The organism is Mesorhizobium sp. WSM4820 (assembly GCF_055811075.1).
In genome coordinates this window covers 449,648-542,399 of the sequence record NZ_JBVVQN010000002.1, presented here as the reverse complement: position 1 = coordinate 542,399, position 92,752 = coordinate 449,648, and the positions used below count along the sequence as shown (strand labels likewise).

The following is a 92,752-nucleotide window of genomic DNA, read 5'->3' as shown; positions in this document are numbered from 1 at the left end:
CCCAGCCAGCATGTTGAATCAAATCCCCGCTGATTTGGGAATCCCCCTTCGATTCAGCCTCTCTTCATCCCGCTCTAATGGATATTATTGCGGGTTGGCATTTCCCGCCCGCTGTCTAAACTCGCCTCGGGTCGCGCGGTGGCAGATGTTTCAGGGAGGAGATCACATGCACAATTTCAGGACGAAATTTATTGCTGCCGGCGCGCTGGCGCTGTCGCTGGGCCTTGGCGCGGTGCCGGCCAAGGCGCAGGAATTCATCAACGTGCTGACCGGCGGCACCTCGGGCGTCTACTATCCGCTCGGCGTCGCACTGTCGGAAATCTACGGCAAGGGCATTGAGGGCGCCCGCACCCAGGTTCAGGCGACGAAGGCCTCGGTCGAGAACCTCAACCTGTTGCAGCAGGGCAAGGGCGAGATCGCCTTCTCGCTCGGCGATGCCGTCAAACTGGCCGCCGAGGGCAACACCGAAGCCGGCTTCCCGGGCAAGCTCGACAAGCTGCGCGGCGTCGCCGCCATCTATCCCAACTATATCCAGATCGTTGCCAGCAAGGAGTCCGGCATCAAGACCCTTGCCGACCTAAAGGGCAAGAGCCTGTCGGTCGGCGCGCCGGCCTCCGGCACCGAGCTCAACGCCCGCGCCATCTTCGCCGCCGCCGGGCTGAAATACGAGGATCTCGGACGGGTCGAGTATCTGCCCTTCGCCGAATCGGTCGAGCTGATCAAGAACCGCCAGCTCGACGCCACGCTGCAATCGGCCGGACTCGGCGTCGCCTCGATCCGCGATCTCGCCACGTCGGTGCCGATCAACGTCGTCGCCGTACCGGCGCAGGACGTCGCCAAGATCGGCTCGCCCTATCTTTCGGTGACCATTCCCAAGGGCACCTATGAAGGCCAGACCGAGGACGTCGCGACCGCCGCCGTCGGCAATTTCCTCATCACCCACGCCGACGTCTCCGACGAGACCGGCTATCAAATGACCAAGCTGCTGTTCGAAAATCTCGACCAGCTCACTGCTGCCCACGCCGCCGCCAAGGCGATCGACATGGCCAAGGCGCTCGACGGCATGCCGGTGCCGCTGCATCCCGGTGCCGAGCGGTATTACAAGGAAAAGGGATTGGTGAAATAGAGCCGCTCCCTCCCCCTTGAGGGGAGGGTGCCGAGCGAAGCGAGGCGGGTGGGGTCGGTTCAGGCCGCGCACTGCCGCAACGACCCCACCCGTCCATCCGCCTTCGGCGGCTGTCCACCCTCCCCTCAAGGGGGAGGGATTGCGCCCCGCCAGGAACCCGCCAATGACCAACGCCCATCCCGAAACGCCGACCGTTCTCTCCCCCACCGCCGAAGCCCCGCTCGAAGGGCTGCCGCCGGGTTTCGGCGACGGCATCGCCGGCAAGGCCGCCTTTCTCATCGCCATCGCCTTCTCCGTCTTCCAGATCTACATCGCCGCCTATGGCAGCCTGCCGAGCCAGGTGGTGCGCGCCATGCATGTCGGCTTCTTGCTGCTGCTCGGCTTTGGCTTGATCGCCAATCTGCGCGCCACAAGCACACCGGCAAAAGCAGCATTCTGGACGCTCGGCGTGCTCGGCTTCGCCACCGGCCTCTACAATTGGGTGTTCTATGCCGATCTCATCCGGCGCTCCGGCTTCCTCACCACGCCGGACCTGATCGTCGGCACGGTGCTGGTCGTGCTGGTTTTCGAGGCTGCGCGGCGGCTGATGGGGCTGCCGCTTGCCCTGATCGCCTTGATCTTTCTCGCTTACGCTGTCTTCGGCAATCACCTGCCGCCGCCCTTCATCCATCGCGGCTATGATTTCGCCCAGCTCATCGACACCTTCGCCTTTGGCACCGAAGGCATATACGGCACTCCGGTCTACGTCTCGGCCGCCTATATCTTCATCTTCGTCGTCTTCGCCGCCTTTCTCGAACGCGCCGGCATGATCGCACTGTTCAACGATTTCGCGCTTGGCCTGGTCGGCACGTGGCGCGGCGGCCCGGCCCAGGTCTGCGTCCTGTCGTCGGCGCTGATGGGCACCATTTCCGGCTCCGGCGTCGCCAATGTGGTGGCCAGCGGCCAGTTCACCATTCCGCTGATGAAGCGCTTCGGCTTCCGTTCGGCCTTCGCCGGCGCGGTCGAGGCGACCTCGTCGATGGGCGGCCAGATCATGCCGCCGGTGATGGGCGCGGTCGCCTTCATCATGGCCGAGACGCTGAACATCCCCTATGCCGAGGTGGTCAAGGCAGCGATCATCCCGGCGCTGCTCTATTTCGGTGCCTGCTTCTGGCAGGTTTACCTGGAAGCCGGCAAGGCCGGCCTGCAGGGCATGGCCAAGGCGGACCTGCCCAATCCGTGGCACGCGGTGAGAAGACATTGGCCGCTGGTGCTGCCGCTGGCCGCGCTCATCTATCTGCTGTTTGCCGGCTATACGCCGATCTTCGCCGGCACCATGGGGCTGGCGCTGACCATCGTGCTCATCCTCGGCACGCCGCTGGCGGCTTTGATCGGGCCGCTTGCCTTCCGCATCGTCTTTTGGCTGGCGCTGGGGCTTGCCGCCGCCTCCTTCATGAGGTTCGGCGTCAACATCCTCAGTTTTGTCATCGCCGGGCTCGTCATCGCCTGCGTCACCTTCAGGGCCGGACGCGAGACGCTGCAGATATGCATAGATTCGCTAGCCGAGGGAGCAAAGAACGCGCTGCCGGTCGGCATCGCCTGCGCCATCGTCGGCGTCGTCATCGGCACCTTGACGCTCACCGGCATCGCCTCCACCTTCATCGGCTGGATCATCTCCATCGGCGAGAACAATCTGTTCCTGTCGCTGGTGCTGACCATGCTTACCTGCCTGGTGCTCGGCATGGGCATACCGACGATCCCCAACTACATCATCACCTCGTCGCTGGCCGGGCCGGCACTGCTGTCACTCGGCGTGCCGCTGGTGGTCAGCCACATGTTCGTCTTCTATTTCGGCATTATGGCCGACCTCACTCCGCCGGTGGCGCTGGCCGCCTTCGCCGCCGCGCCGATGGCCAAGGAGAGCGGCCTCAAGATCGGCATCCAGGCCACCAAGCTTGCCGTCGCCGGCTTCGTCGTGCCGTTCATGGCGGTCTACACCCCGGCGCTGATGCTGCAGGACCCCGGTCCGATCGCCGCCCAGTTCGGTTATCCCGTCGAGGTCGCCTATATCGTCGCCAAGGCCTGCATGGGCATTGCCCTGTGGGGCGCAGCCGCCGTCGGGTTCCTGGCCCGGCGCATGGCCTGGTGGGAACGTCTCGTCGCCTTCGCCGCCGGCGTGCTGCTGGTTGCCGCACTGCCTGTCACCGACGAAGCCGGGTGGGCACTCTCTGTCGCCTGGATCGGCTGGCACTGCTGGAGGGCGCGGCAGGCCACCGGCACCGCATGAGCCTCTGTATCCTCGCAGCCGGCAAGACGGTGACGCTCACTGTCACCGCCTTCACGCTCGCCTGGACGCATTCGGTGGAAAAGACGCATTGGCAGGAGGACTGGAAGGTGACGCCTTCCGGCTTGGAGATCGCCGAGGCACGGATCAAGGGCTCGGGCGCCGGCATGGAACCGCCGGAAGGCTCGGTGCTGCGGGACGGTTGGTGGGTCTATAAACCCAAGATGGCGCCGCAGCGGCGCCTTGTGCTCGCGGCCTCCGGCGCGACCGGTGAAGGCTGGACGCTGTGCACGGTTCAGGGCTGCCGCGAACTGGGCAAGGCGGCAGGCGACACGACGGTTCTGGAGCTGTGCGAAGGTTAGTACCAGCCGCGGTAGCGGACGGTCGGCAAGCGGGTGCGGGACCTAGTCCTCCAGGGCGTTGTCGGATGTCGAGTTCCGGGCACAGCCACATAAGCGGACCAAAGACGCTCCATCGTTAGCCGCCAAAACCGGATTCCGACTGAGCGAGCCGACTTTCTTCCTTGCGGAACAATGCTTTGAAAAACAGAATGTCGGAAGCCGACCTGATTGCCCGGGCGATCAACGCGGTTGCGAGCACGGCAAAGATCAGGCGAACGAAAAACACACTGGTGAAGTCTGCACCCAGAGCGATGACAACCAGTGTGTCCTCTATGAGACTGTGGGCAAAGCCCATGAACACGCAAGCGAGGAAGATCTGGCGCGGCTCTACGCTGGTCGTGCGCGTCTCGCGGATCAGCAGTCCCGCGCCATAGGAAATTCCAAGAAGCAGACCGACCGCAGTGAACGGCACCGCTTGTGACTGGATGCCGGCAAGGCGAAAGAGCGGCGCAAACCCCTTGTTCAGCCAACCCAGGATGCCCGACATCTTGAGTAGCTCGATCAGCCAGCTTAGTGCGAGGAGAATGACGAGCATGGTTGCCAGGGTTTTGAGCATACCTGGAAAAAAACTGCTCCAATCAGCGCCTTCGCTCATTGGGATCCACGCCGGCTTCAGCGGCTCGGATAGCCATCCGGTGGCTGCGAATATCTGGTGCAGGAGCACGGCAAGGATCAGTCCGCCGCCAATGCGAAGCGCTGCAGTGACCACGAAGCTTGGCCCAACCTTCTGAATGATGCGTTGTTCAATCGGAATGGCATGCGCAAATAGCAAAAGGGTTGAAAGAACGGTCATGTCGGCAGTGCTTAGCGTCGAAACCGGGGCCAGAGTGAACACGGTCACCACCGCGCCCCAAATTCCCACCAGCAATCCTGTCAGCCAGGCAAGGGCGAGCTCGGGCGGCAGTCCAACCAGCGTCATGAGAGGTCCGAAGAACGGAGAGATCGTCCGGATGACACCAAGATCCTGCAGGATCTGTGTGACTATCGTGACCGGAACGATGATGCGAACCAATTCCCAATAGATTTCAAGCGTTTCCAGCGTCCTTCGATAGAGGGCGGCCTGCACTGTCATGGCGATGTCTCCGTGATTGACGCCAAATGACTACCGTGAGACGGTTCGCATTTGTGGTCAAAATTTGCGGACTTGTGCAATAAAATTGCAGACCGGTAGACGACGACGGAGGACCGCAATGGATCGGATCGACAGGAAGCTTCTCAAGCTGTTGCAAGAAGACGCTTCGCGCACCAATGCCGACCTGGCGGCGGAGGTCGGGCTTTCGCCCTCCAGCTGCTTGCGCCGCATACGGCGGCTCAAGTCAGTCGGTGTCATCGACCGCGTTGTCGCGCTACTTGATCCAGCCAAGGCCGGCAGGGGGATGAAGGCTATCGTCACGGTCGAGCTGGAGCGCCACGGCGAGCAGCACATGCGCCGCTTCCTCGAGCTTGCCGCCATGGAACCAGTGGTGGTCCAGGCCTACAGCGTGAGCGGCTCGACCGACGCTGTCCTTATGCTGCGTCTGATGGATATGGACGAGTTCGACACATTGTGCGAGCGGCTGTTCCGAGATCGGACGAATGTGGCGCGGTATTACACCATGTTTGTGATTCGAACCGCCAAGGAGACGACCGCAATCCCGCTCTAGCTTTTCGGAGGCAACTTGGCGGAAGGGATCTTGCAGCTACTGGGCGGTCACGCGAGTCCCGGCTGCCTGGTGTCAAACGGCACTTAGCTTGCCGGCGGCGAGATCTAAGCCCCAGAATCTCAAAATGCTGGAAACTCAGACCCTTGGCGTTGTCGCACGCCGCCTGTCGGCGAGCCCAGGACGTTCCGTGCGATATGTGGTCGCACGATGATCGGCGGCCGGCCTGCAGATCCGGCTATCGTGACGGCTTTCCATGGTCGTCATCAGTGCGCGCTGATGCCGAGCGTGTGGCCGCGGCGTGCGCAAGCGGGGCCTGGGCCGCGCATGTAATAGCGCTCCGGCCGGTAGGTCGGCGCGACGAATTCGCGGATGGCGGCAGCGTAGCCGATGAGGTGCGTCAAGAAGTTCATTTTCCCTGTCCCTGTCCCGATTTCGGATGTCCCTTCCGAATTGCGTGGGATCATAGCGTCGAGGCGTGAATACTCGGTGAACACGATGTTAATCTTTGGTCAAAAAGGCCTTGGTTCGTGGCTGGAATGCGGCTGATTCGGGGTCTTTCCATGCAGTTCGTCGGCATTCCGGCTAGTGTGACTTTTGCATCACATATGTTTCGTTTGGATGTCGCTCCGACGCGCTTGTGTTTCAACTTGGCCGGTGCCGCGAAATATCCGTGCTTGCGCAAATTTCTCTGATTACTCGGGGAAGCCAGGAACCCGTCCGATAGAAGCACGTTGACGCTGAGAGCCGGGACCAACCCCGGCCCAGCGGCTTCCGAGCGGAACCGCCGCCGGAACCCCCAACACAGCAAGAACAATGGAAAGGCAAAGCCATGGGTTTCTTTTCGAAAGACATCAAGACGCTGGACGACCTCTTCGTCCACACGCTGCGCGACATCTATTACGCCGAGAAACAGATCGAGAAGTCGCTGCCGAAGATGATCGACAAGGCGACCGACCCGCAGCTGAAAGCCGGCCTGGAGAAGCATCTCGGCCAGACCAAAGGTCATATCGAGCGGGTCGAGAAGGTGTTCGAACTGCATGGCGTGAAGGCCAAGACGGTCAACTGTCCGGCCATCGACGGCATTCTCGAGGAAGCCGATGAAGTCAGCGGCGACATCGACGACAAGGACGTTCTCGACGCCGCCCTGATCGCATCCGCGCAGGCGGTCGAGCACTACGAGATAACCCGTTACGGCACGTTGATCGCCTGGGCCAAGCAGCTTGGCCGCACCGACTGCGCCAATGTCCTGGCCAACAACATCGAGGAAGAACAGGCGACCGACCGCAAGCTCACCGAGATTGCGGAAGCCAAGGTCAACCTTCAGGCCGCCGAGTAGACTCTCGATCGAGGCAACGCCGGACAGCCGGCTTTGCCTCACTTTCCGTAGCTGGACGTCGACCGTACAATGGGCCACGCTCGTTCCACGGATTGTGCGAGGACAAACCGGCGGAGGAAGTCGTGCAGGAAAAGCCGAAAGCACCCGCTGGCAGGGCCGACAGCAAGGCAAAGCCTGCCAGCGGCAAGGGCGAGACATCCGCCGCTGTCAAATCCACGGAGGCGGCAGACACCGTCATAAAACTTTCTCATCCGGACAAGCTTCTGTGGCCGCAGGAGAAGATATCGAAGCAGGGCCTGCTCGATCATTACGCTTTGGTCTGGCCACGCATGCACCAATTCGTCGTCAATCGGCCACTCAGCCTGGTGCGCGCGCCGGACGGCGTCGACGGCCAACGCTTTTTTCAGAAGCATGCCTCCGCGGGCATGCACGAAAAAATCGCCAGGATGAAGGATCCGACCGACGGCGAGGAGATATTGTTCATCCGTGATTTCGACGGTGTCGCTGCCTTGGTCCAACTCGGCGTGGTCGAGATCCATATCTGGGGCTGCACCATCGACGAACTGGACAAGCCGGACCAGATCATCTTCGATCTCGATCCCGACGAAGAAGTCGACGTGAAAGCGGTGCGCGCGGCGGCGCTCGAAATTCACGGCCGGCTCGATGCGCTGTCATTGCCGAATTTCGTCAAGACCTCGGGCGGCAAGGGCTACCATGTCGTCGTGCCGCTGAAACCGTCGGCGGATTGGGATGAGGTGAAGGACTTCGCCCATGATTTCGCCCGTGCCCTCGAGCAGGCCGCCCCTAATCGGTATACGGCGACGCTGTCGAAGAAGGCGCGCACAGGCAAGATCTTCGTCGACTATCTGCGCAACGGCCGCGGCTCGACGACGGTGGCCCCCTATTCGTCGCGCGCCAAGAAGGGCGCCACGGCATCGATGCCGGCGACCTGGGCGGAAATTGAAGCCGGGTTGGCGCCGAACGCATTTCCGATCGGCGACAAGACGACGCTGAAACAGTTGGCGAAAGCCGATCCCTGGGTGGATTTTTTCAAGCAGGGCAAGCCGCTCGAGCGCGGCTGACAATCAAGCGAGAAACACCCTCTCGAAGGCCTGCTTGCCCATCGGCGAGAAGATTACCGCGCGGCTGTCTTTGTCGCGCCGCGCCCATTTTTCCAAAAGGATCTTGTCGAGGATGGCAGCGCCCAACATGCCAGCCAGATGCGAGCGCCGCTCGCTCCAGTCGAGGCAAGTCCGGCACATCGGTCGTCGCGCCTTGCTCTCGACATCGATGCCGATCGCGGCAAAATGCGAGGCGGCCGACGGCCCAAGCCGGATTTCCTTGTCGTCGCGCAGCAGCACTTGTCGAGCGACAAGACGGTCGAGCATCGCCACGGCCTGCTCGCCGGCGAGATGGTCGTAGCAGACCCGCGCCACGCGCATCGCCGCATCACGCGGACCCGGCCGCACCCGCTGCGGTCCGACCGCGGCGGCCACGCCGGTGATCGCCTCGATCATGCCAGCCACCTGCGGCCCGGCCAGCCCGTAGTAGCGGTGCCGCCCCTGGCTTGCCAGCGTCAGCAGCCCGCCCTCCATCAGTTTCGATAGATGCGAGCTGGCGGTCGGCAGCGACACGCCGGCCTCGAGCGCCAGTTCGCTCGCTGTCAGCGCCGTGCCACCCATCAGCGCGGTCAGCATGTTTGCCCGTGCCGGATCGCCGACTAGGCTGGCGATGCGGGCTATATCTGGTCCTTCACGCATGGTTCGTCCTTCATCGAAGCATTGACGTCAGATAACCACTATCCTGCGCCGAGATCAAGGAGACGAGGATGACCGCAAGAACCGTTCCCCACACCGTGCTTGCCAACGCTTTGGCCGTCGGCCGTCTCCGTTCATGATCTTGCGCCGGGCGCATCTGCGGCTGCTGGCGCGGTGGTATGACCGCCATCTGCAACGCCTCGACCTCGCCGAGATTGACGTGCACCTTTTGCGCGACCTCGGCCTGACGCCACAAGACATTCGCCGCGAATGCGCGAAATCCTTTTGGCAAGCATGACCACCGGAGAAATTGCCTAGCACACCGATCCACGGAATATTTCGACCCCGCTCGAACTGTCGCCGCAACAAACCAGATTCAGCAAGGAGACAAAGGATGACTATCACCTGCTTCATCCGCTACGAGATCGATCCGTTCGGCAAGGCGGCGTTCGAGGAGTATGCCCGCAACTGGGGCCAGGCGATCCCGCGCTGTGGCGCCGATCTGATCGGCTATTTCGCGCCGCATGAGGGCTCGGCCACGACAGCCTATGCCGCCTACAACATCGACAGCCTGGCGGCTTACGAAGCCTACCGTATCCGGCTCGCCGCCGACCCGGCCGGCAAGGCCAATTACGAATTCGCCCGGCGTGAAAAATTCATCCTGAAAGAGGATCGGACTTTTTTGAAACTCGCATCCGGGCCGCACGCCTCTCTGGTGAAACTGTGATCGCCGTCATCTTCGAGGTCGAGCCGGCAGCGGGCAAGCGCGACGCCTATCTCGGCCTCGCCGCCGACCTGCGCCCGCTGCTCGACGGCATCGACGGTTTTCTGTCGATCGAGCGCTTTCAGAGCCTTGTCGACCCGAACCGCATCCTGTCGCTGTCGTTCTGGCGTGACGAGGAAGCGGTGAAAGCCTGGCGCAACACGGAGGAACATAGGCAGGCGCAGAGGGCCGGCCGTGGCGGTATCTTTGCCGACTACCGTCTGCGCATCGCCCACGTCGTGCGCGACTATGGCCTCACCGAACGGGCCGAGGCGCCTGAGGACAGCCGGACGGCGAACGGGTGAGTGGGGCGGCTCTTCCTTCTCCCACAACAAGGGGAGAAGGCAAGAGGGCTGCTAGGCATTCCCGATCAGCACTCCAGCCGCAAACACCAGCGCGCCGCCCAGCACCACCTGGAAGGTGGCGCGCCAGAACGGCGTCTGCATATAACGGTTCTGCACAAAGGCGATCGCCCACAGTTCGAAGAACACCACCACGACCGCGAGAATTGTCGCGGTCCAGAAATACGGAATGAGGTAGGGCAAGGCGTGACCGAGGCCACCCAGCGCCGTCATCACGCCTGTGGTGATGCCGCGTTTCACCGGCGAGCCGCGGCCCGACAGCTTGCCGTCATCGGAGGCGACCTCGGTGAAGCCCATCGAGATGCCGGCGCCGATCGAGGCGGCAAGCCCGACCAGGAAGGTCTGGAATGTGTCGTGCGTGGCGAACGCGGCGGCGAAGATCGGCGCCAGCGTCGACACCGATCCGTCCATCAGCCCGGCCAGTCCCGGCTGCACATAGGTCAGGATGAACTGGCGCTGCTCGGCTGCTGCTTCCTCGGCCTTCACCGCGCCCGGCACATGCTTTTGCTCCAGCCGCTGCGCCAGCGTCTCGTGGCCCTGTTCGGCCACCGCCAGATTATCGAGCAGCTTTCGCGTCGAGGCGTCGCTGGTGCGTTTCGCCGCTTCGACATAGAACAGGTAGGCCTGACGCTCCATAGACTCGGCCTGTTGGCGCACATGTTCGATGCCGAGCGGCCGGACCAGCCAGTCGGGCTTGCGCTCGTAATAGCCCTTCACATGCTCGCGCCGGATCAGCGGAATGCGCTCGCCAAAACGCTCGCGGTGAAGCTCGATCAGCGAATCGCGATGGCCGTCCTCCTCCTCCGCCATTTCCTCGAACACTTTGGCCGAATGCGGAAACCTATCCGCCAGCCCGTCGGCATAGGCGCGGTAGATACGCCCGTCATCCTCTTCGGAAGAGATGGCGAGCGCCAGGATCTCTTGCTCCGAGAGCGACTCGAAGGGACGGCGACCAAAACCGAAAACACGGGAAAGCATGAGAAATCCGCCCTAGTTTAGAATTATTCTAAACTAGAGTTTGGTGCACCGTTGGTCAATCGCTTGTAGCCGGAGGTTCAAATTTATGGTTGCGGGAATCCTCCGCCAGCGCCCTTCATTAGTGGCGAATGTTCACCTATATAGTGGGCTTAAGCCAAGAGAAAGGAATCCGGATGCCGGCAAAACAGCCCACCCATGCATTTGACCCGAAACCCGTTCTCGACCTGATCGCCAGCATCGAGGCCGATCTGCAGCGCCTGAAAGGTCTGGTCGAGCAGCAGGTCGAGAAATTCGACCCGGCCAATCCGCACAACAAGGCCCCCGACGGCAAGCTGACCGAGGAGGGCGTCGAATGCTGCTACCGCCTGTTCGACGAGGGCAAGTCGCGCTATTCGGTTGCCCAGCAGATGAAGATCTCCTTCGCCGCCGCCACCCATCGCTTCAACACCTGGCGCAAGATGGGCGGCGCCAAACGGCAACGGACGCTTTTGGGGTGAGGAGCGGTCGGCGAGGAGCGCCACTCTCTGCTCGCAATCCACGAATTGTCTCGGTCACATTTTTCCAGTGGTGCGCGGCCTGGTTTTCCGTGCACCATGGGGCGGTCTCATTCTGCAGGACCTCACCATGACCACCCCTCCCGGCATCGCCGATATCCACCGCGCAGCAACGCGATTGTCCGGCCTGATCGTCGAAACGCCGCTGATCGAATCGCCGGAGCTGAACAAGCGTTTCGGCGCCAGGATCCTGTTCAAGCCGGAGACGCTGCAGCGTACCGGCTCGTTCAAGTTCCGCGGCGCCTACAACAAACTGTCGTCGCTGAGCGATGAGCAGCGCAGCCGCGGCGTCGTCGCCTTCTCGTCGGGCAACCACGCGCAAGGCGTCGCCGCGTCGGCGGCGATGTTCGGCGTCAAGGCGGTTATCGCCATGCCCACCGATGCGCCGGCAATGAAGGTCGGCAATGTCCGGAAAATGGGCGCCGAAGTGGTTCCGTTCGACCGGTTTCGCGACGATCGCATGGCGGTGGTTCGCCCGTACATGGAACGGGGCATGGTCCTGGTTCCGCCTTTCGACGACCCGGCCATCATCGCCGGCCAGGGAACGATCGGCCTCGAACTGATGGCGCAGGCGAAAGCACTCGGGGTGAGCCTCGACGCGGTCGTCATCCCCTGCGGCGGCGGCGGCCTGAGCAGCGGCATCTCCATCGCGGTCAAGGACGCCTCGCCGGGCACCGCCGTCTGGGCGGTGGAACCCGAGCATTTCGACGACACCTGTCGTTCACTGGCCAGAGGTGCTCGGGTTTCGATCGAACCCGGCCACACTTCGATCTGCGACGCGCTCCTTACCGCCGAGCCGGGCGCAATCACCTTCGAGATCAACCGCAGGAATCTCGCCGGCGGCATTGCCGTGTCCGACAGAGCGGCGGCACAGGCGATGCGCGACGCCATGGCCCATCTCAAGCTGGTGGTCGAGCCCGGCGGCTGCGTCGGGCTGGCCGCGCTGTCATCGGGCGAGATCGAGCTATCAGGCAAATGCGTCGCCGTGGTGCTGTCCGGCGGCAATGTCGATTTCGGCACCTATGCAGAGATCATGGCCGCGGCTTAGGTGGCGACCGAACCGGCACCATTCAAAGGCTGACACGAAATGAAACTGCTCTTCAGCCGCAATCCCAATCCTCGCCTCGCGGTCGCCGTGGCACGCTATCTCGACGCAAAGCTCGACTTTGAGTTCGCATCGCCCTTCGCTCCCGGGCAGGCTGAGCGATATCGCCCGCTGAATCCCAATCTTTCATTGCCGATACTCGTAGGCTCGGGAAACAGCCTCTGGGAGGCTGACGCCATAGCCTGCCGGCTTTCACGCGACGCGCATTCGGATCTCTGGCGCACCGGCGACGACGAACCCGAGATGATCCGATGGCTCAGTTGGGGTAAAGAGAACTTCGCAAGAGCTTGCGACGTCGTGCATTTCGAACGCGGGACCAAGCAGCGCTATGGGATTGGCCCGATCGATCAGCACCGGGTCGAGGAGGGGCTGAGAGACTTTCGCACGGCCGCTGCAACACTTGAGAACGCGCTTTCCGAGCGAGACTGGCTGGTCGAAAACTCGGTCTCCTATGCCGACTTTCGCATGGCGACGTTTCTGCCTTTCAACGATGTCGCCAGATTGCCGCTCGACGATTATCCTTCGGTCAGTCGCTGGTATCGCCAGCTTGAAGAGATCGACGCCTGGCGCGATCCCTTCCAGGGACTGGATGCGCCTGAATTGCCGCCGGTCCCGGATCAGGCCAGACACGCATAAAATCTCGATCCGAATGGTCATGCATCCAAGGTGACACCTCGGCCATTTGCGTAAGCTGCTTGAGTTGGATCCTAATTCCTAATCCAGCGTCCGACGGAACCGCACCAGCGCCACGCCGGCAAACAGCGCCACGAACACGACCAGCCAGCCTATTTCGGTTGCGACCGCCGGCAGGTCGGCGCCCTTCAGCATCACCGCGCGGATGATGCGCAGGAAATGCGTCAGCGGCAGGATCTCGCCGAAGATCTGCGCCCAGCCAGGCATGCCGCGATAAGGGAACATGAAGCCCGACAACAGGATCGACGGCAGGAAGAAGAAGAAGGTGAGCTGCAGTGCCTGCATCTGCGTGCGCGCCATCGTCGAGATGGTGTAGCCGAGCAGCACCAGCGCCAGCACGAAGACCAGAACCGCCGCAAGCAGCAGCGACAACGACCCGGAGAAGGGAACCCCAAACAGCAGCTTGGCCGCCGCCAGCACCACCGCCACTTGCACGGCGCCGACCACCAGATAGGGCAGCACCTTGCCGAGCATGATTTCGAGCGGGCTGGACGGCATCGCCAGGAGGTTTTCCATCGTGCCGCGCTCGGTCTCGCGCGTCAGTGCGATCGAGGTCATCATCACCATCGTCATCTGCAGGATGACGCCGAGCAGGCCGGGCACGATGTTGTATTGCGAGATGCCTTCCGGATTGTAGCGTCGGTGCACCACCACTTCGAGCTGGCCTCGGGCAGCTTCGGCGGCCGTCTCCTGCATGCCGCGCGCCCTGAGCAGCGCCTGGTTGGCAACGGTGCCGAGCGTGGAAATGGCCCCGCTGGCGACTGCCGGGTCGGTCGCATCAGCCTCGATCAGGATTTGCGGCTGGTCGCCGCGCTCGACTCGCCGGGCAAAGTCGGCGGGAATGGTGACGACAAAGGCGACGTCGCCACGCGCCATCAGGAATTCCGCCTCGGCGGCATTTTGCGCGACATGGTCGAAGCGGTAGTAGCCGGTGGTCTGCAGCGCCGAAACCATGGCTCGCGTATAGGGATCGCTGCTCATCGCCACCAGGGCGGCCGGCAGGCTCTTTGGATCGTTGTTGATGGCATAGCCAAACAGCACCAACTGCATCAGCGGCACGCCCAGCATCATGGCGAAGGTGATGCGGTCGCGCCGCATCTGGATGAACTCCTTGATCAGCAGCGCGCCGAGCCTGGCGAAGGAAAAGACGCTGTTTATCCCGTTTTTCATCCCATATTGTCCTTCGAGCCGGACATGAACTGGATGAACACATCCTCCAGGCTGGTCTCGCCCGGCGTCACCGTGACGCCCTTGTGGTCTTTCTCGACATCGGCGAGCGCAGCCTGAAGCGCCGTCTTGTCGGAGCCGACGACGTGCAGCGTCGCGCCAAACGGCGCCACCTGGTCGACACCGGACCGGCCGCTGAGTGCGGCAGCGACCTGGTCGAGGCGCGGACCCTGCACAACGAAGGTCGTCAGCCCGGCATTCCTGACCACCTCGTCGACCGTGCCGGTGGCCAGCATCCTGCCGTAGGAGATGTAGCCGATGCGATGGCAGCGCTCGGCCTCGTCCATATAGTGGGTGGAGACCAGCACGGTCAGCCCGCCGCTGGCCAGCCGATGGATCTCGTCCCAGAATTCACGCCGCGCCTTCGGATCGACGCCCGCCGTCGGCTCGTCGAGCAGCAGCAATCTGGGCGTGTGCATGATGCAGGCGGCCAGCGCCAGCCGCTGCTTCCAGCCACCGGACAGCGTGCCGGCCAACTGGTCCTTGCGCGAGGTGAGGCCAAGATCCTCCAGCGTCCTGGCGACATGCTCGTTGAGCGGCTTCAACCCATAGAGCCGCGCTACGAATTCGAGGTTTTCGGCGATGGTCAAATCCTCGTAGAACGAGAATTTCTGGGTCATATAGCCGACTTCGCGCTTGATCCTCAGACTGTCGGTGCGGATGTCGAAGCCGAGCACCGTGCCTTCGCCCTCATCCGGCGTCAGCAGGCCGCACATGATGCGGATGGTCGTCGTCTTGCCAGAGCCGTTGGGGCCGAGGAAGCCGACGATCTCGCCCTCGGCCACCGTCATCGTCACATGGTCGACGACGGTCTTGTCACCAAAACGCTTGACCAGGCCGTGGACGTCGATGACGTTCATTTGCCGATATCCGCCAGTTCGACATCAACGATCTGCCCCGGTTGCAGCGCGCCGGCGTCGCCCTCCGGCCGCGCCTCGACCAGATAGACCAGCTTCTGCCGGGTCTCGAGCGAGTAGATCACCGGCGGCGTGAATTCCGGGTCCGGCGACACGTAGCTGACGCGAGCCTTCACGTCCGGCCCGCAGCCGTCGCAATGGACGTTGAGCAGCGTGCCGACTTCCACCGACGAGAACGCGCTTTCCGGCACATAGACGCTGAGCTTCACCGCGCCGTCCGGCAGAATCGAAATGACCGGCGCGGTCGGCCCGGCGGTGTCGCCGGGATAGCGGATCACATCGTTGATGCGGCCGGGCGAAGGCGCCGCCAGCACACGCTTCGACAGCCGCCAGCGCGCCTGCTCCAGCGCCGATTGCGCCTGTCTGACCTGATTGTCGGCGGCCTTGATCGTCTCGGGCCGCGCCGGCAGGCCTCCGACAGCGAGATTGGCTTCCGCCTGGCCGAGCTGCGCGTTGGCAGTTTCCAGCGACGCCGAAGCCGTATCATAATCGGCCTGAGTGCCGGTGCCGCGTTTGAACAAATCGCTGGCGCGGGTGTATCTGCGTTTGGCGTCGGCGGCTTGCGCCTTGGCCATGTCGACCTGCGCCTTGAGCACCTCAATCTCTTCCGGCCGCTTGCCGACCTGCAGGTCGGCAAGTTGCGCCTGGGCCTGGGCAAGGGCCGCCTCGGCTTGCGCGACGGCTATTTTTGCGTCGGCGCTTTCCAGCGTCACCACTGGCGTGCCCGGCGCGACGCGATCGCCGCGCTTGACCGAAATCGTCTCGACCTGCGCCACCTCGATCGGCGCGAGCAGCACATAGTCGCCCTCGACATAGCCGACGGCGAGCGGCGTCGCCGGTGCGCAGGTGCTGAAAAGCAGGGCGGCGAGCGGCACAGAGCAGAGGAAACTCATGATCTACGATCCTTCCGGTCGGTTAAGTGACGCCGAGCCAAAATCGCGCCGAGATTATCCGTCACTGCCGCCGCGATCTTGGTGGCCTCGGCGTCGCCGATCGCGCGCCAGCCCATGCGGCGCATCACCGCCTCGCGGCCGATGCGGAAATAGACGACCTGGCCGATCAGCGTGAACACGGTGAGTCGGGTAGCCTCGCTTTCGGCCGCCTCGCCCGTCGCCTGCTCCCAGATCAGGCAGAGCCGGCGATGCGTCGGCTCGAACACGCCGTCGTAGATGCGGTCGAGTGCCGCCGTCGGATGCGACAGCTCACGCAGGACAAACTGCACGATCTCGCCGGCCTCCGGCCTTGCCACGATGAAAGCCACCATCCGCTCCAGCGCGGTGAACAGTTGTGCCCGCGCCGCTTCGGGGTCGCCCGTTTCTGGTTCGCCCGTTTCTGGTTCGCTTGAGCCCTGCAGATTGCCGATCGCCTGGCCGGCAATGGTCTGGATCGTGTCGACGATATAGTCGGCCGCAGCGGTGCGAAGCCCTTCCTTGCCGCCGAAATGATAGGCGATCGAGCCGATATTGGCCCTGGCCTCAGCCGCGATCTCGCGCGTCGAGGTGCCGTCAAAACCCTGGCGTCCGAACAGCTTCAGCGCTGCGCGAACAAGTGCCGCGCGCGTCATCTCGGCGGGGGATGCCTCGCGGCGCGGAATTTTAGCGTTTGTCGGTTTGCTCATGATCCGCAGTTTAATCAATCGAATGATTAAAGTCAAGCCTTGCCGATCTCCACCTGTCGATCCCCACCTTGCCATCTCCATCCGCACGCGCTTTAGTGTGGAGCCATGGTCAAGGAAATCGAGCGCAAGTTCCTGGTCTCCGGCGATGGCTGGCGGGATCTGATCGAAGCGGACATCCGCATTCGCCAGTTCTATCTCGTTGCCGCGCCCGACCGCTCGGTCCGCGTGCGTATCAGCGACGGCGCGTCGGCAAAGCTGACGCTCAAATTCGGCAGCAAGGCCCGCGAACGCGACGAATTCGAATATCCGATCCTTCTGGCGGATGCGGAAGAGATGCTGGCCTTCGCAATCGGTCGTGTCATCGAGAAGACACGCCACCATGTTAGGCATCGCGGCCATCTCTATGAAGTCGATGTCTTCGGCGGGATGCTCAGCGGTCTGGTGGTCGCCGAGCTTGAGACGCCGCAGGACGTGCAGGGCGAAATGCTGCCAGATTGGCTCGGCCGCGAAGTCACCGGCGAGCACAGGTTCTACAACGCGTCGCTCGCCCTCGAGGGGATTCCGGAGATCGCCGCATGAGCTATCGCATCGATCCGCGCCTGCCGTTGACCGGCGAGGTCAGGCGCATCCTCGCTGAGGAGATCGGCAAGGCGCTCGTCCATCTGGACGCGGCGCATGACAGGCCGGAGCAGGCGCTGCACAAATGCCGCAGGCGGCTGAAGAAGGTGCGTGCCTTGCTGCGCCTGGTCCGTCCCGGAGACGAAACATTTTGCAGTACCGAGAACCAATGCTACAGAGAGGTGGCTGCCCTGCTTGCCGGCCCGCGCGAGGCGACCGCGCTGGTTGAAACCATCGACCGGCTGGCAAAAAACTTTCCCGAGCAAAGCGCCGGCGGCGGTCTCGATGCCGTTCGCGACACGCTGGTGGCGCGCCAGCACCAATTGCATGGTGGAGTTGGCCTCGGCGCCGCGATAGCTGCCGCGACTGCCGCTTGCGAGGATGGCATCAGCCGCATCGATACTCTGGTCTTGCCCGACCAGCCCGAACAGGCCGCCGATGTGCTTGCCGAAGGCGCCCGCATCACTCTGCGTCGCGCCAGAAAGGCGCTGGACAAGGCGGGCTCCCGCGGTGATGCTGACGATTTCCATGATCTGCGCAAGGCGGCAAAGACTCACGGCATGCATCTGTCGCTGCTTGGAAGGCTGTGGCCGACGCCGATCAAGGCACGGCGCAAGGCGGTCGACGAACTTGGCGAAAAGCTGGGCGAACTGCATGATGTGTTCGTCTTGCGCACGCTTCTCGAGGCCCACGACCGGCCGCTCGGCTCTCCTCAGGAAACGCGACTGCTGAGCAAGCTGTTGAAGCGCTCGGAGAAAAGCCTGAAAAAGACCTGTCTTGCGGCGGCAGCCGATCTGTTCGGCGACAGGCCCAGGCGCTCGACAAAAAAACTCGCGCGCAAGGCGCGCACCGATCTGGCCGCCGCGCCGCACGAAGACGCCAGCGCGCCCGGCGCCGCTGCCTGACGCGGTGCTTGCGTCCGTCCGACATCGCTGACGATGAGGAGAGGGTTAGACCTCTCCCGGCGCGGCATTCTTCAACTGCGCTCGCGCGTCCCTGATCGAGGCGGCGTATGTCACCAGCGGCCGTTTGACGCCGTGGTTGATCAGCATGCGGCGTGTCTGCGGCGAAGCGCCTGATATGATGAAGCGCACGCCGGCGCGCCTCGCCTTGTGGGCAGCGCTCTCGATGACGTTGGCCGCCGTTGAATCGAAGAATGGCACGGCCGAGCAGTCGAGGATGAAGTTCTTGCGCTGGTCGGCGATGCGGTCCAGCACCGTGGCGACGGTCGAGGCGGCGCCGAAGAAGAAGGCGCCGGAAATCCGGTAGACGACGGTGTCGGCATCGCTGGCCTCGCTGGAATCGTATGCGCTGGCGGCGCCGGTTCTGTCGGCGACATCGTCCTGCACCAGTCCCTGATCCGGCTCAACCGCAATGCTCTTGGCCATGCGGTCGATGAACAGGATCGAGCCCAGCGCGAAGCCGACGACGATGCCTTCGGTGAGATCTCGGAAGATGACGATCAGGAAAGTCGCCATCAGCACCAGCGCGTCGCCGCGCGAGGCACGCAGCAGCGTGGCAAAGGCCTGCTTCTCGAACATGTTCCAGCACACCACCGCCAGCACGCCGGCAAGGGCTGCAAGCGGGATGTAGCTGGCCAGCGGCGCCGCCACCAGCATCAGGGCAAGCAGGAGGGCCGAGTGGATCATGCCCGAGACCGGTCCATGCGCGCCGGCTCGCACATTGGTCGCGGTGCGGGCTAGGGTGCCGGTGGTGCAGATGCCGCCGAACAGGGCGGACGCGATGTTGGCGAAGCCTTGCGCCACGAGTTCGCAGTTGGAGCGGTGCCGCCTTCCTGTCATGCCGTCGGCGACCACCGCCGACAGCAGCGATTCGATCGCGCCGAGCAGCGCAAAGGCTAGGGCGTCCGGCAGGACGTCGATCATCCTGCTGAAGCTGATCGGCGGAAAGGCCGGCATTTGCAGGCTGCGCGGGATACCGCCGAAGCGCGTGCCGATCGTTTCGGCAGGCAGAGAAAACAGCGCCACGACAAGCGACGCCAGACCGATGGCGATCAGCATGGCGGGCCATTTCGGCCGCCACCGTTTCATCAGGGCAATGGCGACGATGGTCAGCAGAGCGACGAAGGTGGCGGCGAGATTGATCGTGCCGGCCGCCTCGCCGATCGCCATCAGCTTCGGCACCAGCGGTCCAGGTTCTTTGCCGGCGAGTTTTAGCCCGAACAGCTCGACGATCTGGCCGGAGAAGATGATGATGGCGATGCCGGCGGTGAAGCCGACGGTCACCGGATAAGGAATGAATTTGATGTAGGTGCCAAGCCTGAGGTAGCCGATGACGAGCAGCAAGACGCCGGCCATCATCGTCGCCAGCAGCAACCCGTCGACGCCGACCCGTGCCACGGTTGCCGCCATCAGCACGATAAAGGCGCCCGCCGGCCCGCCGATCTGGAAACGGCTGCCGCCCAGAGCCGAGACGAGGAAACCGCCAATGATGGAAGTGTAGAGCCCGCGCTCCGGAGACACGCCCGATGCGATCGCGATCGCCATCGACAGCGGCAGCGCCACGATGGCCACGGTCAGTCCGGCGATGGCATCGGCCTTGAAGTGCTCTGATGTGTAGCCTTCGCGCAGCACCGTCGCCAGCTTCGGCGTGAACAGTTCGGAAAATGTCGGCTGCGCCGGTTGATGAATTGCCCGCTGGGTTCGATGCATGGACTGCCTTCCGCTCCTGATGCATGCCGCCAAAAAGTGCACAGCGGCCACGCATAAAACCAAGCAGGCGGCGGGATCGTCGGCAGGACTGTCGGCGGTCGCCGTCGCGACTCTATTTCGGCTCAGCCTGGCGGGTTCTGCGGCACGACCGGCTTGAGGCGCACCCCCCTGCCGCCGCGCTCGCTGGCCTGGTTCTCGCCGATCAGCTCCACGCCGGCCCGGTCAAGGGCATGGATGACCTTCATCAGCGTATCGACCATGCCCCTGACCACGCCGTCGCTCGCTTCCATGCGCTGAATGGTTGGAAGCGAAACCCCGGCGCGCTCGGCGAGCGTCTTCTGATCGATGCCGGCCAGAGCCCTTGCGGCGCGCATCTGCGCGGCAGTGATCATCGGCTAAAAACCCCCGTCTGAGTCTGCATTCCATGTATAATACCATCATTTTGATGGATCAAGCATCATCATGCACATGTCAGACATGTGCACACCAGGCCGTTTGCATCTTGGCGAGCCTGCGCGCCCGCTGGGCCAGCACGCCCCAGCCGCCGCAACTTAGAGGAGAATTGGCGCAGCGTCGTTCGGAACGGGCGGTTCAGGCGCCGGTGGTCTGCCCGCGCCATCGCTGGAACGCCCATGCGACCAGCCAGCACAGCATCGCCCAGGCGAAGCCGGCGCACCAGCCGGCCAGCACGTCCGATGGCCAATGAACGCCGAGATAGACGCGGCTGATGCCGACGAGCAGTGCTGTCAGCACGGCAAGTGCCAGCACATAGATCTTGGTCGTTCGCCCAGGCAGGAAACGCGACGCCATGCTGCCCAGCGTCAAATATGTCACCGCCGACAGCATCGCATGGCCGCTTGGAAACGAAAGCGTCGCCACGTCGGCGAGATGCGAGACCAGGTCGGGGCGCGGCCGATCGATTCCTAGCTTCAGCGTGCTCGACAGGGCCTGCCCGCCCGCCACCGCGACAAAGACCAGAAACGCTGCTCCCGGCTTGTGGATCAGCAGCAGATAGACGATCACCGCCACTGTGATCAGCCCGAGCACGATGGCGCTGCCGAGGCTGGTAATGTCGCGCATCGCCCCTTCCAGCCATAGCGGTCCGATCGGATTGTCGGGCTGGCCCGCTTCACGGAAGGCGAGCATAATTTCCGTGTCGAAGGCGTGCGGCGTGGTGTCCCGCGCTACCTCCATCAGTTCCTCGAACCCCCACAGCCCGCCAGCGATGACCAGTCCGGCCAAAAGCACCGGGAATTCGATCCAGTTGAGCAGCCTGTTTGCGGTATTCTTCATCGGGCCAATCGTCTTACAGCGCCGCGCGTCCTTTTGGACGCGCAAAGGACGCTGTAGCACTTTGATTTGGCACATGATCCTTTCCGAAATCGTTTCGGGGTCATGCGCAACTACAGTTTTTGCAGATAGGGCCCGAGCGTGATCAGCGCCACCGCTGCGACGGCGAGCACGATGCCGGTCGCCTGCAACGAATTGACGCGCTCGCCGAAGAACACCAGTGCCACCACGTTCACCGACACCAGTTGGATCACCGCCGACAGGCTGAACGACACCGACATGCCGAATTCACGGATCAGCCTCAGCATGATCAGATTGCCCGCTGAATAGAGCGCCAGAGTCAGAACGATCTTGCCGAGGCTCGGCGCCAGCCCCCATTGCTTGGCCGCCGTCGCCGCCAGCAGGAAGATCACTGTCGAAATGCCGAGCTGCCCCAGTCCCCAGAAACTCACTTTTTTGTTCCTCCCGACGCCGTGCTTGCGCGCCTGCCGCAGATCTTGTTTCGGAAGCGTCGGTCGCGGTCAAGCGGCCTGATCAAAGACATGAAATCGGGCTGGAAATTGGTCGGCAACGTCATCAAACTGTGATCTGCTGGCGATACGCGGTCAGTCAAGCAACACGCTCCAGCCATCCCAAAGAGCCAGAGGCACGCCCCCATGACTGAACATCGCCCCGACGCCCATTTCCGCACCAGCCTGCTCGAGGAAAACGATGGGCCAGGAACCAATCCCACTGACAACCAGACGATGGGCGAAATCATCGCCGCGCGATTCTCGCGCCGTGGTTTTCTGCAGGGATCGCTCGCGGCAACCGCCATCGCCGCCACCGTCAGCCCGCTCGCGCTGATCCTCGCCGACGATGCCCGCGCCGGTGGCGGCTCGGTCTTCAGTTTCGACGAGGTCGAGGCAGGCGTCGACGACAAGCACCATGTCGCTGCCGGCTACGACGCCGACGTGCTGTTGCGCTGGGGCGATCCGCTGTTTGCCGATTCACCGGAATTCGATCCGACAAAACAGTCGGCGCAGGCCCAGGAAAGACAGTTTGGCTACAATAACGACTATGTCGGCTATATCCCGATCGACGGCTCGGCCGAGCATGGCCTGCTGGTGGTCAACCACGAATACACCAATCCGCATCTGATGTTCCCGGGCCTTGTCACCATCGTCGATGGGGAGGCCAAGCAGGCGCCGCTGAGCAAGGAACAGGTCGACGTCGAGATGGCCGCGCATGGCGGCACCATCGTCGAGATCCGCAAGGCATCAGGCAAATGGCAGGTGGTGCGCGACGGCAAGCTCAACCGCCGCATCACCGCCAACACCGAGATGGCACTGTCCGGCCCCGTCGCCGGCCACGACCGCGTCAAGACCAGTGCCGATCCGACCGGCACGAAGGTCATCGGCACTGTCAACAATTGTGCCGGCGGCGTCACGCCCTGGGGTACCTATGTCATGGCCGAGGAAAACATACACGGCTATTTCTCGGGCGAGCTGCCGGAAGGCCACAAGGAAGCCACCAACTACAAGCGCCTGGGTATTCCCGAAGGCGCCTATGAATGGGCTGCGCATTACGATCGCTTCGACATCGGCAAGGAGCCGAACGAGCCGAATCGCTTCGGCTGGATTGTTGAGGTCGACGTCAACGATCCGACCTCGGTGCCGAGGAAGCGCACTGCCATGGGCCGCTTCAAGCATGAGGGCGCTGAATCGATCGTCGCCAAGGATGGCCGTGTCGTTTTCTATCTCGGCGACGACGAACGCTTCGACTATGTCTATAAATTCGTCACGGCCGGCAAGTTCAACGCCGAGGACCGCGCCGCCAACATGGATCTCCTCGACGACGGCACGCTCTACGTCGCCAAATTCGCCGAAGACGGGTCGATCGAATGGCTGCCCATCGTCTTCGGCCAGGGCCCGCTGACGGCGGAGAACGGCTTTGCCAGACAGGCCGACGTGCTGATCGAGACGCGCCGTGCCGCCGATCTGCTCGGTGCCACCAAGATGGATCGCCCCGAGGACATCCAGCCCAATCCGACGACTGGCAAGGTCTACGTCATGCTGACCAACAATTCGAAGCGCAAGACGGACCAGGTCGACGCCGCCAATCCGCGCGCCGAAAACGCCTTCGGCCATATCATCGAGATCGTCGAGGACGGTGGCGATTTCACTGCCGCCAAGGGCAAGTGGGAAGTGCTGTTGAAATGCGGCGATCCCTCAGTGGCCGAAGTTGGCGCCACCTTCTCGACCGCAACCACCGCCAATGGCTGGTTCGGCATGCCGGATAATTGCGCCATCGATTCGGCCGGCCGGCTTTGGGTCTCGACCGATGGCCAGGGCCCGAAGGCCACCGGCCGCACCGATGGCCTGTGGGCGGTCGACACCGAAGGCGAGGCGCGGGCGACCTCGAAACTGTTCTTCCGCGTGCCGATCGGCGCCGAAATGTGCGGCCCGCTATTCACGCCCGACGACCAGACCGCCTTCGTCGCGGTTCAGCATCCGGCCGATGGCGGCGAAGACTGGGAGGCTTTTGGCCGTCCCTCTTACTACGAGGACCCGTCGACCCGCTGGCCTGACTTCAAGCCCGATATGCCGGTGCGGCCGTCGGTCGTCGCCATCACCAAACAGGGCGGTGGCAAGATCGCGGTCTGAATCACTGCAAGGCGCTAGCAGCGCCAAGGAAGGACTTCGTCGATACGAAATCCTTCCTTTTCCTGATGCGCGGGAATGCGCCTGATGGGCTCATTCGGCGCGCTGAACCACGGCCACGTTCATCATGCTTCTCAACCTGAAGCCAATGGACTCGTATAATCCTATGGCCGTGGTGTTGCTGGCATAGGCGTGGAGATAGGGAACTTCGCCGCGCGCCGCTATCCGGTTTGCCACGAACAGCGACAGCAGCCTGCCCAGGCCACCGCCTCGAAATTCCGGATGTGAGCACACCCCGCTAAGTTCGGTTTAGCCGGGTTGCTTCATGCGTTCGCCGGCCATCGCCGCAAGTCGGCCCTCGATCTTCACACCCCAAAAATCGCCTAGGCTCAAGGCTTCGAGCGTGAATGGGCCAGGCTTGGTGACCAATGCCAAGGCGAGCATCTCAGCTGCATCGTCTCGCGTCAGACGTTGCACGCGCTTGTCGGAGACCATCTGCAATGGCCGCTCGGCAATCATCTGAACCCCGGGCGCGGTCGAAGTCGCCGAGAGTTCCGCGGGCAGAGCAATGGCGTCCGCCTGAAGCAGGATCGCACTCTCGCCTGGGGAGACAAGTTTTCCGAGCGCCTGCAGGCTTTCCGCATCGTCCGCGGCACTGGCGGCGAAGGGAGCTATCGAGGGCCGATACCGCATGGCGAGGTCGTCACCTTTCGCGAAGGCTTGGTGTCGCGTCCGAAGCGCGCTCCACACGGGACGGTCAAGCAGGTATTTCATCGCGTGGCACCTTCCGGCTTCTTTACACGACGGTCGAGAGGCGCCGCGGCGAGGCCGTCCTCGATGGCGGCCAGCTGATCAAGAAGCGGCCCAGAAAGATCCGCGCACAGATCCGCGACGGCATTCTCGATGCGCGGCCAGACGTCGTGCTTTGCAACATCGACCAGCCGCTGGCCGTGCAGGGTGAGGCAGACAATCCTGCGCCGCTGGTCATCATCCGATGGACTGACCTCGACCAGTCCCAATTCGGCCAGAAGCGACACGCTCCGCGTTACACCTGGCTGCGCGACCCCGAGGGATTGCGCCAGTTCCCCGACTGGCAGCGGGCCCAGCCTGTCGAGCGCAGCCAGCAGCGGGTACTGGCTCGACTGAACCGGCACATCGAGGCAGTCGAGCAGGCGCTGCGTATCCGCCTGCAATTGCTCGCCAATACGCTTCATCCTGCTGCCCAGGCACAGGAACCCAAGGGACCTTACGACGTCTTCCATAATCGACCTGCCAGCCAATTGATAACACGATATATAACATTATATGGAAATCAAGCGCCGCCATCGCACGGCCGCTTTCAAGCGTCGTCACCAGATTTGGTCGTCTTGGGTCGGGAACATCGCTCGGATGCTGGCGCTGCGTCGCCTGGGCAGGCCGTTCGGTCAGTTCCGCAGCCGGTAGCCGGTCCTGAAGATCCACGCGACGATCGCTATGCAGACAAACAGGAAAACCACGGTCATGCCGAGGCTGATGCCGATCGAGACGTCGGCTTTGCCGTAGAAACTCCAGCGAAAGCCGCTGACCAGATAAAGGACAGGGTTGAACAGCGTCACCGTGCGCCAGGTGCCGGGCAACATGTCGATCGAATAGAAGCTGCCGCCAAGGAAGGTAAGCGGCGTGATGATCAGCAGCGGCACCAGCTGCAGCTGCTCGAAGCTCTTCGCCCAGATGCCGATGATGAACCCGAACAGGCTGAAGGTCACCGACGTCAGCACCAGGAAGGAGAGCATCCAGAACGGATGCTCGATGGTCAGCGGCACGAACAGCGACGCGGTCCCCAGGATGATCAGGCCGAGTATGATCGACTTGGTCGCCGCACCCCCGACATAGGCGATGATGATCTCCAGATAGGACACCGGCGCCGACAGCAGTTCGTAGATCGAGCCGACGAATTTCGGGAAATAGATGGCGAAGGAGGCGTTGGAGATCGACTGCGTCAGCAGCGACAACATGATCAGCCCCGGCACGATAAAGGCGCCGTAGCTGATGCCGTCAATCTCGGTGATGCGCGAGCCGATGGCCGAGCCGAAGACGACGAAATAGAGCGATGTCGAGATGACCGGCGAGACGATGCTCTGCAGCACGGTCCGAAAAGCGCGCGCCATCTCCATCTTGTAAATCGCCCAGACTGCTCGCGGGTTCATGCGCCCTTCCTCACCAGGTTGACGAAGATCTCCTCGAGCGAGCTGTTTTGCGTGTCGATATCGCGGAACTGGACGCCGGCCGTCTCAAGGTCGCGCAGCAGCGAGGCGACGCCCGGCCGCTCGCTCTGGTTGTCATAGGTGTAAGTCAGTCGATCACCGTCCGGCGAAAGCTCCAGTGCGTAGCGCGACAATTTCTCGGGTATGGTGGCGAGCGGAGTGCGCAATTCCAGCAACAGCCGTTTGCGGCCGAGCGTGCGCATCAGTTGCACCTTGTCCTCAACCAGCACGATCTCACCGCGATTGATGACGCCGACGCGGTCGGCCATCGCCTCGGCCTCCTCGATATAGTGCGTGGTCAGGATGATGGTGACGCCATCCTCGCGCAGCCGGCGCACCATCGCCCACATGTCCTGGCGCAGCTCGACGTCGACGCCGGCTGTCGGCTCGTCGAGGAACAGCACCCTCGGTTCGTGCGACAGCGCCTTGGCGATCATCAGCCGCCGCTTCATGCCGCCGGACAGGGTGATCGCCTTGGCGTCCTTCTTGTCCCACAACGACAGGTCGCGCAGCACTTTCTCGACGAAGGCGTGGTTGGCCGGCTTGCCGAACAGGCCCCGGCTGTAGTTGACCGTCGCCCACACGCTCTCGAACGCGTCGATGGTCAGTTCCTGCGGCACCAGCCCGATGAGGCTGCGTGCGGCGCGATAATCCCGGCTGATGTCGTGGCCGTCGACGCTGACCGTGCCCGACGAGCGGTTGACGATACCGCAGACGATCGAGATCAGCGTCGTCTTGCCGGCGCCGTTCGGCCCGAGCAGCGCAAAAATCTCGCCGCGCTCGATATCGAGGTTGATCTCCTTCAGCGCTTTGAAACCGGTGGCGTAGGTCTTGGTGACCCCGGAAATGGCAATGATCGATGGCATGGCTGAAAAACGGCTGCTTGAAAGGAGGTCTGTTGATTTAGTCCGCTGAATGTCGGTGCGCGCGGCCGGAAGTCAATGGCACTCCTGACATTCTGGACATCGGCGCATCCACCGCTGCCGCGGTCCTGCGGCGTTCCGCCTCGCGTGACGCCACGCCGCTTTGACCGCCTGGCGCATCCGGCCTATCTTCCCTGACATAGCAGCAGCCGGAGCCCGCCATGGACCCGCTCATCCTTTCGCGCATCCAGTTCGGCGCCAACATCTCGTTCCATATCCTGTTTCCGGCTATCACCATCGCGCTTGGCTGGATGCTGCTGTTCTTCAAGCTTCGCTACAACGCCACCGGCGATACCGCCTGGATGCGCGCCTATTTCACCTGGGTGAAGGTGTTCGCGCTGTCCTTCGCCATGGGCGTGGTTTCGGGCGTCACCATGAGCTTCCAGTTCGGCACCAACTGGCCGGGTTACATGGAGACCGTCGGCAACATCGCCGGCCCGCTGCTCGCCTATGAGATACTCACCGCCTTCTTCCTCGAGGCGGCGTTCCTCGGCATCATGCTGTTCGGCTTCCGCCGCGTCTCCAACCGCATCCACACGCTGGCAACCGTGCTGGTGGCCGGCGGCACCACCCTGTCCGCCTTCTGGATCATCGCGCTCAATTCATGGATGCAGACGCCGGTCGGCTTCGAGATGCGCGACGGCGTAGCCCACGCTACCGACTGGTGGGCGATCGTCTTCAACCCGTCCATGCCCTACCGGCTCGTCCACATGCTGCTTGCCTCCGGCCTGACGGTTTCGTTCCTGATCGCCGGCCTGTCGGCGCTGCGCTATCTCTATGGCGACCGTTCGGAATCGATGTGGAAGGCCTTGCGCACCGGTGTCTTCACCGCGGCGATCCTGATCCCCATCCAGATCTTCGCCGGCGACCAGCATGGCCTCAACACGCTCGAGCATCAGCCGCAGAAGATCGCCGCCATGGAGGCCAACTGGAACACCGGCCCCAACGTGCCGCTGGTCCTTTTCGCGCTTCCCGACGAGGCGGCAAGGGAGAACAAATACGAGATCACCATCCCCGATGGCGCCAGCCTCATCCTCAGGCACAGCGCCAGCGGCGTCGTGCCGGGGCTGAACGACTATGCCGGCAACCACCCGCCGGTGTTCCCGGTGTTCTGGGCTTTTCGCATCATGGTCGGCACCGGCGTCCTGATGCTCGTCGTCTCCTGGTCGGCCGCCTTTTTCCTCAAGCGCCGGCACAGCCTGCCGAGACCGCTGGCGCTGGTGATGGTGCCGATGGCGCTGTCCGGCTGGCTGGCGACGCTGGCTGGCTGGTACACCACCGAGATCGGCCGCCAACCGTGGCTGGTCGCCGGCGTGCTGAAAACTGTCGATGCCGTCGGCCCGGTCGCCGGCAGCCAGGTCGCGCTGTCGCTCGCGGTCTATCTCATCCTCTATGCGCTGCTTCTGATCGCCTATCTCGGCGTGCTGGTCTATCTGGCGCTGAAGGCGGCGAAGGACGGCGATGCCTCGCCGCTGCCGGGCGTTCTCGACGCGCCGCTGTCGCAGCCGGCGGCGAAATAGGAGAACGGCGATGACCCTCGACTGGCCGACATTGCTCCCCCTCATCTTCGCCGGCCTGATGGGCCTTGCCATCCTGATCTACGTCATCCTCGACGGCTTTGACCTCGGTATCGGCATCCTGTTCGCAGCCGCCGGAGACGCCGAGCAGGACACGATGATCGCCGCAATAGGGCCGTTCTGGGACGCCAACGAGACCTGGCTGGTGCTGGCCGTCGGCCTGCTGCTGGTCGCCTTCCCGCTGGCGCACGGCACCATCCTCACCGCGCTCTACATTCCGGTCTTCCTGCTCCTTGTCGGCCTGATCCTGCGCGGCGTTGCCTTCGATTTCCGGGCCAAGGTGCCGGCCGGTCACAAGCATCGCTGGAACCGCATCTTCTTTCTGGGCTCGGTCATCGCATCGCTGGCGCAGGGCTACATGCTGGGGATCTATGTGCTGGGCCTTGATGTCGGCCTCGGCGGCATGGCCTTCGGCGCGCTGGTGGCGCTCTGCCTTGCCGCCGCCTACGCGGCGATGGGCGCGGCCTGGGTCATCTACAAGACGGAAGGCGAATTGCAGAAGAAGGCGGTGCTATGGCTGCGCCGGGCGCTGGTGCTGACCGCGCTCGGCATGGTCGCCGTGTCGCTGGCCACGCCGCTCGCCAGTCCGCGCATCTTCGACAAATGGTTCGTCTGGCCGGCCATGCTCTATTTGTCGCCGCTGCCGGTCCTGTCGGCGGTGCTGTTCGCATGGCTGTGGCGGCAGACCTTCCATCTGCCCAAGGCCGGCGACCGCCATGCGCTGACGCCGTTCCTGACGCTGGCCGCCATCTTCACGCTGGGCTTTGCCGGCCTCGCCTGGTCGTTCTATCCCTTCGTCGTGCCCGACAGGCTGACCATCTGGCAGGCGGCGTCCGCGCCGGAAAGCCTCGCCATCATCCTGGCCGGCACGGTGGTGGTGCTGCCGATCATCATTTTCTATTCGTTTTATGCTTACCGCGTCTTCGGCGGCAAGGCGACGGATCTGACCTACGACTGACTGGCAAACCGCCGAACTGCACAATATTTAGGCAGTCGATTGCTCGGGCGGCAGGGGCTCGTGAAGACTGCCTTGCCAATCCCACCTTGCCAATCCCGCCGGGAAAGTCCGATTCGCAGCGATTTCGATGGTTTGGCATGTCTGTTGCTTTGCCCTGGCGACCAATTGGTTTTGTCCAGTCAAAGGGAAAGATAATGAACCGTCGCAATGTCTGCATGCTGGCCTTCGCCGCCGCCGTTGGAATGGCCATGCCTTCGTCTCCGCAGGCGCGGGCCGACGCCTTGAGCGACATCGCGGCGCGCGGCACCGTCCGCATCGCCGTACCACAGGATTTCCCGCCCTTCGGCAGTGTCGGCGCCGACATGACGCCGCAAGGCTACGACGTCGACATCGCCAATCTGATTGGCGAAAAGCTCGGCGCCAAGCTCGAGATCGTCCCGGTCACCAGCGCCAACCGCATTCCCTATCTCCAGACCAACAAAGTCGACCTGGTCATTTCCAGCCTCGGCAAGAATCCCGATCGCGAGAAGGTCATCGACTTTTCCGAAGCCTATGCTCCGTTCTACAACGGCGTGTTCGCTCCGGCAGACGTCGCCGTCGCAAAAGCGGAAGACCTCGCCGGCAAGACCGTTGGCGTCACCCGCGGCGCGATCGAAGATCTCGAACTGACCAGGGTTGTGCCCGCGAGCGTCGAGATCAAGCGCTACGAGGACAATAACGGCACTATTTCCGCTTTCCTGTCGGGCCAGGTCGAGGTGATCGCGACCGGGAATGTCGTCGCCGCCGCCATCCTCGAAAAGAACCCGCCTAAGCGGCCGGAACTCAAGTTCCTGATCAAGAACTCGCCTTGCTACATCGGCATGAACAAGGAGCAGCCGGCGTTGATGGCCAAGATCAACGGGATCATCGCCGCCGCCAGGTCCGATGGAGCCCTCAACGCCATTTCGCAAAAATGGCTGAAGGTGGACCTGCCGGCTGAGCTGTGATCGCCGCCCGCCGCGTGTGGCTGAGGTCGGATAGCAAGTTATGACCTATCAGTTCGATTTCAGCTGGCTGATCGGATCTCTGCCGGTGCTGCTCAGGGGCATCCGGATCACCGTGCAGCTTATCCTGATCGGCGCGGTGTTCGGCGTGGCATTGGGCATTGCCTGCGCCTGGGTGCGGGCGCTGGGGCCGAAATGGCTAAAACCCGTTGTTGCGACCTATGTCGAGCTGATCCGCAACACGCCCTTCCTCATCCAGCTGTTCTTCATCTTCTTCGGCCTGCCGTCGCTTGGTATCAGGATGTCGGAACTGACCGCCGCCAACCTCGCCATGATTGTCAACCTCGGCGCCTACAGCTGCGAGATCATCCGCGCCGGAATCCAGGCCACGTCGCGCGGCCAGTTCGAGGCCGGCGCCAGCCTCGCCATGACCCCGTTCCAGACCTTCTGGCACGTGGTTCTGGTCCCGGCGCTGCAGCGCATCTGGCCTGCGCTGTCGTCGCAGATCGTCATCGTCATGCTGGGTTCGGCCGTCGTTTCGCAGATTGCCGCTGAGGACCTGACCTTCGCCGCCAATTTTATCCAGTCGCGCAATTTCAGGGCCTTCGAAACCTACATCGTCTCCACCTTGATCTACCTGGCGCTCGCCATCCTGCTGCGCCAGCTGCTGGCCGGCCTGGGCGAGATGCTGTTCCCGAGGAAGGCGTCGCGATGAGACAGGCGCCATGACCGAGTTCAGCTTCTGGGACATCCTGCGCAATCTGCTTCTGGCCGCCCGCTGGACCGTTGTCCTCTCGCTGGTCTCCTTCATCGGCGGCGGCATCGTCGGTGCGGCCCTGCTTTTCCTGCGCATCGGCGGTCGGCGTGGGATGCAGTTTCTGTCACGGGGCTACATCCAGCTGTTTCAGGGCACGCCGCTGCTGATGCAGCTCTTTCTGGCATTCTTCGGTCTTGGCCTGTTCGGCATCGACGTTCCCGCCTGGCTTGCCGCCTGTGTCGCGCTCATCCTGTGGACTGCCGCCTTCCTCGCCGAAATCTGGCGCGGCTGCGTCGAGAGCATTGCTAAGGGTCAATGGGAGGCGTCAGCCAGCCTCGGCATGGGTTATCTCCAGCAGATGCGCTACGTTATCCTGCCGCAGGCCCTGAAAGTGGCGGTGCCGCCGACCGTTGGCTTCTCGGTGCAGGTGGTGAAGGGCACCGCGCTCACCTCGATCATCGGCTTCGTCGAACTGTCGAAGGCCGGTTCGATCGTCACCAACGCGACGTTCCAGCCGTTCACCGTCTATGGCCTGGTCGCGCTCATCTACTTTGCTTTGTGCTGGCCGCTGTCGAAATCCAGCCAGCTCCTGGAAAGGAAGCTCAATGTCGCTCATCGCAATCACTGAGGTGAAGAAGCGCTTCGGCGACAACGAGGTGCTGAAGGGGATTTCCATCGACGTCGCGCCGGGCGAGGTCGTCGCCATCATCGGCAAGAGCGGTTCGGGCAAGTCGACGCTGCTGCGCTGCATCAACGGGCTCGAGACCATCGATGAAGGCTCGATCGTCGTCGCCGGCGCCCAGTTCCTGCCCGACGAGGTGCATCTCAAGGCGCTGCGCCTGAAGGTCGGCATGATTTTTCAGCAATTCAACCTGTTTCCGCATCTCACCGCCGGCGGCAATGTCATGCTGTCGCAGATGGTGGTGAAGAAGACGCCGAAGAACGACGCCGAGGCGGTCGCGCGAAAAATGCTCGACCGCGTCGGTCTCGCCCACAAGTTCGATGCGTTGCCGGACGAATTGTCCGGCGGCCAGCAGCAGCGCGTGGCGATCGCCCGGGCGCTCGCCATGCAGCCCATCGCGCTGCTATGCGACGAGATCACCTCGGCGCTCGATCCCGAGCTCGTCGCCGAAGTGCTGGCCGTCGTCAAGGAATTGGCGGCGGAAGGCATGACGCTGGTGATGGTCACCCACGAGATGCGCTTTGCCCGCGACGTCTGCTCGCGCGTCGTCTTCATGCATCAGGGTCGTGTCCACGAGATCGGCGCCCCCGAGGACGTTTTTTCCAATCCCAGGACGCCGGAGCTCCGGCAGTTTCTGGGCGTGCAATAAGCTGTGTTGATATTCAGCCGGCCTGCACCCGGCGGTACTCGCGTACCCGAAAGTGCGCTCCGTTCCGGTTCTCGGAATCCACCATTTTCGGCGCGGCCTGACCTGTACCTCACCACACCTGACGCCGACATGCGTCCATTAGGACGCACCAAGTACACACTGGCAAAAGATCAGCTCTTGTTGCCGGCCAGCACCAGCACCGGCTTGTCGCTGTAGAGGTCTGGGAATAGCGTCTTCAAATTCTCGACCTTGGGCAGGTCGTTGTAGACGATGTAGGGATAGGTCGGGTTCAGCGTCAAAAAGTCCTGGTGGTAGTCCTCGGCCGGATAGAATTTTTTCCCCGTCTCCAGCGTGGTCACGATCGGCTCCGGAAACACGTTGGCCTTGTCGAGCTGGGCGATATAGCTCTCGGCGATCTTCTTCTGCGCGTCGCTTTCGGCAAAGATCGTCGAACGGTATTGCGGGCCGCGGTCCGGACCCTGGTAGTTCAGCTGCGTCGGGTTGTGCGCGACCGAGAAATACACCTGCAGCAGCTGGCCGTAACTGACTTTGGACGGCTCGTAGATGATCTCGACGGCCTCGGCATGCCCGGTCCGGCCGGTGCCGACCGTCTCGTAGACGGCGGTGTCCTTGTCGCCGCCGGCATAGCCGGAGACGGCACTGGTCACGCCCTTGACGTGCTGGAACACGCCTTGCACGCCCCAGAAGCAGCCGCCGGCGAAGACCGCCTTGGCGGTGCCGGCGGCGGGTTTCTCGTCCATCGCCGGCGGCGGGATCACCACCGCCTCCTCGGCCGAAATTGCCGGCGTCTGCCACAAGGCGGCGCCGGCCGCCGCGAGCATCAGCGCCGCAAGCGCGCCCCTGGCGAAGTTCATCCACCGTTTCGCGGCGGTTTTTTCAATGCCGGTCATCTCTGCTCTCCCATGCGTGAGTTTACGATTATACGACAGATAGGTCCGTCGCGGCCTCACATTGCCGTGCGGGCGCGTGCATTCGGCCGCGCCCCGTTCGCGGACGCGGGCCTACTTGGCCGTCCCCATCGCGTCGCAGGCCTTGGTCGCCTCGTCCTTTTTCATCGCGTCGGTTTCCATGGCAGCCTTGTCCATGCAGTCCTTCATCTTTTCGGCCGCCATCGGATCCGCCGGCTTCATCGCGTCGGTCGCCGGCTTCATGGCGTCGGTCGCCATCGCATCGGCCGGCTTCATCGCATCTTCGGCGCGCGCAATGCCGCCGGCGAAAAGCGCCGTCGAGCACAGTGCGAAGGCAAGTGCCGGCAAGGTCAGGCGGGTGAGGTTGGTCATGATGGTCTCCAGGTTGGTGGCGCGCCGGAATGGCGATCACATCAGCTCTTCGCCGCCGCCTGGGCTTTCGTTACAGCCATCACCGCTTCGTGATCGGAAGGCTCGTTGTTTTTGCAACGCTGGATATTGGCGAAAGCGGGTGCGACATCCAATCTCCCTCCTCCTTGTGGGGGACATGTCCGGCAGGACAGAGGGGGGCGACGTAAAGCGCGGCGAGGCAGCCCTTGCGTGCAGTGGCCTCGCTCCCTAACGCCAGGTTAATGCATCGATAACCGGAGAGGCGGTCGAATCTCCTGGCAACAGGGGTGGATCACGGCGGCGGGATTTTCGATCTTGGCAAGGCCGCGGGACAGCGCCCCCCTCTGGCCTGCCGGCCATCTCCCCCACAAGGGGGCAGATTGGCAGCTCAGGCGCCTGCCCCTATTGCGTAAGCACTGTTTGCGAAGGCCGCTGATTGAAGTCGCACTTGCCGGTCACGGTGTAGAAGAAGTCGGCGTTGGACACCGGAGCCGGTACGGGATTGCCGCCGTCTTCCCAGGCCTGCTGGCTGGGTTGGCCGCACGGCACGGCGGTGAAGATGTCCACCAGTTTGCCGTGCGCGACTTCAACGCTGTCGATGTACAACCGGTTCGATGTGTTTGCGTCATTCGACTTGAGCTTGGGTGTTTGGGCCGATGGCACATCCATCTGCAGATACAGCACATCCATCAGGCTGACGTCGATCACCGCGCCGGCGCCGTTCGCGGGGTACATGGTGTTGGTGCAGGTGGTCAGGTATTTCTTGTTGCCGCTCGTCTGGGTAATCGCCCCGGTAGGCAGGCCGTTAAAATTCTGCACCGTCTTGGTCGTGCATTTCTGTTCCTGGACCTTCGTGCTCGTCGCTCCGTTGACCGTATACACTGTCGACGTGCCGTAGCCTTTCGGATCACCAAAATTGTTGTAGACATAAGTGATCTTCATCAGCGGATTGATCGCCGTCTCGGTGAATTTCGTGCCGTAGAGCGTCATTGTCTTGTTCCAATGGCCCGAAACCTTGTCGACCTTGAACGTGGTCTGCACCAGCGCCGGCCGCTTGCGCACTGCCGACGCGACGCCGATCTGCACCGTGTCGACGTGGACGATCTGCATGAAGTTCGTCGGCATGGCAAACTTGGCCGAAGCATCGATGCTGGCGGTGCCGTCGGCGGCGACGACGAAGCTATCGAGCTTGGCGGTGCCTTGCCCGCTATTGGCCGTAAACGACTCCTGCAGTTTCACCTGACGGTCCGCCAGTAACGTGCTGGTTGGCAGCGTCGTGATCGACAGCGTCGCGGCATCGAGCGCATTCTGCATCGATCCCTTGGTCGCAATGGCCGCGTTATAGTCGACCGAGAGGCCCAGAGCGGCACACATCGGGATAAGCATAATGGCGAGTATCGGCGCTAAGGAGCCGCTCTCGGAACTGAGAAAATGGCTTCCGAACAGTGGCATTTCGTGTTCTCCAAACGGTAACAGGTCGTGCCTATTACGCAGGGCGCGAATTATGCCCTAATCTGATGGAGCAAAGTTTAACGACGTTGCGATCGCCGGCGGCTCATGCGGCGCCCGGCCGCTTGCCCGGGCAAGCTGCCCCTGCTAAAGCGCCCGACATGACCACGCCGATCAAGAACATCCGCAATTTCTCCATCGTCGCGCATATCGACCATGGCAAATCCACGCTTGCCGACCGGCTGATCCAGCTGACCGGCGGGCTGGAGCTGCGCGACATGAAGGAGCAGGTGCTGGACTCGATGGATATCGAGCGCGAGCGCGGCATTACCATCAAGGCGCAGACGGTGCGGCTGAAATACCACGCCAGCAACGGCGAGGATTATATCCTGAATCTGATCGACACGCCCGGCCATGTCGACTTCGCCTATGAAGTGTCGCGGTCGCTGGCCGCCTGCGAGGGCTCGCTGCTGGTCGTCGATGCCTCGCAAGGCGTCGAGGCGCAGACATTGGCCAATGTCTATCAGGCCATCGACAACAACCACGAGATCGTCGTGGTACTGAACAAGGTCGACCTGCCGGCCGCCGAGCCCGAGCGCATCCGCGAGCAGGTCGAGGAGGTGATCGGCATCGATGCCTCCAACGCCGTGCTGATCTCGGCCAAGACCGGCCTCGGGATTCCCGATGTGCTGGAGGCGATCGTCAACGATTTGCCGCCGCCGCGCGAGGGCGACATTGCTGCCCCGCTGAAGGCGATGCTGGTCGACAGCTGGTACGACGCCTATCTCGGCGTTATCGTGCTGGTCCGCATCATCGACGGCGTGCTGAAGAAGGGCCAGACCATTCGCATGATGGGCACCGGCGCCAAGTACCTGGTCGAGCGCACCGGCGTCTTCACGCCGGCCCGCATCAATGTAGACGAGCTCGGCCCCGGCGAGTTCGGCTTCTTCACCGGCTCGATCAAGGAAGTCGCCGATACCCGCGTCGGCGACACCATCACCGAGGACAAGCGCCAGACGGCACAGGCCCTGCCCGGCTTCAAGCCGGCGCAGCCGGTGGTGTTCTGCGGCCTGTTCCCGGTCGACGCCGCCGATTTCGAGGATCTGCGCGCCGCAGTCGGCAAGCTGCGCCTCAACGACGCTTCTTTCTCCTTTGAAATGGAAACCAGCGCCGCGCTCGGTTTCGGCTATCGCTGCGGCTTCCTCGGCCTGCTGCATCTGGAAATCATCCAGGAGCGGCTGGAGCGCGAGTTCAACCTCGACCTCATCGCCACGGCGCCGTCGGTCGTCTACCGGCTGCTGTTGAACGACGGCACGACCAAGGAATTGCACAACCCCGCCGACATGCCCGACGTGGTCAAGATATCGGCCATCGAGGAGCCGTGGATCCGCGCCACCATTCTGACGCCGGACGAGTATCTCGGCGGCATCCTAAAACTCTGCCAGGACCGGCGCGGCATCCAGGCCGACCTGTCCTATGTCGGCAAGCGCGCCATGCTGACCTACGACCTGCCGCTCAACGAGGTCGTCTTCGACTTTTACGACCGGCTGAAGTCGATCTCCAAGGGCTACGCCTCTTTCGACTATCATTTGACCGACTATCGCGAGGGCGACCTGGTTAAAATGTCGATCCTGGTCAACGAGGAGCCGGTCGACGCGCTGTCGATGCTGGTCCACCGCACGGCGGCAGAAAAGCGCGGCCGGCTGATGTGCGAGAAGCTGAAGGAACTGATCCCGAACCATCTGTTCAAGATCCCGATCCAGGCGGCAATCGGCGGCAAGGTCATCGCCCGCGAGACGATCTCGGCGCTGCGCAAGGATGTCACTGCCAAATGCTACGGCGGCGACGTCTCGCGCAAGCGCAAGCTGCTCGACAAGCAGAAAGAGGGCAAGAAGCGGATGCGCCAGTTCGGCAAGGTCGACATCCCGCAGGAGGCGTTTATCCAGGCGCTGAAGATGGGCGATTGAGAAGCCGTCCGCGCGTAGCTGAGGGGGGATCAGGCTTCGTGGCCCAGCGCTCGCGGCTTTATCAGCCGGCGCGTATCGGCTAAGGGCGGGGAGCAAAATCCCGGATCCGCCAATGACCTCCAAATCCTCCCCCCTGTTCCTCGGCATCGACACCGGCGGCACCTATACCGATGCCGTGCTGTGGTCGGAAGCCGGTGGCGCTAACGGAAAGGTTCTGGCCAAGGCCAAGGCGCTGACCACCCGTCACGATCTGGCGGTCGGCATTTCGGGCGCGGTCGATGCGGTGCTGCAAAAAGCCGGCACCGACCCTGCAGCGATCAAACTGGTGTCGATGTCGACGACACTTGCCACCAATGCGCTGGTAGAGGGCCAGGGCGGCCGCGTCGCGCTGGTGATGATCGGCTTTGCCGAGGGCGACCTTGCCCGCGACGGGCTGAAGACCGCACTCGGCACCGACCCTGTCGTGTTCTGCCCCGGCGGCCACGATGTCCACGGCAATGCGGCGAAACTCGATCTGTCCGGGCTGGAGGCAGCGCTGCCGGAACTGGGCGCCTCGGTGTCCGGCTTTGCCGTCTGCGCCTATTTCGCCACTCGCAACCCGGCGCATGAGCTAAGCGCGCGGAACCTGATCCGCGACGTAACCGGCCTGCCGGTCACCGCCAGCCACGAGCTTTCGGCCAAGCTCGGCGGCCCACGCCGGGCGCTGACGACGCTGCTCAACGCCAGGCTGATCTCGATGATCGACCGGCTGGTGGCGGCGACCGAGGGCTTTCTTGCTGCGCGCGGCATCGCCGCTCCGCTGATGGTGGTGCGCGGCGACGGCGCCCTGGTCTCGGCCGCCTTCGCCCGCCAGCGGCCGATCGAGACGATTCTTTCAGGCCCGGCCGCCAGCCTTGTCGGCGCTCGCCACATGACCGGCCTCGACAATGCAGTCGTCTCCGACATCGGCGGCACCACCACCGACGTTGCCGTGCTCGACCAGGGCCGTCCCAGGCTTGACCCGGAAGGCGCCACCGTCGGCGGCTTCCGCACCATGGTCGAGGCGGTCGCCATGCGCACCTTTGGACTCGGCGGCGATTCCGAAGTGACGCTGGAGGATGGCGCGCTCAACCCAAGAATCCTGCTCGGGCCGCGCCGCCTGGTGCCGCTGGCGCTGGCCGGCATGATGCATGGCGAAGCGGTGACCGTCGAACTGGAACGCCAAATCCGCGCGGCCAACCCCAGCCGCATGGATGGCCGGCTGGCGGTCAGGACTGGCGTGCCGGAGCGGCTGGCTGCCGGCCTGACCGGCGCCGAGGCCAAGCTTTATGAACTGATCGGCGCGACGCCGCTCGCCGTCGACCGGCTTTTGACATCAAATGCCCAGAACGCCACCTTGAACCGGTTGGTGTCGCGCGGGCTGGTGCATGTCGCCGGCTTTACGCCGTCGGACGCCGCCCATGTGCTGGGCAAGCAGGCCAACTGGGATGCCGCCACGGCTCGGCTCGGTGCCGAGCTGTTCGCCCGCAAGCGCGACGGCCGCGGACAGGCGATCGCCGCCACGACGGAGGCGATCTCGGAACGGGTACTGACCACGCTGACCCGGCTGTCGGCGGAAGTCATCCTCGAAACCGCCTTTGCCGAGGACGGGCTGGATGGCGCGGCGACCGTGGCGCACGCGCTGGTCCAGCGCGCCGTCGATTCCCATCCCGGCATCGCACGGCTCAGCGTCGCGCTCGACCGCCCGGTCATCGGCCTCGGCGCCTCGGCGCCGCTGCATTATGCCGGGCTGCCGCCGCTGGTCGGCCATGACTGCGTGGTGCCCGAAGATACCGATGTCGCCAATGCGCTCGGCGCCGTCGTCGGCCAGGTCAGGGTTTCGGCGGAGGCGCGCGTCAGCCAGCCCCAGGAAGGGCTGTTTCGCGTCGCCTCGGGCGAAAGCGTGCGCGACTTCAATGACGAGGCGGCGGCGATCGCGGCAGCGGAAACCGATGTCCGCGCCATTGCCGCCGGGCGGGCCAGGGACGCCGGCACCGACAGCGCCGAAATCGAGATCGCCAGCGAATTCCGCGTTTCGACCGTCGAGGGCCAGCGCATGTTCATCGAGGCGCATGTGGTGGCGGTGGCGTCGGGCAGGCCAAGGATCGCGGTGTAGGGCGCCTTGTGGGAGAAGGGGGAGCCGCACCAGCCTGCGTCAACGCAGAGGGTGAGGCGGCATTCGAAATGGAAGCGATTTGCCCTACCTTCACCCTAAGCTGAATTGACCCTGCCACCCTGACATGTCAAAGGCCCGGCCAAAGCCTTTCGCCTGGAGAAAGCCCCGATGACCGATCGCGTCGAAATCGCCGGATTGCGGATTGCCCGCGAACTTTATGATTTCGTCGTGAACGAGGCGCTGCGGGGCACCTGCATTGCAGCCGACGCCTTGTGGACCGGCTTCTCGGCCATCGTGGATGATTTGGCGCCGAAGAACCGGGCTCTGCTCGCAAAGCGCGACGCGCTGCAAGGCCAGATCGACCGCTGGTATCACGACAATGGCGCGCCCAGCGACATGGAAGCCTACAAGGATTTCCTGAGGGAAATCGGCTATCTCGTGCCGGAAGGGCCGGCCTTCTCCGTAGCGACGGACAATGTCGACCCTGAGATCTCGATGGTTGCCGGGCCGCAATTGGTGGTGCCGGTGATGAACGCGCGTTACGCGCTGAATGCCGCCAATGCGCGCTGGGGCTCGCTCTATGATGCGCTCTACGGCACCGACGCCATTCCAGAGACCGACGGCGCCGAGAGGGGCGCCAGGTTCAATCCCGAGCGCGGCGCCAGGGTCATTGCCTGGGCGAAGGGTTTTCTCGACGATTCGGTCCCGCTGACGACCGGCAAATGGGCAGGGGTGAACGGGCTTTCCGTGGCCAACGGCATGCTGCGGCTGGGCGAGGGCGCCGGCGCCACCACGCTCGCCGATCCCAAACAGTTTGCCGGCTATCGCGGCGACGCCGATAATCCCGAAGCCGTCCTGCTCACCCGCAATGGCCTGCATATCGAGATTGTGATCGACCGCAGCAACCAGATCGGCAAGACCGATCCGGCAGGCATTGCCGACATCGTGCTGGAATCGGCGCTGACCACCATTCAGGACTGCGAGGATTCGGTCGCGGCGGTCGATGCGCAGGACAAGGTTTTGGTCTACCGCAACTGGCTCGGCCTGATGAAGGGCGACCTTGCCGAGGAGATCACCAAGGCTGGCAGCACGTTTACGCGTAAACTCAATCCCGACCGGTCGTACACCGCGCCTGATGGGGGCACGCTGTCCCTGCCCGGCCGCTCGCTGATGCTGATCCGCAACGTCGGCCACCTCATGACCAATCCGGCGATTACGGACCGCGACGGCAACGAAGTGCCGGAAGGCATCATGGATGCGACGATGACGGCGCTGATCGCGCTACACGATGTCGGCCCGAACGGCCGCCGGCTAAACTCGCGCGCGGGCTCGATGTATGTCGTAAAGCCCAAGATGCACGGCCCGGAAGAAGTTGCCTTCGCCGTCGAGATATTCGACCGTGTCGAGGCGGTGCTCGGCATGGCGAAAAACACCATCAAGATGGGCATTATGGACGAGGAGCGGCGCACCACCGTCAACCTCAAGGAGGCGATCCGCGCCGCCAAAGATCGCGTCGTCTTCATCAACACCGGTTTTCTCGACCGCACCGGCGACGAGATCCACACCTCGATGGAAGCCGGCCCGATGATCCGCAAGGGCGACATGAAGCAGGCCGTCTGGATTGCCGCCTACGAAGCCTGGAACGTCGACGCCGGGCTGGAATGCGGGCTGGCCGGCCGCGCCCAGATCGGCAAGGGCATGTGGGCGATGCCCGATCTGATGGCGGCGATGCTGGCGGAAAAGATCGCCCATCCCAGGGCCGGCGCCAACACCGCCTGGGTGCCGTCGCCGACAGCGGCGACGCTGCACGCCACCCATTACCACAAGGTCGACGTCGGCGCTATGCAGGCGGCGCTGAAGAGCCGCCCCAAGGCAAAGCTCGACGACATCTTGTCGGTGCCGGTAGCGGTGCGGCCGAACTGGTCGCCGGCGGAGGTCCAGAACGAGCTCGACAACAACGCGCAAGGCATTCTGGGCTATGTCGTCCGTTGGATCGACCAGGGCGTCGGCTGCTCGAAAGTGCCTGACATCAATGACGTAGGCCTGATGGAGGACCGCGCCACGCTGCGCATCTCCTCGCAACACATCGCCAACTGGCTGCATCACGGCGTGTGCACCTCAGACCAGGTGATGGAGACGATGAAGCGCATGGCCGGCGTCGTCGACCGCCAGAACGCAGGCGATCCGCTCTACCGGCCGATGGCCCCTGACTTCGACAAGTCGATTGCCTTCCTCGCCGCCTGCGACCTCGTCTTCAAGGGCCGGGTCCAGCCCAACGGCTACACCGAGCCGGTGCTTCATGCGCGACGGTTGGAGCTGAAGGCGAAGGAAAGACCCTCGCTAGCGCGCACAGAGTTCTAGTATAACCCGACAGATATTAGCAATTGCTAAGACATCGTTGTCCCGGTGCACGCGATCTGCTACGATTTAACCACCGACAAACGGCTCTGGGAGGCCGTGCGTCCGACATCATGCACAAGAACTCAAAACCGGAGAACGGCCATGACACGGCTTCTGACGGTCGCTGCCCTTGTGGCGGCGGGCAGTTTGGTTGCGATGCAAGGCGCAGCCGCCGATGACGCTGCGATGATCAAGAGCGCTGAATCCGCCGCACCCCCCGCTGTATCAAGCGGCGCTGCGATCCACGCTATGGATGAGAAGGGTGCAATGCGCACACTGCGCGAGGGCACAAACGGCTTCTGGTGCATGCCGGACAACCCGGCCACACCTGGCCCGGATCCAATGTGTGGCGATGCCAACGCGATGGAATGGGCGATGGCGTGGATTGGAAAAAAGGAACCGCCCAAGGGCAAGGTCGGCTTCATGTATATGCTGGCCGGCGGCACCGACGGCAGCAACACCGATCCTTATGCGACGAAGCCCGAGGAAGGCAACAATTGGGTGGAGACCGGACCGCACGTGATGATCGTCAACGCAATGGATATGATGCAGGGCTATCCGGCTGACCCCAAACCTGACACGTCCAGGCCATATGTGATGTGGGCGGGCACTCCCTACGCACATCTCATGATCCCGGTTAAGTAGCTGCCGCGGCGGGCCGGGCCGGTCACCCTCCCTCAAGGGACCCTCAAGGGGGAGGGGAACGTCACGCCGCCTGCGCCATTCGCTCCGAACTCATGCGGTACGAAATCGCCTCGGCCAGATGGATGCGGCCGACAGTCTCGCTGGCCTCGAGATCGGCCAATGTCCGCGCCACCTTCAGCACCCGGTGATAGGCCCGCGCCGAAAAGCCGAGCTTTTCACTGGCATCCCTGAGCAGCGACAGGCCTGATGCATCCGGCATCGCGATCTCCTCGATGACAGAGGGGGAGCAGTGCGCGTTGGTGGTGACGGAGGTCGCGCCGAGCCGCTCGAAACGTTCGCGCTGGGTTGTCCGCGCGCGGGCCACGCGCAGCGCCACGTCGGCACTTTTCTCCGCCCGGTCCGGCCGGATCAGATCGCTGGCCGAGACCGCCGGCACCTCGATCCGGAGATCAATGCGGTCGAGCAGCGGGCCTGATATGCGCGCCTGGTAGTCGGTGCGGCAGCGGTCGCCGCGCAGGCAGCGATAGCCCGGCTCGCCGGCCATCCCGCAGCGGCACGGGTTCATCGCCGCGACCAGCTGGATGCGCGCCGGATAGGTGACGCGATGATTGGCGCGGGCGATCATGCAGTCGCCGGTCTCCAGCGGCTGGCGCAGCGCGTCGAGCGCCTGCGGCGAGAATTCGGGAAACTCGTCGAGGAACAGCACGCCGTGGTGGGCCAGCGAGGCCTCGCCCGGCCGCACGCGCAGGCCGCCGCCGACCAGCGCTGCCATCGAGGCCGAATGGTGCGGCGCGCGGAACGGCCGCCGGTCGGTCAGCTTGCCTTCACCAAGCTCGCCGGCCACCGAGGCGATCATCGAGACTTCGAGCAATTCCCGCGGCGCCAGCGGCGGCAGGATCGACGGCAGCCGCTGCGCCAGCATCGATTTTCCCGATCCTGGCGGACCGATCATCAGCATGTTATGGCCGCCGGCCGCCGCCACTTCGAGTGCCCGCTTGGCGGTCTCCTGGCCCTTGATGTCGGCAAGATCCGGCAGGTCGCGCGCCGAGGCGTGGATTCCTGCCTCCGGCCGCGACAGCACCTGCGTGCCGCGAAAATGATTGGCGATGGCGATCAGGCTGCGCGGCGCCAGAATGTCGAAATCCTTGCCGGCCCACGCCGCTTCCGGGCCGCAGGCGAAAGGGCAGATCAGGCCCTTGCCTTCGGCATTGGCGCCGATCGCCGCCGGCAGCGCGCCGGCCACCGCGGCGATGGTGCCGTCGAGCGACAGTTCGCCAAGCACAACATAGCCGGCCAGCATGTCGCCTGGAATGGCGCCAAGCGCCGCCATCAGGCCAAGCGCGATCGGCAAATCGTAATGGCTGCCTTCCTTGGGCAGATCGGCGGGCGCCAGATTGACGGTGACCTTCTTCGATGGCATCGACAGGCCCGATGCGTGCAGCGCCGCCTGCACCCGCTCCCGGCTTTCGGCCACCGCCTTGTCGCCGAGGCCGACGATGTGCATGTTGACCTTGCCGGGCGCGATCATCACCTGCACGTCGACCGGCACGGCCTCGATGCCCTGGAAAGCGACCGTGCGGACCCGCGCAACCATTTTTCTGCCCCCGGACATGGGCTCGCCCGAAGCCCATGCGATCATGCCGCGAACGGCGTCATCTGAGACAACCACAGATTTTGAGCAAAGGCAAGAACATTACGGGAACGATCGAACGTTGTGCCTTGATGGCGCCGCATTGGCTACGGATCGGAAAGCCGCTGTTCCGCCAAGCATGGACGCTACTTGCGCTTGTCCTCGACCGCATCCCAGAACAGGCTCGCAATATCGGCGCCACCAAAACGCTGCACCTCGCGCACGCCGGTCGGCGACGTCACGTTGATCTCGGTCATGTAGTCACCGATCACGTCGATGCCGACGAGGATAAAGCCGCGCTCCTTCAGTGACGGGCCGATGCGGGCGCAGATCTCGCGTTCGCGCTCCGTTAGTTCCGTTTTTTCGGCGCGGCCGCCGACATGCATGTTGGAGCGGGAATCAGTCTCGGCCGGCACCCGGTTGATGGCGCCGACCGGCTCGCCGTCGATCAGGATGATGCGCTTGTCGCCGGCTCGCACCTCCTTCAGATAACGCTGAACGATGTAGGGCTCGCGGAACATCTGGCCGAACATTTCGAGCAGCGAGGCGAGGTTGCGATCGGCCTCGTGCAGGTGGAAGATGCCGGCGCCGCCATTGCCGTAGAGCGGCTTGACGATGATGTCGCCGAATTCCTTGCGGAAGGCGGCAACCTCTTGGCTGTCCTTGGCGATCAGCGTTTCCGGCATCAGGTCGGGAAACTCGGTGACGAAGATTTTTTCCGGGCTGTTGCGCACCCAGGCCGGGTCGTTGACCACCAGCGTCCTGGGATGGATGCGCTCGAGCATATGCGTCGTGGTGATGTAGTTCATGTCGAAAGGCGGGTCCTGCCTGAGCAGGACGACGTCCATCTCCGACAGGTCGGTGCGCACTTTCTCGCCGAGTGAATAGTGACTGCCCTTCTCGTCGCGGACCTGCATTTCCTCGACGCCGGCAAACACCTTGCCGTCACGCAGCGACAGCCGGTCGGGCGTATAATGGAACAGCTGGTGGCCGCGCCGCTGCGCTTCCAGCGACAGCGCAAACGACGTGTCGCCGGCAATCGAGACGGTGGAGATGTGGTCCATCTGGACAGCGACTTTCAGGGGCATGGCGGATCTCCGGCGGATCGGATGGGCTGCTTGCCCTTACAACCTCGCCGGTCATCTGCCAATCGCGACATTTTGAGGAGCGCCTGCTGGGCCTCGATGAGGCGCAGGCGGAGCGCCCTTGTCAGTTCGGCTGCGCCGGCGGCAACGATTCCCGTTCGGGGGGCCGGTCGGGTTTCGATGCCACGCTCGGCTATCTCAGAAATTGCCTCCGTGGCACCTTGCGCGTCAAGGCGATCTGACGAGCGACTTGTCAGACATAAGCCCGCGAATTTGCTTTTTCTCCCTTGCTCCCCCGACCGGGCTGGCTAGGATGCGCGCCGACCGAGCCTACGGTGCCGCGCGTCCTTTTGGACGCGCAAACGACGCTGTAGCACTTTGATTTTGCGCATGATCCTTTCCGTAAATCGCAACCGATTTTCGGGGCCATGCGCGAGGAGAAAAAAATGATGCCATCGGCGCGCTTTGCCGACCTTGAGGGCGCTTCGGTGCTGATCACCGGCGGTGGCTCCGGCATCGGCGCGGCGCTGACCGAGGGTTTTGCCCGCCAGGGGGCAAAGGTCGCCTTCATCGACATCGCCGACGCCCCGAGCCTGGCGCTGGCCGACCGCATCGAAAAGGATCTCGGCCGCCGCCCCCTCTATCTCAAGACCGACATACGCGACGTCGAGGCGCTGCGGGCTTCGGCCGCCAGGGCCGCAGAGGCGCATGGCGACGTCACCGTGCTGGTCAACAATGCAGCACTTGACGATCGCCACGCGGTGGAAGACGTCACCGTGGAGTTCTGGGACAACAACCAGGCGGTCAACCTGCGTCCGCATTTCTTCTCCGCACAGGCGGTGGCGCCGGGCATGAAGCGCGCCGGCGGCGGCTCGATCATCAACTTCACGTCGACGTCGTTCCTGATCAATCACCCCGACATGCCGGCCTATACCGCCGCCAAGGCCGGAATCGTCGGCCTGACCAAGGGGCTTGCCGGCAAGCTCGGCGCCGACGGCATTCGCGTCAATGCGATCGCACCCGGCTGGGTGATCACCGAGCGGCAGAAGCAGCTCTGGGTCACCGAAAAGGCGCTCTCCGCCCACGTGGCCAAGCAATGCATCAAGCAGGTGATGCAGCCGGAAGACGTCGTCGGCACGGTGCTGTTCCTGGCGTCGGACGCTTCGCGCATGCTGACCGCGCAGATGCTGATCGTCGACGGGGGCTTCCTGTGAACTCAGCGAGCAACGTGCCTTCTGTGGCCGCCGTCGATTGGGGCACCACCCGTCTCAGGGTCTGGCTGGTCGATGAGGCCGGAAATGTCCTCGCCGAGCGTCGCGGCGACGACGGGCTGATCACCGCGCAGGCGGCCGGATTTTCGACCATCCTCGAAGGACATCTGGCGGCGATGGGCGCGCCGAAAACGATGCCCGTGATCATCTGCGGCATGGCCGGCTCGCGCCAGGGCTGGCTGGAGGCGCCCTATGTCAGCGTGCCGGCGCCGATCGGCGCCATCCTTGCCGGTGCTGCGCGCGTTCCAGGCCAGCGCCGCGATATCCGCATCGTGCCGGGCCTTGCCCAGCGCCAGGCCGACGCGCCTGACGTCATGCGCGGCGAGGAAACGCAGCTTGCCGGCGCCGGTTTGCCGGCAACAAGCCGCCATCTCGTCTGCATGCCCGGCACCCACTCCAAATGGGTGCTGGTCGAGGACGGCGCCGTTGCCGGTTTTGGCACCTGGCCGACCGGCGAGCTGTTTTCGGTGCTGGCGGCGCATTCGATCCTGCGCCATTCGCTGGGCGAGCAGCCCAAGCCGGTTGCACCAGGCAATCCGTTTTTCCAGCGCTGGTGCGAGATCGCGCTGGCCGAGGGCGGCGATGTCACATCGAGGCTGTTCTCGATCCGCGCTGCGGGCCTATTGCAGGACCTGAAACCCGACGATGCCGCTGCTTGCCTGTCCGGCCTGCTGATCGGCGGCGAGATCGCCTCGGCCAGCCGCCGCTATCGAAAAGGCGCGGCGTCGATCGTGCTGGTCGCATCCGGCGCGCTCGGCACCCTCTACACTGAGGCGCTCGGTCTTGCCGGGCTTGCGGTGAGAGCCGTCGATGCCGACGAGGCGGTGCGTGCCGGCCTCATCGAGGCGGCGCGCAAAAATGGCATGATTGCCCAGACATGATCGACAACAGCGGAGTTGCCGCATGACCGAGACCGCATCGTTTCCGAAGCTCGAGCGCGGGCTTGTCGCCATCCTGCGCGGCCTCAAGCCGGACGAGGCGGTGGCCGTCGGCCGGGCGATCTTCGAGGCCGGCATCGAAACGATCGAAGTGCCGCTCAATTCGCCGGATCCGTTTGTCTCCATCGCGAGAATCGTTGAGGCGCTGCCGGCGACGGCATTGGTCGGCGCGGGGACTGTGTTGACCGCAGCCGATGTCGACGGATTGGAGAAGGCCGGCGGGCGGCTGCTGGTCAGCCCCAACATCGATGCCGAGGTCATGGGTCGCGCCATGAATTACGGCATGGTGACGATGCCGGGCGTATTCACGCCGACCGAAGCCTTCCAGGCCATCGGGCTCGGCGCCTCGGCGCTGAAATTCTTCCCGGCCAGCGTGCTCGGCGCGGCCGGGATCGCGGCGATGCGCGCCGTTTTGCCGGCTGAGACGCTGGTCGGCGCGGTCGGCGGCGTGTCGGAGAAGGACTTTGCCGGCTACAAGGCGGCCGGTGTCAGCGTCTTCGGCCTCGGCTCCAGTCTGTTCAAGCCTGGTATGAGCGTCGACGAGGTGGCAACGCGGGCGCAGGCCGCAGTCGCGGCCTGGGACGCAGCGTTTGGAGCAGCGCCATGAGCGAAGCCATCGTTTCGGTTTTTTCCGACCATGTCTGTCAACTCGGCGAAGGCCCGAGCTATGACCCCGCCACCGAAACGCTCTACTGGTTCGACATCGTCAACGGCCAGCTTCTGGAAAAGCCCCTGTCCGGCGGTGCCGTCAAAATCCACGAGCTTGGCCAAATGGCCAGCGCGATCGCCGTCGTCGACGACAAAAGACAGTTGATCGCCACCGAAACCGGCCTGCATGTCCGCGACGTGGCGACCGGCAAAATGACGCTGCATACGGCCATCGAGGCCGACAATCCGGCGACGCGCTCGAACGATTCGCGCGTCCATCCCTGCGGCGCCTTTTGGGTCGGCACGATGGGCAAGGGCGAGGCAAAGGCCGCTGGCTCGATCTACTGGTTCTTCAGGGGTGAATTGCGCCGGCTCTATTCAGACATCACGGTGTCGAACTCGATCTGTTTTTCCGAAGATGGAACCGTTGCCCATTACACCGATACCAGCACCGGCCTGTTGATGCGCGTCGGCTGCGATCCGGCGGCCGGCCTGCCGGCTGGCGAGCCAAAAATCTTCGTCGATCACCGCAAGGCCAAGGGCTATATCGACGGTTCGGTGCTCGATCGCGACGGTGTCCTGTGGAACGCCTGCTGGGGCGGCAGCGTCGTTGAAGCCTACGGGCCTGACGGCAAGCTCATCCGTTCGGTCGCGATGCCGGTGACGCAGCCGTCCTGCCCGGCCTTTGTCGGCAGGAATGCCGACCGGCTGGCGGTCACCTCCGCCTGGTCGGGCAAGGATGAGAAACAGCGCCTGCTGGATCCGCAAGCCGGCATGACGTTTCTGCTCGACATTCCGGTCAACGGCCGCTTCGAGCCGCGCGTGCTGATTGGCTAGGCTGACGTCGATTTCGCGAAAGCCTGATACATCCGCCATGCGATGGTAGGCAGTCGCGCTGCCAGGCCCGTTCATCGCCAGGAATCGTTGATGCCATGTCAAGCCGCAGGCCGAAGCTGATCCTACTCTACGAGCCGGAAAACGCCTGCTTCGAGCGGCTGGTTGCTGATGGCCACGTGCCGGGGCGCGCCGCCGAAATCGCCTCCTATCTGGCGCAATCGACCGACATCGCCCCTGAGTTCGACGCGCTGGCCGCAGCCTGCCAGACGCGCGGCCTGTCCTTCGCGCCGGTGGCGCTCGACGATGCCGCAAATCTGCTTGCCGGTGAGGATCCGAAGACGACGCTGGTGTGGACGCTGACCGACGGCATCGCCTATTTCCGTGGCGGTGCGGCGCCGGCGCTGGCAAGGCTGAACGGCCTGAAGCTGCTCGGCGCCGATGATGCGCTGTTTGCGCTCTGCCAGGACAAGTTCCGCTCCGGCGCCGTGCTCGGCGCACTCGGCCTGCCGGTGCCGCAATCCGGTTTGGCACGCGACGGACGCTGGCTGGTCGAGCCACCGGCTTCGCCAGCCGGCTGGTTCGTCAAGCCGAGCCGGCTCGGCGCCAAGATTGGCATCTGGCCGGATTCGCGCAGCAGAGATCTCGGCCACGCGCTTGAGCTTAGCCGGCGCGTCTTCGCTGCCTATCGCGACGATGTCGTCGTGCAGCCCTACGTCACCGGGCGCAATGCGCGCGCCAGTTTTCTCGGTCTGAATCCGGACACCGGCGTCGAAGCGCTCGGCATCGTCTTTGTCGAGTCGGGAAGTGATTTCCAGACAATGGAAGACAGCCTGGCGCTCTACGGCGACACCGGCGAGGCTGCCAGGGCGGCGGGAACATATGCCGAGCCGGTGCTGCTGCCGGTTGCCGCCAGCCAGCCGCGAGCCGATGCAAGGATCCGACGGATCGCGCAAAGCCTGATCGCCGGGCTTGGCCTGCGGGATGTGTTTTCCGTCGATTTCCGGATCGAAGCCGACGACAGCATCCACCTCATCGAGTTCGAGGTCTGCCCGGGCCTGCCTTGCTTCGATTTCCGCGCCTATTGCCGTACGCAATGGCAGATGGGCCTCGCCGATGCGATGGCCGCGACCGCCGCGAGCCGTTTTTTCGCCTCGCCCACGAAATGAGCAGCGCCCGCGTACGCAGCCGCGCCGACGGGCCAGGACCGTGCCTCGACAAACGGCTTGCGTTCCGACATTTCACTTAATAGGGTGTTAAGTGAAGGAGGCGCTCGGTGAAAGTCGACCCTGCGACATCCCCGGAGGTAGCCGCGCTGGCGACGACGGAAGCCGGCAAGGCCAAGCATGTCGGCGGCCGGATCAAGGCCATTCGCATGGCCCGACGCATTTCGCTTCGCCAGCTGGCCGACATGGTCGGCACGACGGCGAGCTTCATCAGCCAGCTCGAGCGCAATCTGAGCGGCGCCAGTGCCAGCACCCTGATGCGGATCGCGGCAGCCCTGGATCTCGGCATCAACGAGCTGTTCGAGCAGACCGAGGGCGGGTTCCACAAGGTGCTTACCAGAGCCGACCGCCCCCTGCTGCCGATCAGCCACGGTTGCCGAAAGACGCTGCTGTCGCGTCGGCCGATCCATGAATTCGAGGTTTATTCGGGGGAGTTCGACGTCGGCGGCTCGACCGGCGACGAAGCTTACACGCATGGCGGCAAGCACGAGATGTTCGTCGTCCTGAAGGGCACTGTCGAGCTGACGCTGGCAGACGAGCGCTTCGTCATGAACGAAGGCGACAGCATCGAATACGCCACCTCGACGCCGCATCGTACAGAGAATGTCGGCAAGACGCCGGCGCAGGTGCTCTGGATCATCGCGCCCCCGACCAGTGGCGCGGCGGAACTCAATCGATACACGCCCGGACAAGGCTCGCAGCCGGACGGACCGAACTAATGCGGGTGCACATAAATGGGAGATAAAAAATGAAGACCAGGATCGGACAGGTGGCCGCGCTCGGGCTGCTGATGATCACCACAGCAGCGCTTGCGCAGAGCAAGTCGGTGGCGGGCGAGGTGGCAGAGGGCTCGCTGAAGGGCAAGACGCTCACCTTCGTCTCGTATGGAGGCATTTATCAGGATGGTCAGATCGCAGCGCTGAAAGAGTTCGTCGACAAGTCAGGCGTGACGCTGCTCAGCGACGGGCCAACCGAGATCTCGAAATTGCAGGCGCAGGTCGAGTCCGGCAATGTCACCTGGGACGTTGTCGATACCGGCGATTTCCCGCCCTACGTCTATTGCGGCAAGCTGTTCCAGAAGCTGGACTTCTCAAAGATCGATACGTCCAACATTCCGGAGGGCCAGATCAGCGAATGCAGCGTGCCGGCCATGAACTATGGCGTGGTGCTGATGTACAACACCGAAAAGTACAAGGATAACCCGCCCAAGAGCTGGAAGGATTTCTTCGACATCGAGAAATTCCCGGGCTCGCGCGCCCTGGAGGGCAGCGGCGATCTGTCCGGCGGCATGATCGAGCAGGCGCTGCTCGCCGCCGGCGGGTCGGTCGAAAACATGACGGTTGCCGATATCGACAAGGCTATCGAGAAGGTGAAATCGCTCGGCCCGGACACGATCTTCTGGAAGACCGGCGCCGATTCCCAGCAGCTCGCCGAATCCGGCGAAGCCGACATGATCGCGATGTGGACTGGACGTGCCATGACCGCGGTGAAGAACGGCGCGAAGTACACGCCGGCGTGGCAGGACTGGCTGGTGGTGATGGACCAGATGACCATTCCGATGGGCGTCAAGGACCCCGACGCGGCGCATGCGCTGATCAACGCCTACCTCGGCAAGAGCGCGCAGGAGACGCTTGCAAAAACCACCTCGTATACCCCGATCCACAAGGACGCGAAGCCCGAAGTGGACGAGATCACCGCGGCGTTCATGACCAACACGCCGGACAAGCTGAAGCTTGGCTATCAGCAGAACATCAAGTTCTGGGTGGAGAACTTCGAGGTGGCGAACGAAAAGTGGAATGGGTTGATGGCCGGCAATTAGGTCCGCCGCCGTGGCAACGAGAGCAATCGACAGCCGGGACACTGTTCCGGCTGTCACGGCAGACGGCCGGCGGCGCTGGTTTCGTGGACAGGCTTTCTGGCTCGTCGCGCCGGCGCTGCTGCTGCTCGTCATCTGCCTGGGCCTGCCGCTCGCCATCGTGACCTTGCGCAGCTTTTCCGAGCCGCAATGGGGATGGCAAAACTATGCCTGGTTCTTCGGCACACCGGTCAATCTGACGGTGCTTCAGCGGACCTTCGCGATCTCCGCCTGGGTGACGCTGGTATGTCTCATCGCCGGCTATCCCTATGCCTATGTGATGACCGCGGTCGGACCCAGGATGCGGCTCGTCCTCATCCTGTGCGTGCTGGTGCCGTTCTGGGTGAGCGGCGTGGTGCGCACTCTGGCATGGGTCATCCTGCTGCAGGATTCCGGCGTGATCAACTCCGTCATCAGGGCAGTCGGCCTCAGCCCGGTCAAGCTGATCCGCACGCAGACAGGCGTGGTGATCGGCATGGCGCAGGTGCTGTTGCCGTTCATGATCCTGCCGCTCTATTCGGTGATGAAGACGATCGACCTGCGGCTCATGCAGGCGGCACGGAGCCTCGGCGCGAGCCCGGCGCGCGCCTTTGCCCAGGTTTATCTGCCGCTCTCGCTTCCGGGCGTCTACGCGGGCGCCATCATCGTCTTCATTCTTGCACTCGGCTTCTACATCACCCCGGCGCTGCTCGGTGGTCCGCGATCGACCATGCTCTCGACCCTGATCCAGAACCAGGTGCTCAGCCTGCTCAACTGGGGCCGCGGCGGTGCGATGGGTGTGGTGCTGTTGATCGCGACCTTCGTCCTGCTCGCGCTCGCCGCGCCGCTATCGCGTCAACCGCACAAGACGGGCTCGAGGCGCTGATGAAACAGTCCGGTCGAATCCTGCTCGGTCTGTACTGCCTGCTGGTAGCGGTCTGGCTGGTCGCACCGACAATCGTTGTCGTGCCGATGTCGTTCAACGACAAGAAGTCGCTGGCCTTTCCGCCATCCGGCTTTTCCTGGCAGTGGTACCAGAACTTTTTCACCAACCCCGAATGGTCGGCGAGCCTGGTCGGCTCGCTCAAGGTTGCCGTCGTCACGGCGCTGTTCGCCACCGTCATCGGCACGCTGGCGGCATTCGGCCTCGATCGCATGAAAAGTCGCGTCAGCGGCGTGCTGCGCGCGCTGCTGATCACGCCAATGGTCGTGCCGGGGGTGGTGCTCGCCGTCGGAATCTACGCGGTCTATCTCGATACGCGGTTGGTGGGCACCATGACCGGCTTCGTGCTGGCCCACACGATGCTCGCCGTTCCTTTCGTCATCATCGCCGTCTCCGCCAGCCTGGAAGTCTTCGACAAACGGCTTGAGACTGCTGCTGCCAGCCTCGGCGCGACCCGGCTGACGGCGTTCAGGACGGTGACCTTGCCGCTGATCGCGCCGGGCATCCTGTCGGGGCTGCTGTTTGCGTTCGTGACCTCATTCGACGAGATCATCGTCGCGCTGTTCATCACCAGCCCGTATCTGAAAACACTGCCGGTCCAGATATTCTCGAGCATCACCCGGGACGCCGACCCCACCGTTGCGGCAGTGGGCACGCTGCTCTTCATCGTGACGTCGCTGGTGATCGGGGCGGGGCTGCTGATCGGTTCGAGACAGGGAAAACGTTGACATGGCCTCACCATCGACCCGCGGCGCAGCCATAGATCTCAAATCCGTCAGCAAACACTATGGCAGCTTCATCGCCCTCGACAAGGTCTCGCTGCGCATCGAGCCGGGGGAGTTCATGACGCTGCTCGGACCCAGCGGTTCGGGCAAGACGACCACACTCAACGTCGTCGCCGGCTTCACCGAAGTCAGCTCGGGTTCACTTGACGTCGGCGGCAAAAGCGTCATCGGCGTACCGGCGCACAAACGCAATATCGGCGTCGTCTTCCAGCACTACGCGCTATTCCCGCATATGACGGTGAGCAGGAACGTCGCATATCCGCTGACCCTGCGCGGCATCGCCAATCCCGATCGCGCGGCCCGGGTGCGCAAGGCGCTGGACATGGTGAGGATGGCCGATTTCGGCCACCGCTTCCCCAGCGAGCTCTCCGGCGGACAGCAGCAGCGCGTCGCGCTGGCCCGTGCCATCGTATTCGACCCGCCGCTGCTCTTGATGGACGAGCCGCTCGGCGCACTCGACAAGAAGCTGCGTGAATGGCTGCAGCTCGAGATCAAACGGATCCACAGGGAATTGGGCACCACCTTCGTCTACGTCACGCACGATCAGGAGGAGGCCCTGGTCCTCTCGGACCGCATCGCCGTGTTCAACCAGGGACGCATCGAGCAGATCGGCACCGGTCGCCAACTCTACGACGAGCCCGAGACGTTGTTCGTCGGAAAGTTCGTCGGCGACTCGACGATACTGCGTGGTGCAGCCTCCACCTCCGGCAACGAGACCGCCATCGACGTAGCCGGATGGAAAGTGGCCGCCGCCAAACGCCTTGCCGACGGCGCCAAGCCGGTGATGCTGCTGCGGCCGGAGAAGCTGAGCCTCGCCAGGCGGGGAAAGGGCGGACAAGATCGAAACACCCTGCCCGGGCGCATCGGCGAGGCCATCTATCTCGGATCTGGCTCCAAATACGAGGTCGTGCTGGCCGACACCTCGAAGGCGATCGTGCGCTCGACGCTGGAGGCCGAGACCTTCGCCATCGGCGACGAGGTCGACCTCGTATTCGCGGGCAGCGACGTGAAGCTGCTGGCCGACGACGAAAACGCCGATTTCACGCTGACCTAAAATCCTGTCTGGGAAATCGCGACAATGGACGTGAAGAAGAACGGCGACGTTTCATTTTGGTATGCCGACATCGGCGGGGTGCCCGGCTATCGGCCGCCGCTGCAGGGCGATATCGTGGCCGACGTCTGCATCGTCGGGGCCGGCTACACCGGCCTTTGGACCGCCTATTATCTGAAGCAGGCGGCCCCGCATCTCAATATTGTCGTCATCGAGAAGGAGTTCGCCGGCTTCGGTGCTTCGGGGCGCAATGGCGGCTGGCTGTCCGGCGGGTTCTCTTGGTCGCGCGAAAAATATCAGGAGGCAACCTCGCGCGCTGCAGTCATCGCCATGCAGGCGGCAATGACGGGCACGGTGAACGAGGTCATATCGGTTGCGGAAGCTGAAGGCATCGACGCCGACATTCGTCGCACCGACGAACTGCTGGTCGCAACCAACGAGGCGCAGGAGCAGCGCGCCAAGGCGATGTATGCCCATGCCAGATCCTGGGCGCTGACCGACGAGCGCGTCGGGTATATCGATGCAGCCGAGATGCGTCGGCGCATAGCGGTGCACAACGCCCGCGGCGCCTTCGTCATCAAGAAGGTTGCGCGGATTCAGCCGGCAAAGCTGGTGCAGGGGCTCGCCAGGGCAGTGGAGCGGCTCGGCGTCCCGATCTACGAACAGACGACCGTGCTGTCGATCGAGAAGGGCACGGTCGCAACCAACCGGGGCGTGGTGCGAGCCGAAAAGATCGTGCGGGCGACCGAGGGCTTTACCGCGGGAATCGCCGGCCACGAAAGACTGTGGTTGGCGCTCAACAGCGCCATCGTGGTCACCGAGCCGCTTTCCGACAAGCTGTGGAGCGAAATCGGCTGGGATGGCTACGAGGTGCTCGGCGATGCCGCGCACACTTACTGCTACGCCCAGCGCACCCGGGAAGGACGCATTGCCATGGGCGGGCGCGGGGTGCCCTATCGGTTCGGCTCGAAGACCGACGTTCGAGGCGTCACCCAGCAGGCGACGATCGACAAGCTGCATAAAATCCTGACGACGCTTCTGCCGCAGACCAAGGGGCTCAAGCTCGACCACGCGTGGTGTGGAACGCTGGGCGTGCCGCGCGACTGGTGCACGACGGTGGGCTTTGACAGGCACACCGGAATAGGCTGGGCCGGCGGTTATGTCGGCCTCGGCGTTTCCACCTCGAACCTCTCGGGGCGCACTCTGCGCGATCTGCTGCTGGGCAACGACACCGAGTTGACGCGGCTTCCCTGGGTCAATCGAACCGTGCGCAAGTGGGAGCCAGAGCCGCTGCGCTGGCTTGGCGTCCATTCGATGTATCAGCTCTATCGAATTGCCGACGAGCGGGAAGCAAAGGGGCTGCCGCGCACGTCGCGGCTGGCCGCCGTGGCCGATCGCATCACCGGGCACTGAACCGCATCACTTCAGGGATTTAGCAATGATCGACTTCAAGACCTTCGCCCACCTGGCGCATATCGACCTCGGTGAGCCCCAGCCGAAGCCCACCTCGCTGGAAGGCGATCAGATGGAAGCAGCCAACACGCTTTGGACGTCGGAGGATGGCAAGATCGAAGTCGGTGTCTGGGAATGCTCGCAAGGCCGGTTCACCGCGCGCCGTGACACGAATTCCGAGATTTGCCACATCGTGTCCGGCCGCGTGACGCTGCACGGTCCTGGTGGCGCAGCCAAAGATGTCGGACCCGGCGAATTGCTCGTCCTGCCGCTTGGCTGGGAGGGCGAATGGACCATCCATGAGAAAACGCGCAAGCTTTACATCCTGCATTCGGTCTGAACGCCGCGGGCACGTTCGCGACGGTTCCAAATGACTATGCACGCCACGGCTGTGGCCGCTGAACTAAACCCCTTCGACCAGCACGATCTCGCCGTCGGCCACCTTCTGCCGGATCGCGACGGCGCGCTGGTATTCGGGCGAGTGATAGCAATCGTGCGCCGCAGCCAATGACGGAAACTCGATGATCACGTTGCGGTCGCGGCCCGGCCCTTCTGCTTTTTCATGTGCACCGCCTCGTGCCAGGAAAACGGCGCCGAAACGATCGAAAGCCGGTTTGGCGGCAGTGACATAGTCCTTGTAACCTTCCGCATCGCGTACATCGACGCGGGCGATCCAGTATCCCTTCGGCATGCTTGTTCTCCGAATTGTTAGGCCGAGCGCATTTCGTCAAGAATTGCTTCCGCGACCGCTCGCCTGTCGGCGGCGCTAACGATCGGCCGGCCGACGACGAGATGGCTGGAGCCGTTGCGGATCGCCTGCGCCGGCGTGACGACGCGTTTCTGGTCGCCATGGTCGCTGCCCTTGGGCCGTATCCCCGGCGTGACGACGGCCATGTTGGGGCCGACGATCCGGCGCACCGCCTCCGCTTCCTCGGCCGAGCAGACGATGCCGCCCATGCCGGCATGCAGCGCCTGCTCGGAGCGCCTCAGCACCAGCGTATGCGGGTCATGCTCATAACCGGCGTCGATCACGTCCCGCTCGTCCATCGAGGTCAGCACGGTGACGCCAAGCAGGCAGAGATCGCTGCCCCTGGCGGCCGCGACCGCTGCCTTCATCGTCTTCGGATAGGCGTGCAGCGTCAGCATGGTCATGCCCATCCTGGCAATGGCCTCGACGCCCTTGGCTACCGTGTTGTCGATGTCGAGCAGCTTCATGTCGAGGAAGATCCTGGTGCCGCCGCTGGCGAGCTCGCGGGCGAAGTCGAGGCCGCCGGCGAAGGCGAGCTGATAGCCGATCTTGTAGAAGGAGACGACCCCGTCGAGCTCGCGCACCACCGTCTCGGCGTCCTTCAGCGTCGGCACGTCGAGGCCGACGATCAGCCTGTCTTGCATGGTGCTGGCGCGCTCCTGGATCACGCCTCGATCCGCGTCGACAGCAGGCGCGAGGTTTCGATCAGCGTGCGGCATAGGTGCTCCATCGATCTGTGCAGTCGCTCGTCCCTGAAATTCCCGTCCTCGTCGAAGGCGTTGCCGCCCTCCGGGACAGAGCACTCCGGCGTCACCACCTCCATCTGGCAGCGCACCAGCACGGCGCGCAGATGGTTGATGCAGCGTGCCCCGGCGAAATGTCCTTTGGAAGACGAACAAAGGCCGGCGGGCTTGCCGGTGAACGGCCTGAACGACCGCCCGTCATCCGTGCGCACCCGGCTCACCCAATCGATGGTATTCTTGAGCAGCGGCGGGATCGAGCCGTTATATTCGGGCGTCGCGATCAGCAGCCCGTCATGGGCCGCGATTTGCCGGGCAAGCTTGATGGCGTTCTCGGGAATGCCTTTCTCCTTTTCCAGGTCCTCGTCGAGGATCGGCAGCGGATAGTCGGCAAGCGAGATGCGGGTCACCTCGGCGCCCTGCAGGGCGAGTTCCTTCTGCGCCACATCGGCGGTCCTGCCGCTGTAGGCGCCAGAGCGAATCGAACCGGCGAAGACGAGAATTTTCGCGATCACTGCCATCGGCCCCCTTATTCCCGGACAGGTACAGCCAGGGATCTGTCAAATCAACGCACCGGCGCAAAAATCGAAAAGGGCACATGAGTGAAGGGTGTGTTGAGATTCAGGTCAGGCCGAGCCGAAAATGGTTGGTTCCGAGAACCGGAGCGGAGCGTACTTGAAGTACGTGAGCACCGGAAGCGCAGGAAGCTGCCATTTGCAGGCCGGTCTCACCTGAATATCGGCACACCCTAATGCGCCCCGCGCCGGTAGATCCACAGCTGCGTTGGTGGGATGTTGCGGATGACGAAATGGAAATGCTCGACCGTGTAGTCGCCGCGGCCGGGCGGGATCGGCGACAGCGGGCCGTAGGTCAGCTGCACCACCGGGCGGCCTGTCGGGATGCGGTCGAGAAGGCTTTCGACGTAGGCGACGCGCTGTTCGACCGGGAAATTGAGCAATGGCACGCCGGAGATGACCGAATCGAAGGTCAGGCCGCTCTTGTCGCCGAGCGTCGCATCGAGATTGAAGGCATCGCCCTCGATGACGTTGACGCCGGGATAGAACTGGCGCAGATGGCGCACGAAATCGGGGGAGTATTCGACTGCGTAGAGATTTTCAGGCTTTACGCCGTGGGCGAGGATGGCTCGTGTGATGACACCGGTGCCGGGCCCGACTTCGAGCACCGGCAGGCCCGACATCGGGTTGACGACGGAGGCCATCTTGCGGGCCGTGATGGAACTGGTCGGCACGATCGAACCGACCGCCTTCGGCTTGTCGATCCAGCCCTTGAAGAACTTCAGTTCGTCGTCGAACTTCTCTGCCAGCGTCTTTCGCAGTCCGGGACCATGTGCCATGCAAGTTCTCCTGAACGGTCCCCCGAGTGGCTACTTAGCAGCTACGGGCTTCAAGGCAAGGCGGACGCCGGTATAAGGTGTTGATGACGCTAGGGGAGCTTCCGCTCGGTTGTATTCTACATCCGATCGGCGAGAGTCGCCATCAGCGCTCGCTGAAGGTCTCGAAAAAGTCCTTCATGCGGGCGAAAAAGCCGCTCGACTGCGGCGAATTATCCTTCGAGGAAAGCTGCTCGAACTCCTCCAGCAGCTCGCGCTGGCGGCGGGACAGGTTCTGCGGCGTCTCGACCGCGGTCTGGATGTAGAGATCGCCGACATTGTGCTGGCGCAGCACCGGCATGCCCTTGCCCTTGAGGCGGAACTGACGGCCGTTCTGGGTGCCTTCCGGCACCTTGACCTTCGTCTGGGTGCCGTCCAGCGTCGTCACCTCAAAGGAACCGCCAAGGGCAGCCGTCGTCATTGAGATCGGCACCTTGCAGTAGAGATCGGCGCCGTCGCGCTGGAAGAATTCGTGCGGCTTGACCGCCAGGAAAATATATAGATCGCCCGACGGGCCGCCGCGCAGGCCGGCCTCGCCCTCATTGGCGAGGCGGATGCGGGTGCCGTCCTCAATGCCGGCCGGGATGTTGACCGACAGCGAGCGCTCCTCGGTGACGCGGCCCTGGCCGGCGCATTTCGCGCACGGCTCCTTGATGGTCTGGCCACGTCCCTGGCATTGCGGGCAGGTGCGCTCGATCGAGAAGAAGCCTTGCGTGGCGCGCACCTTGCCGTGGCCGTTGCACATCGAGCAGGTGACGGGCTGGGTGCCGGGCTTGGCGCCGCTGCCGGAGCATTCCATGCAGGAGATCGATGCCGGCACGTGGATCTGCGCCGTCTTGCCGGCAAACGCCTCCTCCAGCGTGATTTCCATATTGTAGCGCAGGTCTGCACCGCGCTCGCGTCCGCCTGACGAACGGCGCTGACGCCCGCCCATCATGTCGCCGAAAATATCCTCGAAGATGTCGGCGAAACCGCCGGCGCCGAAGCCGTGTGCGCCGCCGTTCATGCCGCCCTGTTCGAAGGCGGCGTGGCCGAAACGGTCGTAGGCCGCCCGCTTCTGCGGATCCTTCAACGTCTCGTAGGCTTCGTTGATTTCCTTGAACTTGTGCTCGCAGGCATGATCGCCGGGATTGCGATCGGGGTGGAACTGCATGGCCAGCTTGCGGAAAGCGCTCTTGAGCTCCTTCTCGTCGGCCCCCTTTTGCACGCCCAGCGTTTCGTAGAAATCAGCTTTCATCTTTTCCCGCAGTCCGGATATTCAACGTCTTGAAGCACTTTGCGTCGTTCGCCGGCACGCTGTTCCGATTTAGGTGCGATGGAGCCGGGATGCCAGTGTTGACACGGGCTTGCCCGCACTTTTTCGATCAGGCACGCACTTTTTCGGCCAGAGTGGCAAAAAAGCCCGGCTTTACGCCGGGCTTTACTACAGCGCCGCGCGTCCTGTTGGACACGCAAAGGACGCTATAGCACTTAGATTTTTGCGCATGATCCTTTCCGGAAATCGATTCCGATTTCGGGGTCATGCGCCTAAACCTGCCGGCAGGCCGCTTAGGCCGACTTCTTCTTGTCGTCGTCTTCGTTGATTTCCTCGAAGTCGGCGTCGACCACGTCGCTGTCCTTGGCCGCGTCCGCCTTGGCGTCAGCTTCCGCCGCTTCCTTCTGCGAAGCCTCATACATGGCCTGGCCGAGCTTCATCGAGGTTTCGGCTAGCGCCTGCGTCTTGGCTTCGATCTCGGCCGCGTCGTCGCCTTCGGCAGCGGTCTTCAGCGCCGCGATCGCATCGGCGATCGCCGTGCGGTCGGCCTCGGAAACCTTCTCGCCATATTCCTTCAGCGACTTTTCAGAGGAATGCACCAGCGCCTCGGCCTGGTTGCGGGCCTCGACCAACGCGCGCCGCTTCTTGTCGGCCTCGGCATTGGCTTCGGCGTCCTTCACCATCTTCTCGATGTCGGCGTCCGAAAGGCCGCCAGACGCCTGGATGCGGATCTGGTGCTCCTTGCCGGTGCCCTTGTCCTTGGCCGAGACGTTGACGATACCGTTGGCGTCGATGTCGAAAGTGACCTCGATCTGCGGCACGCCGCGCGGCGCCGGCGGAATGCCGACCAGGTCGAACTGGCCGAGCGCCTTGTTGTCGGCGGCCATTTCACGCTCGCCCTGGAAGACGCGGATGGTCACGGCCGATTGTGAATCCTCGGCAGTCGAGAACACCTGGCTCTTCTTGGTCGGGATCGTCGTGTTGCGCTCGATCAGCCGCGTGAACACACCACCCAGCGTCTCGATGCCGAGCGACAGCGGCGTCACGTCAAGCAACAGCACGTCCTTGACGTCGCCCTGCAGCACGCCGGCCTGGATGGCGGCGCCCAATGCGACGACCTCATCCGGATTGACGCCCTTGTGGGGCTCCTTGCCGAAGAACTGCTTCACGATCTCCTGGATCTTGGGCATGCGGGTCATGCCGCCGACCAGGACGACCTCGTCGATTTCGCCGGCCTTCAGGCCGGCATCCTTGAGCGCCGCCTTGCAGGGTTCGATCGTGCGCTGGACGAGATCCTCGACCAGGCTCTCGAACTTCGCCCGCGTCAGCTTCAGCGTCAGGTGCTTGGGGCCGGTGGCATCGGCGGTGATGAAGGGCAGGTTGATCTCGGTCTGCGTCGTCGACGACAGCTCGATCTTGGCCTTTTCGGCCGCTTCCTTGAGGCGCTGAAGCGCGAGCTTGTCACTGCGCAGGTCGATGCCCTGTTCCTTCTTGAACTCGGCCGCCAGATATTCGACCAGACGCATGTCGAAATCCTCGCCGCCGAGGAAGGTGTCGCCATTGGTCGACTTCACCTCGAACACGCCGTCGCCGATTTCGAGCACCGAAATGTCGAACGTGCCGCCGCCAAGGTCATAGACGGCAATGGTCTTGCCTTCCTTCTTGTCGAGGCCGTAGGCAAGTGCGGCCGCGGTCGGCTCGTTGATGATGCGCAGCACTTCCAGGCCGGCGATCTTGCCGGCATCCTTGGTGGCCTGGCGCTGGGCGTCGTTGAAATAGGCCGGAACGGTGATCACCGCCTTCTCGACCTTCTCGCCGAGATAGGCTTCCGCCGTTTCCTTCATCTTCTGCAGGATCATTGCCGAGATCTGGCTGGGCGACTGCTTCTTGCCGCCGGCCTCGACCCAGGCGTCGCCATTGTCGCCCTTGACGATCTGGTAGGGGACAAGCTTCTTGTCCTTTTCCGTAACCGGATCGTCATAGCGGCGGCCGATCAGGCGCTTGACCGCGAAGATGGTGTTTTCAGGATTGGTGACCGCCTGGCGCTTGGCCGGCTGGCCGACGAGGCGCTCGCCGTCGCTGTTGATGGCGACGATGGATGGGGTCGTGCGCGCGCCTTCCGCATTCTCGATGACCTTCGATTCCTTGCCGTCCATGATGGCGACGCAGGAGTTGGTAGTCCCCAGATCGATACCGATTACTTTTGCCATTTTTCTAATCTCTCCGCTAAGCAGGCTCTCTGGACCCGTACAGGCGTTCCGACGAAAGCCCCTGTTCACAAGAAATTCCGCTTCGGCAACCGGCATTCCGGCGCCGAACGGCTTGGCGCGTATATAAGAACAGGCTGCGCGGCGCGCAAGCATTCTGCGCAAGGCATCCAACACATCCTTTTCTCGGGCCCGCCAGGGTTCTCCGGCCCATGAACCTTTCCGCGTCGGTTCGCGACTGACACCCAGATGCGCCGCGTGGTGCGGCCCTGGAAAGGAAAGGCCATGACTGGAAATCCAGGCTCGGCGCGACCACCGCTTTCGGGGTGGGGGCGCTATGCCAGGCGTTCTGCTTGTTGCGTTGACCATGCGTAAGAGCCGGCATATCGTGATCACGAGGAAAGCAGACAATTCGATCAGGGAAAAACGTGCCGGAACGTCGCGCCTTGCCCTGATTTGCGCGGAAACGTCGGATGTTTCTCCCGTCGCCCGCGGGGGGAATTCCATGTCTTGCGACCACGGCGCGTTCGTGCGCTCTCGTGCTGGCCGGTTGCGCCGTGCGATGCAACCGGCCAGCGGCTTTCCGGCGTTGGCGCTCGCCACCATCCTGTGGCTTGGCGGTGCCGTCCAAGCGCAGGAAACGCAGATCATCTATCCAGGCTCGATGGCCGTGACCGGATTTTCCGGTACCGTCATTCGTGATCTTGAGGAGGGCCTGCCGCCCAGCGTCGACCCGGTCGACGAGACCTTTATCGACACGACGCGCGCAACCTTGCGCGTCTTTGACGTTTCAAGGCTGGGCGGGCGGGCCTCCGGCCAACTCGTCTTCACGCCGCCGCCCTTCGAAGTGACGGCCGCGCAGATCGGCCAGGTGTTCGGCATCACCTATGACGACGGCGTACGCGACGGTGCTCCCTCGGGCATTGCGAACCTCTATGCCGGCGCCACCTCGCTGCATGGCGTCCGCATCGTCACGTCAGACGAAGATGCGGACGGTCGTCCCGAGCGGCAGCGTCGCGGTGCTGCCGGCGCCACCTTCATGGACGGCCAGTTCGGCACCGAGAACGGTGGCGGACCGGGCACGATCTGGAAGATCGACGGCATTACCGGCCAGGTCAGCAAATTCGCCGACCTCGAAACCAACAGCGGCTCTGGCATCGGCGACGTCACCTTCGACACTATCCGCCGCCAGTTCTTCGCCAGCGACCTCGACACCGGTCTCATCCACCGCATCGACGCCAACGGCGTATTGCTCGACAGGTTCGACCACGGCGTTGCCGGGCGCCCGGCGCACGGGCTGGCCCCGCTTGCCGACGATGGCCTGGTGATGGACATCGAGGGCGCTGTCTTCGACAGCGAGGACCCCGACAGCTGGGGTTATACGCAGGATGAGCGTCGTGTCTGGTCCGTCGCCTATCACGACGGCCGCCTCTATTATTCCGTCGGTGAAAAGGCCGAGCTCTGGTCGGTGGGCGTTGCCCGCGACGGCAGCTTTGCTGGCGACCCGCGCCGGGAACTGACGGTCAAGGCCGGCAACGACCACGCCGTCACCGACATCGCTTTCGACATCAGCGGCTTCATGTACCTGGCCCAGCGCGGCCCGGTGGAAAACCGCTACGACTACAGCCGGTTCGCCGATACCGGCACGGGCGAGGTCTTACGCTACGGGCGCGAAAACCCGGACGATCCGGCGACGGAATCAATCTGGGTGGAAATGCCGCAGGACTATGCGGTCGGCTTCCCGCAAGACAACCGGCAGTCGGCTGGCGGCCTCGACCTGCAATATGGCTATGACGCCGACGGCAATCTCGACGCGAGCATCTGCACCGAGACGCTGGTCAAGACCGCAGACAAGTTGCGCGACAACCCCGCGCTTGCCGAACGGCTTGCCGGCGGCGGGCCGCTCGCCGTGCACGGTGTGCAGATCACGCCGACGGCGCTGGTCAAGCCGGCCAACGTGCCGCCTTTCGGCGCGTGGTTCGTCGACTTTGACGGCTATTTCGAAGACCCCGAGGTAGAAGGCCCTGAGGCAGAAGGGCATGTCGGCGACGTCGAAGTCTGGCATCCCTGCGAAGGCGGTGCCGGCTACAATGAGCAGATACCGGGCGGCGGTTACCTGCCGCCTTTCTATCCGCCTGATTTTCCGCGGCCCGGCGGCGTGCCTCCTTGCCTCGACAACGACCGCGACTGCGCCTCGATCCCGATCTGCCGGCGTGGCGACCGGGGCCGCGACTGCCGGCCGCCGGTGGAAAAGAAGGTCGATTTGATCCTGAAGAAGCGTGCCCGCACCCCGGTCTGCACGGCAGATGGTGTCTGCACCTTCGTGATCGATATCATCAACAACGGCAACGTCCGCTACGACGGGCCGCTGACGGTTACCGACACCTATCCGGGTGGCGTGCCGGCATCGTCGAGCTTCGGCCCGATCCCGACATGGACATGCGGACCGAACGGCCCCGGCCAGTTCCGTTGCGACAATGCCGGCATCGTGCTCTCGCCGGGCGCTTCCACGCCAATCTTCGTCAAGGCGGTGATGCCGGCCGGCTACCGGCCAAACACGGTCGAGAACTGCGCCGAGGTGAAAGCCATCCCCGGCGAGAACGACCTCACCAACAACAGGGCCTGCGCCAGGCAACGCATCCGCCATTCCGACAGCGGCAAGCCGGCCATGCGCCTCACCAAACTGTGCAGCGGAGCGCTGGCCGGTGCTGCGGCCGTCACCTGCCGCATCAGCGTCATCAGCACCGGCACCAGTGCCCCCACCGGTCCGGTTTGGGTCAACGATGCCGCCACGCTGGTGGCTGGAGGCGCGCCCGTTCAGATCCAGACCGTCACTCCCGACGGCGCGGAATGGACGTGCGAACCGGTTCCGGCCAATGCGTTGTCGTGCCAGATTCCCGGCGCCGTCATGACGCCCGGAACCAGCCGTCACTTCGACGTGGCGCTTGCAGCGAATGGCGTATTCGAGAACTGCGCACGCGGCTCCTACGGCCCGGCGCCAGGAGACGACGTCGTCCATCCGATCGGCAGGGCCTGCGCCAAGGGCGGCGGCGCCTCGACCATCCGTGTCGAGAAAACCGGCGATGCCGAGTGCCGGGTCGGCCAGCCCTGCTCGTTCGAGATCACCATCGCGAATGATGGGAAAAACGCCTTCTCCGGTCCGGTTCGCATTGGTGATGCGATCGGTGTCGAAGGCCTCGGCCGGCTGGAAGGCGTGGCGATCACCTCGATCGACCCGCCCTTCGGTTGTGCGCCGGAACCGGCGACCTTGCCTGCGTCCTGCATCGCCAATCTGACGCTCGGCGCCGGGGAAAGCCACGTTCACCGTGTGACCGCGATCATTCCCGACGACGGCCGCCTGGCCGATCTGCAGGGCGCCGTCAGCGGCCAGAACTGCGTCGGCGTGCTGTCGCCCGACACGCCGGTGCGAGGTGCGGGCAAAATGCTCTCCGGCGACCTGACCAGCGTGCAGGGCGATCGCGGCAAGGCCTATGCCTGCCATCCCTTCACCATCAAGAATAATGAGGGGAAGAAGGCGTGCTCGCAGGGCCTCGTCATGAACGACGCCGGCCGCTGCGTCTGCCCGCAAGGCGCCACTTTCCGCAACGGCCAGTGCTCGTCGGGTGGCGGCACGGTCATCATATCGAAACCGAAGGAGCGCTGCGTGCTGCTCAAGGGCCAGATCCGTACCTCCGACGGGCGTTGTGTCTGCCCGCGCGGAACCGAGCTGGATAACCGCAGGTGCGTGTCGACCGACGAGCCGCCGGCACGCCTGTGCAAGCTGCTGCCTGGCCAGATCCGCACCAAGAGCGGCGATTGCGTCTGTCCGAGACGGACGGAACTGAGGGGCAGGGCCTGCTTGCCGATCGTCAAGCAACCGACGGTTGAACTGTGCACCATCCGCGGCCAGGTTCACAACAAACGCGGCGCCTGTGTCTGCCCGCGCGGGACCGAGGTGATCAGAGGCGCATGCCGCCGGGCGCAGCTGGAGTGCGCGCCTGGTTCACGGCTGATCAACGGCCGGTGCCAGCCGATCATCAGGCGGCGCTGCCCGGTCGGGACAGTCGGACAGTATCCGGACTGCCACCCTATCCGCAGGGCGCCGACGCTGCAGATCAATCCGAACCTGCTGCTGAATCCCAACATCCTGCAGCAACCGAGGCGCAGGCCGCGGGCTCTCCAGTAGGGGACCCGGCGCGCAACATTCCGTCACCTTGGACCGCAACACCAAGACCTCGCCTGAGCAATCCGGCGGGGTTTTGGTGTTGGTCGGACGCGTTTCAGCCGCCGCGTGAACCTAATCGCTGCAGTCGGCGACAAACTCCGTGAAGCAACATTTCAGGGAGAGAGAAGATGTCTTCAGCCAAGCATGCTTTCCGCAACACGGCGGCGACCGCTGCCCTGATCGCAGCCGCGCTCGCCACCACGCCGGCCTTCGCCAAGCAGGCGAACATCAAGTCAATGTCGTTCAACACCGAAAGCGCCAACACGACGATTCACGTCGGCTCCAGCGACAAGCAAAAGTGGGACACGCTTAAGAGCGGCAACGTCCAGTTCTGGGGCCACATGAAGCTCAACACACGGTGGCCAGGCTATGTGCAGGACGTCGGCGTGGCGCTCGGCGTTTGTGGACCGGGCCAGTGCGGCGCGTTTCCGCCGATCTGGAGCGCCTCGCCTGTCAGCCGCGACTACGATCACCAGCAAAATTTCTCCTTCGACCCCTCAATCATGCCGCTGTCCTCAGATAGCGGTATCGCCGTCGTGCCTTACGGCGACCAGATCATCGCCAGGTGCAACCAGCACCTCCAGCCCGATGGGCCGACAAAATCCTACTCGTTCACGCACAGTTTTCATGCGAGCTTCTCGGCACTCACCGACACGGCGCTCGACATGGACAATGCGGTCAGCGAGGCCCAGGGCGGCAACTGGCCCCATCCGCTGTACGACTCGCACTATGCCGAGCATGGCTCGTTCGACGTCCAAATCGTCTGCGACCCCGTCATCAAGCCGCCGGTTCAGGACGTCGCCAATGATTTCGGCAAATTCGACGTCGAAAACGTCAAGCTGTTCCTGACCACCTACCAGTCGAACCAGGCCGGCTCGACGCCCGGTACGGTCTGCCCGTCGTTGAAGGTCACGAGCCGGGCGCAGGCCAACCAGGCCGGGCCGGTGTCGATGCGCATCTGGCGCCAGAAGAACGACGGGCCGATCACCTCCGAGGTGCAGCAGGCGTGGGCGTCATACGACGCGACCAAGAATGGCTATTTCGCCACCTATGAGAAATGGGAGGATGTCGGCGCCACCGCCTATTTCCAGTACAAGACCGAGATCGTCGGCAACGGTCCGTTCGAACCATTCGACGGCTGGAAGGAAATCACCGTCCATTGCACCGGCGCGGGTGGGGGCGGCTTCACCGACGCACCTCAGGACAACCCCGACAACCCGCCGGCGCATTCGGACTGGCAGGGCGAGGTCACTGTCTCGGACAGCGCTGGCTTCAAAAAACTCTGCCCGCGCAAGGGCCAGGTGGCGTTCGACGTCGAGCGCGAGGCGCCGGGTGCGTTTCACTACCGCATCAGCTGCTCGAACGGCGCATTCTTCACCGACACGACGGCCGCCTTCAATGATGGCGGTGTGTTCAAGGCGAGCGCCGCACACGAGTTCAGCATCGTCAGAACCCGCTCGATCCAGTGCACCTTGCAGGAGATCAAGCAGAACGGTTCGATCGCCACCGTCGACAACAGCACGGAGGATTTTACCTGCATCAAGCGCAATTTTGATCCGAATGCCGATGGTCTGGCGGTCGATACGCCACCCAATCCCGGCAAACCGCGACTTCCGCCGGTCGTCATCGATGCAGGCCGCACATGCCTGCCGAGCCAAAGGCTGATCCGTGGCAAATGCGTCGACAGGCCGCTCGTGGCTGCCTGCCGCAGCACCGAAAAGCTTGTCAACGGCAAGTGCATCGGGGTCAGCATCCACTGCCTGCCCGGTTACCATCGGGTGGGGCTGAAATGCGTGCGCAATGCGGTGATCGCCGACAGGTGCAAGCGCAACGAACAGCGCGTCGACGGGAGATGTGTGCGCAAGCCCTCCATCATTATCGACTGCAAGCGCGGCTATCATCTGGTCGGCAAGGCATGCGTCAAGAACCCGCTGATCATCACCGCCTGCCGGGCAACCGAAAAACTGGTGCGTGGTCACTGCGTGCCCAGGCACCCTGTGAAGAAGCCCAATCTGCAAAAAGTGAAGCAAGGCAGCGGCAAGGTCTTACGGCCACCACTGGCCAGGCCGCTGCATCCGGCGAACTGAAATCGCAACGCTTGAACAGGGAGAGAGGTGGCCGACGCTGCCTCTCTCCTTTTGCACAGGCACCGGATTCCTGTCGACAAGCAGCGCTGAGACGATTACGGCGAAGGCGGGCTTAAGAACGGGAAGCGAACATGGCTCACAAGACCCTGATCGCGCCATCTGTGCTGGCGTCGGATTTTTCGAAGCTCGGCGACGAGGTCGAGGCGGTGGTGGCGGCCGGTGCCGACTGGATCCATCTCGACGTCATGGACGGGCATTTCGTGCCCAACATCAGCTTCGGCCCGCCGGTGATCAAGGCGATCCGCAACCGCACCAAAACCTTCTTCGACTGCCATCTGATGATCGCGCCGGCCGATCCCTATCTGCAGGCGTTTGCCGAAGCCGGCTGCGACGGCATGACGGTGCATGCAGAGGCCGGGCCGCATCTCGACCGTTCGCTGCAGACGATCAGGGACCTCGGCAAGCAGGCCGGCGTGTCGCTCAACCCGGCGACGCCGGAAACGGCGATCGAATATGTGCTCGACCGGCTCGATCTGATCCTGATCATGACCGTCAATCCGGGTTTTGGCGGCCAGGCCTTCATCCCGGAGGTCGTCGACAAGGTGAAGCGGGTGAAGGCGCTGATCGGCAATCGGCCGATCCGGATCGAGATCGACGGCGGCATCTCGCCGCAAACAGCACCTTTGGTCACCGCCGCCGGCGCCAGCGTGCTGGTCGCCGGTGCGGCTATCTTCAAGGGCGACAGCGTCGAAGCCTATCGGGCGAACATCGAGGCGATCAGGACAGCGGCCGACCAGGTGGCCGGCTGACGCTGCCGCTGCCGGCGAGCCGTCACCGGCACGCGCTGTTCTCCCAGCCGGTCAGGAATTCGTTGGCCGACGCCGGTGCGCTTGTGCTCGTGACATGCGATCCCCAGCCAAAATGGCCTTGTCCATTTTTGGCGATCTTATTGGCATATCCAAAACGACCATCCATATTCTCTGTCTCACCCTCATGTCTCTCCGGACCCTCCCGCAGGCTCCTCTTCGACGGTCGGATCGATGAACCGCAGCCCTTTCTTCGCTGACCTGCTGAACACCATCGCCGACCGCGGCCGGATGATGCTGAACCTCGTGCGCGGTGACGAGCCGGTTTCGGCCGACAGCCTGGCACGTCTGTGCGTCCGCCTGCTTTCCAGCCAGGGCGAGGCATCGGGCGTCGCCTATGCAAGAGAAATACTCGATCGCTGGCGCACCCTCGGCGCCGACGGCAGGCTGGCTTTCCTGCATGTGCTGCGCGATCGTTTCGGCACCGATCACGCCAGGCTTGCCGCTGCGGTGGATGCTTATCGCGCCACGCCGGACGATCGCTCGGCACTTGCCCTGCACGACGCCGCCGAGCCGGCCAGGCAGGAGCTCCTGCGCCGTCTGAACCTGGCGCCCGGCGGCATCGAGACGCTGGTGCGCATGCGCGAGGATCTGCTCGCCCGGCTGCCCACATCGCCCGATCTCGCCATCGTTGATGCAGACTTCACCCACCTGCTGTCGTCGTGGTTCAACCGCGGCTTCCTGGTGCTGCGGCGGATCGACTGGTCGACGCCGGCCAACATCCTGGAAAAAATCATCCGCTACGAGGCGGTGCATGCCATCCACACCTGGGACGATCTGCGCCGCCGGATCGAGCCGGCCGACCGGCTCTGCTATGCTTTCTTTCATCCGCAGCTCGGCGACGAGCCGCTGATCTTCGTCGAGGTCGCGCTGACCCGGGCGATGCCGACGACGATCGCCGAGCTGCTCGCCGACGAGCGGCCGCCGGTGCCACCACGGCAGGCCACGACGGCGGTGTTCTATTCCATCTCCAACTGCCAGGAGGGCTTGCGCGGCATCTCCTTCGGCAATTTTCTGATCAAGCAGGTGGTCGAGGATCTGCGCCGCGACCTTCCCGGCCTGACCGATTTCGTCACGTTGTCGCCAGTGCCGGGCTTTGCCCGCTGGCTGACCGAGCAGGCCGAAACCATCCCCTCCGCCGCCGAAGTGTTGGACCTCGTCGCCGACGAGGGTTGGCATGCGGACGCTGTCGCTCGCGACCGCGTCGGCCCGGCGCTGCTTCCTCTTGCGGCACAGTATTTCCTCGAGTCCCGCACGGCCTCCGGCAAGGTGATCGACCCGGTCGCCCGGTTCCATCTCGGCAATGGCGCGCGGCTGGAGCGCATCGATCTTTTCGGCGATCTGTCGCCCCGCGCCTTGCGTCAGGCGCATGGCCTGATGGTCAATTATCGCTACAAGCTCGACGACATCGAGAAGAACCACGAGCTGTTCGCCGCCAGGAACGATGTGGCCGCCGCGCCGGCCGTGCGCCGCCTGCTGCCGAAACCGGCGAGACCGGCCGCGTCGCGGCTTCCGGCGACAGCCCAGGTGATTGGGGACAAGAGGGACACTTGAGCAACCACCCGCTTCAGGCTGCGGGCCGAACGGCTGATACCTTAGGCGGCCTTTGCGACACCGACCTCGAAAACCCTCTTGCCTTCTATCCAGACGCCCTTGACGTCCAATTCGTCCGACAGCGCTACGATGTCGGCGGCGGTGCCGTTGGCGAACCGCCCGAGCCGGTGTGATTGGCCGATCGCCTGCGCCGGATAGAGCGAAGCCATGCGCAGCGCCTCCGACAGGTCCAGTCCGACGACGCGGTGGACGAAGCGGACGGCGGCGATCATGTCGAGATCGGCGCCGGCCAGCGTCCCGTCGGCAAGCCGCAGGCTGCCGTCCCTGCGGTAGACGGCGCGGCCGTTCAGCGTGAATGAGGTCATGTCGGTGCCGATCGTCGCCATGGCGTCGGTGACCAGAAAAATTTTTGCCAGGCCCTGCTTGGCGCGCAGTGCGATGGCCATGGTGGCGGGATCGACATGGATGCCGTCGGCGATGATCCCGGCAAACAATGTGCCGGTATCGATGGCGGCACCCGCCAGACCCGGCTCGCGGTTGCCGATCTGGCTCATGGCGTTGAACAGATGAGTGACCATTGTGGCGCCGGCATCGGCGAACGCGCGCGCCTTGGCATAGAAGGTGTCGGAATGGCCGAGGCTGACGACGATGCCGGCCTCGACCAGCGCCGAAACGCGAACGGTGTCGACCGATTCCGGCGCGATCGTGGTCAGCAGCACCGGCAGGTTTTTCCGCGCCGCAATCAGCATCGCCTGGTCGGCATCCAGCATCGGCCGGATCAGTGCCGGGTCATGCGCACCCTTGCGGGCGACCGACAGATGCGGGCCTTCGAGATGCAGGCCCAAAAAGCCAGGCACGTTTTGCCTTGCGGCCTCGGCACCGGCGGCAACCGCCGCTGCGGTGATCTCAGGCGTGTCGGTGATCAGCGTCGGCAGCAGCGCGGTCGTGCCGAACGGCGCGTGCGCCCGGCAGATGGTTTCAATCGAAGCAACATCGGGATGGTCGTTGAGCATGATGCCGCCGCCGCCATTGACCTGCAGGTCGACGAAGCCCGGTGCCAGCATGCCGCCGCCGGATACGATCCGCTCGACGCCGGTCGGAACGGCTCCGGTGGCAACGATGGCCTCGACGAGACCGTCTCGCACGACAAGAGCAGCGTCGTCGTGCCAGTCGTCGCCGTCAAAAATCCGGGCGCCAGTCAGGGCAAAACGGTCGCTCATATGGTTTCCGTCACCTTGCGCAGATTGGGCGGCGTGTCCGGATCGAGACCGCGACGGCGGGCAAAGGCCTCGACGAAGCCATAGAAGGACACGATCAGCGCCAGCGGGTCGGTCAGTGGATGGCCGGTGGCGACATGCGGCAGGTGCTGAGCGCTTGTCGCCTTGTCCGAAGTCACGAAGACGGCCGCGCCCTTGCTCGCCAGGCTGTCGGCGGCCTCCGCGACCGACGGCTCGGAAGCATCGCGGGCGGCGAGCGCCAGCACCGGAAAATCAGGCCCGACCAGCGCCAGCGGGCCATGCATGACTTCGGCAGCGCTATAGGCCTCGGCATGCATGGCGCAGGTTTCCTTGAATTTCAGCGCCGCCTCATTGGCGATCGCCGCGGACGGACCACGACCGAGGATGAACAGAGACTTCTGCGTCTCAAGGGCGCTAGCCAGCGCCATCCAGTCGCAGGCGATCGCCTTGCGGAAATGTTCTGGCAAACCGGCGAGCGCCGCCAGCAACTTGTCGTCGCCGGTGCTATGCGCCATCAAGGCGAGGCCGGCGACGGCTGAATTGACGAAGGTCTTCGTCGCCGCGACGCTGCGCTCCGGGCCGGCCAGGATGTCGATGGCATAATCGCAGGCCCGCGCCAGCGGCGAATCGGCGGTGTTGGTGATGGCGACGGTCAGCGAACCGCCGGCTCTCGCGGCTTGCGCCATGGCGACGATATCCGGGCTCTTGCCCGACTGCGAGATCGCTAGGCAGGCCGAGCCGGCCAGCTTGAGCCTGGCGCCATAGATCGAAGCGATCGACGGGCCGACCGACGCGACGGCAAGGCCGGCGGTCAGTTCCACCGCATACTTCATGAACGTGGCGGCATGGTCGGAGGAGCCGCGCGCCACGGTGACGACGAAGTTTGGGTCGCGCTCGCGAATGCCGCGCCCGGCCTCGGTCAGTACCGCCGCCGAACCGTCGAGCAGGCGCGCGGTGGCCTCCGGGATCTCCTCGATCTCGCGCCGCATATGGGTAATCCCCATTTGGGTGTTTACTGTGCTCATGGCCGGCCCTCTTCGCCCGGCCCGCTCAGCCGGAGCTCGGCGACGAAATCATAGGCGTCGCCCCTGTAGATGGAGCGGGTGAATTCGATCACCTTGCCGCTCGCCAGATAGGAAATACGCTCGATGTGCAGGCCGGCAATGCCAGGCGGCACTTCGAGCAGGCGCGCGTCGTCGTCGCCGAGATTGGCGGCGGAGATGCGCTGCACCGCCCGCACCGGCCGATGGCCGGTCGTTTCAAGCGCCGCGTAGAGCGACGAACCGATCGCCGCCGGGTCGGGCAGCACGCTGGCAGACAGTGCCGCGCGCTCGATCGCCAGCGGCGTTTCGTTGGCGATGCGCAGCCGCGCCACCCGCGCCACCAGTTCGTTCGACGACAGGCCGAGCACCATCATCTCGTCCGGCGAGGGCGCATAGAGGCCGCGGTCGAGCCAGGCCGAACGCACCGCCATGCCGCGCCGCGCCATATCCTCAGTGAAGGACGTCAGCCGCGACAGCGACTGCTCGACGCGCTCCATCCGCGGCGCGACGAAGGTGCCGGAGCCGTGACGCTGGACGAGGATGCCGCCCTTGACCAGATCCTGCACCGCCTTGCGCACGGTGACCCGGGAAATGTCGGCCTTGCTGGCGATGTCGCGCTCGGACGGCAGCGCGTCGCCCGGCCCGATCAGGCCGCGATTGACCGCGTCCTCGATGCTCTTCCTGAGCTGCAGATAGAGCGGCGCGCCGCTTTGCGCCGACTGTTTCAGTGTGGCGAAGATCTGGTCGGCGGCTTCGCTCATCGCGTTGCCTCCGCTGCTTTGGCGAAGACACGCACCGCCATCTGCACGGCGCCGCCCAGCGCGTCGTCGAGCGGCGGCTTCAGCAGCGCCCGGTAGCGCGCCGACAGCCGCGGCGCATAGAGCGGCGCCAGCCCGCCAAGCAGGCAGAGCGGATCGTCGTCGCCGAGATCGAGCACGCCAAGTGCTGCCTCGACGTCGGCGATTGCCTTGTCGAGGATCCAGTTGGCGACGGCGTCACCCTTTTCGGCATGCTCGAAGACCTTGGGCGCGAAGCCGCCGAAATCGCCGGGTTTTGCGTTGGTGGTGAACTCGACCAAATCCTCGGGATTGTCGCGGAAGACGGCGAGCATGGCCTGCGTCAGCGGCGATCCCTGGCGGATGCCGTCATAGGCGAGCAGCGTCTGCTCGAGCAGGTCGCGGCCGATGCGGGCGCCGCTGCCCTGGTCGCCGACCTGGAATCCCCAGCCGCCGATGGCGCGCGACTTGCCGTTTTTGCGCGCCATATAGGCGGTGCCGGTGCCGAGGATGGCCATGGCGCCGTCACCGGAGCCGACCGCGCCTTCCAGGGCAATCTCGGCGTCGGTCTCGACACGGTTTTGGCTGAACGGCAGGATCGCTTCGAGCTGCTGCCTGTAGGTGCCGACATTGGCGCCGGCGAGGCCGAGGATGGCCGGGGTCTGCGGGATCAGTTCGGGGTCCTGCCCAGCGGCGACAAAGGCCTGCCTTGCCGCCTCGACGATGTTGGCCCTGGCGCCGGTGAGATCGGTGCGGATGTTGGCCGCACCGCTCTTGGCGCGGCCGACGACAGTGCCGTCCGCTGTTGCAAGAGCCGCCCTGCAGCTGGTGCCGCCGCCATCGATGCCAAGCACGAATTTCACACGATTTCTCCTCCCGGCGGATAATACCAATAAAATACCAATAGCCAAGGACTAATTTTCATTTCAAAAAGATTAAGGCGTATTTTATTGAAAAACCTATGCATTTTGACAAAAGACCAGTTCCGAGGCAGGGAAATCGCTAATGCGTGTGGACAAGTGGTATTTTTTTGGTATTGTTTTCTGGATTGGAGGGAAAGCGGATGGCCGAAACGCGCACTGAAGCGCTTCACCAGAATGCCGAGGGGCTGGACATCCAGGCTCCGGACGCCATCCTTTCCTTTTTGGCCAACGCGCAGATCGAGGCCGCCAAGGCGGTGCGCGGCGCCGTTCCCGCCATCGCCAAAGCCGCCGAGATCATCGCCAGCCGGCTGAACAGCGGCGGCAAGCTCGCTTACGCGGCGGCCGGCAGCTCGGGCCTGATGGCGCTGGCCGATGCGCTGGAACTGCCGGGCACCTTCGGCATTCAGCGCGATCGTATCGCCATCCTGATCGCCGGTGGCGACGATGCCTTCAAGACACTGGCCGGCGGGCCGGAGGACGACACCGACGAAGCCTCGGCAGCGGTTGCCGCTGCCGGCATCGGCGAGGGCGACTGCCTGATCGCGGTCTCGGCCAGCGGCTCGACGCCCTATGCGGTCAGGGCGATCGAGGACGCCAGGCGCCGGGGGGCGGCGACCATCGCCATCGCCAACAACAAGAGTGCGCCGCTGCTTCGGCTGGCCGACATCGCCATATTGCTCGAAACGCCGCCGGAGCTGATCGCCGGCTCGACGCGCATGGGCGCCGGCACCGCCCAGAAGATCGCGCTCAACATGCTATCGACGCTGGCCGCCATCCATCTTGGCCATGTCCATGACGGCTACATGGTCAATCTGATGGCCGACAACATCAAGCTGCGCGACCGCGCCGCCCGTATCGTCGCCGCCATCAGCGGGCGCAGCAGGGACGATGCGGCGCGCCTGCTCGAGGACAGCGGCGGCGTCGTCAAGACCGCCATTCTGCTCGCCGCCGGCGCGGCAAATGCCGACGCGGCGCAGAAGCTACTGGAAGGGACCGGCCAAAAACTGCGTCCGGCGCTTTCCGCGATCGAGGGGAGCATGAGGCAGAAAGCCTCTGTTCTCAAAACCGAACCTGAAAAAGGTCAACAGGGAGACTGAGCATGACAACCAAACTACTGACGGCACTGCTTCTCGGCACCAGCATTCTCGGCTCGGCCGGAATGGCCTATGCCCAGGACGTAACGCTCAACATCGAAAGCTGGCGCGGCGACGACCTTGCCATCTGGAAGGACAAGCTGATCCCGGCTTTTGAGGCCAAGAACCCGGGCATCAAGGTGGTGTTCGCGCCGTCGGCGCCGACCGAATATGACGCCGCGATGGGCGCCAAGCTCGCCGCCGGCTCGGCCGGCGACCTGATCACCTGCCGCCCGTTCGACAAGTCGCTGGAGCTGTTCAAGAAGGGCAATCTCGCCGATATCTCGACGCTGCCCGGCATGGAGAATTTTTCCGACGTCGCCAAGGCCGCCTGGCAGACCGACGACGGCAAGGCGAGCTTCTGCGTGCCGATGGCTTCCGTCATCCACGGCTTCATCTACAACAAGGACGCCTTCGACCAGCTCGGCATCAAGGTGCCGACGACCAATGAGGAGTTTTATGCCGCGCTCGACAAGATCAAGGCCGACGGCACCTACATCCCGTTGGCGATGGGCACCAAGGATCTCTGGGAAGCCGCGACCATGGGCTACCAGAACATCGGCCCGAACTACTGGAAGGGCGAAGAAGGCCGTCTGGCGCTGATCAAGGGCGAGCAGAAGCTGACCGATCCGCAGTGGGTTACGCCGTTTGCCGAACTCGCCAAGTGGAAGCCGTATCTCGGCGACGGTTTTGAGGCACAGACCTATCCGGACAGCCAGAACCTGTTCACCCTCGGCCGCGCCGCCATCTACCCGGCCGGCTCGTGGGAGATCGGCCTGTTCAACACCCAGGCGCAGTTCAAGATGGGCGCCTTCCCGCCGCCGGTGCCGAAGGCCGGCGACACCTGCTACATCTCCGACCACACCGACATCGGCATGGGCCTCAATGCGGCGTCGAAGAATGCGGATGCGGCAAAAACCTTCCTGACCTGGGTCGCCTCGCCGGATTTCGCCACCATCTACGCCAACGCGCTGCCGGGCTTCTTCAGCCTGAACAACACCCCGGTGAAGATGGAAGACCCGCTGGCGCAGGAATTCGTCTCCTGGCGCGACAAGTGCAAGTCGACGATCCGCTCGACCTATCAGATCCTGTCGCGCGGCACGCCGAATCTCGAGAACGAGACGTGGGTTGAATCGGCCAACGTCATCAACGGCACCGTCACGCCGGAAGCTGCCGCCAAGAAGCTGCAGGACGGCCTCGACAGCTGGTATAAGCCGGCGAAGTAAGAGCGCAGATAGAAGCAAGGCCGTCGCAAGTGGACGGCTCTGCTTTTTTCGATAGCATCGACTGCAACCGACGGCGCCGCCCCTCATCCGCCTGCCGGCACCTTCTCCCCCGAATAGTGACGGGGAGAAGGGAGAAGCTCCGGCGCTGACGCCCCCCTCTCCCCGTCCTTCACGGGGAGAGGGTCAGGGTGAGGGGCAGCGCTGCCGTCGAAAGCATCGCAAGAACCTGATCGGCGGGGACCGAACGCATGGCCGCAGCACCGAAACGACCGTTCCGCTGGCATATCGTCGTCTTCCTGGCGCCGGCGGTGCTGGTCTATACGGCGATCATGATCCTGCCGTTGGCCGGCACGCTGCAGCTTTCGCTGTTCCGCAACATCGACCAGGCCCAGGTCTTCGTCGGGCTGGAAAATTTTCGCAAGCTGTTCGGCGATCCCAACTGGTCGGTCAATTTCTGGAACGCGCTGCGCAACAACGTCTGGTTCTTCATCATCCACATGATCGTGCAGAATCCGATCGGGGTGCTTTTGGCCGCACTGCTGTCCAGCCCGCGGCTGAGATTCTCCGCCTTCTACCGCACCGCGATCTTCGTCCCGACGATCCTGTCCTTCGTCATCGTCGGCTTCGCCTGGAAGCTGATCCTGTCGCCGCTGTGGGGTGTGGCGCCGAACCTGATGGATCTCGTCGGCCTCAAAAGCCTGTTCACGCCGTGGCTCGGCAAAGAAGAATATGCGCTGACCACGCTCAGCCTGATCTCGGTGTGGCAGTTCGTCGGCATCCCGATGATGCTGATCTATGCCGCGCTGCTGTCGATCCCCGAGGAGGTGATCGAAGCCGCCGAATGCGACGGCATCACCGGCATGTCGCAGTTCTGGAAGATCAAGCTGCCACTGATCCTGCCGTCGATCGGCATCATCTCGATCCTCACCTTCGTCGGCAATTTCAACGCCTTCGACCTGATCTACACCGCGCAAGGCGCGCTGGCCGGGCCGAACTATTCGACCGATATTCTCGGCACCTTCCTCTACCGCGCCTTCTTCGGTTTCCAGCTGCAGGTCGGCGATCCCAACATGGGCGCGGCGATCGCCACGATGATGTTCCTGATCATCCTTGGCGGCGTCTGCGTCTACCTGTTCCTCGTCCAGACGCGCCTGCGTCGCTATCAGTTTTAGGGGGCCGGACATGAGCACGGCGACCCACTCCCTGCCCCGCACCATCGGCGCCCATGCGGTGCTGTTGACCTACACGGTGATCGCGCTGTTTCCGGTGATCATCGTCATCATGAATTCGTTTAAATCCCGCGCCGGCATCTTCGGCGCGCCGTTGACGCCGCCGACGCCGAAAACCTTCGACCTGATCGGCTACACCACCGTCATCGGCCAGGGCGATTTCATCCACTATTTCCAGAACAGCCTTGTCGTCACCGTCGCCTCGCTGTTCTTCGTGCTGCTGTTTGGCGCGATGGCCGCCTTTGCGCTGTCGGAGTACCGTTTTCGCGGCAATTCGCTGATGGGGCTTTATCTCGCCCTCGGCATCATGATCCCGATCCGCCTCGGCACTGTCGCCATCCTGCAATTGATGGTGGCGAGCGGACTGGTCAACACGCTGACGGCGCTGATCCTGGTTTATACGGCGCAAGGCCTGCCGCTTGCCGTCTTCATCCTGTCGGAATTCATGAAGCAGGTCTCCGACGATCTGAAGAATGCCGGACGCATCGACGGCCTGTCCGAATACACCATCTTCTTCCGGCTGGTGCTGCCGCTGGTGCGGCCGTCGATGGCGACGGTCGCCGTCTTCACCATGATCCCGATCTGGAACGATCTGTGGTTTCCGCTGATCCTGGCGCCGTCGGAGGAAACCAAGACGGTGACGCTCGGCGCGCAGCTGTTCCTCGGCCAGTTCGTCACCAACTGGAACGCCATCCTTGCCGCACTGTCGCTGGCGATCATGCCGGTGCTGATCCTCTACGTCATCTTCTCGCGGCAGCTGATCCGCGGCATTACTTCCGGAGCCGTCAAATGAGTGATGGTCGAGAGATTATCGCCCAGAGCCTTGCCGAGACGGCAAGGCGCTATGGATTTCGAGGCGTTCGCGCCACGAATTTTTACCGGGAGTGGCCGGAGACCATCTGCTTGCTAAACCTTCAGAAGTCTTCCTGGGGGGCGCAGTTCTATATGAACGCCGCTGTGTGGTTTACGCGGCTTGGGAAGGAACGCCGGCCGAAAGAATTCAACTGTCATATTCGTTGGCGCGTCAATTCCCAGATGGAAGACGAGCAGTCGAAGGTGTTCACGCTGGCGCTCAATCTTGAGCATCCCTTGCCTGACGATCAGAGGCTTTCGCTGATCAAGGAAGGAGTCGATGGCTATGGCTTCCGACTTTTGTCCCGCTGCGACAGTGAAGAAGCGGCTCTGCGGGTCGCAGATGAATGCGAGCCACAGGTAATGGTGGCTCTCGCAGCTCGCAGGCAAGAAAAGGCAGATTGAAATGACCGAACCTCTTCGCGTCGTCGTCGCCGGCCTCGGCAATATGGGCCGCAGCCATGCGCTGGCCTATCACACCAACCCGGGGTTCCAGATTGCGGCGCTGGTCAACCGCTCGGACGTGCCGCTGCCGCCCGGGCTTTCCGGCTACGGCATCAGGCGCTCCTTCGAAGAGGCGCTGCGCGACGAGAGGCCCGAAATCGCCTGCATCGCCACCTATTCCGACAGCCATGCCGACTATGCGGTGAAGGCGTTCGAGGCCGGCTGCCATGTCTTTGTCGAAAAGCCGCTGGCGACGACGGTGGCGGATGCCAAACGCGTCGTTGCCGCAGCCAAGGCCAACGGCAGAAAACTGGTGATCGGCTACATCCTGCGCCATCACCCGTCCTGGATCAGGCTGATCGCCGAGGCGCGAAAACTGGGCGGTCCTTACGTGTTCCGCATGAACCTCAACCAGCAATCCTCCGGTCATAGCTGGCAGACGCACAAGCAATTGATGCAGACGACGTCGCCGATCGTCGATTGCGGCGTGCATTATCTCGACGTAATGCTGCAGATCACCGACGCCAGGCCGGTCGAGGTGCGCGGCATGGGGCTGCGGCTGAGCGACGAGATTGCGCCAACAATGTACAATTACGGTCATCTGCAGGTGCTGTTCGACGATGGTTCGGTCGGCTGGTACGAGGCCGGCTGGGGGCCGATGATCTCGGAAACCGCCTTTTTTGTGAAGGACGTGATCTCGCCCAAGGGCTGCGTGTCGATCGTCATGAAGGAGGGCGTCAGATCCGACGACATCGACACCCACACCAGGACCTCGACTATCCGCCTGCACAGCGCGGCGACCGGCGCGGACGGAAAATTCGCCAAGCCGGATGAGCTGCTGTCGATGGAAGGCGAGCCCGGCCATCAGGATCTCTGCGACCGCGAACAGGCTTTTCTGCTGAAGGCGATTCGCGAGGATATTGATCTCTCCCGCCACATGGACGACGCGGTGAAGTCGCTCGCCGTCTGCCTTGCCGCCGACGAAAGCGTGCGCAGCGGGAAGGCGGTGCGACTGTGACAGGGGTCGAGTTCCACGCCACCCCCCTCTGTCCTGCCGGACATCTCCCCCGCAAGGGGGGAGATTGGATGTCACGACCGGTTTCGCCAACTTTTGACGCGGCAGAACAGGCGTCGACGCAAACGCTGCCGATCTCCCCCCTTGCGGGGGAGATGGCCGGCAGGCCAGAGGGGGGTGCATTGGCGCCCACATTCCAATCCGGAGGAACGCCGTGGGCGCGCTGAACATCGAGAATGTGAAGAAGGCCTTTGGGCCCGTCGAGGTGCTGAAGGGCATCAACCTGGAAGTGACCGATGGCGAATTCGTCGTCTTCGTCGGCCCCTCCGGCTGTGGTAAATCGACCTTGCTCAGGGTCATCGCCGGGCTGGAGGATTCGACCTCGGGGCGGGTTGTCATCGATGGCGCGGACGTCTCCGCAACCCCGCCGGCCAAGCGCGGCATCGCCATGGTGTTCCAGACCTATGCGCTCTACCCGCATCTGACGGTGAAGAACAATATGGGCCTCGGCCTCAAGCAGGCGGGCACGCCGGCGGCCGAGATCGACCGCCGCATCGGCATCGCCTCCTCTATGCTGTCGCTGGAGCCCTATCTCGCCAGGCGCCCGGCCGAGCTGTCCGGCGGCCAGCGCCAACGCGTCGCCATCGGCCGCGCCGTGGTGCGTGAGCCCAAGCTTTTCCTGTTCGACGAGCCTTTGTCCAACCTCGATGCCGCACTGCGCGTCAACACCAGGCTGGAGATCGCGCAGCTGCATCGCCGGCTGAAGGCGACGATGATCTATGTCACCCACGACCAGGTCGAGGCGATGACGCTGGCCGACAAGATCGTCGTGCTCAACGCGGGCAAGATCGAGCAGATCGGCGGACCGATGGAACTCTACAATGCGCCGGCGAATGAGTTCGTCGCCGGCTTCATCGGCTCGCCGAAGATGAATTTCGTCGACGGCGCCAGGCTTGGCGAGACGGCCAAGACCATTGGCGTCCGTCCCGAGCATTTGACCGTCGATGCGAAATCCGGCGCCTGGAAAGGCGCGGTCGTCCATGCCGAGCACCTCGGCGCCGACACCAACCTCTATCTCGACTGCGAAAAGGCCGGGCTGATCACCGTGCGCATTTTTGGCGTCTACAACGCCGAACCGGGCGCCACGCTTTATGCGACGCCGGATCCGGCGAAGACGTATCGGTTTGGAGCGGATGGCAAGGTGCTGAAGTAGCGCCCCTTTTTCCTTCTCCCCCTGTGGGAGAAGGTGGATCGGCGCGCAGCGCCGAGACGGAAGAGGGGTGTTGGAAGGAATGCCGTCCGTGCCAAGCTGGAGCATCCCTCATCCGACCTCGCGGAGCCTGTCCTCGGGCTTGCCGGAGGCAAGACTCGTGGGCGAGGCCACCTTCTCCCACAACAAGGGGAGAAGGCAGAGCGCCGCTACGCGTCCGCCTTGAACGTCTGCTTCTGCATGCCCAGCCCTTCGATGCCGAGCTCGACGACGTCGCCGGGCTTCAGGAACACCGGCGGCTTCATGCCCAAGCCGACGCCGGGTGGCGTGCCGGTCGAGATGATGTCGCCAGGATGCAGCGACATGAACTGGCTGAGATAGGAGACCAGGTAGGCGACGCCATAGACCATGGTCCTGGTCGAGCCGTTCTGCATCGTCTTGCCGTTGACCTTCAGCCACATCGGGATGTTCTGCGGGTCCTGGACCTCGTCCTTGGTCACCAGCCACGGGCCGATCGGCCCGAACGTGTCGCACGACTTGCCCTTGGTCCACTGGCCCTGGCGCTCGGCCTGGAAGGCGCGCTCGGACACGTCATGCGCGACGCAGTAGCCGGCGACATAATTGAGCGCCTCGGCCTCGGTGACGTATTTGGCGGTTTTGCCGATGACCACGCCAAGCTCGACTTCCCAGTCGGTCTTGACCGAGCCGCGCGGGATCAGCACGTCGTCGTCAGGCCCGACGATGGCCGAGCTTGCCTTCATGAAGATGATCGGCTCCGGCGGCACGGTGGCGCCCGTCTCGGCGGCATGGTCGGAATAGTTGAGGCCGATGCAGATGAATTTGCCGGTGCCGGCGACGCAGGCGCCGATGCGGGGATTGCCGGAAACCGCCGGCAGCGATTTCGGATCGAGCTTCGACAATGTTTCGAGCGATGCCGGGTGGAGCGCCTTGCCGGCAATGTCGGTGACATGGGCGGAGAGATCGCGGATCGTTCCATCCGCATCGAGCAGGCCGGGGCGTTCGCTCCCCGCCTCGCCATAGCGCAGCAGTTTCATTCTTTTTCTCCTGGTTGCGGCCGGAGGCCTCTTAGATCGACCAGCCACCGTCGATATTATAAGCCTGCCCCGACGTATAGGTGGCGCCGGCCAGATAGACGGCGAGATCGGCGATTTCCTCTGGCGTGCCGAGGCGGCCCATCGGCTGGCGGGCGATGAAGGCGGCGCGGGCCGCCTCGTAGTCGCCCTGCGCATGCATGCGGTCCTCCAGCGACGGGCTTTCGACGGTGCCCGGGCAAATGGCGTTGCAGCGTATGCCCTTGCCGACATAGTCGGCGGCGACCGATTTGGTCAGGCCGATGACCGCCGCCTTGGTCAGCCCGTAGACGAAGCGGTTGGGCACGCCCTTGGTCGAGCCGGCCAGCGACGCCATGTTGATGATCGAGCCGTCGCCGCGCTCCAGCATGCCGGGCAGCACGGCGCGGATGGTGCGGATCATCGAGCGAACGTTGAGATCATAGGCAAAATCGAGGTCGGCGTCCTTCATCTCGAGGATCGAGCCCGAATGGACGAAGCCGGCGCAGTTGAACAGCACATCGACGGCGCCGATCTCGGCGAAGGCAGTTTCGACCGCCTCGTCGTTCAGCACGTCGAGCTTGCGGGTGTTGATCCCGGGGGTCTTGCCGAGGTCGGCGAGCAGCACCTCGTTGATGTCGGTGGCGTGGACGACAGCGCCCGCCCTGGCGAAAGCCAGCGCGCTCGCCCGGCCGATTCCTTGTGCCGCCGCCGTGACGACAACGATCTTGCCTGCCAGATCCGCCATGCTTTTTTCTCCCTCTGTGGCCGCCCGGGTGCTATTCGCCTAGGGGCGGCAAATGTTTTTTCTCGGTAAAGAACATCTTTTGGCCCGTCAAGCCCGGCGCCGAGGCAGCGTCTTTCTCCCCGTCACTATACGGGGAGAGGATGCCGGCAGGCAGGTGAGGCGCGCCGCCGACGTCGACAATCGACACACGCTCAGTCGCCGTAGGGCACCCAGACGTTCTTGACCTCGACGGCACGGCGCAGCAACGCATCGCCGGCGGCCTCGGCCGACGCCCAGTCGAGGCTGCGGCCGTTGCCGGTCCAGACGCGCTTGAGATTGCCGACGGAGGCGGCTTCGGCCCTGGCGCAGGTTTCGGCATCGGCGAACACCCACAGCCCGTCGACATCGTCATGCCTGGCCAGCACGCCGGCGAGCTCGGCGCTGCGGCCGGTGACGATGTTGATGGCCCCGGCCGGAACGTCGGAATATTCGATGATTTGGTAGAGATCGGTGGCAAGCAGCGGATATTTTTCCGAAGGCACCGCGACCACGGTGTTGCCCATGGCCAGCGCCGGCGCCACCAGCGAGATCAGGCCGAGCAAAGGCGCATTGTCTGATACCACGATGCCGACGACGCCGACCGGCTCATGCAGCGCCAGCGTGACGGCGCGGGCCGGCGGCTGGTGAATGCTGCCCTCGAACTTGTCGGCCAGGCCGGCATAGAGGAACAGCCGCTCGATCGATTGCTCGACCTCGTCGCGCGCCGCCTTGGCGGTGGCGCCTGTCAGCTCCGTTAAACGCGCCGCGAATTCTCCGGCACGGCCCGAAAGGTTTTCGGCCAGATAATACAGCACCTGGCTGCGGTTGTAGGCGGTCGCCTCCGGCCAGCCCTTGCAGGCACGTGCAGCCGCGACGGCGTCGCGAACATCCTTGCGGCTGCCGAGCCCGACCTCGCCGGCAAGCTTGCCCTTGGCGGTGGCTATATCAAGCGAATAATTGCCGTCCGGCCGCACCTGCTTGCCGCCGATGAACAGTTTTGCCGTGCGATCGATGGCAACACCTTCCGTCCGCTCGATCGACGGCGCGGCGGCCGCCGCCGGCTTGATGGCGGGACCAAGAGGCAGTTTTGCCGAGAAATATTCGAACATGCCCTCGCGGCCGCCTTCGCGGCCAAAACCGCTCTCGCGATAACCGCCGAAGCCGCAGGCGGCATCGAACATGTTGGTGCCGTTGACCCAGACGACGCCGGCCTTCAATTGCGGCGCGACGTGCAGCGCAAGGTTGACGTTCTCGCTCCACACCGAGGCGGCCAGGCCGTAGCGCGTGTTGTTGGCGAGCTCGATCGCTTCCTCGGTGTTGCGGAAGGTCATGGTCGCCAGCACCGGCCCGAATACTTCTTCTTGGGCCAGGATATTGGCCGGAGAAACACCGGTGGCGAGTGTCGGCAGGTGATAATAACCGGAAGACGGCAGCGCCACGTCCGGTTGCCAGCAGACGGCGCCCTGCCTGGCGCCTTCGGCGACCAGCCCCTTGACGCGATCGAGCTGGGTCAGGTCGACCAGCGGGCCGATATCGGTGTTCTTGTCGAGCGGGCTGCCGACGCGCAGCCGGCTCATCCGCGTCTTGACCTTGGCGATGAAGGCCTCGGCGATGCCTTCCTGCACCAAAAGGCGCGAGCCGGCGCAGCAGACCTGGCCCTGGTTGAACCAGATGCCGTCGACCAATCCCTCGACGGCGCTGTCGAGGTCGGCATCCTCGAAGACGACGAAGGCCGACTTGCCGCCAAGCTCCAGCGATATTTTTTTGCCCGACCCGGCAGTGGCCTTGCGGATGATCTTGCCGACCTCGGACGAGCCGGTGAAGGCGATTTTTTGGATGCCGGGATGGTTGACGATTGCCGCGCCCGCTTCGGGTCCGCCCTGGACGATGTTGACGACGCCCTTCGGCACGCCGGCGCGCTGACAAATCTCGGCGAACAGGATGGCGGTGAGCGGCGTGAACTCGGCCGGCTTGAGCACCACCGTGCAGCCGGCGGCGAGCGCAGGCGCGATCTTCCAGGCCAGCATCAACAGCGGGAAATTCCACGGGATGATCTGGCCGACGACGCCGACGCCCTTCTGATCAGGGAAATCCCTGTCCAGCGCCTGCGCCCAGCCGGCATGGTGGATGAAATGGCGGATGGCCAACGGCACATCGATGTCGCGGCTTTCGCGGATCGGCTTGCCGTTGTCGATCGATTCCAGCACCGCAAACAGCCGCTGATGACGCTGCATGGCGCGGCCGATGGCATAGAGCACCTTTGCACGGCTGTAGCCGGAGCTGGCGCTCCATTTCGGCAACGCCTTTGTCGCGGCCGAAACCGCCGCATCGATATCGGCAGCTCCGGCATCCGACACTTTTGCCAGCAATTTTCCCGATGACGGATCGCTGGTGTCAAAAGTCTTGCCGCTGGCGGCCGCCTTCCAGTCGCCGCCGATGAACAGCGCCTTGGAGAAAACCCGCGCCGCAAGCCAGGCATCGGCCTCATTGCGGGCCTCCGGCGCCGGGCCGTAATCCATGGCGTGATAGCGTTCGAGAATGTTCATGGAGCGCTCCCGATAGTCGTCTGGGTGGGCGTTCTGTGGCGCCCCCCTCTGTCCTGCCGGACATCTCCCCCACTAGGGGGGAGATCGGCTGTTTCGCCGACACCGCCTCTTTTTTCGAGGTTGGCCGTTGGCGAAATCAAAGATGAAGGCCAATCTCCCCCCAAGTGGGGGAGATGTCCGGCAGGACAGAGGGGGGCGCCACGGAACTCCACGTTCAACACCCTGATCCCGCTACGCCATCGCGTGGCGATGATTGGCCGAATAATGACCGGTCAGGTGATGTTCGAGCTGGCGCTCGATGTCGGTCAGAAGGCTCGATGCACCGAAGCGGAACAGGTCCGGCTCCAGCCATCGCCGGCCAAGTTCTTCCTTCATCAGCACCAGCCAGTCGAGCGACGCCTTTGCCGTGGAAATGCCGCCGGCCGGCTTGAAGCCGATGAGGTAGCCGGTCTCCTCGAAATAGGCGCGGATGGCGCGCACCATGGCAAGGCCGACCGGCAGCGTCGCGTTGACGCTTTCCTTGCCGGTCGACGTCTTTATGAAATCGGCGCCCGCCATCATCGCCACCATCGACGCCAGCATGACGTTGCGCAGCGTCGCAAGGTCGCCGGTGCCGAGGATCACCTTCAGATGCGCCTCGCCGCAGGCGGCGCGCATCGCAACGATCTCGTTATAGAGTTCCTGCCATTTCGCTGCGAAGACCAGGCCGCGCGGTATGACGACGTCGATCTCGTCGGCACCGTCGCTCACCGAGGCTTCGATCTCCTGCAGGCGCGTCGAAAGTGGCGTGAGGCCGTGCGGGAAGGCGGTGGAAACGGCGGCGACATGGATGCCGCTGCCGCGCAGCGCATCGACGGCAGTGGCGACGAAGGGATGATAGACGCAGACCGCCGCCGGGCGGATCTTCTCGCCAGTAATGCCGAGGCCTTCGACGATGTCGCGGCGGAACGGATTGATCGCCTTGGCGCACAGCCGGCGCACGCGCTCGTCGGTGTCGTTCGAGTTCAGCGTCGTCAGGTCCATGCAGGCAACGGCGCGCAGCAGCCAGGCGGCCTGGTTGTCGGCCTTGATCGAGCGCCGCTTGGTCAGGCTGGCGACACGCCGTTCCAGCGCCGAGCGGTTGACGCTGCGCATCGATTCCATGAAGCCGAGATCGAGCTTCATGCCGGGATTGCGGGCAATGCCGTGCGCTTGCGGCGCCGGCGCGTTGGCGGCGGTGCGCGCCGGCAGCGGCGTGATTTTGGAAGGTCCCGATCTGTCGGAACCAAGATCGGCTTCGCGGCTGGTGCTGCTCATCTCCTGCCCCTTTGTTCGACGGCTTGCGGTCGAAGATAGACCGTGAAGCAGCGCTTCACGAGTCCTTCAGGCGGTCATAGTTGAAAAAGCCAGCTGTGACATCAGCCGAACAGCGCTGCGGCGCTCTCCCTTCTCCCCTTGTGGGAGAAGGTGTCGCCGAAGGCGACGAATGAGGGGTGTTCCAGCTTGGCACCGCCGCACTCCGTCCAGCACCCCTCAACCGTCTTGGCGCTGCGCGCCAATCCACCTTCTCCCACAAGGGGAGAAGGAAAGAACCTACCCGACAAACGCGCGCTCGACGACGAAGCTTGCCGGATGATGCAGCGAGCCTTCCTCGAAGCCGAGGCTTTCGGCCAGTTCCTTGACATCCCTGAGCATGTGCATCGAGCCGCAGATCATGATGCGGTCGGTTTCGGGGTCGAGCTTGTCGATGCCGAGATCGGTAAAAAATTTTCCCGAGCCGATCAGCGCGGTGATGCGGCCCATGCGCTCGGAGGGTTCGCGCGTTGTCGAATTGTAGAGCGTGACGCGGCCGCCGGTCAGTTCGCCGATCAGCGGGTCGTTCTCCAGCTCTGCGACCAGCTCCTGGCCGTAGGTCAGTTCGGCATTGTCGCGGCAGGTGTGGGTCAGCACGACCTGCTCGAATTTCTCAAAAGTATCGGGGTCGCGCAGCAGGCTGGCGAAGGGCGCGATGCCGGTGCCGGTCGAGATCATGAACAGGCGCTTGGCCGGGGTCAGCGCGTCGACCACCAGCGTGCCGGTCGATTTTTGCCGCATGATGACGGTGTCGCCGATCTCGATTTTTTGCAGCTCAGACGTCAGCGGGCCGTCCGGCACCTTGATCGAGAAGAATTCGAGCTCGTCGTCCCAGGCCGGGCTGGCGATCGAATAGGCGCGGAACACCGGCTTTTCGGCATTGGGCAGGCCGATCATGACGAACTCGCCGGAGCGGAAGCGCAGCGACTGCGGGCGGGTGATGCGGAACGAAAACAGCCGGTCGGTATAGTGCTTCACCGAGACGACGGTCTCGGCATAGACATTGGCCGGAATTGGGAACTGCAGCGGCCGGGCGCCGGCGGTGTTGAGCGCGGATGTGGTGTTCATCAAACCTAACCTTCTGGCCCAACACGAGGGCGCTGACGCCAAACTTTCTCCTGCGCGCCCGAACCGATCAGGTTCCGGCGTGCCGTTTGCACACTGCCAAGCGGTAAGCTCTTGTGTCCGGAATTTATTAGTATACAAATGATATTTGCGTCAAGACGCCAGGCTGAAACACCTTTCCAAACTGAGACATATCTGTAGTCCTGACATTTCGGGTTTCGACAATGGAAGAGAATTTTTCGGCGCAGACGCTGGATTCCTCGGGCAGCGTCGTCGCCGGCATCGATGTCGGCGGAACCTTTACCGACCTGCTTCTGATCGACGGGCGTCACGGCGGCAAGGTGCATATCGCCAAGACCCCGACCACCATCGACAACCAGGCTTTTGGGGTCGTTTCGGCGCTCGACGCCACCGGTTTTCCCATCCGCGGCATCGACCTCATCGTGCACGGCACGACCACCACCACCAACGCAGTGCTCGAACGCCGCCTGGCCAAAACCGGCATGGTCACCACGCGCGGCTTTCGCGACGTCATCGAGCTCGGCCGGCGGACGCGGCCGCAGGCCTATGGCATGACCGGGACCTTCGTCCCGATCATTCCGCGCAACCTGCGGCTTGAAGTGTCGGAGCGCGTCGAAGCCTCGGGCGCGGTGCGCATTCCGCTCGACGAAGCCGAGATGCGCGCGGCGGTTTCACAATTGATCGCGGCCGGCTGCGAATCCCTCGTCATCCATTTCCTGCATGCCTACGCCAATCCGGCGCATGAGCGGCGCGCCGCCGAGATCGCCGCCGCGCTTTGGCCGAACAGCTACATCACGACGGGCCATGCGCTGCTGTCGGAAGCGCGCGAATTCGAGCGCGGCGTTACCGCTTCGGTCAACGCCTCGGTGCAGCCGATCCTCGAGCGCTATGTCGAGCGGCTGCGCAAGGAATTGGGGTCAAAAGGCTATGCCCGCGACTTCCTGATCATGAACGGCAATGGCGGCATGATCTCGGCCCGCTTCGTCACCCGTGAATCGGCCAAGACCGTGATGTCCGGCCCGGCCTCCGGCGTCATCGCCGCCGCCTATACCGGAAAACGCGCCGGCTTCGACAACCTGGTCACCTACGACATGGGCGGCACCTCGACCGACGTGGCGCTGATTCGCAATGCCGAACCGGCGGTGTCGAACGAGATCGAGATCGAATATGCGATGCCGATCCATGTGCCGATGGTGGCGGTGCACACGGTCGGCGCCGGCGGCGGCTCGATCGCCCGCGTCGATGCGGCCGGCCTGATCCAGATCGGCCCGGAAAGCGCCGGCGCCAATCCCGGCCCGATCTGCTACGGCCGCGGCGGCAGCGAGCCGACCATCACCGATGCCAATCTGGTGCTCGGCCGGCTGGCCCCGAAGAAGCTGCTTGCCGTCGAAAATCCGGTCACATCAGAGCACGTCACCGGCATTTTTGAAGACAGGATCGGCCGCCCCACCGGCCTGTCCGGCGTCGAGGCGGCGGGTGCGGTGCTGCGGCTCGGCAACATCAAGATGGCCGGCGCCATCCGCATGGTCTCGGTATCGCGTGGCCACGACCCGCGCGATTTCGCGCTGTTCGCCTTCGGCGGCGCCGGGCCGCTGCATGCGACGGCTTTGGCGCGCGAACTCGGCCTGCCAAAAGTCTTGGTGCCGGCGCGGCCGGGCATCACCAATGCGCTCGGCTGCGTCGTCGCCGATCTCAGGCACGATTTCGTCAACACCGTCAATCAGCCGGTGGCCGGTCTTGATGAAACCCAGCTTCACGCCGTATTGGAACGGCACCGAAACGAAGGCGAGGAGCTGATCGGCAAAGAGGCAGTAAAACCGGAGACGATCCGCGTCACCCATTCCGCCGACATGCAGTTCGTCGGCCAGACCCACATCATCAACGTGCCGCTGCCGTCGTCCGCGGTAACGCGCCCCGTCCTGCAGCAACTGTTCGAAAAGGCCTATTTCGCCCGCTTCAAGGTCGAGCTGCCGGAAATCCGCGCCAATCTGGTCAACCTCAACACCTCGGTCACCGGCGTGCGGCCGGCGATCGACCTGTCGCGGCTGATCGACCCGGCTGGCCGCGCCAGAACGCTTGATGAGGCGCGCCGCGAAATCCGGCCGGTCTGGTATGGCGGACACTGGCACAACACGCCTGTCTATATCAGGGAAAAGCTGCCGCTCGACGCCGTCATCGAGGGGCCGGCGATCCTCGAACAGATGGACGCCACCACCGTGCTCGAGCCCGGCGACCGGGCGCGCTCGGACGCCGACGGCAACATCATCATCGAGGTGGGGCAGTTATGATAAGGCTTTCATCGAAGAGGACCCCCACCCCTAGCCCCTCCCCACAAGGGGGAGGGGGATTGGGTCGAGCCACCAGTTCCTGGCATCCACACGCAGCGATTTGCTGCTTTCAGCGCCAACAAGCATCCCCCTCCCCCTTGTGGGGAGGGGTTAGGGGTGGGGGTCCGCGCGGATGATCACTCTCGACACTATTACGCTTTCGGTCATCCAGGCGGCGCTGCAGCAGGTCTGCGACGAGATGGACCTGACGTTTTCGCGCGCCGCCTTCTCGCCTGTCATTGCCGAGGCCAACGATCGCTCCGACGGCATCTATTCGGCGGTCGACGGATCGCTGATCGCACAGGGCAGCCAGGGTCTGCCGGTGTTCGTCGGCGTGATGCAGTATTCGACCAGGACGGTGATCGATATGATCGCCGACGGACGCTGCCTGCCGCCCGAGCCCGGCGACATCTACATCGTCAACGACCCCTATCTCGGCGGCACCCATCTGATGGATGTGCGCTTCGCCATGCCGGTCTACCGCGATGGCAAGATTTTTTGCTGGCTGTCGAACACCGGCCACTGGCCCGATATCGGCGGCTCGGTGCCGGGCGGCTTTTCCGCCTCGGCAACGGCGGTCGAGCAGGAAGGCTTGCGGCTGCCGCCGGTGAAACTGTTCAAGCAGGGCGTGCTCGATCGCGAGATCTACGCCATCATCTGCTCGAACATCAGGGTTGCCGACCAGCGCATCGGCGACATCCGCGCGCAAGCAGCGGCACTGCTGATCGGCCAGGACCGGCTCAATGGAATCCTGGATCGTTACGGAGACGAAACAGTCGTCGAGGCGATCGCCGAACTGCGCCGCCGCGCCGCCGAACAGATGCGCGCCAACATATCGGCCATTCCCGACGGCATCTATCGCTCAAAAGCCTTCGTCGATTCCGACGGGGTGGTCAACGAGCCGCTGACCATCGCGCTGGCCGTCGAGAAAAAGGGCGACACGCTCAGCTTCGATTTTTCCGGCTCGTCAAAGCCGTGCGCCGGGCCGATGAACAGCGTGCTGGCGACGACCTTGTCCTCGGTCTATCTCGCCATGCGCCACATTTTCCCCGATGTGCCGATCAGCGCCGGCGCCTTCGAGCCGCTGATCGTCAAGCGGCCGGAAGGCACTTTTCT

General features: G+C 63.8%; 85 protein-coding genes and 2 pseudogenes (1 of these 87 only partly in view). 50 read left to right on the top strand and 37 right to left on the bottom strand.

Annotated elements, in window-relative coordinates; genetic code table 11:
- Nucleotides 1-166 precede the first annotated feature (166 nt).
- The 3 genes from AC0L2R_RS06000 (at nucleotide 167) to AC0L2R_RS05990 (ending at nucleotide 3,751) form a co-directional block, all read left to right on the top strand.
- Nucleotides 167-1,126 (top strand): TAXI family TRAP transporter solute-binding subunit, encoded by a 960-nt coding sequence (locus tag AC0L2R_RS06000; protein WP_473508053.1) that lies wholly within the window; start codon nucleotides 167-169, stop codon nucleotides 1,124-1,126.
- Between the two features lie 163 nt (nucleotides 1,127-1,289).
- Nucleotides 1,290-3,392: a TRAP transporter permease gene (locus tag AC0L2R_RS05995; RefSeq protein WP_473508052.1), complete on the top strand. Its 2,103-nt coding sequence runs from the start codon at nucleotides 1,290-1,292 to the stop codon at nucleotides 3,390-3,392.
- Complete coding sequence (locus tag AC0L2R_RS05990; RefSeq protein WP_473508051.1) at nucleotides 3,389-3,751, top strand: DUF1850 domain-containing protein; 363 nt, start codon at nucleotides 3,389-3,391, stop codon at nucleotides 3,749-3,751. The genes AC0L2R_RS05995 and AC0L2R_RS05990 overlap by 4 nt, the downstream gene beginning before the upstream one ends.
- 115 nt (nucleotides 3,752-3,866) lie before the next feature.
- On the opposite strand, the gene AC0L2R_RS05985 is transcribed toward AC0L2R_RS05990, so the two are convergent.
- Nucleotides 3,867-4,862, bottom strand: a complete 996-nt coding sequence (locus tag AC0L2R_RS05985; protein ID WP_473508050.1) for a nucleoside recognition domain-containing protein — start codon at nucleotides 4,860-4,862, stop codon at nucleotides 3,867-3,869.
- Nucleotides 4,863-4,980: 118 nt separating this feature from the next.
- On the opposite strand from AC0L2R_RS05985, the gene AC0L2R_RS05980 reads away from it, so the two are divergent.
- The gene (locus AC0L2R_RS05980; protein ID WP_287237775.1) at nucleotides 4,981-5,433 is read left to right on the top strand and encodes an Lrp/AsnC family transcriptional regulator; all 453 of its coding nucleotides are present in this window, start codon (nucleotides 4,981-4,983) and stop codon (nucleotides 5,431-5,433) included.
- A gap of 263 nt (nucleotides 5,434-5,696) precedes the next feature.
- Here the strand turns inward: AC0L2R_RS05980 and AC0L2R_RS05975 are convergent, their stop codons facing one another.
- Complete coding sequence (locus AC0L2R_RS05975; RefSeq protein ID WP_023801394.1) at nucleotides 5,697-5,843, bottom strand: hypothetical protein; 147 nt, start codon at nucleotides 5,841-5,843, stop codon at nucleotides 5,697-5,699.
- A gap of 419 nt (nucleotides 5,844-6,262) precedes the next feature.
- On the opposite strand from AC0L2R_RS05975, the gene AC0L2R_RS05970 reads away from it, so the two are divergent.
- Both AC0L2R_RS05970 and ligD read left to right on the top strand, forming a co-directional pair.
- The gene (locus AC0L2R_RS05970; protein WP_473508049.1) at nucleotides 6,263-6,769 is read left to right on the top strand and encodes a YciE/YciF ferroxidase family protein; all 507 of its coding nucleotides are present in this window, start codon (nucleotides 6,263-6,265) and stop codon (nucleotides 6,767-6,769) included.
- Between the two features lie 43 nt (nucleotides 6,770-6,812).
- Nucleotides 6,813-7,851 (top strand): annotated as a pseudogene (gene ligD / locus AC0L2R_RS05965) (DNA ligase D); the annotation flags it as partial.
- A 3-nt stretch (nucleotides 7,852-7,854) separates the two neighbouring features.
- On the opposite strand, the gene AC0L2R_RS05960 reads toward ligD, so the two are convergent.
- Nucleotides 7,855-8,529: an ArsR/SmtB family transcription factor gene (locus tag AC0L2R_RS05960; protein WP_473508048.1), complete on the bottom strand. Its 675-nt coding sequence runs from the start codon at nucleotides 8,527-8,529 to the stop codon at nucleotides 7,855-7,857.
- 133 nt (nucleotides 8,530-8,662) lie between these two features.
- Here AC0L2R_RS05960 and AC0L2R_RS05955 point away from each other — a divergent pair, with 133 nt between their 5' ends.
- The 3 genes from AC0L2R_RS05955 to AC0L2R_RS05945 all read left to right on the top strand — a co-directional run bounded on the left by AC0L2R_RS05955 (nucleotide 8,663) and on the right by AC0L2R_RS05945 (nucleotide 9,594).
- Nucleotides 8,663-8,824 (top strand): DUF1127 domain-containing protein, encoded by a 162-nt coding sequence (locus AC0L2R_RS05955; RefSeq protein ID WP_473508047.1) that lies wholly within the window; start codon nucleotides 8,663-8,665, stop codon nucleotides 8,822-8,824.
- A gap of 96 nt (nucleotides 8,825-8,920) precedes the next feature.
- Nucleotides 8,921-9,253: an NIPSNAP family protein gene (locus AC0L2R_RS05950; protein ID WP_027154736.1), complete on the top strand. Its 333-nt coding sequence runs from the start codon at nucleotides 8,921-8,923 to the stop codon at nucleotides 9,251-9,253.
- On the top strand, nucleotides 9,250-9,594 hold the full coding sequence (locus tag AC0L2R_RS05945) for an antibiotic biosynthesis monooxygenase family protein (protein ID WP_473508046.1): 345 nt from the start codon (nucleotides 9,250-9,252) through the stop codon (nucleotides 9,592-9,594). The genes AC0L2R_RS05950 and AC0L2R_RS05945 overlap by 4 nt, the downstream gene beginning before the upstream one ends.
- Nucleotides 9,595-9,645: 51 nt before the next feature.
- Here AC0L2R_RS05945 and mbfA read toward each other — a convergent pair whose 3' ends face one another.
- Complete coding sequence (gene mbfA / locus AC0L2R_RS05940; RefSeq protein WP_027154734.1) at nucleotides 9,646-10,629, bottom strand: iron exporter MbfA; 984 nt, start codon at nucleotides 10,627-10,629, stop codon at nucleotides 9,646-9,648.
- Nucleotides 10,630-10,802: 173 nt separating this feature from the next.
- On the opposite strand from mbfA, the gene AC0L2R_RS05935 reads away from it, so the two are divergent.
- The 3 genes from AC0L2R_RS05935 (at nucleotide 10,803) to AC0L2R_RS05925 (ending at nucleotide 12,924) form a co-directional block, all read left to right on the top strand.
- Nucleotides 10,803-11,126 (top strand): hypothetical protein, encoded by a 324-nt coding sequence (locus tag AC0L2R_RS05935; protein WP_023801401.1) that lies wholly within the window; start codon nucleotides 10,803-10,805, stop codon nucleotides 11,124-11,126.
- A gap of 127 nt (nucleotides 11,127-11,253) precedes the next feature.
- Nucleotides 11,254-12,231 carry a threonine/serine dehydratase gene (locus tag AC0L2R_RS05930; protein WP_128185164.1) on the top strand — a complete coding sequence of 326 codons (978 nt, stop codon included), beginning with the start codon at nucleotides 11,254-11,256 and terminating at the stop codon, nucleotides 12,229-12,231.
- A gap of 39 nt (nucleotides 12,232-12,270) precedes the next feature.
- A complete protein-coding gene (locus tag AC0L2R_RS05925) occupies nucleotides 12,271-12,924 on the top strand; it encodes a glutathione S-transferase family protein (RefSeq protein ID WP_473508045.1) in 654 nt (217 codons plus the stop codon).
- 78 nt (nucleotides 12,925-13,002) lie between these two features.
- Here AC0L2R_RS05925 and AC0L2R_RS05920 read toward each other — a convergent pair whose 3' ends face one another.
- From AC0L2R_RS05920 to AC0L2R_RS05905, 4 genes are read right to left on the bottom strand one after another with little or no spacing between them, the layout of a single operon-like run.
- Nucleotides 13,003-14,139 (bottom strand): ABC transporter permease, encoded by a 1,137-nt coding sequence (locus AC0L2R_RS05920; RefSeq protein WP_473508082.1) that lies wholly within the window; start codon nucleotides 14,137-14,139, stop codon nucleotides 13,003-13,005.
- Between the two features lie 8 nt (nucleotides 14,140-14,147).
- A complete protein-coding gene (locus AC0L2R_RS05915; RefSeq protein ID WP_473508044.1) occupies nucleotides 14,148-15,068 on the bottom strand; it encodes an ABC transporter ATP-binding protein in 921 nt (306 codons plus the stop codon).
- Nucleotides 15,065-16,018 carry an HlyD family secretion protein gene (locus AC0L2R_RS05910; protein ID WP_473508043.1) on the bottom strand — a complete coding sequence of 318 codons (954 nt, stop codon included), beginning with the start codon at nucleotides 16,016-16,018 and terminating at the stop codon, nucleotides 15,065-15,067. Before AC0L2R_RS05910 ends, AC0L2R_RS05915 begins: the two co-directional genes overlap by 4 nt.
- Entirely contained in the window at nucleotides 16,015-16,743 is a 729-nt protein-coding gene (locus tag AC0L2R_RS05905) for a CerR family C-terminal domain-containing protein (RefSeq protein WP_473482063.1), read from the bottom strand. The genes AC0L2R_RS05910 and AC0L2R_RS05905 overlap by 4 nt, the downstream gene beginning before the upstream one ends.
- A 105-nt stretch (nucleotides 16,744-16,848) precedes the next feature.
- Between AC0L2R_RS05905 and AC0L2R_RS05900 the strand changes: the two genes are divergently transcribed.
- The gene (locus AC0L2R_RS05900) at nucleotides 16,849-17,322 is read left to right on the top strand and encodes a CYTH domain-containing protein (RefSeq protein WP_023801408.1); all 474 of its coding nucleotides are present in this window, start codon (nucleotides 16,849-16,851) and stop codon (nucleotides 17,320-17,322) included.
- On the top strand, nucleotides 17,319-18,266 hold the full coding sequence (locus AC0L2R_RS05895) for a CHAD domain-containing protein (RefSeq protein ID WP_419695355.1): 948 nt from the start codon (nucleotides 17,319-17,321) through the stop codon (nucleotides 18,264-18,266). Before AC0L2R_RS05900 ends, AC0L2R_RS05895 begins: the two co-directional genes overlap by 4 nt.
- Nucleotides 18,267-18,311: 45 nt before the next feature.
- Here the strand turns inward: AC0L2R_RS05895 and AC0L2R_RS05890 are convergent, their stop codons facing one another.
- The 4 genes from AC0L2R_RS05890 to AC0L2R_RS05875 form a co-directional block, all read right to left on the bottom strand.
- Entirely contained in the window at nucleotides 18,312-20,033 is a 1,722-nt protein-coding gene (locus AC0L2R_RS05890) for a SulP family inorganic anion transporter (RefSeq protein WP_473508042.1), read from the bottom strand.
- A 122-nt stretch (nucleotides 20,034-20,155) separates the two neighbouring features.
- Nucleotides 20,156-20,425, bottom strand: a complete 270-nt coding sequence (locus AC0L2R_RS05885; RefSeq protein ID WP_473508041.1) for a helix-turn-helix domain-containing protein — start codon at nucleotides 20,423-20,425, stop codon at nucleotides 20,156-20,158.
- A gap of 199 nt (nucleotides 20,426-20,624) precedes the next feature.
- The gene (locus AC0L2R_RS05880) at nucleotides 20,625-21,326 is read right to left on the bottom strand and encodes a phosphatase PAP2 family protein (RefSeq protein WP_473508040.1); all 702 of its coding nucleotides are present in this window, start codon (nucleotides 21,324-21,326) and stop codon (nucleotides 20,625-20,627) included.
- A gap of 110 nt (nucleotides 21,327-21,436) precedes the next feature.
- Entirely contained in the window at nucleotides 21,437-21,775 is a 339-nt protein-coding gene (locus AC0L2R_RS05875) for a hypothetical protein (RefSeq protein ID WP_027154722.1), read from the bottom strand.
- Between the two features lie 204 nt (nucleotides 21,776-21,979).
- On the opposite strand from AC0L2R_RS05875, the gene AC0L2R_RS05870 reads away from it, so the two are divergent.
- Complete coding sequence (locus AC0L2R_RS05870; protein ID WP_473508039.1) at nucleotides 21,980-23,968, top strand: PhoX family protein; 1,989 nt, start codon at nucleotides 21,980-21,982, stop codon at nucleotides 23,966-23,968.
- Between the two features lie 90 nt (nucleotides 23,969-24,058).
- On the opposite strand, the pseudogene AC0L2R_RS05865 reads toward AC0L2R_RS05870, so the two are convergent.
- The 4 genes and pseudogenes from AC0L2R_RS05865 to AC0L2R_RS05850 all read right to left on the bottom strand — a co-directional run bounded on the left by AC0L2R_RS05865 (nucleotide 24,059) and on the right by AC0L2R_RS05850 (nucleotide 27,074).
- A pseudogene (locus AC0L2R_RS05865) lies at nucleotides 24,059-24,739 on the bottom strand (GNAT family N-acetyltransferase).
- Entirely contained in the window at nucleotides 24,736-25,227 is a 492-nt protein-coding gene (locus AC0L2R_RS05860; protein ID WP_287071970.1) for a MarR family winged helix-turn-helix transcriptional regulator, read from the bottom strand. The pseudogene AC0L2R_RS05865 and the gene AC0L2R_RS05860 overlap by 4 nt, the downstream one beginning before the upstream one ends.
- A gap of 162 nt (nucleotides 25,228-25,389) precedes the next feature.
- Nucleotides 25,390-26,151, bottom strand: a complete 762-nt coding sequence (locus tag AC0L2R_RS05855) for an ABC transporter permease (protein WP_473508038.1) — start codon at nucleotides 26,149-26,151, stop codon at nucleotides 25,390-25,392.
- Complete coding sequence (locus tag AC0L2R_RS05850; protein WP_473508037.1) at nucleotides 26,148-27,074, bottom strand: ABC transporter ATP-binding protein; 927 nt, start codon at nucleotides 27,072-27,074, stop codon at nucleotides 26,148-26,150. Before AC0L2R_RS05850 ends, AC0L2R_RS05855 begins: the two co-directional genes overlap by 4 nt.
- A 218-nt stretch (nucleotides 27,075-27,292) precedes the next feature.
- Here AC0L2R_RS05850 and AC0L2R_RS05845 point away from each other — a divergent pair, with 218 nt between their 5' ends.
- From AC0L2R_RS05845 to AC0L2R_RS05820, 6 genes are all read left to right on the top strand, one after another.
- A complete protein-coding gene (locus AC0L2R_RS05845; protein ID WP_473508036.1) occupies nucleotides 27,293-28,651 on the top strand; it encodes a cytochrome ubiquinol oxidase subunit I in 1,359 nt (452 codons plus the stop codon).
- A 10-nt stretch (nucleotides 28,652-28,661) separates the two neighbouring features.
- Nucleotides 28,662-29,666, top strand: a complete 1,005-nt coding sequence (locus AC0L2R_RS05840) for a cytochrome d ubiquinol oxidase subunit II (RefSeq protein ID WP_091591938.1) — start codon at nucleotides 28,662-28,664, stop codon at nucleotides 29,664-29,666.
- A gap of 191 nt (nucleotides 29,667-29,857) precedes the next feature.
- Nucleotides 29,858-30,652, top strand: a complete 795-nt coding sequence (locus AC0L2R_RS05835; RefSeq protein ID WP_473508081.1) for a transporter substrate-binding domain-containing protein — start codon at nucleotides 29,858-29,860, stop codon at nucleotides 30,650-30,652.
- Between the two features lie 40 nt (nucleotides 30,653-30,692).
- On the top strand, nucleotides 30,693-31,364 hold the full coding sequence (locus AC0L2R_RS05830) for an amino acid ABC transporter permease (RefSeq protein WP_473508035.1): 672 nt from the start codon (nucleotides 30,693-30,695) through the stop codon (nucleotides 31,362-31,364).
- A gap of 10 nt (nucleotides 31,365-31,374) precedes the next feature.
- On the top strand, nucleotides 31,375-32,034 hold the full coding sequence (locus AC0L2R_RS05825; protein WP_091591934.1) for an amino acid ABC transporter permease: 660 nt from the start codon (nucleotides 31,375-31,377) through the stop codon (nucleotides 32,032-32,034).
- Nucleotides 32,012-32,737, top strand: a complete 726-nt coding sequence (locus tag AC0L2R_RS05820) for an amino acid ABC transporter ATP-binding protein (protein WP_473508034.1) — start codon at nucleotides 32,012-32,014, stop codon at nucleotides 32,735-32,737. Before AC0L2R_RS05825 ends, AC0L2R_RS05820 begins: the two co-directional genes overlap by 23 nt.
- A gap of 170 nt (nucleotides 32,738-32,907) precedes the next feature.
- Here AC0L2R_RS05820 and msrA read toward each other — a convergent pair whose 3' ends face one another.
- From msrA to AC0L2R_RS05805, 3 genes are all read right to left on the bottom strand, one after another.
- Nucleotides 32,908-33,648, bottom strand: a complete 741-nt coding sequence (gene msrA / locus AC0L2R_RS05815; protein ID WP_473508033.1) for a peptide-methionine (S)-S-oxide reductase MsrA — start codon at nucleotides 33,646-33,648, stop codon at nucleotides 32,908-32,910.
- Nucleotides 33,649-33,759: 111 nt separating this feature from the next.
- The gene (locus AC0L2R_RS05810) at nucleotides 33,760-34,038 is read right to left on the bottom strand and encodes a hypothetical protein (protein WP_128245691.1); all 279 of its coding nucleotides are present in this window, start codon (nucleotides 34,036-34,038) and stop codon (nucleotides 33,760-33,762) included.
- Between the two features lie 420 nt (nucleotides 34,039-34,458).
- On the bottom strand, nucleotides 34,459-35,508 hold the full coding sequence (locus AC0L2R_RS05805) for a TadE/TadG family type IV pilus assembly protein (protein WP_473508032.1): 1,050 nt from the start codon (nucleotides 35,506-35,508) through the stop codon (nucleotides 34,459-34,461).
- A 158-nt stretch (nucleotides 35,509-35,666) separates the two neighbouring features.
- Between AC0L2R_RS05805 and lepA the strand changes: the two genes are divergently transcribed.
- The 4 genes from lepA (at nucleotide 35,667) to AC0L2R_RS05785 (ending at nucleotide 42,651) form a co-directional block, all read left to right on the top strand.
- Nucleotides 35,667-37,472, top strand: a complete 1,806-nt coding sequence (gene lepA, locus AC0L2R_RS05800; RefSeq protein WP_287206326.1) for a translation elongation factor 4 — start codon at nucleotides 35,667-35,669, stop codon at nucleotides 37,470-37,472.
- A 112-nt stretch (nucleotides 37,473-37,584) separates the two neighbouring features.
- Nucleotides 37,585-39,606 (top strand): hydantoinase/oxoprolinase N-terminal domain-containing protein, encoded by a 2,022-nt coding sequence (locus AC0L2R_RS05795; RefSeq protein WP_473508031.1) that lies wholly within the window; start codon nucleotides 37,585-37,587, stop codon nucleotides 39,604-39,606.
- Between the two features lie 168 nt (nucleotides 39,607-39,774).
- Nucleotides 39,775-41,967 (top strand): malate synthase G, encoded by a 2,193-nt coding sequence (locus AC0L2R_RS05790; protein WP_473508030.1) that lies wholly within the window; start codon nucleotides 39,775-39,777, stop codon nucleotides 41,965-41,967.
- A gap of 141 nt (nucleotides 41,968-42,108) precedes the next feature.
- Nucleotides 42,109-42,651: a hypothetical protein gene (locus AC0L2R_RS05785; protein WP_287068089.1), complete on the top strand. Its 543-nt coding sequence runs from the start codon at nucleotides 42,109-42,111 to the stop codon at nucleotides 42,649-42,651.
- 61 nt (nucleotides 42,652-42,712) lie between these two features.
- On the opposite strand, the gene AC0L2R_RS05780 is transcribed toward AC0L2R_RS05785, so the two are convergent.
- Together AC0L2R_RS05780 and gshB are read right to left on the bottom strand one after the other, a co-directional pair.
- Nucleotides 42,713-44,245, bottom strand: a complete 1,533-nt coding sequence (locus tag AC0L2R_RS05780; RefSeq protein ID WP_023801437.1) for a YifB family Mg chelatase-like AAA ATPase — start codon at nucleotides 44,243-44,245, stop codon at nucleotides 42,713-42,715.
- 182 nt (nucleotides 44,246-44,427) lie between these two features.
- Entirely contained in the window at nucleotides 44,428-45,369 is a 942-nt protein-coding gene (gene gshB, locus AC0L2R_RS05775; protein ID WP_473508029.1) for a glutathione synthase, read from the bottom strand.
- A gap of 443 nt (nucleotides 45,370-45,812) precedes the next feature.
- Between gshB and AC0L2R_RS05770 the strand changes: the two genes are divergently transcribed.
- The 12 genes from AC0L2R_RS05770 to AC0L2R_RS05715 all read left to right on the top strand — a co-directional run bounded on the left by AC0L2R_RS05770 (nucleotide 45,813) and on the right by AC0L2R_RS05715 (nucleotide 56,688).
- Entirely contained in the window at nucleotides 45,813-46,580 is a 768-nt protein-coding gene (locus AC0L2R_RS05770) for an SDR family NAD(P)-dependent oxidoreductase (RefSeq protein WP_473508028.1), read from the top strand.
- Nucleotides 46,577-47,518 (top strand): 2-dehydro-3-deoxygalactonokinase, encoded by a 942-nt coding sequence (locus AC0L2R_RS05765; RefSeq protein ID WP_473508027.1) that lies wholly within the window; start codon nucleotides 46,577-46,579, stop codon nucleotides 47,516-47,518. The genes AC0L2R_RS05770 and AC0L2R_RS05765 overlap by 4 nt, the downstream gene beginning before the upstream one ends.
- Nucleotides 47,519-47,540: 22 nt before the next feature.
- On the top strand, nucleotides 47,541-48,182 hold the full coding sequence (locus AC0L2R_RS05760) for a 2-dehydro-3-deoxy-6-phosphogalactonate aldolase (protein WP_473508026.1): 642 nt from the start codon (nucleotides 47,541-47,543) through the stop codon (nucleotides 48,180-48,182).
- A complete protein-coding gene (locus AC0L2R_RS05755; protein ID WP_473508025.1) occupies nucleotides 48,179-49,060 on the top strand; it encodes an SMP-30/gluconolactonase/LRE family protein in 882 nt (293 codons plus the stop codon). The genes AC0L2R_RS05760 and AC0L2R_RS05755 overlap by 4 nt, the downstream gene beginning before the upstream one ends.
- A 95-nt stretch (nucleotides 49,061-49,155) precedes the next feature.
- Entirely contained in the window at nucleotides 49,156-50,226 is a 1,071-nt protein-coding gene (locus AC0L2R_RS05750) for a D-alanine--D-alanine ligase family protein (RefSeq protein WP_473508024.1), read from the top strand.
- A 107-nt stretch (nucleotides 50,227-50,333) separates the two neighbouring features.
- The gene (locus tag AC0L2R_RS05745) at nucleotides 50,334-51,002 is read left to right on the top strand and encodes a helix-turn-helix domain-containing protein (RefSeq protein WP_473508023.1); all 669 of its coding nucleotides are present in this window, start codon (nucleotides 50,334-50,336) and stop codon (nucleotides 51,000-51,002) included.
- Between the two features lie 29 nt (nucleotides 51,003-51,031).
- Entirely contained in the window at nucleotides 51,032-52,102 is a 1,071-nt protein-coding gene (locus AC0L2R_RS05740) for an extracellular solute-binding protein (RefSeq protein WP_473508022.1), read from the top strand.
- Nucleotides 52,103-52,112: 10 nt separating this feature from the next.
- The gene (locus AC0L2R_RS05735; protein WP_023801446.1) at nucleotides 52,113-53,003 is read left to right on the top strand and encodes an ABC transporter permease; all 891 of its coding nucleotides are present in this window, start codon (nucleotides 52,113-52,115) and stop codon (nucleotides 53,001-53,003) included.
- Nucleotides 53,003-53,788, top strand: coding sequence for an ABC transporter permease (locus AC0L2R_RS05730; RefSeq protein WP_473508021.1), 786 nt, complete (start codon nucleotides 53,003-53,005; stop codon nucleotides 53,786-53,788). Before AC0L2R_RS05735 ends, AC0L2R_RS05730 begins: the two co-directional genes overlap by 1 nt.
- Nucleotide 53,789: 1 nt before the next feature.
- The gene (locus AC0L2R_RS05725; RefSeq protein ID WP_473508020.1) at nucleotides 53,790-54,899 is read left to right on the top strand and encodes an ABC transporter ATP-binding protein; all 1,110 of its coding nucleotides are present in this window, start codon (nucleotides 53,790-53,792) and stop codon (nucleotides 54,897-54,899) included.
- 24 nt (nucleotides 54,900-54,923) lie between these two features.
- The gene (locus AC0L2R_RS05720) at nucleotides 54,924-56,309 is read left to right on the top strand and encodes an NAD(P)/FAD-dependent oxidoreductase (protein WP_473508019.1); all 1,386 of its coding nucleotides are present in this window, start codon (nucleotides 54,924-54,926) and stop codon (nucleotides 56,307-56,309) included.
- Nucleotides 56,310-56,334: 25 nt separating this feature from the next.
- A complete protein-coding gene (locus tag AC0L2R_RS05715) occupies nucleotides 56,335-56,688 on the top strand; it encodes a cupin domain-containing protein (RefSeq protein WP_473508018.1) in 354 nt (117 codons plus the stop codon).
- 63 nt (nucleotides 56,689-56,751) lie between these two features.
- Here AC0L2R_RS05715 and AC0L2R_RS05710 read toward each other — a convergent pair whose 3' ends face one another.
- The 6 genes from AC0L2R_RS05710 to dnaK all read right to left on the bottom strand — a co-directional run bounded on the left by AC0L2R_RS05710 (nucleotide 56,752) and on the right by dnaK (nucleotide 62,691).
- Nucleotides 56,752-57,039: a DUF1330 domain-containing protein gene (locus tag AC0L2R_RS05710; protein WP_091591899.1), complete on the bottom strand. Its 288-nt coding sequence runs from the start codon at nucleotides 57,037-57,039 to the stop codon at nucleotides 56,752-56,754.
- A 17-nt stretch (nucleotides 57,040-57,056) separates the two neighbouring features.
- The gene (pyrF, locus tag AC0L2R_RS05705; RefSeq protein WP_128174823.1) at nucleotides 57,057-57,740 is read right to left on the bottom strand and encodes an orotidine-5'-phosphate decarboxylase; all 684 of its coding nucleotides are present in this window, start codon (nucleotides 57,738-57,740) and stop codon (nucleotides 57,057-57,059) included.
- Nucleotides 57,741-57,760: 20 nt separating this feature from the next.
- Nucleotides 57,761-58,357, bottom strand: a complete 597-nt coding sequence (locus AC0L2R_RS05700; protein ID WP_473508017.1) for an NADPH-dependent FMN reductase — start codon at nucleotides 58,355-58,357, stop codon at nucleotides 57,761-57,763.
- A gap of 227 nt (nucleotides 58,358-58,584) precedes the next feature.
- Complete coding sequence (gene pmtA / locus AC0L2R_RS05695) at nucleotides 58,585-59,190, bottom strand: phospholipid N-methyltransferase PmtA (RefSeq protein ID WP_473508016.1); 606 nt, start codon at nucleotides 59,188-59,190, stop codon at nucleotides 58,585-58,587.
- A 142-nt stretch (nucleotides 59,191-59,332) separates the two neighbouring features.
- Nucleotides 59,333-60,463, bottom strand: a complete 1,131-nt coding sequence (dnaJ, locus tag AC0L2R_RS05690; RefSeq protein WP_023801455.1) for a molecular chaperone DnaJ — start codon at nucleotides 60,461-60,463, stop codon at nucleotides 59,333-59,335.
- A 311-nt stretch (nucleotides 60,464-60,774) separates the two neighbouring features.
- Nucleotides 60,775-62,691, bottom strand: coding sequence for a molecular chaperone DnaK (dnaK, locus tag AC0L2R_RS05685; RefSeq protein WP_091591896.1), 1,917 nt, complete (start codon nucleotides 62,689-62,691; stop codon nucleotides 60,775-60,777).
- Between the two features lie 559 nt (nucleotides 62,692-63,250).
- Here dnaK and AC0L2R_RS05680 point away from each other — a divergent pair.
- The 4 genes from AC0L2R_RS05680 (at nucleotide 63,251) to AC0L2R_RS05665 (ending at nucleotide 71,420) form a co-directional block, all read left to right on the top strand.
- Complete coding sequence (locus AC0L2R_RS05680; protein ID WP_473508015.1) at nucleotides 63,251-66,874, top strand: hypothetical protein; 3,624 nt, start codon at nucleotides 63,251-63,253, stop codon at nucleotides 66,872-66,874.
- Nucleotides 66,875-67,041: 167 nt separating this feature from the next.
- Nucleotides 67,042-69,000 carry an EB domain-containing protein gene (locus AC0L2R_RS05675; RefSeq protein WP_473508014.1) on the top strand — a complete coding sequence of 653 codons (1,959 nt, stop codon included), beginning with the start codon at nucleotides 67,042-67,044 and terminating at the stop codon, nucleotides 68,998-69,000.
- Nucleotides 69,001-69,131: 131 nt separating this feature from the next.
- Entirely contained in the window at nucleotides 69,132-69,809 is a 678-nt protein-coding gene (gene rpe / locus AC0L2R_RS05670) for a ribulose-phosphate 3-epimerase (protein WP_473508013.1), read from the top strand.
- A gap of 231 nt (nucleotides 69,810-70,040) precedes the next feature.
- Nucleotides 70,041-71,420: a malonyl-CoA decarboxylase gene (locus tag AC0L2R_RS05665; protein ID WP_473508012.1), complete on the top strand. Its 1,380-nt coding sequence runs from the start codon at nucleotides 70,041-70,043 to the stop codon at nucleotides 71,418-71,420.
- A gap of 41 nt (nucleotides 71,421-71,461) precedes the next feature.
- Here AC0L2R_RS05665 and nagA read toward each other — a convergent pair whose 3' ends face one another.
- The 4 genes from nagA to AC0L2R_RS05645 are packed head-to-tail and all read right to left on the bottom strand — an operon-like array spanning nucleotide 71,462 to nucleotide 75,340.
- Nucleotides 71,462-72,640 (bottom strand): N-acetylglucosamine-6-phosphate deacetylase, encoded by a 1,179-nt coding sequence (gene nagA / locus AC0L2R_RS05660; RefSeq protein WP_473508011.1) that lies wholly within the window; start codon nucleotides 72,638-72,640, stop codon nucleotides 71,462-71,464.
- A complete protein-coding gene (locus tag AC0L2R_RS05655; protein WP_473508080.1) occupies nucleotides 72,637-73,647 on the bottom strand; it encodes an SIS domain-containing protein in 1,011 nt (336 codons plus the stop codon). Before AC0L2R_RS05655 ends, nagA begins: the two co-directional genes overlap by 4 nt.
- 32 nt (nucleotides 73,648-73,679) lie before the next feature.
- Nucleotides 73,680-74,462 carry a GntR family transcriptional regulator gene (locus AC0L2R_RS05650; RefSeq protein ID WP_027154680.1) on the bottom strand — a complete coding sequence of 261 codons (783 nt, stop codon included), beginning with the start codon at nucleotides 74,460-74,462 and terminating at the stop codon, nucleotides 73,680-73,682.
- The gene (locus AC0L2R_RS05645) at nucleotides 74,459-75,340 is read right to left on the bottom strand and encodes a glucosamine kinase nucleotide-binding domain-containing protein (protein WP_473508010.1); all 882 of its coding nucleotides are present in this window, start codon (nucleotides 75,338-75,340) and stop codon (nucleotides 74,459-74,461) included. Before AC0L2R_RS05645 ends, AC0L2R_RS05650 begins: the two co-directional genes overlap by 4 nt.
- A 200-nt stretch (nucleotides 75,341-75,540) precedes the next feature.
- On the opposite strand from AC0L2R_RS05645, the gene AC0L2R_RS05640 reads away from it, so the two are divergent.
- From AC0L2R_RS05640 to AC0L2R_RS05610, 7 genes are all read left to right on the top strand, one after another.
- Entirely contained in the window at nucleotides 75,541-76,497 is a 957-nt protein-coding gene (locus tag AC0L2R_RS05640) for an N-acetylmuramic acid 6-phosphate etherase (RefSeq protein ID WP_473508009.1), read from the top strand.
- A 2-nt stretch (nucleotides 76,498-76,499) separates the two neighbouring features.
- Entirely contained in the window at nucleotides 76,500-77,759 is a 1,260-nt protein-coding gene (locus tag AC0L2R_RS05635) for an ABC transporter substrate-binding protein (RefSeq protein ID WP_473508008.1), read from the top strand.
- A gap of 248 nt (nucleotides 77,760-78,007) precedes the next feature.
- Entirely contained in the window at nucleotides 78,008-78,931 is a 924-nt protein-coding gene (locus tag AC0L2R_RS05630) for a carbohydrate ABC transporter permease (RefSeq protein ID WP_473508007.1), read from the top strand.
- 10 nt (nucleotides 78,932-78,941) lie between these two features.
- The gene (locus AC0L2R_RS05625; RefSeq protein WP_023801468.1) at nucleotides 78,942-79,781 is read left to right on the top strand and encodes a carbohydrate ABC transporter permease; all 840 of its coding nucleotides are present in this window, start codon (nucleotides 78,942-78,944) and stop codon (nucleotides 79,779-79,781) included.
- Entirely contained in the window at nucleotides 79,778-80,245 is a 468-nt protein-coding gene (locus tag AC0L2R_RS05620) for a DUF4304 domain-containing protein (protein WP_473508006.1), read from the top strand. Before AC0L2R_RS05625 ends, AC0L2R_RS05620 begins: the two co-directional genes overlap by 4 nt.
- A gap of 1 nt (nucleotide 80,246) precedes the next feature.
- Nucleotides 80,247-81,302: a Gfo/Idh/MocA family protein gene (locus AC0L2R_RS05615; protein WP_473508005.1), complete on the top strand. Its 1,056-nt coding sequence runs from the start codon at nucleotides 80,247-80,249 to the stop codon at nucleotides 81,300-81,302.
- Between the two features lie 211 nt (nucleotides 81,303-81,513).
- Nucleotides 81,514-82,512, top strand: coding sequence for an ABC transporter ATP-binding protein (locus tag AC0L2R_RS05610; protein ID WP_473508004.1), 999 nt, complete (start codon nucleotides 81,514-81,516; stop codon nucleotides 82,510-82,512).
- A gap of 206 nt (nucleotides 82,513-82,718) precedes the next feature.
- Here AC0L2R_RS05610 and AC0L2R_RS05605 read toward each other — a convergent pair whose 3' ends face one another.
- The 6 genes from AC0L2R_RS05605 to AC0L2R_RS05580 form a co-directional block, all read right to left on the bottom strand.
- Entirely contained in the window at nucleotides 82,719-83,564 is an 846-nt protein-coding gene (locus AC0L2R_RS05605; RefSeq protein ID WP_473508003.1) for a fumarylacetoacetate hydrolase family protein, read from the bottom strand.
- Between the two features lie 31 nt (nucleotides 83,565-83,595).
- Entirely contained in the window at nucleotides 83,596-84,327 is a 732-nt protein-coding gene (locus tag AC0L2R_RS05600) for an SDR family oxidoreductase (RefSeq protein ID WP_473508002.1), read from the bottom strand.
- Between the two features lie 191 nt (nucleotides 84,328-84,518).
- Entirely contained in the window at nucleotides 84,519-86,891 is a 2,373-nt protein-coding gene (locus tag AC0L2R_RS05595) for an aldehyde dehydrogenase family protein (RefSeq protein WP_473508001.1), read from the bottom strand.
- A gap of 231 nt (nucleotides 86,892-87,122) precedes the next feature.
- Nucleotides 87,123-88,187 (bottom strand): deoxyribose-phosphate aldolase, encoded by a 1,065-nt coding sequence (gene deoC / locus AC0L2R_RS05590; protein ID WP_473508000.1) that lies wholly within the window; start codon nucleotides 88,185-88,187, stop codon nucleotides 87,123-87,125.
- Between the two features lie 101 nt (nucleotides 88,188-88,288).
- A complete protein-coding gene (locus AC0L2R_RS05585; RefSeq protein WP_473507999.1) occupies nucleotides 88,289-88,429 on the bottom strand; it encodes a hypothetical protein in 141 nt (46 codons plus the stop codon).
- Between the two features lie 34 nt (nucleotides 88,430-88,463).
- Nucleotides 88,464-89,291 carry a ferredoxin--NADP reductase gene (locus AC0L2R_RS05580; RefSeq protein ID WP_473507998.1) on the bottom strand — a complete coding sequence of 276 codons (828 nt, stop codon included), beginning with the start codon at nucleotides 89,289-89,291 and terminating at the stop codon, nucleotides 88,464-88,466.
- 221 nt (nucleotides 89,292-89,512) lie between these two features.
- Between AC0L2R_RS05580 and AC0L2R_RS05575 the strand changes: the two genes are divergently transcribed.
- Together AC0L2R_RS05575 and AC0L2R_RS05570 are read left to right on the top strand one after the other, a co-directional pair.
- Nucleotides 89,513-91,597: a hydantoinase/oxoprolinase family protein gene (locus AC0L2R_RS05575; protein ID WP_473507997.1), complete on the top strand. Its 2,085-nt coding sequence runs from the start codon at nucleotides 89,513-89,515 to the stop codon at nucleotides 91,595-91,597.
- A 172-nt stretch (nucleotides 91,598-91,769) separates the two neighbouring features.
- Nucleotides 91,770-92,752: the 5' portion of a hydantoinase B/oxoprolinase family protein gene (locus AC0L2R_RS05570; protein ID WP_473507996.1), read on the top strand. Its footprint extends 763 nt past the window's final position; the window shows 983 of its 1,746 coding nt (coding positions 1-983); it begins with the start codon at nucleotides 91,770-91,772; the stop codon falls past the right edge of the window.

What these genes read in the sequence shown, in the direction of transcription:
- AC0L2R_RS06000 (WP_473508053.1), top strand. Translation starts at nt 167, where the DNA reads ATGCACAATTTCAGGACGAAATTTATTGCTGCCGGCGCGCTGGCGCTG.
- AC0L2R_RS05995 (WP_473508052.1), top strand. Translation starts at nt 1,290, where the DNA reads ATGACCAACGCCCATCCCGAAACGCCGACCGTTCTCTCCCCCACCGCC.
- AC0L2R_RS05990 (WP_473508051.1), top strand. Translation starts at nt 3,389, where the DNA reads ATGAGCCTCTGTATCCTCGCAGCCGGCAAGACGGTGACGCTCACTGTC.
- AC0L2R_RS05985 (WP_473508050.1), bottom strand. Translation starts at nt 4,862, where the DNA reads ATGACAGTGCAGGCCGCCCTCTATCGAAGGACGCTGGAAACGCTTGAA.
- AC0L2R_RS05980 (WP_287237775.1), top strand. Translation starts at nt 4,981, where the DNA reads ATGGATCGGATCGACAGGAAGCTTCTCAAGCTGTTGCAAGAAGACGCT.
- AC0L2R_RS05975 (WP_023801394.1), bottom strand. Translation starts at nt 5,843, where the DNA reads ATGAACTTCTTGACGCACCTCATCGGCTACGCTGCCGCCATCCGCGAA.
- AC0L2R_RS05970 (WP_473508049.1), top strand. Translation starts at nt 6,263, where the DNA reads ATGGGTTTCTTTTCGAAAGACATCAAGACGCTGGACGACCTCTTCGTC.
- AC0L2R_RS05960 (WP_473508048.1), bottom strand. Translation starts at nt 8,529, where the DNA reads ATGCGTGAAGGACCAGATATAGCCCGCATCGCCAGCCTAGTCGGCGAT.
- AC0L2R_RS05955 (WP_473508047.1), top strand. Translation starts at nt 8,663, where the DNA reads ATGATCTTGCGCCGGGCGCATCTGCGGCTGCTGGCGCGGTGGTATGAC.
- AC0L2R_RS05950 (WP_027154736.1), top strand. Translation starts at nt 8,921, where the DNA reads ATGACTATCACCTGCTTCATCCGCTACGAGATCGATCCGTTCGGCAAG.
- mbfA (WP_027154734.1), bottom strand. Translation starts at nt 10,629, where the DNA reads ATGCTTTCCCGTGTTTTCGGTTTTGGTCGCCGTCCCTTCGAGTCGCTC.
- AC0L2R_RS05935 (WP_023801401.1), top strand. Translation starts at nt 10,803, where the DNA reads ATGCCGGCAAAACAGCCCACCCATGCATTTGACCCGAAACCCGTTCTC.
- AC0L2R_RS05930 (WP_128185164.1), top strand. Translation starts at nt 11,254, where the DNA reads ATGACCACCCCTCCCGGCATCGCCGATATCCACCGCGCAGCAACGCGA.
- AC0L2R_RS05925 (WP_473508045.1), top strand. Translation starts at nt 12,271, where the DNA reads ATGAAACTGCTCTTCAGCCGCAATCCCAATCCTCGCCTCGCGGTCGCC.
- AC0L2R_RS05915 (WP_473508044.1), bottom strand. Translation starts at nt 15,068, where the DNA reads ATGAACGTCATCGACGTCCACGGCCTGGTCAAGCGTTTTGGTGACAAG.
- AC0L2R_RS05910 (WP_473508043.1), bottom strand. Translation starts at nt 16,018, where the DNA reads ATGAGTTTCCTCTGCTCTGTGCCGCTCGCCGCCCTGCTTTTCAGCACC.
- AC0L2R_RS05905 (WP_473482063.1), bottom strand. Translation starts at nt 16,743, where the DNA reads ATGAGCAAACCGACAAACGCTAAAATTCCGCGCCGCGAGGCATCCCCC.
- AC0L2R_RS05900 (WP_023801408.1), top strand. Translation starts at nt 16,849, where the DNA reads ATGGTCAAGGAAATCGAGCGCAAGTTCCTGGTCTCCGGCGATGGCTGG.
- AC0L2R_RS05895 (WP_419695355.1), top strand. Translation starts at nt 17,319, where the DNA reads ATGAGCTATCGCATCGATCCGCGCCTGCCGTTGACCGGCGAGGTCAGG.
- AC0L2R_RS05890 (WP_473508042.1), bottom strand. Translation starts at nt 20,033, where the DNA reads ATGCATCGAACCCAGCGGGCAATTCATCAACCGGCGCAGCCGACATTT.
- AC0L2R_RS05885 (WP_473508041.1), bottom strand. Translation starts at nt 20,425, where the DNA reads ATGATCACTGCCGCGCAGATGCGCGCCGCAAGGGCTCTGGCCGGCATC.
- AC0L2R_RS05880 (WP_473508040.1), bottom strand. Translation starts at nt 21,326, where the DNA reads ATGAAGAATACCGCAAACAGGCTGCTCAACTGGATCGAATTCCCGGTG.
- AC0L2R_RS05870 (WP_473508039.1), top strand. Translation starts at nt 21,980, where the DNA reads ATGACTGAACATCGCCCCGACGCCCATTTCCGCACCAGCCTGCTCGAG.
- AC0L2R_RS05860 (WP_287071970.1), bottom strand. Translation starts at nt 25,227, where the DNA reads ATGGAAGACGTCGTAAGGTCCCTTGGGTTCCTGTGCCTGGGCAGCAGG.
- AC0L2R_RS05855 (WP_473508038.1), bottom strand. Translation starts at nt 26,151, where the DNA reads ATGAACCCGCGAGCAGTCTGGGCGATTTACAAGATGGAGATGGCGCGC.
- AC0L2R_RS05850 (WP_473508037.1), bottom strand. Translation starts at nt 27,074, where the DNA reads ATGCCATCGATCATTGCCATTTCCGGGGTCACCAAGACCTACGCCACC.
- AC0L2R_RS05845 (WP_473508036.1), top strand. Translation starts at nt 27,293, where the DNA reads ATGGACCCGCTCATCCTTTCGCGCATCCAGTTCGGCGCCAACATCTCG.
- AC0L2R_RS05840 (WP_091591938.1), top strand. Translation starts at nt 28,662, where the DNA reads ATGACCCTCGACTGGCCGACATTGCTCCCCCTCATCTTCGCCGGCCTG.
- AC0L2R_RS05830 (WP_473508035.1), top strand. Translation starts at nt 30,693, where the DNA reads ATGACCTATCAGTTCGATTTCAGCTGGCTGATCGGATCTCTGCCGGTG.
- AC0L2R_RS05825 (WP_091591934.1), top strand. Translation starts at nt 31,375, where the DNA reads ATGACCGAGTTCAGCTTCTGGGACATCCTGCGCAATCTGCTTCTGGCC.
- AC0L2R_RS05820 (WP_473508034.1), top strand. Translation starts at nt 32,012, where the DNA reads ATGTCGCTCATCGCAATCACTGAGGTGAAGAAGCGCTTCGGCGACAAC.
- msrA (WP_473508033.1), bottom strand. Translation starts at nt 33,648, where the DNA reads ATGACCGGCATTGAAAAAACCGCCGCGAAACGGTGGATGAACTTCGCC.
- AC0L2R_RS05810 (WP_128245691.1), bottom strand. Translation starts at nt 34,038, where the DNA reads ATGACCAACCTCACCCGCCTGACCTTGCCGGCACTTGCCTTCGCACTG.
- AC0L2R_RS05805 (WP_473508032.1), bottom strand. Translation starts at nt 35,508, where the DNA reads ATGCCACTGTTCGGAAGCCATTTTCTCAGTTCCGAGAGCGGCTCCTTA.
- lepA (WP_287206326.1), top strand. Translation starts at nt 35,667, where the DNA reads ATGACCACGCCGATCAAGAACATCCGCAATTTCTCCATCGTCGCGCAT.
- AC0L2R_RS05795 (WP_473508031.1), top strand. Translation starts at nt 37,585, where the DNA reads ATGACCTCCAAATCCTCCCCCCTGTTCCTCGGCATCGACACCGGCGGC.
- AC0L2R_RS05790 (WP_473508030.1), top strand. Translation starts at nt 39,775, where the DNA reads ATGACCGATCGCGTCGAAATCGCCGGATTGCGGATTGCCCGCGAACTT.
- AC0L2R_RS05785 (WP_287068089.1), top strand. Translation starts at nt 42,109, where the DNA reads ATGACACGGCTTCTGACGGTCGCTGCCCTTGTGGCGGCGGGCAGTTTG.
- AC0L2R_RS05780 (WP_023801437.1), bottom strand. Translation starts at nt 44,245, where the DNA reads ATGGTTGCGCGGGTCCGCACGGTCGCTTTCCAGGGCATCGAGGCCGTG.
- gshB (WP_473508029.1), bottom strand. Translation starts at nt 45,369, where the DNA reads ATGCCCCTGAAAGTCGCTGTCCAGATGGACCACATCTCCACCGTCTCG.
- AC0L2R_RS05770 (WP_473508028.1), top strand. Translation starts at nt 45,813, where the DNA reads ATGATGCCATCGGCGCGCTTTGCCGACCTTGAGGGCGCTTCGGTGCTG.
- AC0L2R_RS05760 (WP_473508026.1), top strand. Translation starts at nt 47,541, where the DNA reads ATGACCGAGACCGCATCGTTTCCGAAGCTCGAGCGCGGGCTTGTCGCC.
- AC0L2R_RS05755 (WP_473508025.1), top strand. Translation starts at nt 48,179, where the DNA reads ATGAGCGAAGCCATCGTTTCGGTTTTTTCCGACCATGTCTGTCAACTC.
- AC0L2R_RS05750 (WP_473508024.1), top strand. Translation starts at nt 49,156, where the DNA reads ATGTCAAGCCGCAGGCCGAAGCTGATCCTACTCTACGAGCCGGAAAAC.
- AC0L2R_RS05740 (WP_473508022.1), top strand. Translation starts at nt 51,032, where the DNA reads ATGAAGACCAGGATCGGACAGGTGGCCGCGCTCGGGCTGCTGATGATC.
- AC0L2R_RS05730 (WP_473508021.1), top strand. Translation starts at nt 53,003, where the DNA reads ATGAAACAGTCCGGTCGAATCCTGCTCGGTCTGTACTGCCTGCTGGTA.
- AC0L2R_RS05725 (WP_473508020.1), top strand. Translation starts at nt 53,790, where the DNA reads ATGGCCTCACCATCGACCCGCGGCGCAGCCATAGATCTCAAATCCGTC.
- AC0L2R_RS05720 (WP_473508019.1), top strand. Translation starts at nt 54,924, where the DNA reads ATGGACGTGAAGAAGAACGGCGACGTTTCATTTTGGTATGCCGACATC.
- AC0L2R_RS05715 (WP_473508018.1), top strand. Translation starts at nt 56,335, where the DNA reads ATGATCGACTTCAAGACCTTCGCCCACCTGGCGCATATCGACCTCGGT.
- AC0L2R_RS05710 (WP_091591899.1), bottom strand. Translation starts at nt 57,039, where the DNA reads ATGCCGAAGGGATACTGGATCGCCCGCGTCGATGTACGCGATGCGGAA.
- pyrF (WP_128174823.1), bottom strand. Translation starts at nt 57,740, where the DNA reads ATGCAAGACAGGCTGATCGTCGGCCTCGACGTGCCGACGCTGAAGGAC.
- AC0L2R_RS05700 (WP_473508017.1), bottom strand. Translation starts at nt 58,357, where the DNA reads ATGGCAGTGATCGCGAAAATTCTCGTCTTCGCCGGTTCGATTCGCTCT.
- pmtA (WP_473508016.1), bottom strand. Translation starts at nt 59,190, where the DNA reads ATGGCACATGGTCCCGGACTGCGAAAGACGCTGGCAGAGAAGTTCGAC.
- dnaJ (WP_023801455.1), bottom strand. Translation starts at nt 60,463, where the DNA reads ATGAAAGCTGATTTCTACGAAACGCTGGGCGTGCAAAAGGGGGCCGAC.
- dnaK (WP_091591896.1), bottom strand. Translation starts at nt 62,691, where the DNA reads ATGGCAAAAGTAATCGGTATCGATCTGGGGACTACCAACTCCTGCGTC.
- AC0L2R_RS05680 (WP_473508015.1), top strand. Translation starts at nt 63,251, where the DNA reads ATGCAACCGGCCAGCGGCTTTCCGGCGTTGGCGCTCGCCACCATCCTG.
- AC0L2R_RS05675 (WP_473508014.1), top strand. Translation starts at nt 67,042, where the DNA reads ATGTCTTCAGCCAAGCATGCTTTCCGCAACACGGCGGCGACCGCTGCC.
- rpe (WP_473508013.1), top strand. Translation starts at nt 69,132, where the DNA reads ATGGCTCACAAGACCCTGATCGCGCCATCTGTGCTGGCGTCGGATTTT.
- AC0L2R_RS05665 (WP_473508012.1), top strand. Translation starts at nt 70,041, where the DNA reads ATGAACCGCAGCCCTTTCTTCGCTGACCTGCTGAACACCATCGCCGAC.
- nagA (WP_473508011.1), bottom strand. Translation starts at nt 72,640, where the DNA reads ATGAGCGACCGTTTTGCCCTGACTGGCGCCCGGATTTTTGACGGCGAC.
- AC0L2R_RS05655 (WP_473508080.1), bottom strand. Translation starts at nt 73,647, where the DNA reads ATGCGGCGCGAGATCGAGGAGATCCCGGAGGCCACCGCGCGCCTGCTC.
- AC0L2R_RS05650 (WP_027154680.1), bottom strand. Translation starts at nt 74,462, where the DNA reads ATGAGCGAAGCCGCCGACCAGATCTTCGCCACACTGAAACAGTCGGCG.
- AC0L2R_RS05640 (WP_473508009.1), top strand. Translation starts at nt 75,541, where the DNA reads ATGGCCGAAACGCGCACTGAAGCGCTTCACCAGAATGCCGAGGGGCTG.
- AC0L2R_RS05635 (WP_473508008.1), top strand. Translation starts at nt 76,500, where the DNA reads ATGACAACCAAACTACTGACGGCACTGCTTCTCGGCACCAGCATTCTC.
- AC0L2R_RS05630 (WP_473508007.1), top strand. Translation starts at nt 78,008, where the DNA reads ATGGCCGCAGCACCGAAACGACCGTTCCGCTGGCATATCGTCGTCTTC.
- AC0L2R_RS05625 (WP_023801468.1), top strand. Translation starts at nt 78,942, where the DNA reads ATGAGCACGGCGACCCACTCCCTGCCCCGCACCATCGGCGCCCATGCG.
- AC0L2R_RS05620 (WP_473508006.1), top strand. Translation starts at nt 79,778, where the DNA reads ATGAGTGATGGTCGAGAGATTATCGCCCAGAGCCTTGCCGAGACGGCA.
- AC0L2R_RS05615 (WP_473508005.1), top strand. Translation starts at nt 80,247, where the DNA reads ATGACCGAACCTCTTCGCGTCGTCGTCGCCGGCCTCGGCAATATGGGC.
- AC0L2R_RS05605 (WP_473508003.1), bottom strand. Translation starts at nt 83,564, where the DNA reads ATGAAACTGCTGCGCTATGGCGAGGCGGGGAGCGAACGCCCCGGCCTG.
- AC0L2R_RS05600 (WP_473508002.1), bottom strand. Translation starts at nt 84,327, where the DNA reads ATGGCGGATCTGGCAGGCAAGATCGTTGTCGTCACGGCGGCGGCACAA.
- AC0L2R_RS05595 (WP_473508001.1), bottom strand. Translation starts at nt 86,891, where the DNA reads ATGAACATTCTCGAACGCTATCACGCCATGGATTACGGCCCGGCGCCG.
- deoC (WP_473508000.1), bottom strand. Translation starts at nt 88,187, where the DNA reads ATGAGCAGCACCAGCCGCGAAGCCGATCTTGGTTCCGACAGATCGGGA.
- AC0L2R_RS05580 (WP_473507998.1), bottom strand. Translation starts at nt 89,291, where the DNA reads ATGAACACCACATCCGCGCTCAACACCGCCGGCGCCCGGCCGCTGCAG.
- AC0L2R_RS05575 (WP_473507997.1), top strand. Translation starts at nt 89,513, where the DNA reads ATGGAAGAGAATTTTTCGGCGCAGACGCTGGATTCCTCGGGCAGCGTC.